This window comes from Arsenicibacter sp. R0_47 (assembly GCF_057652235.1).
Genome location: NZ_JBYFCJ010000008.1, coordinates 57672 through 173014 on the forward strand (window position 1 = coordinate 57672; position 115343 = coordinate 173014).

The following is a 115343-nucleotide window of genomic DNA, read 5'->3' on the forward strand; positions in this document are numbered from 1 at the left end:
AGAATAAAAAAAACAGGTTATTATCTCTCCGGAATGATATATTTGATTACTTAAACTTTGTTTAGAATACCAAAAAGAGCCGTTCTGATTTATCAACACCAACGAAAATCAGTGCGGAGCCGGATTAAATGTGAATCCAACAGTATTTGCAGGGAATATTGTGGAGAAAACCAGCCTTGAATAGTATGTCATTACATAAAAAATTTCCGATTCTGATCGTTGAAGATGAAGAAGATACTGTATTAATTCTCCGGCGGGCAGCCAGTAAGGGTTTCCCTGAATCAGACTGGGTGCATGTCAGTTCATTCAAAGAGGCAATAGACGTAATTGAACAGAAAGGCACCGGCTATTTCAAACTTGTCTTTCTGGACAATAATCTGAATCAGGATATCAATGGAATTGAAGCGGTTGACCTGCTGAAAAAGTGGTTACTGAACGTGCCGATACCGGTAATACTGATATCAGCCTCAATACGGCCGGACGACATTAAAAAAGCATATGGTATAGGCATTACCAGTTTTATCGGGAAACCGGCGGGCTATCTTGAATGGATACACTATCTGTCCGTGATCCGTGAATACTGGTATAACATAGTGAAGTTACAGGAATAAGGAATCTGAATTACTTATTCCTGTAACGTGTATCAGACGGGCAAAAAAACATAGAACGTTGAGCCTTCGCCGACAGTACTAGCGGCAGTTATCGCGCCGCCATGATAGGTAACTACCCGCTCGCAAATAGCCAGCCCGATGCCTGTTCCGGCAAACTCGTGCTTTCCGTGAAGGCGCTGAAACACCTGAAAAATACGTTCCAGGTGTTTCTCCTCAAATCCGATGCCGTTATCCCGGATCTCAACCTGAACATATTTATCCGCGTTACGGGCGGGGCTAATGTGAGCGGGAAGAGCCGATGCGCGGATCAGGCTTCCGCGGACGATAATTTCAGGTTTATGGTCAGGTTTGCGGAATTTGAGTGCATTGCCGATCAGGTTCTGAAAGACCTGCTCCAACTGGGTTTCATCTCCGGAAACGGTTGGTAAGGCAGAGACACGTATAGTGGCCTGCGTCTCCTTAACAGGAAGCTCAAATGTCGATAAAACACGTTTTACAATCAGGTTCAGATCGACCGGTTCAAACCGCAGTTGCTGCGACGATAAGATGGCAAAGTTGAGCAGGTCTTTGATTAGCGAAGACATCCGGCTGGCAGATTGCTGCATGCGGTCGACATAAAGCTGACATTCCTGAGAAAGGTCTGCCTTCTGCATGAGTAATAAACTTCCGAACTGCTGAATTTTGCGCAACGGCTCCTGAAGATCGTGGGAAGCCACATAGGCGAACTGCCGTAAATTATCGTTTGACAGATGCAGCAGGTTATTCGATTCCTGAAGTTCTTCGTTAATGGCCGCGTACTCATCGTTGGCCGCCATCAATTCCTGATTAATATGAGCCAGCTCTTCCGTCCGGAGCTGCACTTTTTGCTCTAATTCAAGGGAAAGCTGGCGATACCGGTCTTCGCTCTCCTGAATCCGTTTACGGGTTTTAACCAGCGGAGTCACATCGGTCGCTACAACAATAACACCTGTGATCACATCATCAATACCGTAAAAAGGCTGATAGATAAAATTTACGTATATGGTTTCCAGGGTATTGTTGATCAACAGCGTAACCGCCTGTTCACTGGCCGAAAAGGGCTTGCCGGTATCGATGACGTTATAGAGCAGATCATCGAAGCCTTGTCCGTTTAATTCCGGAAGGGCTTCAAGCAGTGCTTTGCCGATTAACTGATCGGGTGAACGGCCGACCAGTTCACTGTAGAACGGGTTCGCAATCCGGAATGTGAGATTCTCTTTGCTGATAACAGCTACTGCAACCGGTGCCTGTTCAAAAAAGGACAACATTTCCTGCTGCGATTGCTCAAGCTTCTCCCTGGATAATACAGCCTGCGTAGTTTCCGTACACGTAACCAGAATACCATTTACTGAGCCGTCATCATCCGTAAGCGGACTGAAGCTATACGTCCAGTAGGCAAAGCCCATTGTCCCTTCGCGGTAGATGGGGAGTTTCTGGTCTTCAAACCAGACCGCATCCCCTCCGTTCATGATGTTATGAATCATCGGACCAATCCAGGGCCATGATTCTGCCCAGCTGATATGCCCCGGCTGGCCTAAAGAAGAAGGATGTTTGCCATTATTACCCAGGCTGGGGCGAAAGGCATCATTATAAAACGTAATCAGGTCCCGGCCCCAAAAGATCAGCATGGGAAAACGTGAGGTCAACATCATATTGACCAGTGTACGTAAACTCTTAGGCCATGTATCCGGCGTTCCTAATGCATTCGCCGACCAGTTATACCCTTGAGTAAGTTCGCCCATTTCACCCCCGCCCGCCAAAAAAGGGTAGGAATTATCCATATAGTGAATAGTTACAATTAAGCAGTAATTTAAGTACAGTAACCAGTAACAACAAAGAGTGTTTTTAAACCGAATTCCTGAAAAAATAATAATCTATAGTCTCGCGAAGAACAAATAAGTAGCTAAACACTTAAACGTAAGAAAAAGGCCATTAATCAGTAAAGAATAAGTGGTATAACTAGTTGATTTTCAGTTGAATATGTTAAAACAAAAAAGACCGCTCGCAGGGCAAACGGTCTTTTTTACTTATATCCACACCATTTATCGGCTTTGCAGCCGAAGATCAAAAATACAAAAAAAGATAAATGACTAGTCATGTAAATCAGGTAAGTATGGGCTTATTTTAGAAAATGTTTAAAGTTTCCTGAACAAATAAGCGATAAGTATACCTAATTACGTAAACGGTTCTGTAAAATTTATAAAAAGAGCTAATAATAAACCGGAACGGAAAGAATAGTTATTTTAGTAGACGTCCACCATCAACGGTAATAATAGTACCCGTTGTAAAGGTCATTGTGGTGGCCAGGGAAATGACGACATTAGCAACATCCTGACCGGTAGCGTATCGTCCCAGCGGTGTGTTGTCCAGTTGATTTTTCAGGAAAGAAGGATCGAAGTTTTTGGTATACTCACCTTCCACAAATCCGGGTGAAACAGAGACCATACGGATTTTAGGAGCCAGAACACGGGCTAATGAGCGGGTCATTGAATCAACGGCGGCTTTAGAGGCACAATAAGCAACATTGCTGCCGATACCATAAATACCGGCAATCGACGAAATATTTACGACAAGCGAAGACTTCCCCGAGCGTTCTGCTGCGGTATTAAGCAAGCCGCGCATCGCACGGACCATAGCGAATCCCCCTCTGAAATTCGTCTGCATAATCCGGTCAATCCATTCATCGGTCAATGCATCAAGGTCTGCATGAGGCACAGGCGTTGTAATACCGGCATTATTGACCAGCACATCGAGCCGGCCGTACTGATCGTTGATCGTTTGCTGTAACGCTTCGACCGCCGCTGCATCGGTTGTCGGCGCCTGAATAATCTGGTGGCCGCTTCCGGTCAGAGACGCCAGTAACCGGTCCGCCTTCTGATGATCGTTATTGTAGGTAGCAATGACCTTATAGCCATGGTTTGCAAACGTTCGTGAAATGGCCGATCCGATTTCGCCGGCTCCGCCGGTGACAAGAACGACAGGGGTATGGTCAACAGATTCTGACATGCTTTCTAGTTAATTAGTTGGTAGTCAAAAGATAAGAACTGGTTAGAAATCATCGCAGAGCCGGTAAGCGGCCAGCACGGCCTGTTCACCCTGAATACCCGGCTGGCTGTTAAAATGCTCCATACCCAGAATAAACGTACGGCCGGTCTCCTGCGATTTCCGGTAAATATGCCGGAAAATTGTTTTGTAGTTAATTTCGCCCGTTGTTGGTTCAAACCGGCCGGGCTCGTCCCCGATCTGAAAATAACCGATCTGGTTCCAGCAAAGGTCCATGTGGTACAACAACCGGCCCTCGTTGCGCTGGAGATGATACATGTCAAAAAGCAGCTTACAGGAAGGCCGGTCGATTACCTGGCAGATTTGACAGGCCTTTGCTGATGACCGCAGGAAGAGGGGAGTGGCGTCACTCAATGGCTCCAGCAACAGGGTGATGCCTTCCGGTTCGAACAGATCACAGGCCGCCTGAAGCGCGTCGGTCACATGCAGCGTCTGCATCTCGGCCGGGAGCGAAAAGTCGATCAGATCGGCTGAAATGGTAACGAACCGGCCGTTCAGCCGTTTGAGGGTCTCAATGGCCATCCGGCACCGGCTCAGGAAAACGGCCAATACATCCGGATCGCCGGTAGTCAGCGACGGCTTAACAGGCCAGAAGGCAGGACCAAGCGAAACCGTGCCCATTTCCATATCAAGGGCCGCAAGCGTTTCCCCGATTTTCGATACCAGCTCAACCGGTTGTAACAAAAAGCCGAGACCAAGCCGCCCCGGAAAACCGGGATGGGCGGGCCCGCTGTCTTCAAGGGCCCGGAAACCCATGTCAGCCATAAACCGGATCTGGTCCAGGGGATCCGGGCCGGCATGGCACTCAAACATGTTGATGTGCGGGGCATAGTTGAGTTTAAAGGGTTCGGCCATAGGGTGACAAAAAGGGTGATCGGCGACCACCCATGTTGCATTGTGAAATAACAGTTAAGCCGCTGGTTTATTCGCGTCTATGATACGCGCCAGTTCAGCAATGTGCTCTTCGGTTGGCATTGACAGCGGAGGGCGCACATCGCCCGCACTCTTACCAATCAGTTTGGCTCCGGCTTTGATCAGGCTGACAGCATACCCGTTTTTCTTGCTGCGAATGCGTACCAGCGGGATGTAAAAGGAACGCGTAATGGCATCAACTGTTGCCTTATCACCCGTCCGGAGGCTTTTGTAGAACAGATTGGCCAGCTCCGGAACAAAGTTAAAGGCTGCTGAAGAATACGTGTTGACACCAATGGATAAATACGCTTCGGCAATGATTTCGGCCGTCGGTACGCCGCCGATGTAAGAGAGCCGGTTACCGATGGTTTTGATGGTATCGTTCAGATCCTGAATATTACCGGTTCCGTCTTTCAGGCCGATCAGATTGGGGCAGGCGTCGGCCAGCCGCTGCAGGTTTTCCGGCGATAATACCCCATTGCCGCGGTTGTAATAAATCACCGGCAGGTCGGTATGCTGCATAATCGTTTTAGCATAGGCAACAACGCCGTCCTGCGGGCATTCGGTCAGGTAGGGAGGAAACAGCAGCAAGGCATGCACACCGGCTTTTTCGGCCATCTTTGCAAAGGCGATGGCGTCCGGAATACTACGTCCTACGCTGGAGATAACCGGTACCCGGCCGGCCACAGTTTCGGTAGAGATATTGACTATCTGCTCATATTCAGCCGCAGAGAGGGAGAAAAATTCGCCGGTACCACCGGCAACAAAAACCGAAGAGACCTGATGGCCCACAAACCAGTCGATCCGGTCGGCATAGGTGGTGGCATTAAACTGACCGTTCTGGTCGAAATCAGTCACCGGAAACGAAAGGAGCCCGTCTTTGAGTGACGATTTAATGGTTGATAAATCCATGATATTGATTGTCGAAAGGTTCGTGAGTTACCAGCGGGTGGCCTTGAATGTCCAGCCTGGCTGTACTTTCTGCATTTCAGTTTCATCGTCCCGTTTAGTCAGTCCGCAGGCAAGGTAATTCTCGTGCAGGCGTGCCAGCGCTTCCCGGTCGAGCTCTACGCCAAGACCAGGGCCTTCCGGAACGGCAACGCTGCCGTCTTCAAACGGTAGCCGTCCGCCTGTAATAATTTCATCTGACTGCCATGGATAGTGTGTATCCAGCGCATAGGTTAAATTCGGAATGGCCGCACCGAGGTGTACCATGGCCGCGAGCGAAATACCCAGATGGGAGTTGGAGTGCATAGACAGATCACGGCCGAAAATCCGGCAGATGTCCGCCAGGGTCATGGAGGCCTGCAAACCACCCCAGAAATGGTGATCGCTCAGAATAATGTCTTCTGAACCGAGGAGGTAGCTGCGCGGGATGTCCTCAAAAGAAGTGGTACACATATTGGTCGCCAGCGGTGTTTTCAGGGCTTTTCGCACGGCCGCCATGTTTTCTTGCCCTCGGACCGGATCTTCGAGATACTCAATAACGCCTTCCATTTCCTTGCCGTACTGAATAGCAGTCTCTACTGTCCAGAGCGCATTCGGGTCGATCCGGATCGGTACAGAAGGGCCGAACGCTTCACGCAACGCAAAAACAGCATCAACCTCCTGACGCGGATCAAAGACGCCGCCTTTCAGCTTAATCGACTGAAAGCCAAATTCCGCACACATGGCTTTGGCCTGAGCCACGATTTCATCGGGTGTTAACGCACTAGCCTGACGGGCGGCGGCCCAGCCGGTTGCCGTTGGATCGGTACCGAACGCAAGCGGTCCGCCGGCACCCTCAAATTTGTAGAACAGATAGGCCGAAAACGGCACCCGGTCACAGCGGCGGCCTCCGAGTAAATCAACTACCGGACGGTTGATGATTTTGCCGATAATGTCCAGACAGGCAACCTCAATAGCACTGAAAATATGCACCAATGTGCGCTGATCCCAGGGCGTATCCCCGCGCTCCGAGGCTTTATCCTGCCCGAAATGGGCCAGCAATAAATCGCGGATGGTATTCAGCTGAAAAGGATCCTGCCCGATAATCAGCGGTTTACTGGCTTCAAGTGACCGGTCGATGGCAATATTGCCGGGGATCTTACTGATTCCGCTGATGTTGTCGTCGGTAACCAGCTCAACTACTGTGCGCAGCGCATAGGGCGCATGCAGCCCGGCGGCATTAAGCAGGGGAGGATCAACAACGGCAATCGGGGTAATATGAAACGCTTTAATCTTCGGTCCGTTCAGACCATGCAGGGATTGAGTAAGGGTCATGGTTGTATCAGAGGAAAAGGGAAAAACACTACGTAAGTGGTCCGGGATTAAACAATACCAGATCATTATACAGTCCGATTTTGTCGGTTGCTACCTGTTTGCGGCCGCTGGCAATGTCCAGTATCAGGCGGAATAAGTCCCAACCCGATTCGTCAATCGTTTTAAGACCGAACGCAACGGGTCCGGCGTCAAAATCGATCAGGTCATGCCAGCGCTGACTAAGTCTGGTATTGGAACTGACTTTTATTACCGGCACCATATTCAGGCCATAGGGTGTACCGCGCCCGGTGATGAACACGTGCAGGTTCATACCGGCAGCCAGCTGTAAGGTACCACAGACAAAATCGCTGGCGGGCGTGGCAACGAAATTCAGGCCTTTCTTACGGATTTTATCACCAGGCGACACCACATCTACAATCGGGCTGGTACCCGATTTGGCTACCGAACCAAGCGCCTTTTCAACAATATTGCTTAGCCCGCCACCCTTGTTGCCGGGTGTGGTATTGGCACTTCGGTCAGCCCGTCCCTGCATCAGGTAATTATCGTACCAGGCCATTTCGTCTTTCAGCGCCTGCGCAACGGTAGCATCGGCCGCACGGGGCACAAGCAGGTGAATGGCATCGCGTACCTCGGTGACCTCCGAAAAAAACACCGTGCCGCCCGCCCTGACAATCAGATCGGCCGCAAAGCCCGAAACCGGATTGCCCGTTAGCCCGGAAAAAGCATCGCTGCCGCCGCATTGCATGCCAACGACCAGGTCAGACGCCGGGCAGGTAGTCCGACGGCGCTGGTTGAGCTTTTGAAGGTGTTTTTCGGCCAGTGTCAGAATTTCGTCTACCATATCGCCGAACCCTTCCAGCGATTCATCCTGAAGATACAGAATGGAACTGCCCGAATCGCCTGTATCGGGAAGCAGCCGTTCGGGCCGTAGTTTTTCGCACCCCAGCCCGATGATCATAATCTCGCCGCCGAAGTTGGGGTTTTGGGCGATGTTCCGGATGGTGCGGATCGGCACGATGGCGGCAGGGGCATCAATCGCAATGCCGCAGCCATAGCTGTGCGTGAACCCGACCACATCATCTACGTTCGGGTAGCGCGGAAGCAATTCCCGCCGGATCAGCTGGCAGATGTAATCAGTGATGCCCGCCACGCACTGGACGCTGGTGGTAATACCCAGTACATTTTTGGTGCCGACCGTGCCATCGGCATTCCGGTAGCCCTCAAATGTATAGCCTTCCAGCGGATCGGCAGGAACGACTGGCGGAGGCGAATAGGGGATTTCATCCAGGGGCGGAGGGGGGGGCAGGCTGATGGTAAACTCATTGACCCAGCCTCCCCGCTTAACCGGTGTGTTGGCGTACCCGATGACATGGCCGTACCGCAGTACGGCATCGCCCGCGGCAAGGTCGGTGAGGGCCACCTTGTGTCCCATCGGTATATCTTCGCTCAGGACAATACCGTCGGGGAGCGTTGTACCGCGGGGCAGGCCCTGCGGATTGGCAACGATCGCAACAGTATCCTGAGGCGTGGTTTTAATGACAATAGGGTTGGTTGGTACATCCATGCAGGTAATTAGTTTGGCAGGCCTGTGGCAGGCATATACTGGCGTCAGACCAGCGGAAACAACTGAGCGGCCAGCATCGTCAGTAGTAAACCGGTAATACCCATCAGACTTTGCATGGGAGCAATGGTTTTCAGCGCCTCCTGTTCCGACAGGTTACTTGTTTTACACATAATCCAGAAACCGGCATCGTTCATCCACGGAATCAGTTTGGCGCCGCTGCCGATAGCCAGACAAAGATACACCGGATGGAAGCCTAAATTAGCCTGTTGCGCCATACCGGCCAGAATTCCCGATGCCGTAATCAGGGCTACGGTGGCCGAGCCCTGAGCCGTCCGGACAATGGCGGTGATCAGGAACGCCAGCGGAATCAGCGCCATCTGGTATTCTTTCGTCATCTCTGCAATGCGCTGACTGATGCCGGTCTGCTGTAGCATACCGCCGAATGCACCACCCGCTGCCGTAATCAGAATGATGCCGCCGCCACTCATCAGCGCTGTCTGGACAAACGCCGTCAAGGCTTCCTTGCGCGTCTTTTTCTGATAGGCGAGCAGGAGCAGGGCAAAGATAGCACCGGTCAGTAAAGCAATGTTTTTATCACCGAAAAACAAGACAATATCCAGCACCTTATTGACAAATGCCGAGCCAGTCACGGGCGTTTTGGGTTTAGAAAAAGCCTCAACAGCCGACCGGATACAGATCGTAACCAGCGGAAAAACCGCCGGAAGCAGTGCAAAACCAAGCGATGGCAGGTCCTTGTCGCTTTTGTTGGCAATGGCGGCAATATCGTCCAGGCGGGCATCGGGCGCGTCACGGAGCGGGGTCGGATACTTTCTGTTCAGCCAGACGGCAATGAAATACCCGACGGTTATGGTGCACAGGCCGAGTAACGAACCGCACACCATCATCAGGCCGATCGGGACATTGAGCGCTCCCACCAGAAACAGCGGTCCGGGCGAGGGCGGGACATAGGAGTTGGCCATCACGGCACCCGCAATCACCGACAGGGCCAGCAAAAGGTAATTTTTTCCGAGCCGCATCCCCATTGCTTTCGCTAACGGCATCATCAGAAAAATAACCGTATCGACGAAGACGGGTATGGTCAGGAAAAAGCTGCTCAGCACAAAACCGACGGGCGCATTTTTTTCGCCGGTTACCTTAAGCATAGCCCGGATAATTTTTTCGGCGGCACCGCTGTCGAGCATGGCTTTCCCGATAATAGCCGCCATGGCGATCAGAATGCCGATTTTGGCGCAGGTATTGCCGAATTCGGTACCGATGCGTTCGCCGATGCTTTTATGCGCCAGTTTAACAGCCTCTTCGGGTGTGCTGCCTTTGGCGATATAAAACTGTTCAATGGCGGAGACCGGTGTCAGGAGCGCCACCACCAGTGCGGCAAGCAGTAAGGCTAAAAAAGGATGTAGCCGAAGGCCAATGATGCCGCCAACAACGATGATGACGCCGATAAGGAGGATGAACAGGGGATCTCCCATGAGAATGCAGAAACGGTCGGTTCAGGAAAAAGGATCGGTTTCGTAGTAAAGCAGATTTTACGTTTGTTCTATTGCCTGATCTAGAAATTGTGGCATTATTTCCGGAAATCTGTTGTGCAAACGCCGGGAAGGCGGTAAGTTGATCCAGAAATGAACTGGTTATGGACCCAATTGTAACACGACTTATTAACGCCATCGGCCGGGATGGCGTGTCGGCTGTCTTCACGTAATTGACAACTGGTTCAGCCATATGACGGCTTCAGGCGGTAGAAGCTGCACTTCAGGAAATTGCTCGTCGCTGTTTTGTCCGCTGTGCCTGACCTTTGCTGTACAAACATAAACACAGATACAGCATGCAAGCGAGAAAATCAGCCTTTACCGCGGTTACGAAAAGCCGCACGATTCTGAATCCGGTTCTGAAAGATGAAGTTATCTTTCTGGAAACCAGTAGTGAAAGCAACGGGAGGCATACATTTGTTGAAGTTAAACTGTCGGCCGGTGGTGGCAATCCGCTCCATTACCACGATACATTTTCGGAAGAATTTACCTGTCTTGATGGTGAGCTCAGCCTACAGGTAGGGGAGCAGGTTATCCGCCTGCAGCCAGGCGAATCAGCAACGGCACCGATTGGCAGCAAACACCGGTTTTTCAACAGCAGCCAGACCGACTGCCGGTTCCAGTGTCGTATTTCACCGGGTTGTCCTGGTTTTGAACAAACGCTGCAAATCACCTATGGCCTCGCCCGCGACGGCAAAACCGATCCGAAAGGCATGCCGAAAAGTCTGTACACGCTCGGCTATATCGTGCTTATCAGCGGGACGTACATGACCGGCTGGATGGCTGCCTTACAACCTGTTCTCAACTGGTTTGGCCGCAAAGCAATCAAAAATGGTACCGCTGCTGAACTGGAACGCCGGTATCGCACTATCTGGTAAGCAACCCTCAGCCAGCCGGAGGTTACAGTAAATCGGGTTTATTGTATACTTAATCCGGTATATTTAAAGGTTTCAGTAAGCCTCGTAGTGGTTTTTATTCACCTGTTTCACCAACGTAAAGCATACCTGTTCGCGCATGAAAAAGTGGGCTAAATTTGACCGCTACGATTTTCTGATTTACCTGCTGAATTCACCGGCCCTGTTTATTGCCAATTACGTCATTTTCGGAAGTGCCTACTACCGCGATAAGACCCTGTTTGTACAGACCACGGTGATTGTCAATTGCTGGGGAGTAGTGGTATTTATCGTGCTTACCAGCTGGATGAAATACATGCGGTACCGTTATGGTCATCCTGATCACTTCGGGAACCGGCTGCTTTATTCTATGCTGGGGTATTCGGGGTTTATGCTGGCAACCATTCCGCTGGTTTTCGGCCTGTTTGACTGGCTTGGCTATCCTTATAAACCCGAAACGCTGCCGTGGGTATTAATGATTGGCCTGGTAACCAATGTGGTGTCGGCGGGATGTCATGAGGCCATTTTTACCTATTACCAGTTACGCGAAAGCAACCGGCGCGAATTTGAGCTGAAACAACTGCACATGATGCAGCAGATGGATGTGCTGAAACAACAGGTAAATCCGCATTTTCTGTTCAACAGCCTTAATTCACTGATAGCCCTCATCGGCGAAAATCCGGAGCAGGCAGAGCGCTTTGCTGAGGAGTTAAGCTCGGTATACCGCTACGTGTTGCGGGCCAATGAACAGGATTTAACCGATCTGGATGCGGAGCTGAACTTTGTCCAGTCGTATGCTCACCTGCTCCGGACGCGGTATGGCAACGGATTCAGCCTGATAACGGAAATCGACCCCCGGTTTAAGGGCTACAAGTTACCGTCGCTGACGCTACAGCTGCTGGTTGAAAACGCCGTTAAACATAATGTGGTGATGGCAAGCCGGCCCTTAACGATCCGGATTCAGACGGATGCGTTGGCAAACCTCCACATCACAAATAACCTCCAGCGCAAAAGACAGGGCGTCCTTTCCAATGGCGTGGGTTTAAACAACATTCTGGCAAAATATGACATTCTGGGGCAACCACAGCCGGTTGTCAGTGAGGAGGCCGGGCAGTTTCGTGTAGCATTACCGCTGATAGCGGCCGGCGTGAATTAATGGGTAAACGTAACGGGTTGCCCGTAGTCCGAGCTCGTTACGGATCTTTTTCTCACGTTTACTCATTAATGGTTTTTTAATAAAGCTGCTATGTTTATACTTGCTGTCTCCAAAGGAGTATAGCATGACTACCAACGCACTGATCGTCGTCAGCTGCCTGTTTGTGTCTTTTTTTTCAGCCGTCGCGGGAAAAGAAGGACCCGGACCGGCCGCACGGACAGATCTACGGACCAAAGAACTGGTAAGAATCATTTCGGCTGTATCGACCCAAATGGATTCTTCGCGGTTTGATTCGGCCCAGGTGATGCTCAACAAAGGTTTCCGGCTGGTGCAGCGTGAACCTTATCCCGCCATGGAGTTCTATTTGCTGGCCTACCAGAGTGAAGTCTTTTACTACAACGCCATGGTTGAGCAAGGCATACAGTTTGCGTTACGGGGCATTAAGGTGGCCGGACAACTGAACGATTCGACCATGCTCGCTAATCAGCATAACCTGCTGGGATTGCTTTATTCCGACCTGGACCAGCTCACAAAGGCTATTCAGCACCTCAAGCGGGGACTGGCGCTCCTGCCTGCTACTCCCCGAAGCCGGTTTGAACTCACCGAACGCTATCAGATCCTGTCTAATCTGGGGCAGTGCTATGATCAGATCGGACAATACGACCGGGCCATTACCGTCAACCAACAGTCATTTGCCCATGCTTCGCTGAAAGGGTCAGCCCGTGGGAAGGCCATTGCTGCCTGGGCGCTGGGCAATGATTTTGCTGCGCTCAAAAACACACAGGAAGCTATGGTCTGGTATAACCGGGGCCTTGCTGCTGCCCTGAACGGACGGGAGTTTGACGTTGCCATTATGATTTATCTGGCCCAGTGTAAGCTGTTTATCGCATTAGATCCGGCAAGTGCCCTGACATTTCTGGATCGCGGGATCGCCCTGATGGCCAGCCGCCAGAATCAGGTCTCAACCTATACGCGCCGGGCCTTTGCCAAAGGCCAGACAGAAATTTATTACCAGCTTAAAAACTACAAACGCGCCGTTGATACACACCGGCTGCTGAAGCAGATCGACGATGACATTCAGGATGCTGAAAAAAAACAGCGGCTGGCCATGTTACAGGCATTTTATGATAACGAGCGCCGGATTCTGCGGTATCAGGAGCGCGAGCGGTTTCACCGGAAAGAGATAGCCTATAACCGGCAACTGGTGCTGGCGACGGCGATTTTTGCCGGTCTCCTGCTGATCAGTCTGGTTGCGGTACTCTATGGTTACCGGCAAAAACAGAAGGTTAAGGATCTGTTGCAGCTCCAGAAAATACAGACTCTAACACAGGAACATGAAATGGCTAATCTGAAAGCCATGATTACCGGAGAGGAGCAGGAGCGGGTGCGGATTGCACGAGAACTCCACGACGGGCTGGGCGGTATTCTGGCCGCCGCGCGGTTCAGGGTAGAGGCATTTGCGCATCGGTTCGTGGGGGAAACCGAGGAGCCACCCGTGGCCTTGCTGGATGAAGCCAGTAAGGAAGTTCGCCGGATTTCGCAGAAACTAATGCCTTACCTGCTCCAGTATTATGGCTTGACCGGCGCGCTGCGGGAGTACGTCAGCCAGTTACAGACGGGAACAGGGCCATCGCTGCATATTGCTATCCAGGGTGAAACGCCGGAAATGAATGCCATTACGGAGCTGGGGATTTACCGTTGTGTGCAGGAAATGATCGGTAACGCCATCCGGTATGCAGGGGCTGCCCATATTAACATTGCGGTGTCGGCGCAGCCCGAAAAGCTCACCATCCGTATAGACGATGATGGAAAAGGCTTTGATGTGGAAGAAGCCCTCGCCTCGCGGGGAAACGGACTTAAAAACTGCCGGAAACGGATTGCTGACCTGGGCGGAACCTTCAGTGTTCAGTCGGTTATCGGGAGAGGTACCACCATTTCGCTGGAACTAACGTACTGTAATTCAAAATATTTCGCTTAACATGATTCGATTTGGTATTCTGGATGATCATCCGCTGGTTGTTGAAGGGTTGATGAGCCTGTTTAAACAGCATCCGGACATCGAAGCCGGCTGGGGCGCAACGGAATTAACCGGGTGTGAAACCTTGCTGCGGACATCGCCGGTCGCGGTACTGCTGCTTGATATACACCTCGACAAGCTCGACGGCATCAAAATCTGCCGCGATTTGCGCCAGCGGTTTCCCGACGTACAAATCCTGATGCTGACTTCCTATTCCGAGCCGGCGCTGGTTAAAGCGGCGTTTCAGAACGGAGCCTCCGGTTATCTCCTCAAAAATGCCGGCTTCCGCGAATTAAAGGATGCTATTATAGCCGCCCGGGACGGCAAACGCTATATACAGCCCCAGGTGCAGGAAATTCTGCTGTCGAGCTCGATGGGTCTGGAACAATCAGCAAAATTGTCGTATATGCCGGCATTGACGCAGCGGGAGCAGGAAGTCTTGAAGCTGATTGTCAACGAAATGACTACGCAGGAGATTGCCGATACATTGTTTGTAACGACCAAAACGGTGGAAACCCATCGGACGAACCTGCTGCAGAAACTGGGTGCCCGGAATGTGGCGGGTCTCGTGAAAATTGCGCTGGAAAAAGGGCTGGTATAAGTCCGGGCCAACAGACTCAGGGAAAACCCTGATTTTTCAGATTCGGGACATTCCCCGATGTATCTCCGCTGAAAAGGACCCAATTTTGGTCCATGATTCAGCCCGTTCCAATCTCCGGTCAATTAACCAGTCAGCTCTACCGGCTGGCCGGCATCCTGTGCTGCTGGCTTCTTCTGCAACCGGTCTGGCTCCGGGCCGGTAACGGGCAGATCCGGCAGCTGACCATGCTCGATGCCCGCGAACTGGATAAAGTCTGGGCAACGTTCCCGGCCGATGCGTCAGGTAGTGGGTTAACCGCCGGTATCCAGCGCAAAGGATTTTCCCGGCAATCCGGGGCCGAAGCCGCCTGGGGATTCAGAGGGGTTGACGGGCAGGGAATTCCGTTGTTTATGGGTGTGTGGCTGTTTGAACCCATGACCGAAAAAGGATCGGCTTCGGCAGCGATCATCTGGATTCAGCAGAACCGGCGTCAGTATAAAGCTTTTCTGACCTTTCCGGAGAATATGGCCGGCCTGCAACAGGCGCAGGAATGGGTTATAAATAACCGGGGCGAACTTGCGCAGGCTACCGGCTGGCATATGTGTTTTAAAAACCGGCTGACGGCTGGCAGCTGCGAAACAACCTGTGAAACCAGAACGGCCAATACGTTTTGCTATCCGAATGCCTTTTTTGAATTCTATACATTTCAGGGTAAGTCCAGGATGTTTAACCTGCGGGCCTATCTCGACTGTATGGTTGCCCGTTGCGGTGATCAGGCAGCCTGTATGCTGATGCTCGCCCTCGACTGCGGGGTAACCTCGTAACCTGATCAGAGCAGAAAAACCGGCACAGTCCGGTTATTACGTGAGCGGGTAAACAACCAATATCACTGGCGTATATAGGGCATCGTTAGTGAGCGGGATTGCTGTGCCCGATGCTGATTCGATTAGTTTCCTGTTTCCCATATCTTAAACCAATTTCAACTATGTTACGGACAATGTTAATGCTGATGCTGGTCTGCGGGCTGGCGGTGAATGCTATTGCTCAAGGCGAACTGGTTAGCCAGAAAGTATTTTCACCCGACGAAATGACGAAACTCTGGGAAAAGTTCGGCGGTGATGAAGACTGGAAACTGCTGACCGGGGAGGTCAGAGGCCGTAAGTTTAAACGGTATGAAGTAAAGGAAGGATCATGGGGGTTCTCGGGTACTGTGGTTGACGAGAAAGGAAAAAAAGTGCCGGTGATGTTCTGCGCCTATGACTTCTATAACCCGAATGAAAAGGAAGGGCAGGGCTGCTCAATGGTCTGGCGGCAGGTGGGTGATCAGATTTACAAGGCTTATCTGGTTTTTCCGGTGGGCGAAAAGTCAATGGATAAGGCCTTGCTGCTGTCGGAAGAATGGTTTTCATCGGGGGGTAAAATTCAGAAAGCCCACAGCTTCGGCCGCTGTTTCCGGAACTGTATCGGTGGGAATACTGCCAGTGTAGTGCTGGAAGGGCCGTTCGGGTTTAAAACACGCGTCAAAGCCGACTGTAAAAACAGCTGCCTGGCGGGCGTAGCCATTTGCGGGGGCGTGACGGCCATATTATCGGTAGCTTCCGGCGGGCTTGGCGTCCCGGCTACGATTGCCGTTTTCTTTGGCTGTGCCGGCGTGGCCTGTGCGCCCTGCTTCGCCGCCTGTGCGCTTGGATGTATGTAGGGCTGCCACTAATTAAACGCTATCAATCATGAAAAAATGGATCTGGCTGCTGCTGATGGCAGCCATACAGCCCCTCTTTGCCCAGTTGCCCCAGCAACCGCAGGTGCAGGTTGACCCACGTTTACAGGAAATTGCTAACCCTACCCTGGCCGCTACAACAACACCGGAAGGGGTAATCGGAGAGCGGAAACTATCGGCGACCTTCCGGAAGAAGCTAAGCCTGAACAACGCGGCACTCCAGCCCCAAACGGTTTATCTGTACTATAGTGTAACCGAAACCGGTTCGATCCGCGAGAAACTCAATCCAACGGAAGCCCGTTCACGGCAGGACCTCGGCGTAACACAGGCGCAACTTGTCAATGGCCGGTGGGAGGTAATTCTGCCGCACTCGGGTAACCGGAATGGCGCTATCGGCAGTACGGTGATAGAGGCAAGGGGAGGGCAGAAAGTGATTTATCGCTGGTATGTGGCCACCAGCAACACCGATTCGGATCTGACGGCGACAGAGAGTTTTACCATGCCGAGGCCAATGAATATCGCCGTCATCGGCGATTCCTATTCGTCAGGGGAGGGGGCTCCGGCGCCGGGTACCCTGTGGCAGCTGCCGGGTTGTCATCGCTCGCTGAATTCAGGAGAGTACAAGGCCGTACAGCAGTTTGTGGGGGCCAATCCGCACGTGGCCGTTATCTATGAGCCGTTTTTTGTGAGCTGTTCCGGAGCGGCTACCTGGCATATTATCAGCGACAATTATACACCTGGCTTCTGCGATCAGAACGGCAATCTGGTGAATAACACCGAGCCTGCCCAGTTCCGTCAGCTACAAACGGTTTTTGAACAGGCCGGTAAATTTAAAGGCGACATTCAGGGTAAAATTGATGCGGTAGTGGTTTCCATAGGCGGTAATGATGTTGGTTTCGGCAAAGCAGTTGAAGAAGCATTTAAAGGCGGGCTGGCCCCCAATATTGCCCGGTATACCGAAAACCTGAATAATACCCTGCCTGCGAGCTATGACGAATTACGCCGCTTTCTGGATAATCAGTGTATCCGGTACGTTTTCAGTACCGAATATCCTGATCCGACGCTGAACGAATCGGGTAGTTACTGCGGGTTGCCACAGAATATTTTTGTGTTTGCAATTTTTACCCTGCTCGAATCGTCGATTCAGACCGAGCAGAACGTTGCCGAGAGCATGTGCCGCGCCGGTGAAGCCATTGTCAGTTTCTTTGCCGGCGATAACAACCGCGACGACTGTGCGGCTTCGGGGCTGTTCGACAGTCCGAATTATGACTACCTGGTCAATTACCTGCGCTGTAATACCCTGAATAGTGTGAGTACGGGCTTATCGGCAGCGGAGATCATGGGCAACGGGTTTATTGAGTTCATCCAGGCGATTCAGGCATCGGGCGGTGATCTGGACCGTTTCCTGAGGCAAATCGAAGGCTGTATTCCGGCCAATGGCTCCCCCTCGTCGGCGCATGTCTTTTCAACCCTGTTTGCGACCCAGGCTGATTTCAAAGCCGCAAAGGAAGGTTTTCTGGTCCCGATGAACCGGATGGTGGCCGACAAAATAGCGTCCTACCGCTCCAGCGGTTTTCCCGACTGGCATTTTGTGTCCGGTTCCATGAATGCCAGCCGGTTAAACGGGATGTGTGTTTGCGACGGAAACAGCCGCTACTTTAATTCAATTTTTGCGGCCTATGAACAGCAGGGCAATATTCACGGAACCATGCACATGAACACGCGCGGTCAGGCGGCAGTCTACCAGCCACTGGTGTTTAGCAAGCTGACGCAGGTGCTGACCTACGATGCCCGCAAGAACATGGCTACCGCAACCTGCCAGACCATGCCTGCCTTACCGCCGGTGAGCGTCAGGTTTAAAACAGCGTTCGAGAAATCAGGCCGGATCAGTCAGGATATCAAACTGAGCCAGGAGGCGCGGTTCAGGGCATTGTATGAGCGGGTGATTCCGGTGGCAGATATCATCAAGCGAAAACTGGACCCTAAGGTGTATGCCAATCAGTTTGTAAACAAGCAGTTTGAGGCGATGCGCAACAAACGACTGAACCGTTAACGATTCTTTTTATTCCTCCATTCACCCGGTCCGATGCCTGTCATCGGCCGGGTTAACGCTGTTGTTCACGATGAGAACCCTATGCCTGACATTTTTTTTAGTCCTTGCCGGCTTATCCGCCCTTGCCCAGGAGGGCCTGCCTGTGGCTAATGGGGCCAGTAAACCCCTCGAATTTCAGATACCGGTTTCTGCCGCTTTTGATTTGCTGGGCGTAAATCCGTCGACGGTGATGCGGCCCGGCAATATCCGTGATTTTAAGGTCGACTGGTCGTTTCAGTCCTACCGGCTGCGGCCCAACCTGGCCATTCAGGCGCAACCGGTCTGGGAGCTGTTTTACAACCGTACAAATCTGCGCAAATACCAGCGGGCGACAACGTTTATGAAAATGCTGTCGACGCTGGACATCTCGGCCGGTACCATTGAACAGCAGACCGGCGATAATACCTTTGACCGGCGGCTGGCCATGGCCGGAAAAATTACCCTGTTTCGCAGCAAAGATCCGCTCGACGACGAAGATCTGTTCCGCGAATCGACGGAGATATACTACCAGCAGCGTGACCGGCTGCAGCTCGACCGGAAGGTCTGGCTGGACTCCCTGCGGAATCTGCCGCCGGTCAGTGAAAATCTGAAGCAACGCGATTTTATCATTACCCAGCTGAACGGCACCGACCAACTGATTGATGATCTGGACAAACGTCAAAAGGCAAAAATCAATGAGCTGTCAACGCTCTTTGTGAAGCAGCACTGGAATGCGTCGTTTCTGGATGTGGCCTACGGGCGGGCCTACACGTTTGCCAATCCGGGTCTCGATAGCCTGAATCTGTCCACCGACGGCTGGTCGGTCTGGGCAAACGGATGTGTCGGTATCGGCCGCCGGTTCCTGATTTCGGGCCTGATCCGGTACACGGAGTTTTCGCAGCTAACACGGCAAAACCGCCTTCAGCAGCAATTGACCGCTGGTGTCAACATCCGGTATGGTAGCCCGAAATTCAATTTTTTTGCCGAGGCGATTCAGCAGGCAAACGAAAAACTGACGCTTTCCCAGCAGTTTACGATTGCCTATGGCGGCGACTGGCGGTTCAGCCGGAATGTGATGCTGAGCTATGCCGTCCGGACGATTTATAACCGGCCGGTGGTCCTTAAGAATCTGGTGCCGGTAGTCAGTATTTCGTGCATGATGCGGTAAGGGGGTAATTGATGCCTTGTATGCAGAAATTCAGGTGCTGTTCTGTACGAAAACCATAAACTTACCGTAATGTTGCAGCCCGGAACCGGTAGAAAAGCGTTTTCCGGAAAGAAGCAAGGTATGGTTTGGCAATGGGTGGGTTTTACTAACAGATATATACAGGCAGCAATCCGTAAGGTTCTGATAAGTAGCTGGCTGCTGTGTGCAGGCAGTATGCCGGCCCGGGCGCAGCTGGCAGGGTATACGGTTTTTTACGGCGTGACAACGCAGAAGCCAACACAGGTGTCGCTTCGGAAATGGGCGTTTCAGGGACGATCCATGTACCTGCTGGTGAATCCGCAGACCATGAATACCTCGGTGGCAGCACTTCCCGACAATGCCGTACGGCGGGCAACGCCGGCATCGCTGCAACAGCAGTTTGGCCGGACTGCCTATGTCAAAGCTTTGGCGGTTGAAAAAGCGCGGGACAGCAATTTGCAGGATGCCGGTATCGAACGCGCCGATACAACTGAACGGGGGTTCAGTCTGACCATTGACCTTTGCCCTTCGACCAAGCCTCTAACACGGTCGGTGTTTGAAAACCTGATTGCTGCTTTCGGGGCCGAGGAAAAACCAATTCCGGTAACGATTACGGTGTCGGGCCTCTGGATGAACAGCCACCATGATGATCTGGCATATTTGAAATCGCTGTCGGCAAGGGGCGATCTGGACATTACCTGGGTAAATCATTCGTATCATCACCGGTTTGATCCCAAACGCCCGCTGCCTGTCAATTTCCTGCTGGAGCCGAACACGGATATTGCCGGAGAGGTACTGCTTAATGAACAGACGATGTTACAGAACGGGCTTGTGCCGTCGGTTTTTTTCCGCTTCCCAGGTCTCGTATCCGATAAATTGGTCTTCGACCGTATTCTGGATTTCGGGCTGCTACCGATTGGCAGCGATGCGTGGCTGGCCAAAGGACAGCAACCCAAACAGGGCAGTCTGGTACTGATTCACGCCAATGGCAATGAACCGGTCGGGATCAATGATTTTATCCAGCTGATCCGGCAAAAGTCAGCCTCGATCAGAAACAAACAGTGGTTGCTGTATGAACTGCCGGCAAGTGTGGTGAAAAGTGAAGGAAACTAAAAAAGGCACAACACTGCATTACTGCCCGTTGTGCCCCCACCTTTAGCCTGATTGTTACTTATTGATAACCAGCATTCTGGGTAAAATCTGTCTTATTCGTCACCGCATCCAACTGCGTTTGTGGAATCGGTCGGACGGTATGATAGTCCTGCAGGTTGACTGCATTATCCGGAGCGTACGCTTTGATTCGCTCGATCAGCTTACCGGTTCGTTTCAGATCGAACCACCGGATTTGTTCTCCCGCCAGCTCACGCGCCCGTTCGTCGAGGATAAAATCGAGCGTAACCTGATCGGCTTTGATCTGCATGGCGGCCGTCTTGCCGGTTTTGGCGGCCCGTGTCCGGATCACATTGATGTAATCGGCAGCAGCCTGTAAATTGCCTAGTTTTAACTGCGCTTCGGCGGCAATCAGATAGACTTCTGCCAGCCGGATCACAAACACATCACGGGCGCTCTGGGCTTCATTAAGGCTGGCCCGGGTCGGATCCATGAATTTTGACAGGGACGGATACCGGAGGTTGTCCTTTACGGTGCCATTGGCGTTGTAAATTTTACTACGGTCGTAGGTCTGGTATTTGCGGGTAGCTTCGAACGCATCCGGAATTTCCTTACGCGTACAATACACCGCTGTATCGCCCGGGTTCATACCTGCAGGACGGGAGGTTGAGTTTGCCAGCCAAACCTGGTTAAACGATCCTTCATACCGCGCGTCCTCATCGGCATACAAATCCAGCAGAAAACGGGTCGGCATGTAGCGGTTAAACGGTCGCCCGTTCAGGATGTCGCGGGTCATGCCCGGCCGGTCGTCGTATTTCATAATGAACAGCAAATGCCCGTTATTGCTACCACGGCCGTGGCCGTATGGGTTCGACGTACTGTTTGCTAAGTCGTTGATGGCCAGATTCGTCGAATAATCCACCACATAGATTGCCTCTTTGGTTTTAAGATTACTCATTTTCCAGAGGTCGGCATAGTTAGCTTCCAGCTTATACCCGTAATTACCCGTCAGAACTGCCTGCGCCGTCTCGAGTGCTTCCTTGTTCATATTCCGCGTCAGATACATCCGGGCCAGAAATGACTGGGCAGCTCCTTTAGTGGCCCGGCCGTATTGCTGTGTCACGGGCAGGTTCGCCGCCGCAAACTTGAGGTCTTCAAAAATCTGGTTATAGATCGTTTCGACCGGGGTTTTGTTGGCCGTAGAAATAATGCCGTTTGTTTCCTGCGTAGTAAAGTGGGTTGGTCCCCAGCTCTCCACAATATGCCAGTAATAAAAGGCCCGCAGAAACCGCAGTTCTCCCTCACGGACAGGTCGTTGCGTGGCGCTAAGACCGGCGCCCGCAATCCGGTTGATTCCGGCGTTACACAAATTAATTGCCGCATAAAACTCGCGCCATTCACTAGCCAGGGCACCGTTGTTTCCCTGAAGGTTCAGGTACTGGGTCAGGTCGCGGTATACTTCACCGGCGCCGCTGGTCCAGATGTCCGTGCCGGTTTCGGCAATGTTGTAGCCTTCTTCCTTACCATACCACCAGCGCTGGTAGGAGTAGGCCGCATTAACGAGGGTTTCGAAGCCTTCAGGCGTTGTGTAGACCGATTCAGCTGTCAGCCCGCTCGGGTTATATTCCTTTAAAACGTTATCACAGGCGGTGAAAGACAGGGCCAGTAGCATCAGGGTACCTGCTTTCCGGATAAATTTTTTGTTCATGATGATCAGAAACGTCAAGGGTTACAGATTCAGGTTAAGGCCAACTACATACAACTTCGTCATCGGGAAGTTTTCCGAACCGCCGCGCTCAGGGTCATAGTTGAGCTTCGAGAACGTAAACAGGTTTTTACCGGTCGCATAAATCCGGATATTGCGGATTGTTTTTGAGCGGATCAGGCTGCCTGGCAGGGTATAGCCCAGACTTACGTTCCGGATGCGGGCATAGGAACCGTTCTGATACCCAAGCGTCGACAGGTACTTCAGGCCACCGTTTTTATTCGGGCGCGGGTAGGCGTTGGTCGGGTTTTCCGGTGTCCAGTAGTCCAGCCCGGTAGTGCTGTTGCCCACACCCTGTGTATCGAAACGGGCATAGCGGTCGGCATTAATCATCTGACCGACGCGGGCAAACAGGAATACATTCAGATCTAAGCCTTTGAATTTGAAGGTATTGTCGAACCCACCGCTCCATTTTGGCCGTGGCGTACCCAGGATGACCCGGTCGTTGACGGCATCAATTTTACCATCGCCGTTCTGATCTTTTACCTTGATTTCGCCCGGCAGCTGGGTAGGTGATAGTTTTGCGGCAGCATCTGCCTCGTTTGTCTGCCAGATACCTTGTTTTTCGTAGTCATAATACACACTGATCGGGTTGCCGATAAACCAGCCGTTACCGATGTCGTTGCCACCCGTTACCAGTTCGGTGATTTGTTCACGGTTGCGGGTAAAGGTGATATTGCTGCTCCACGAGAAGTTCTGCGTGCGGACGTTGGTTGTGCTAAGCGCCACTTCAAGGCCACGGTTACGGGTTTTGCCGATGTTTTGCTTCACCGTTGTTACGCCCGTTGTTGGTGGCAGGCCACGGTCGAGGAGCAGGTTAGAGGTACGGGTGTCGTAATAATCGACAGAGGCATTGACGCGGCCGTTGAACAGACCGAAGTCCACACCGATGTTTTGGGTAGCTGACAGTTCCCAACCCAGTTCGGCGTTGCCGACATTGCGGGAGAACGTGTAGGCCGGCAGGGGCACATCATCGAACCCGAAAGCAACCCGCGTCAGCGTTGACTGGGTAGCGTATGGCCCCGAGGGGTCATTACCGGCGATACCGTAGCTCAGACGAAGTTTCAGGTCACTCAGGCCGCGTGCCTGCTGCATAAATTTCTCTTCAATAATCCGCCATGCAAACGCTGCCGACGGGAAGAACGTCCATTTATTACCTTCCGCCAGTTTTGAGGAGCCGTCTTCACGGGCCGTCAGTGTCAGCAGATAACGGTCATTATAGGCATAGTTCAGGCGACCGGCCACGGATACCAGGCTGTTTTTCGAATAGGCCGAGTTAATTTTGATTTCTTCCGTTGCGCTGCCCAGGGAGTAAAACAATTGCGAAGGCAGGAGCTGGTTGACGCCTGACGCCGAGGCATTGTCAGACGAGTTTTTGATATAACTACCCACACCCGTCAGTGTCAGATTATGCTTGCCGAACGTGCGCTGGTAGGTAATAACGTTTTCCCAGTTAATGCTCCGGCCATTGCTGGCGGAATACGTCGATAACGATTTGCCGGTAAGCGAGCGGTCAATTGAACGGGGTGATGCATAAGACCCGTCCCGTGAGTTACCAAGGTTAACCCCCAGTGTACTCCGGACCGTCATGCCTTTAACGGGCGTCAGTTCCAGATAGCCGTTAGTCAGAATACGGGTAGTAAGCACCGAGTTCTGAAATACGTTCGGTTGCTCGTCCGAAAGCGGGTTGGCGGTCTGTCCGTCCAGCATGATGTAGTTAAAGTTGCCGTTTGCGTCGTAGAGCTTACCTAACGGGCTGATTTTGTTTGCCTGGTTCAGCGGATCGCGGCGTACACTCTGGTCATAATACGTCAGCTGACTCTGCATCCCTACTTTCATCCAGTCGTTAACGGTATAGTCTACGTTCAGGCGGCCTGTATAACGCTTCAGCTCATCCAGTTTCAGGATGCCTTTTTCATTGAAATAATCAACCGAGACATAGGATTTCAATCGTTCGGTGCCGGCACGGAAGCCAACCTGGTAGTCCTGCTGGAACCCGTTGTGAATCAGTGCATCCTGATAGTCGGTCCACTCGTTGTTCTGGAGGGCTTGATATTCAGCTACATTTGTAAAAATAAGCGGATCATCGGCCGGGCTTTTCCAGACACCGGCGGCCCGCCATGCTTCCCGTCTCAGATCGCGGTAGCCATTGATGTCCATGGCTTTCGGGTACATCGTTACCTGCGAAATGCCGGCATAGGTGTTGAACGAAATGTCCGGTTTGCCGGTGCGGCCCTTCTTCGTTGTGATCAGGATAACGCCGTTTGCACCCCGTGAACCGTAAATGGCAATCGATGAGGCATCTTTCAGAACTTCCATTGACTCAATGTCATTGGCGTTGATGTCCTCCAGATTACTGTACTGAATGCCGTCCACAATGATCAGCGGTGAGTTGTTGCCGCCAATTGACCGGTTGCCACGGATAGTGATGTTAACACGGGCACCCGCCTGACCGCTGGAACGAACGATGTCGGCCCCGGCGATTTTACCCTGCGCCGCCTCCAGCACGTTGGCCGTCGGCACTTCTTTCAGCTGCTCGCTTTTCAGCTGTACGACGGAACCGGTCAGGTCTTTTTTACGGACAGCTCCGTAGCCGATCACAACCACTTCCTCCAGCGAACTGATGTCCGGTGACAGTTTAACACTCACGGTTGCCTTTTTGCCAACCACGACATCCTGACTCTGATACCCGACAAAGGAAAACGTCAATGTTACATTGTCGCCGTCCGGGATCGAAAGCTTGTATTGCCCGTTGGCATCCGTCGATGCGCCGCGATTGGTCCCTTTTACGATGACACTGACACCCGGCATGCCGACACCCTTTTCATCAGAAACGGTACCCGTAATGGTGTGATCGATAGCAGGACCGGTCGTGACACTGGCTTCATTGGTGTTGTCGGCCCAGGTTTCGCTGACGGTGTCGAGCACAATCTGACCACCCAGCATCCGGTAGGTCAGTTTCAGGGGTTTCAATAGTTCATCCAGCACCTCATGCAGTCGTTTGTTGCTGACCGCGAGTGTCACCTGCCGGTCGGCACCGATTGTCCGGGCACTGTACACAAACCGGCTTTCGGTTTGCTGTTCAATCAGGTTGAGTACGGTACGAAGTCGTTGTTTTTCGACTTTCAGTGTCACCGGCCGGCTCAATAATTCCTGAGCAGACGCGGCAACCGACAAGGCTGGATTCATGCATAAGAGCATGAACAACAAACAAATACTTAGAAACGAAGCCCGGTTCCGGATCGGATGGTCGGTATCAGCAGTAGTTTTTTGTTTCATGAAAGTAAGCGTTTAGTATAGATTGGTAAATGACAACAGATTAATTCGCGCATCCCTTTCCGCTGAAAAGGATGGTGGTTCCGCGTACCTCATACGTCATGTGCAGGGCGGCGCAGATCAGATCAAGCTGGGTATACATGGGTTGACCGGCCAGATTTGCCGTTAACTGACACTCGTTAAGCGCATCGGTTTCAACCTCGATAGCAATGCCATAGGCCTGCTCAAGCTGGTGGATTACGTCGGAAAGCGGGGTATCGTAATAGTGAAATGAAACGGAGGTTTTTTCTTCTTTGGGTATACTGATCAGCTTTGGCGCATCGACCAGGCCGGTAACAAAATGCGCTTCCTGTTCGTAGAAGGTTACGCGCTGATTCGGGGTCAGAATAACGCCGTCAGCTTGCTGCGCTTTTCTGGTTTGCCGGTAAACGGCGACTTTGCCCGTCACAACATCGACCCGGACCTGCTTATCCGGTCCCGATGAACGGATAAAAAAGCTGGTGCCGAGAACTTTGGTGATGACCGTACCGGTATGAACCAGGAAAGGTCTGTCCGGCATGCGTTTGACGGAGAAGAAGGCATCGCCGGTCAGGATTACTGTGCGCCGGTCTGCCGCAAAATGTGTTGGTATGCGGATTGAACTATTGGGGGCCAGATCAACCACAGTACCCTCTTCCAGAACCACATGGCGGGTTTGTTTACCGGTATTGGTATAGGCTGACCAGCCGCTGCCGACTGTGGTGTTTATGCCGGAAAGCGGGCCGGCAACTTTTTCAGCGGGCTGAAAGCGGTAAATAAGCCACCCACTGATCAGCAGCAGTGAAGCGGCCGCCACCAGCCAGCGAACCTGCCTTGTGTATAGTGGCCGCAGGGTGGCGGGTTGATTGGCATCGCGGAGGGCGCGCCGTTGGTCAATCTCTGCCCAGATGCGGTCTTCTATCGCCTGCGGATTAGCTTCCAGGGCGGCTTTGTCCCGCTCAATATCCAGCATGGCGAACCAATGTTCGACAAATGATTTTTCTTCCGGAGTACATTCTCCGTTCAGGTATTTCTGTAGTAGACGGCTAAAACGTTCCCGACTCATCGGCCATTTGTGGAGTTATACTTCCTAAGCCAAAAAGACAGGGATCAAACCGCAATAATTTTTATTAATTCTTAAAAAGATTATATAGAAAGATATGCGATCACTAATTATTATTGAAAAAATTATATAACTTTTGAGTCAGACATATAACCAGAAACTCACGGAGCAAAACTTTCAGCGAGCGGATAGCGAGGTGCAGATGATACTCAACCGTACGTTGTGGCAGATTTAGCTGGCTGGACACTTCCTTTACCGATTTGTATTCGATCCGGTTCAGCCGGAAAACCTGCCGTGTTTTTTCGGGAAGTTCGTTGAGCGCAACCTCCATACGAATGATGAGGTCATCCAGGTCAACCTGTTCATCCGTCGCATTGACTGACGCAGAGGAATAGCGCAGGGAATGGTCCAGAAATTTATCATGGACCATCAGTGTTTTGATGTGGTTAATTACCGAGTAGCGGATAGCAGTTGTCAGGTAGGCTTCCAAGTGATTGATTCTGGCGGTTGCGCGGCGTTCCCAGAGGTTCAGAAATACATCCTGTACCAGTTCCTCTACCACCGCTACCGATTCAAGCTTCCGGCAGGCAAGGTAATAGAGTTTTTTCCAGTAACGCTGATAGATTTCCCGGAACGCCTGTTCATCGTTGTTCCGGAGCTCGACGAGCAGCAACTCATCGGTTAACGCATTATACCGCATGGAAAAATGAACGTTTTCGTGTTGACAGCTAAGCAGAGAATGAGTGAAAGAGCCAGCCACTCAATCACTCATTCATAAATCACTCCATTATTAATAGCCCGCGTTCTGGGTGATCGCGCTGTTTTGCGTACGCACAATCTGTGGAATCGGCCAGAGCAGTTTATTCTGATTTATGGCCTTTCCTTTTGCCGTTAGGACGGTAACGGCGCGGTTCGTACGCTTCAGATCATACCAGCGTTGGAACTCGATGGCCAGTTCAACGCGGCGTTCATGTTCAATGGCCAGCTCCAGCGTGGTATATTTGGAAGAGGGGTAGGCCGCATCACCGAACTTAGGCAGTTTGGCCCGTGTCCGTACCAGATTCAGGTAGGTGGCATCGCCGGTTGCTTCCGACAGCATCAACAGGACATCGGCATACCGAAGGACCATGAAATTGTTATTCGACAGCGGGTTTCCGCCCACCTGTGTGGCTTTGGTATCGGTCCATTTAACCGGGTATTTCTGGGCGATAAACGTACCGGCATTATTGTAGCCGGGGGCAATCGACAGGTCACGGCGCGGGTCGCCGGTCTCGTATTCGTTCCATAAGTCGTCGGTTACCTGATTCATTCCGCCCCCGTAAAAACCGAGGAAGTTGTTATTCGGGTAGAAACTTTGGTAGTAGCGGCTATAGGGGGCAGAAGCGTTACCCCCCAGAAACTGAATTTCGAAAACAGACTCTTTCGTGTTTTTCACACCCGGTCCCCAGAGGTCGCTGTAGTTCGCCAGTAAGCTGTATTGGTTACTGTTATACACTTCCTTCAGCACGTTAGCCGCCGCGGTTTTGTCGCCCAAAGTCAGGTATACTTTACCAAGCAGTGTCTGCGCTGCTCCTTTCGAGGCACGTCCCGGAATGGTGATTGCCGATGCCAGCGGCAGCTTTTCGGCCGCAAATAAAAGATCCTTTTTGATCTGATCATACACTGCCGCCTGCGGTGACCGGAGCACGGCATAGCTTTCTTCACCGGTAAGCGGGGTCGTCACGAGCGGTACATCGCCCCAGAGCTGGACCATGTTGTAGTAGTATAGCCCCCGCAGGAACATCATCTGTGCTTTTACGCCGTCCTTATAAGCAGCGTCTAGACTGGCGCCTTCGATTTTGTTAAGCACGATGTTGGCGTTGAAAATAGCCTTGTAGAAGTCCTGCCAGAATTGATAAATCATCGTATTGGCTGTGGCAAGGCTGTAATCCTTGAACTGCCATTTATCGGCCTGAATACCGGAGATGTTAAACATGATGGCGTTATCGCTCATCTGCTCATTCGCATACGAAACGGCGCCTTCGGGGTTATATACGGCATAGAGCGACGCATAGGCCGCGTTTACCGCCAGCTCAAAATCGTCTTTTGTTTTAAAATTGTCGGCAGTCGGGTTTGACAGGGGTTTTAGCTCCAGAAACGACTCTTTGCAACTGCTGGCCAGTACCCCGACCAGACAAAAAGTTAAAATGTATTTGAACGTTTTCATGTTGTAGCAGAAATTAAAGGTCAACTTTGATACCGGTCGTAATCACGCGCGGGAGCGGGTAGGAGCCGTAATCGACGCCGATAAAAGCGCCGTTCGGCGCATTCCCCGACGCGTTCAGGCCGTTGCCGCCGCCGGCATAGTTGCTGGCACCGTAGGTGGTGTTTTCCGGATCGTAGTTGGTATACGAACTCCACAGAAAGACGTTCTCTGCATTGACATAGACGCGGGCCACTTTGAACGGCGTTTTCGCTAACAGTTTTGAAGGCAGGGTGTAGGAAATGCGGATATTTTTCAGCCGGGTAAAGGACGCGTCTTCTACCCACAGACTATGAAACTGATCCTGCAGGCCGGTCAGACCCAGCGTTGCCCGGAAATGTTTACCATCGCCCGGATTTGCTTCTGACCGCCAGCGGTTGTCGACACTGGCAAACATGTTACGGCCATTGTTCCAGAAGCCGAGGTAACGGAAATTCTGGTTAACAATCTCGCCGCCGTAGGAGCCCTGCAGAAAAAACGAGAAGTCAAATCCTTTATAGGCAAACGAGTTGGTCAGCCCGGCAATGAAATTTGGCTGGTAGTTACCGATCGTTGTCCGGTCGTCGACGGTGATTTTGCCATCGCCGTTAACATCGCGGATAATCGGGTCACCTGGCTTGGTAGTGCTGTAATGCGGATAGGCATCGACCGCCGCCTGATTCTTAAATACCCCATCGACCACATAGCCGTAGAAGTTCGAAATCGGCTGACCCACTTCGGTTTTCACCGCTACCACGAAGTCAGTATAGACAATCGGTGCATTGGTCGGGCCGAGCTGCAATACCGTATTACGGTTGCGGCTGAAATTGAAATCAGTTGTCCAGATCAGTTTGCCGGTGGTGTTTTTGGTGCTCAGATTCAGTTCAATACCACGGTTGCGCATCCGGCCGATGTTAGTCAGCTGGGTAGAGAAACCGGAAATGTCAGGAATCGGTACATTCAGCAACATATCGCGGGTGACCGAATTATAGTACTCAGCGGTCAGACTGATGCGGTCGCTCAGGAGCCGCAGATCAACACCGATATTGAACTGATTGGTGCGTTCCCAGCGCAGGTTGGTATTGGCGATGTTGGCAATCTGCAAACCCGAGGCCAGACTGGAGCCCGAGGCATAGTTTGAGGCATTCAACAGACTGATGGCTCCGTAGTTCGGAATCTGGTTATTTCCGGCTACCCCGTAGCTCGCCCGTACTTTCAGGCTGTTGATTGCCTTGATGTTTTTCAGGAAAGCCTCATCCGACAATAACCAGCCCGCAGATACCGACGGGAAATAACCCCAGCGGGTATTGGTACCGAAACGGGAACTGCCATCACGGCGAATGGCGGCCGAGAGGAAATATTTGTTCTGATAGTTGTATTGACCACGGGCCAGGTACGAAATCATCGACCATTCGGTGGCGGTACTGGACCCACTGGTAACTACTCCGGCATTCAGTGTTTCCACCAGGTCGTTCGGGAAGCTGCCGGAGGTAACGGTTGCAAACTCATCACGCTGCTTCTGCACCGAATACCCTGCCAGAACATTGACGGAGTGATCGCCGAACCGCTTGTCGTAGGTCAGCGTGTTTTCCGACAGCCAGTTCAGCATATACGATGACTGCACATTTCCTTCAGCAGGTAACAAGCCTGAATACCCATAGCCTTGGTTTTTGACCCGATACGAGTTTAGCCGCGTGTTATAGAGGTTACCGCTGATACTGGTTCTGAATTTCAGGTCATCGGTAATGAAGTACTCCGCGTAGCCGGTTGCCAGTGTATTAAAGGATTTATTTTGCTTGTGGATGAACCGTGTTAATGAATAAGGATGCCACAGGTTCAGGTCATTATAGGCAATGTATTTGCTCCAGACCGAGTTCGGATCCCTGTAGCCGAGATTTCCGTTTTCATTATATACCGGAAAAATCGGATCACTTTGAATGGCCAGGCTGATGACATCACTTTTACCCTGTGTGCCTTCCGTCCGGTCAAACACGGTTGTTGCGCCCAGATTCAGTCCGACGCTTAATTTTGAGGTCACAGCGTGTTTGATATTGGTCCGGAGGGCAAGGCGTTTGTAATAGTTCTGATCGAGAACGGCCTGCTGGTCGAGGTATGCTCCCGAAAACAGGAACTGCGTTTTTTCGTTGCCGCCCGAAACGGATAGCTGCGCATTTTTCGATGGCGCTACACGGAACATTACATCCTGCCAGTCCGTACCGGTACCGAATTGTTGCGGATTCGTAACAAAGTCGTCAGGAATACGGTAGGTCGACGGGCGGGCACTGTTCGGGTCAGATGCCTTATTAACGGTTGGATTCAGATCGACCCAGGCGTTATTGTGGGCATCAATGTAGTAGTTGATCCACTGCTGTGCATTCATCATCGGAACCTTACGCGTAACTTCCTGCACACCATATTCTACCCCGGCGCTAACCGTCGAGCGACCGGCTTTCCCGAGTTTGGTTGTAACCAGTACAACGCCGTTGGCACCGCGTGAACCATAAATGGCGGCCGACGATGCATCTTTCAGAATGTCTACCGACTCAATATCCTGTGGGTTGATCAGGTTGAGGTTGAAGTTTTCGAGGGGTACGCCGTCTACTACAAACAATGGGTTAGTACCGGCCGTAATCGAACTGATCCCCCGAATCCGGATAATCGGCGAAGCGCCGGGCGCACCCTGCGACTGGGTAATATTTACACCGGCTACTTTGCCTGCCAATGACTGCGTAATGTTGCTGAACGAACGGTCTTTAAACTCATTAAACGCTACTGAAGCGACTGCTCCCGTTATGGCGCGTTTGCTTTGCGTACCATACCCGACAACCACCACCTCATTCAGAGTTTTGTTAGACGGAGTCATTGCCAGGTCAATTGCTGTCCGGTTATTTACGGCAACCTCCTGCGTTTCGTAGCTGATTGAACTGAAAACCAGCGTGGCATTTTCGTTAACGGAAAGGGTATACTTACCGTCCTGATTCGTGATGGTACCGGTTGATGCCGACTTTACAACCACCGATACACCGGGTAGGGCTTTACCGGATTCGTCCGAAACTTTTCCGGTTACCTGAAACGACCGGTTTTGGCCAAAACTATTTACGCATAAAATCGAAAGGAATAGAAAAGCGGTATGTACCAACCACCGACGCTTGAGTAGATAAATATGATTCATATACTGGCATTTTTGTGTTTAAGGGCAATTAAATCAATAAAAAATACTAAAATAATTCCTTAAATGTAGGCTTGCCTTTGCCGTTAAGTCTCCTGTACTCTCCTGTAGAATTGTTTCGAAATTTTTGTTTTGTTTTCTTTTTATTGTCTTTTTGGGTTTTTGGATAAAGTATATTGTTGGTATTATCCTACAAAAGATTATGAATCTTGATTGATTGCTTTTGATTATCCTGGAATAGGCCAATTTGGAAATGGGCGGGAATAAGAATATCAATCTGAACGTGATCTGTTTAAAATAATTCGGTCCGGGCTTTGTACAGGTTGCAGATACTTACAGTATCGGGATTGTCGGGTTCAGATACTTTTCGTTACTTTTGACTTTTTCAGCAAACGAAATAATACCTATGCTCCCCAATCAACGACGGGATAAAATACTTGAGCTGTTAAAGGAAGACGGATCGGCGAAGGTGATTGACCTTGCGCGCATTTTTAAAGTTACCGAAGTAACGATTCGTCAGGATCTGGATAAACTGGAAAAAGACGGCCTGGTCATCAAAGAACACGGCGGGGCTTATCTCAAAAATGTAGAAGATCAGCTGCGTTCATTTTCGCTTGGTAATCAGGATAATATTGATAAAAAGGAAGTGATCGCCAATAAGTGCATGGAGTTCATTGAAGAGGGCGATACCATTATTCTGGACTCCGGGTCAACGACGACCGAGATTGCTAAAAAGCTGCGCGGCTTCAAAAATCTGACGGTCATTACCAATGCCCTGAATATTGCCGTTATGCTGGGTGCCGAACCCGGCATCGAGCTGATCGTTACCGGCGGCGAATTCAAGCCACCGACCTTATCGCTCACCGGGCAGAAAGCGGCCGACTTTTTCAAGGGCCTGAACGTTCAGAAGCTCTTTCTGGCAACGGCCGGTATTTCCTTGAAGTCAGGGCTTACCTACCCGAGTATCAGCGATTTAGTGGTAAAGAAGGCGATGATCGACGCCGCCGACACTACCTACCTAGTCGCCGATTCTACAAAAATGGGTAAATCGGCGTTTGCCAGCCTGGGTGCGCTCTCGCTCATTAATTACATTATCACCGATGCCGGTATCGAAGACAAACACAAGCAGGTATTCCATGATCATGAGATTGAACTCATTATTGCTACGTGAGCTTACCTTCCAGGAACAGGGCCGCCTGGCGACCGTCCGCGGCTGCGGTTCTAAACTTCCAGAAAGGTAAGCTCACGTAGCAGATCAATCAATACCCCGGATTCTGCGTAAACGTCCCTTTGCTGGTTACGGCATCAATTTCACTTTGCGGAATAGGCCGCAGCAGGTGAAAGTCCTGAATATACTTACCGGCATCCGGGTTATATTTCCGGACCCGTTCCAGCAGTTTGTTGGTCCGCTTCAGATCAAGCCAGCGGTACTGCTCACCAGCCAGTTCGCGGGCACGTTCGTCCAGAATAAAGTCAATCGTCACATCAGCGGCTGCGACCTGCATGCTGGTCTGCCGGCCGGCTACCGCCGCCCGCGTTCTGACCTGGTTGAGGTAATACGCTGCCGAATCCTTCCGGCCCAGATTCAGTTGTGCTTCGGCAGCAACGAGATAAATGTCAGCCAACCGGATCAGGTAGGCATCGCGCGAACTTTCAGTCGTGGCATCCGTGGCCCGGGTGGCGTCTTCAAATTTCCGGAGCGACACATAATGGAACCGGTCATTGGGTGTTCCATCGGCTTTATACATGTCGTTCTGGTCGTAAATCCGGTATTTTTTTGATTGCCGGAAAGCCGCAGAGACCGGATATTTCGTGGTGTAAATGGCCGTATCCCCAATATTGATACCCGCCGGCCGCTTGGACGCATCTGTTTCGTTGGCAAACCAGGCCCCTTTAAACGAGGCGAAATACCGTGCATCGTTCTGCTCATTAAACAGGTTCAGCAGAAACAAAGTTGGCATATAGCGAACATTCGGGAAGCCATTCGCCACATCGCGTTTCATGCCTGGCTGGGTGTTATATTCCATCAGGTATAACGTATGGTTTATGTTACTGCCTGCGTTGAAGGCCAGATTTGAGGAATAATTTACCGACCAGAGTACTTCCGTATTCTGCTGATTGGTCATTCGCCACAGATCGGCATAGTTCGCCAGCAGTTTATACGAATACCCGGTAATTACCTTTTTGGCAAAATTCCCCGCTTCCTGATTTTTACCGCGTGTCAGGTAAATTTTGGCCAGAAATGCTTCGGCGGCCGGTCGTGTGATGCGGCCATAGTCCGTAGTGGTCAGCGGAATAGCCGTGACGGCAAACTGTAAGTCGCTCAGAATCTGTTCGTATACCTGATCCGGTGCAACGCGGGAGGCGGTTGTTTCAATACCTTCGGTCGGGGTTAGCCGGAGCGGAATGGCTCCGAAACTTTCCACCAGATGGTAGTAATACCAGGCACGTAGGAAACGGGCTTCCCCTTCCAGCTCTTTTTGCCGTGATGCCGGCAAGCCTGCTTCGGGCATATATTTCAACACCGTATTGGCCAGGTTGATGGCTGCATAGCATTGCTGCCACATCCGGTTTTTTACCCAGACATTATCAGATGCTAAGCTCTGGTAAGTCGTTAGCGAAGGTTGCGGAAAAACCCCGTTGGAGCCTGTATTGCCGTTATTGGCGGCATTGGTCCAGATGTCGGTGCCCATTTCCAGTAACGCCTGCCCTTCTTCCTTTCCGTAGAAATACCGGTTGTAGGTATAGATGCCGTTTACGCCGGCTTCGACCCCCTCCGGGGTGATAAACAGACTCTCGGCCGTAGACCCGGCCGGATTGTATTCGCGTAAGGCATCCTCACAAGCCAGCAGGGAGGTGCCCAGAGCAAGTGCCGTTATAAATTTTATGTACGATTTCATACGATTTGCGGTTACTGTTAGAATGCCAGGTTTAGCCCGAATACATACAAACGGTTCAGCGGACGATCGATAACGCCTTCACCTTCAGGATCAAAATCCTTAATGTTGCTGAACGATTGCAGGTTTTTACCCGATACATAAATGCGCAGGTTGTCAATTTTGGCCTTACCGGTAATCGCCTTCGGAATGGTATACCCAAGGGTAATGTTCCGGATTTTGGCATAGGATGCTTCCCGCTCTGTCAACGTTGTCACATAGGTAGAGGCGCGGGTGGCGTTCGGACGCGGGTACTCATTCGTCGGGTTCTCCGGTGTCCAGTAATCGATGCGGGCGCCGTTGTTATTGCCGTTCCGGTTATACTTGGCGTAGTAGTCGGAGCTGATCCACTGTCCGACACGGGCAATCACCAACACGTTGAGATCAAAGCCTTTATAGCGGAGATCATTCGATAAGCCACCGGTCCATTTCGGCACGCGGGAACCAATGATCGTCCGGTCGAGGCTGTTGATAATACCGTCGTTATTGAGGTCTGCAATCTTAATGTCGCCGGGAATCGCGTTGTATTTTGCTGCCGCCGATTCTTCGCCTAATTGCCAGATACCCAGCTTGCGGTAATCGTAATAAATCTGCGAAGGCTGTCCCTGAATCAGTGAATTACGGTAGTCGTCCGCAATCACATTGCCGTTCGGCAGCGACACAATGCGCTCGCGGTTGCGGGCAAACGTCAGGTTCGTCGACCATGTGAAATCCTTCCGGCTGACGTTCTGCGACTGAATTGCCAGTTCCAGACCCTGGTTGCGCGTTACCCCGATGTTCCGGTTAACGGTGGTAACACCCGTCAGAAGCGGGAGAGTATAGGGGAAGATCAGGTCGTTGGTGCGGGCATCGTAGTAATCAAGGTTGGCCGTAATCCGGTTTTGCAGGATGCCTACGTCCAGCCCGATGTCGGCCGTACGGGTCAGCTCCCATTGCAGGTTCTGATTGCCGATTGTCTGATTGATCAGATACGCATTAGCCGCATTGGCATCGTTGTACGAAAAGGAGACGGTAGCCAGAGAGTTTTGGGTGGCATAGGGATTAATCACGTCGTTCCCTGAAATTCCGTAGCTGGCCCGTAGTTTGAGGTCGGTAAACAGGTTCTGGTTCTGCATGAATTTCTCTTCCACAATGCGCCAGCCAAGCCCTGCCGACGGGAAAAATGCCCACTTATGGCCTTCGCCCAGTTTCGAAGATCCGTCGCTGCGGCCGGTGACAGTCAGCAGATACCGGTCTTTAAAATTGTAATTAACACGGCCGGTAAAGGATATGAGGCGGTTGCTGCTAAACCCGCTGCCATAGAACGGATTCTGGTTGGCCGCGGTCAGGTTGTAAAAATACTGCGCCGGAATCAGCTGGTTGTTGCCCCCCGCATAACTTGATGTATTGGTAAATGACAGATAGCTTGTTACGCCCGTAACCGTAAATGAATGATCCCGAACGGTACGTTTATACGTAAGCACGTTTTCCCAGCTCAGGTTCCGGCTCTGGTTGTTGGTAATCGAGGCCTGGGCATTCGCTCCGCGACCATCAATTGTGTTACGGCCATAAAAGCTGCCCGCCTCCGAAGTGGAAAAAATAGCACCCAGCGTTGACCGGATGGTGAAGCCTTCGAATGGTTTCAGTTCAAGGTATGTCGATAAGGTTCCGCGGTTAGTTTTCGTATTGCGTTTGTAGGCGTTGGGCTGCTCATCGGCCAGCGGGTTAATGACCGTACCACCTAACGGGAACACGATAAAATTGCCGTTCTCATCGTAAGGCGTTCCTAACGGTGAAATGTTTGACGCCGTGTTGAAAGGGTCACGGCGGATATCGTTGTCGATGTAGGCGAGCTGGGTTTGCATACCAACCGTTACCCAATTATTAATGGTCTGATCGACGTTCAGGCGGGCCGAGTAACGCTTATACTCATCGAGTTTCATCAGGCCTTTTTCCTGAAAATAACCACCGGAGAAGTAGATTTTTGTTTTATCGGTTCCACCCGTAATGCCCAGGGTATGATCCTGCTGAAAGCCGTTATGCAACAACTGATCCGGCCAGTTTGTAAACCGGTTGTTCTGAATCGCCTGTAACTGATTGGCGTTAAATATTTTAGAATCATCTGCCTGGCTGCTCCATGTACCGGTGGCCCGATAGGCTTCGCGGCGGAAAGCAATGTACTCCGGTCCGTTCATAAACTCCCCGTAACCGGCAACTTCCGAAACCCCCGCATAGGAGTTCAGGGTCAGTTTCGGTTTACCTGACGTGCCGCGTTTAGTCGTGATAATGACGACCCCGTTCGCCCCGCGTGACCCGTAAATAGCCGTTGACGAGGCATCTTTCAGAATGTCAATCGACTGAATATCATTTGGGTTAATGTCAGACGCGTTTACTCCCTGCACGCCGTCTACAATGTAGAGTACGTTGTTGGAACTGCCCGGGTTGGCAATGGACCGGTTCCCGCGGATGCGGATAGACGCCCCTTGTCCCGCATACCCGTTGGCACGCGTAATGTCTGCGCCGGGGATTTTACCCTGCAACGATTCAACGACGGTCGTTACCGGTACTTTGGTGGTTTCTTCGCCTTTGATGGAGACCACCGAGCCGGTCAGATCGCGTTTGCGCTGGGTGCCATACCCAACTACAACAACCTCCGACAGTTGTCGGGCGTCGACCTGCATTGATACTTCCACCGTGGATTTTGTTCCGATGGCTATTTCCTGATTCAGGTAACCTACTGAACTGAATACCAGCGTGGCTGCGTCATCCGGTACGTTAAGCTGAAAGGCACCGTTTGGATCGGTTGTGGTGCCGCGGCCCGTGTTTTTAATCACGACGTTAACACCAGGTAGTCCCTGACCATTTTCATCCTTGACAACACCGTTCACCGGGCGTTCTGCCCGAAGACCGGTATTGCCTGTAGCTGTTGGCGCGGCCGTCCGTTGAGCCTTACCACTGTTCTTTTCAATTCCTGCCAGAAGTGCTTGCTTCTCTGCTGGTTGTATTTGCGCATTTGACATACCCGAATGCACAAAACCCACCCAGCCAACCAAACAGAGGGTACGAAGTCGTAACATCAGTTGAGTAATTAGTGAGTTAAAGGTTGCTTACTTTTCCTGTTGAAGCCTGATTGATATTGACCGGAAAACCGAAAAGCCCGGGCAAGCCGGATTAATCACTGATCCAGAAACAGTATATCTAAGTAAGAAAAGTTTATACAAACTTAGGCAGAACCCATGTCAGTACCCTACATCATGTTCTCTAAAAATTATACAATATTATCATGCCAGAATGTCAATGCATAGGGTGGGAAAAACATACGGTACCACTTTGTTGTAGCAGGATTCAGCCAATTAATGAGCCAGGCACCAACGGATGTCAGGCGTCAATGCCGGTTACGGCGTTGACTGTTCCGGGCGTAGTTTCCGATGGAGCGGTCGGGCGGCGGCGCCAGTAATTTGCCAGCAGTGAGCCGGAAATATTCATCCAGGGGCTGAAAACGGCGGCCGGTAAGCCAACGGTGCCAAGCTTGCCCATACTGCCGGCCAGCCCGGAGGCCATGCCTCCGTTTTGCAGCCCGACTTCAAAGGCAACGGTACGGGCAGCGTCTTTGTCCAGCCCGAAAAGCCGGCTGAGCCAGTAGCCGAAAAAGTATCCGGCCCCGTTGTGAATCACCGAGCAAATGAACAGCAGAAAGCCAACACGCATTAGGTTTTCCCGGCCGGCTGCGGTCGTAACGGTGGTGAAATAGATGATTCCGAACATGGAAATCAGGGGCATCAGGCTATCAAGTTTTGTAAAGCGCAGAGTAAGCTGGTGATAAACAACGCCAACGAGTACAGCACCCACCAGAAAACTGAAAATCTCAGCAGCCTGGAGGCTTTGGGGTTGCTGCATAATTTCCCCGATCAGCTGCCAGCCACCGGTGGCTAAAAAAACAAGCCACCCCGCCGCCACGAATGCCGCGAGGGTTACCACACGTTTACCGCGTGGAGTTGCTTGTTTGAGGTAGTCATGAAGAAGGGCGGCAAAGATGGGTACGATGACGATCTTGATAATCTCCATCATCATGTTTACAAAGCTGATATTGATCAAGGTGCCTGCCAGCAGTTTCAGCAGCAACGGCGTCAGAAACGGAGCCGCGAGGGTAGCCATGGCGGTTACAACTACCGAGAGTACCAGATTGGCTTTGGCCAGATAAACCATGACATTTGAGGCAAGGCCGCTGGAACAGGACCCGATCAGGATGACACCTGCCGCGATTTCGGGCTCAAACCGGAAGAGTTTGGTCAGCAGCAGACCCATCAGCGGCATTACCGTGAAATGACAGAACAGTCCGATCAACACGCCTTTGCCCGAAGACCGGAGCCCTGCAAAATCGTGGATACTCATCTGAATTCCCATGCCAAACATGACCAGCTGGATAATGATCAGTATGAGCCACTTGTTACGCAGATCGAACCCGCCCCAATTCGTGAATGCCTGCGGATAGAGCATGGCCGCAGCCACAGCAACTATAATCCAGGCGGTATACTGGTACGTGGCTAAAGCCGGTATAGTGCGCATCCCGACCGTGAAACTGACCAGCGCAAGAAGTCCTGCCGGTTGCCAGTAGACAGGCTGCTGTAACAGCAACATAACAATTGTGACGATACCGGCGAGAGCTGCAATAAATAAAGATAGCTTGTTCATGGTCAGTCTACTAGGGGATGCGCATTTGATTAGTTCAATAAGGCAGCAAGGGCCTGAACGGCAATTGGCGGACTGGCCAGGATCGGCGTTTGTTTGTCGGCTTCATCAAGCGTTTCCACTACGCGCGCCATGGAAGCCTGGGCTAGCAGGATGACATCAACCTGCTGGCTGAGTTCCTTGAGCGCTCCGGCAACTTTCTGGTCATGGGTTGCCGCGTCACCGCTCATCAGGGCTTCAAAGGCGCCTTCGCACAGCACCGACGTCAGCTCAATCGCCTTCCCGGCGGCCAGTGCTCGGCGGCGGACGAGGTCACTGGTGGGGCCAAGGGTGGTTGGCAAGGTAGCAATGACGCCAATGCGTGTGCCGGTCTGTACGGCTTTATCGGCCATGGGCTGATCAACGCGCAGTACCGGTACGCTGGTGAGCGCGGCGGCGGCTTCCACGGCGGCCCCGATAGAGGAACAGGTTACCAGAATAAAATCAGCACCGGCTGCTTCCGCCGAACCCACATAATCAACAACCCGCCGGGCCGTTTCAGGTGTAAGTTTGCCGGTTTTAATGACGTGCTTAATCAGGCTGTCGTCAACGATATTGAAGGTTTGGACGCCTGGCAGGTACTCGTTGCAAAGCTGTTGAAAGACAGGCACAAGCGTTGCCGATGTATGAATAAGACCAAGTGTTTTAGCAGACATATTCCGTTCGATTCAGGGTTTATTAAATTGAAAAGTCAATAAGCATCTACCCGCTAGCTAGGTTGGATGAATGGCACAGGCATTCGGTCACTTCCCCTCGCGGAGCAGGCAAAAGTAGTGTTCGTCCCCGACTTGTCCCCCCTTAAAATTGACCTCAAGCCCGTCAAGCGGTGAGGCCGGTGCAATGGCTTTGCAGAGGGGAGCGCCGGGCACAAGCGGGGCCAGCATGTCTACTGCCTCAATGCCCATGGCCCGCGCCGCATAGCTCGACGTATCGCCCCCGGCGACGACAACCCGTTTTAAGGAGGCAGCACTGACCAGATCACGGGCAATACCGCCCAGGAGCGTACCCAGACGGTCGGCCGGAATGGTCGAACCACGATCAAAAGTACCGCCGGCCGAATGAATAACTACCGATTGCTGCCGGAGCAGGATGGGTAAGGCTGTCCTGATCAGCGCTTCCCGGAGTTGTGTATCGTCGTTGCCTGATGTTAACTGATCTACCGGCAGTATAACCTCCGCGAAACCATTTTGGAGTGCAACTTGTACCTGCCGGGTGGCTACAGGCGAGCAACTACCCGAAATGACCAGCAATGGTTCGGCGGGTCCAATGCCCGGCCAGTCTGTTTTAGGAGAAACAGCACCGGTTTGATTCCAGTATGCCCCAAGCGCCATGTCGATGCCTGATGATCCGACGGAAAAGATCGGGTTCGTTGAGGCAATACCCGTATCCAGCCATTCGCCGATTGGTCGCAAATGGGCTTCTTCGAGGGCGTCGACAAAGATAATCCGTTTGCCGTCAGCGACCTGCCGGTTCACGACCTGTCGGATTGTTTTCTGATCACCGGTGATTTGGAGAATGTCCAGTAAGCCGCTTTCCAGCGGTGTTTGCCTGGCAAGATGCAGGCGGAGATCGCTTTCGTCCGCCGGCGTTACGGGGTGTTTACGCATCGAAGGGTGGCGGTCCAGGCGGTAAATAGCACCCTGACTACCAATGCCCATACGGGCAAACAGATTACCGAAAATACTGTATCGGCCGAGAGACGGAGCCGCAACCAGCACCGGAACAAAGGGTTGGTCAAAGACCTGTAAGCCCGTTTCAATGGCCTTGCCAATGCTGCCGGTTTGGGGAGACGAGTCAAATGTGGAGCAGACTTTGTAATGCACATGCCTGACATCCAGTTGTTTTAAGGTCGAAAATGCCTGGTTCAGGATCGCCTCCATTGGTTCGGGGGCCATCGAGCGAGTCAGACCGGCCACACCGATAGCGTCAAGACCCGGGTAGGCTGCCAGCTGTTCGGTGGAAGGGGTATCAATGAATAAGACCGTGCGTAAGCCTGCGCGGCTTAAAAACTCAAGCGCGTCGGTAGAGCCCGTAAAATCATCTCCGAAATAGGCAAGATACATGTGGTATTCGGGTTATTTTTTGCCAAATTTCGCCACCGACTGTCCGAATTCCGGATACGCTTTGGCCGCTTCTTCCACAGATAAGCCATCTACCGCTGCCTGCCATGCCTGTTGCAGGGCCATAACCCCGGCTGCCGGTCCCCACGGATGCGCCAGAATCCCGCCCCCTGCCATATACAGCAGGTCCACGGTTTGGGTGCGCCGGTAGGTTTCGGGGGCCTGACCGCCCCATTGGCCGGACGACACCACCGGAAGTACTGAGTAGCCGCCAAACATAGGGGTCAGACAGGCTTCGATGGATTGTACTACGCTATCGTCTGATTCCCAGAACTTATTCTGAATGCCGTTGACGTGGATCTGATCAACCCCGGCCAGCCGCCACAGCTTCTGATAGGCCGGAAAAGCAATGCCCAGCAGCGGATGACGGGTAAGCATGCCCCAGCCGTTCCGGTGACCGTGGATGGCCAGTGCCCGGTTATCGGCGATTTTTTTCATCGCAGAAATACCTACGCTGTTCAGGCTGATCATGGCGCAGGTACCACCGCTTTGTACTACTTTTTCGTAGTTGCGCTGCATTTCATCCAGTTCGCCGCTGATGTTGAAGGCATACATCACTTTTTTGCCGGTTTTGTCGGCATGGCGGTTGATGACGTCCATGAGCGCATCTACCCGTGCGGCGAAGGGAGAATTGGCGGTACTGCCCATCAATTCGTCGTCTTTTACAAAGTCGATACCAGCTTCAGCCAGCGTTTTCACTAGGCCGGCGGTATGTTCCGGCGTAAGTCCGACACTGGGCTTAATGATGGTCCCGATCAGTGGGCGACCATATACATTCGTCAGCGTCCGGCAACCTTCGATGCCGAAGGCCGGGCCTTGATAATGTGCTGAAAAGGAATCCGGCAGTTCAATATCGAGCAGTTTTAAACCGGTAAACTGTCGTAGCTCATAGAGATTTCCCTGTAGGGTTGAAATCAGCACCGGTAAGTTATAGCCGAAATTTTCAATTGACCAGGAAACGCTGACCAGTGCCTGCTGGTAGGTACCTGACGCGCTGACGGCCCCTGGAATGGACGGTTCTGTCGAGGTTCCCAGCGGAGTCACCTGCTCCACACGGGCGGCAAAGCGCTGTTTTAATTCATCCGTTTCACCGGGAACAGCCACGAAGGTGCCGGAGGACTGCTCACCTGCCAGAACGGCCGCTGCTGCGTCCGGACTGTATGGGGTTTCGATTAGGTACGTAGCCGTAATACGCTCCATATGATCTGTTTATGTCAGGTCTGACCCTTATTCAGTGATCAGAATACGCCGGGTTCATGTGTGTTAATCAGTCAGCATACTGAAATCATACAATACGATAGACCGCAACTGGTTGACTGATGGTATAAAACCCAAAATTAGTAGCAATATACCTTGACGATTTCTGCAATCCTGGCGGTCAACTGTAGGATGTTAGCATTTTGTTTCCGGATACCCAACAGGAGCATGTATATGCATTTACAATCATAGAAAAACGAAAGAATTGATAATTGTTAAAAAGTGGATATACGAAACAATAGTTATCCGGTTAGCAGGGTTTACGGATTGTTTAGCTGAATAATACACGATGGTCACCGCTTTATACCAGAAAGAGGGTATTCAGATTTATGTTTATTTTCTATTTGTTTTTATTGCTTTTGTTCGTTTATCTTTGCTGAGGTCCTTAACCTGACCGGACATCCTAAATACACTATGCATATTAACGCTAAAGGGCCCGTAACGCTCGGGGTCATCATTGGAAACAGAGATTTCTTTCCTGATACATTAGTGGGTGAATGCCGTACTGATCTTTTGCAGGCATTTGAAAAGGCAGGGGTTAAGCCGGTCATGCTGGATGAGTCAGTAACAAAATTAGGCGGGGTTGAAACCTTTGCCGAAGCGCAGAAATGTGCGGAACTCTTCCGGAAGCACGCCGATGAGATCATGGGAGTGTTGGTCGTGTTACCCAATTTCGGAGATGAAAAAGGCATTGCTGAGACCCTGAAACTGGCCCGTCTGGATGTACCGGTGCTTATTCAGGCGTATCCGGATGACCTGAACCGCATGGATGTTGCCCGTCGCCGCGATGCGTGGTGTGGTAAAATTTCAGTCTGTAATAATCTGTATCAGTTCGGGATTAAGTATACCCTGACAAGCAAACACGTCGTACACCCGTCTGACCCCGGCTTTGCCGCCGACCTCTCGGACTTCCTTGGGGTTTGCCGCGTGGTAAAAGGCCTTCGTAATGTCCGGATTGGTGCAGTTGGTGCCCGCCCCGGCGCGTTTAATACGGTTCGGTACAGTGAAAAGATTCTGCAACGCAACGGCATTTCGGTCGTAACCGTCGATTTATCGGAGATTCTGGGTAAAGCAAACAAGCTTACTTACGCCGATCAGGCAGTTAAAACACGGCTGGAGGCCATTAATGCCTACGCCCCGAGTGGTAAAACGCCGAACGATAAGCTGGTACAGATTGCTAAACTTGATGTCGTTCTGGCCGACTTTATGGCGGAGTATGCGCTGGATGCAACGGCCATTCAATGCTGGACATCCATTCAGCAGAACTATGGCTGTAATGTCTGCACGAACATGAGTATCATGAGTGAGAACATGTTGCCGAGCGCCTGCGAAGTTGATGTGACGGGTACGCTGAGTATGTACGCCATGCAACTGGCATCGGGCTCGCCGAGTGCACTGGTTGACTGGAACAACAATTACGCCGACGACGAAAACAAATGTGTATTGTTCCATTGCGGTAACTGGGCAAAATCATTTTTGCCTGATATTGAGATCAGTACGGCGCCGATTCTCGGTACATCGGTTGGCGTTGAAAATACTTATGGAGCACTGGCCGGCCGGACACCTGCCAACCCGCTGACATTTGGCCGGATTAGTACCGACGACCCGAAGGGCATTATGAAAGCCTATATCGGCGAAGGCGTATTGACCGACGATCCGCTGAATACGTTTGGCAACCGTGCGGTGGCACAGATTGATAACCTGCAGGGACTGATGCAGTATGTCTGCCGGAACGGATTTGAACACCATGTGGTCATGAATGCCTCCAAAACGGCCGGTATCCTGCGTGAAGCCTTTGAAAACTATATGGGCTGGGATGTATACCAGCACTAATGCATGACGACTCCGGACACAGTACCTGCGGCCACGACACCGGTGGCAGGTGCCTCTAAACGGTATTCAACGGAAGCACTGATCCGCAAATCGGTGGAATACCGCCGTAAAATTCTTCGATACATTGTACAGGCCAACGCCGGTCATACGGGCGGGAGTTTGTCATGTATCGATATTCTGAATGTGCTGTATAACAACGTGCTGAACGTGAGCCCCGGGACCTTCGGCTCACCGGAACGCGACCGCTACATTCAGAGTAAAGGGCATACCGTAGAAGCCTTGTATGTGGTCCTGGCCGATCAGGGCTTCTTCCCCGAATCTGATCTGGAAACGTTATGTCAGTACCAGTCGCACTATATCGGTCACCCGACGCGGAAAATCAAGGGGGTGGAGCAGAATACAGGTTCGCTGGGGCATGGCCTTCCGCTGAGCGTCGGAACCGCGATTGCCGCTAAACTTGACAACCTGTCATACCGGGTGTTTACCCTGCTTGGCGACGGCGAGCTGCCTGAAGGCTCCAACTGGGAAGCGGCACTGCTGGCGTCTCACTATAAGCTCGATAACCTGTGCGCAATCATTGATAAAAACACATTGCAGATTACCGGCCCGACCGCGGATGTATGCAGCACTGACCCGCTCGACAAAAAATTTGAGGCGTTTGGCTGGTCTGTGCGGCAGGTAGACGGGCATGATCTGGCAGCGTTGCAGGAGGCATTTGACGCCATGCCGTTTGAGCCTGGCAAACCAAGCCTGATTATTGCCAATACCGTAAAAGGCAAAGGTGTCAGCTTCATGGAGAATGTACTGAAGTGGCACCACGGCGTTCCCAATCCTGAGCAATATGCACAGGCCCTTACTGAATTGTCCCATCCGTAATACCTCACTGAACGCTATGCAAACATGGTTGACAACCGGTTGTTGGATGGCTGCATTGTGTTGCCTGATCATCACCTTCAGCGCCAATAGCCAGCCGGCCGGACTGAGTAGCGTCCAGCCACGGATGCGGGTTATTATTGATAATGACTTCAGCGGTGATCCCGACGGGCTGTTTCAGCTGGCGCATCACCTGATGTCGCCTTCGGTAGAAATCCGGGCTGTCATCGGTTCGCACCTGAGCGTTAAAGACGGTTTCGACCCGTCGGCGACGCAGGCGGAAAATGCAGTCAAAAAAGTAAGGGAAGTGTTTCAGATAATGAACATTACCAAAAGCATTCCTGTGCTGACCGGCTCAAACGTGGCAATGCCGGATGACAGCACGCCGGTCAAAAGCGAGGCCGTAAATTTTATCATTCAGGAGGCTTTGCGTACTGATACCAAACAGCCATTGTACGTTGTCTGCGGAGCCGGTCTGACCGAAATCGCTTCGGCACTGCTGACCAACCCGAACATCGCGGATAAACTGACGCTGATCTGGATCGGCGGACCCGAATATACGGAGCTGGCACCGCCACCGCCGAACTATTCCGAGGTTGAGTATAACCTGAACATTGACCGCGCAGCGGCACGGGTGATTTTCAATAAATCGACGGTGCGGCTCTGGCAGGTCCCCCGCAATATGTACCGGCAATGCCTGTTTTCGTACGCCCAGCTGCTGACGAAAGTGAAACCTCACGGTAAAATCGGGGCTCATCTGTCTACCACACTGGAAATACTGATGGGACGTATTCAGCGCTTTCTGAACATCGGGGAAACGTATGTGCTGGGCGACAGTCCGCTGGTACTATTAACGGCACTGCAATCCTCCTTTGAAGCCGATCCGTCGTCGAGTCAGTACGTGGTCCGGCAGGCACCGCGCATCAATACCGCAGGGACCTATGCCTACAATCATGCCGGCCGGCCCATTCGGGTATATACCCTGCTGGACACGGGCCTGATGTTCGCCGATTTTATTGCCAAACTAGAATTAATGTATCCTTAAGGCCTATTTCATGGGAGAAATAACCACTGTTGCTCCGAATTCAACGGCTCAGGCAAACCTGGATGTTTTTTCGGCAACCCTGCAGCAACTTGCCGGAACAGACCCTAATCTGCTGGTGGTGACCAGCGATTCGCGGGGATCAGGCAAGCTGGTCCCGTTCGGGCAGACATTTCCGAAACAACACATCGAGATTGGTATTGCCGAGCAGAATCTGGTTGGTGTCGCGGCGGGGCTGGCGTCAGCAGGCAAGAATGTTTTCGCCGTCTCTCCCGCCTGTTTTCTGACTGCCCGTTCGTTCGAGCAGATCAAAACCGATGTCTGCTATTCCAACAATCCGGTGCGGCTGATCGGCATTAGTGCCGGTGTGAGTTATGGCGCCCTGGGATCCACGCACCACAGCCTCCACGACTTTGCGGCGTTGCGGGCTGTGCATAACCTGACGATTGTTGCCCCTGCGGATAATTTTGAAACAGAGCAGGCTATTCGTCAGGCTGCGGCCTCTGAAACGCCGGTTTATCTGCGGTTCGGGAAAAAAGCAATGCCATTGTTGTCAGACGATCAGTCGTTTACACTGGGAAAGGGGCGGATTGTGAAGGAAGGTGCTGACCTGATTCTGATCGGAACCGGCGAAACGGTTTATCCTGCTTTGCAGGCTGCCCGCAGCCTCGAAGACCGGCATGGTATTCAGGCAACGGTGGTGAGTATGCACACCATTAAGCCACTGGACTATGCCCTGCTGGCGGAGCTTGCCGGCAAAGGCGTACCGATTATTACCGTGGAGGAGCATAGTATTTTCGGTGGGCTGGGTGAAGCCTGCGCCTCGTTCCTGATTCAAAACGGCTACACGAACCGGTTTAAAATCATGGGTATTCCGGATGAATATACCGTGACTGGCTCGCAGGTAGAGATTCTGGCCCATTACGGGCTGTCTGAAACCGGCATTGCCGCCGAAGCCCTGACACTATTGCGTTAAAACCCTAGCTAATCCTGAATCCATATGAACGTCCGGAACCTGGTTTGGTGTGCCATTCTCTGTTTTGCCTTACTGCCCGGCATATATGCCCAAACGCCCGCACAGAAGCTGCGGGTGTTGGTATTGACGGATATTGAAAACGAGCCGGACGATGCGCAGTCGCTGGTGCGGTTTCTGACCTATTGCAGCCATTGGGACGTAGAAGGGCTGATCGCTACCACATCGGTGCATCAGCGTACCCGAATTGCGCCCGGGCGTATCCGCCGTATTGTGGAAGCATACGGAAAAGTCCGGCCGAATCTACTGCTCCACGAAGAAGGCTATCCGCCAACGGAGCAGTTATTGTCACTTATTAAATCAGCGGTACCACGTTATGGAATGGCGGCCGTTGGCGAAGGCAACGATTCAGAAGGGTCGGAACATATCATTGCTACTGTAGACAAGGCAGACAACCGACCGGTTTGGATAACCGTCTGGGGTGGGGCTAACTGCCTCGCACAAGCCCTGTGGAAGGTGCGCCAGACCCGCTCGCCTGAGGCAGTTGACCGGTTTGTTGCCAAAATCCGTGTCTACACCATTTCGGATCAGGACGATACCGGCCCATGGATCCGCAAAACCTTTCCGTCCTTATTTTTTATTGTGAGTCCCGGAGTTCACTACAAAGGGGCGTACCACTATTCAACCTGGCGGGGGATCAGTGGTGACCGGTTTACGCGCGGGTTCGACGGGGCCGATTCGATCATTGTATCAAATGCCTGGCTGGATGCAAATGTCCGGCAGAACCACGGCCCGCTTGGCGCCGAACACCCGCACACGGATTTTATCATGGAAGGGGATACACCGACATTCCTTTACCTGATCAACAACGGGCTGAGCGAGCCCGAACATCCCGATTTCGGGAGCTGGGGCGGTCGGTATGAGTTTTACACCCCACGGACGCGGAAGTGGTTTCTGGAACCGGAAACCCGGCCAGTCTGGACCGATGCCGAGGACGAAGTGTTGGGTGTTGACGGGGCCTGGCATAATAGCAATAAAGCCACCATCTGGCGCTGGCGGCAGGCATACCAGAACGATTTCGCAGGCCGTATGGACTGGTGTGTGAAGCCGTATAAAGAAGCTAACCATCCACCCGTTGTTAGTTTGGGGCATGCAGCCGCATTGACGGCCAAAAGCGGTGAACGCGTTACCCTGAGTGCAAAAGGATCAACGGATCCGGATGGCAACCAGCTTGGCTATGAGTGGATTGTCTACCTGGAAGCCGGGTCTTACCTGGGAAGTCGTGTTCCGGTCGTTCAGAACAGGCTGCAACAGGACGCTGCGTTTGTTGCACCGAAAGTAGAAAAGCCGGAAACGATCCATTTTATTCTGGCGGTCACCGACAACGGTGTGCCGGCCCTGACCCGGTACCAACGGGTGATTCTGACCGTTTTACCCTGATCCATATTCCTGAATACAGACGCCTATGCCCCTTTTTTTTGCTCAAAAACAAATAGCATTTTTCGGGTTATTTTTTGTCCTGCTGCTAAGCGCCTGTCAGCAGCAGGAGCGTACGTCCGGTAAGCCGAAAAAGATGGCGGTTATTGTGTCAACACTCAATAATCCGTGGTTTGTGGTGCTTGCCGAAACGGCTGCGGCAGAGGCCAAAGCACTGGGTTACGAAGCCAAAATCTTCGACTCACAGAATAACAGTTCCCTGGAAGCTGACCACTTTGATAACGTACTTGTATCGGGTTTCGATGCCATTCTCCTGAACCCGACCGATTCTGACGGCTCTGTGGTGAATGTCCGGAAAGCTAAGGAAGCCGGGGTGCCGGTATTCTGCATGGACCGTGAAGTAAATGCTTCAGACGCGGCTACGTCGCAGATTTTATCCGATAACTACTCCGGTTGTGTCGCCATCGGCGAATATTTTGTGAAGACCCTGAACCGGAGCGGGAAGTATGTCGAAATTCTCGGGCTGGTGGGGGATAACAATACCTGGAACCGGTCAAAAGGCTTTCACAGTGTGGTCGACCGCTATCCGGGTCTGAAAATGGTTGCGCAGCAAAGTGCTGATTTTGACCGCAACAAGGCTATGGATGTCATGGAGTCTATCTTACAGGCCCAGCCCGACATTGATGCTGTTTTCTGTGGCAATGATGCCATGGCCCTTGGGGCATACCAGGCGCTGGTCGCTGCCGGTAAAGCTGAATCGGTCAGGGTATTCGGGTTTGACGGAGCCGACGATGTGGTGAAATCCATTGGTGACGGGAAAATCAGTGCGACCGGTTTGCAGTCCCCGCAAACCATGGCCAAAACCGCCGCGCAGTATGGCGATGCCTACCTGAAAGGCAAACGGGATTTTGCGCAGCGTGTTCCCGTGGCCGTAGAACTGATTACGCAACGAAATAGTAAGGATTATCTAACCCCGGCCAACGAAGATGAATAAGTCTGTGCGATACCTGCTCGCGGTTGCCGCGATTGCCCTGGTTGGGTATAATTCGGTCTATATCAAAAAACTGGACGAAGTTAAAAAAGGCGCTTCATCCGCATTTGATGCCGGGCAGTATGCTGATAATTTCTGGAAGGAAAAACTAATACCGGCCTTACCGGAAAAAGCCGTTGACCTGACTTCGTTGCTGAACGACGTAAACGCTGATCCCGAAAAGACATTTAAGGCGCATGCCCATGCACTGGGAATCGGCAACATTGGTTTTTTTCTCGTCAAAGGAGCGGGGAAAGTCAGTGAGGTCGGACCTGATGACATCGCGCTGATCCTGACCGGTGGTCAAACCGTCCGGCTGGCTACCGAATACATTTACAGCAATGCCGTACGCGATGCATCGGGGCTGATTCTAATTACGGAATTTGAGAATACCGGCGACCTTAATAACGTGGCAAAAGCGCTGAATGAAAAGGTTCGTGCCGGTACGGTGCCGCTACTGAAGCAACAGGCCAAAGTAGGGGCAACCATACGGTTTATCGGCGCTGTTGAGCTGAATAAGGCGCATCTACACACAGATAAGCTGACTATCATTCCGATCCAAACCAAGTAAACGCCTGCGGATATGCTGGTAGCTGAGAACATTACAAAGCAGTTTGCGGGCGTGAAGGCGCTGGACAACGTCTGTCTGGAGTTTCAGGCCGGTCAGGTAACGGCGGTGATCGGTGAAAACGGGGCCGGAAAATCAACGCTGATGAAAATTCTGTCGGGCGTTTACACCGATTATGAGGGGCAGATCCGGTTTAAGGGGCAGCCCGTACAGTTCCAGTCAATCAGGGATGCACAACAGTGCGGCATTGGTATTATCCATCAGGAACTGGCCCTGATTCCGTACCTGAGTATCCTGGAGAATGTCTTTCTGGGGCGTGAACTGACAACCCGCTGGGGCTTGCTGGACCATGCCGCCATGCGCCGCCGGACGGTCGGACTCCTGAAAGAACTCAGACTCGAAATGGATCCGGATACACGCATCAGCGAATTGAAAGTCGGGCAACAGCAGGTTGTTGAAATGGCAAAGGCGTTGCTGGTCGAATCGGAGCTGATTATCATGGACGAGCCAACGTCAGCTATTTCAGAAAGTGAGGTGGCTGTACTTTTTCAGATCATTGACGATCTTCGGAAAAAGGGTAAGGCCATTGTTTACATTTCTCACAAACTGGATGAACTCTTTACGATTGCCGACCGGTTTGTGGTCCTGCGCGATGGCCGTACCATCGAAAGCGGGGATATGTCCGCGATGAATCACGATCTGCTGATCCGCAAAATGGTCGGCCGTGATGTATTGGTACAGCGGGAGCATACCGCTCCGAAGTCGGCAGAACCTGCGTTATCGGTTAGTAGCCTGTGTCTGACCCATGCCACTCAAAAGCAGACCCTGCAAGTGAAGCAGGTTTCCTTTACAGTCGGGAAGGGCGAAATCGTTGGGCTGTTCGGGTTGATGGGGGCGGGCCGTAGCGAACTGCTCGAATCAATATTCGGCCTGCATGCCGGACGCGTTACCGGGGAGGTGATGATGAGCGGGCAGCCGGTTCGGTGTAACAACCTGAAACAGGCGATTGCCGCCGGAATGGCGCTGGTACCTGAGGACCGCAAACAGGATGGTCTGGTGCTTGAACTGGATGTGCAGACCAATATCAGCCTGCCAGCGCTGCACCTTATTGAAGCCAACGGCTTACTACAAGCAAAGAAAGAGACGCAGCTGGCCGGCAAATACATTCTTGATTTACGGATAAAAACGTCGTCGGGCCGGCAGCTGGTGAAAAACCTGAGCGGTGGGAACCAGCAAAAGGTAGTCTTATCAAAATGGCTGGCTACAAAGCCCGCAGTACTGATGCTCGACGAGCCCACGCGCGGGATTGACATCAATGCTAAAGCCGAAATTTATACGCTCATTCAGCAACTGGCAAACGATGGCATGGCGATTCTGGTGGTGTCTTCCGAAATACCTGAACTGCTTGCCATTGCCGACCGGATTCTGGTCATGTGTGAGGGTACCCTTACCGCCAACATTCCAATTCAACAAGCCACCGAAGATGTGCTGCTCAAGGCGGCAATTTCCGGCGAACAAACGGGCAGTGTGTCTAGTCACCAGACCCATGAATAACCCATTTTCCTGATCGTTATGCACGTAGCCCTTCAACAATACCGACCCGTTATTATGCGCTTTCAGTCTCTGATTGCACTCGCCGTTTTGTGCATACTTGTCAGCGTATTATCCGATAAGTTTTTGACTGTAAATAATTTCTGGAATGTGCTGCGGCAGATTTCGGTGAATGTCTGTATTTCAACCGGCATGACGCTGGTTGTACTGACGGCCGGCATTGACTTATCTGTGGGGTCAGTACTGGCCTTGTCGGGGGCCATTGCAGCCGGATTGCTACAACATGGTATACCTGTACCGTCGGCCAATCTGTATATCGGGTTTACGCTTTTCGGTGCTATCCTTGCCGGTGCACTTACGGGTTCCGCCCTCGGCTGGTTCAACGGCTGGACCGTGACGCGGTTTAACCTGCCGCCCTTTGTCGCGACCCTTGCCATGCTGACCATCGCCCGTGGGCTGACCATGCTCTGGACCGGCGGCTTCCCGATTACCGGCCTGGGCGATTCGTTTATCTATCTGGGCACCGGCTGGTTTGCGGGTATACCGGTTCCTGTCTGGATTTCGGCAGTAATCGTATTCATCGCCGTCGTGATTCAGAACAAAACCCGGCTTGGCCGCTACATCTATGCCATCGGCGGGAGCGAAAGCGCCGCCCGGCTGTCAGGTGTTAATATTGAGCGGGTGAAGCTGATTGTTTACACCTTGTCGGGTGCGCTGGCAGCAGTCGGTGGTCTGATGGTTACGGCCCGGCTGGATTCGGCTCAGCCGAATGCCGGTATCAGCTATGAACTCGATTCAATTGCGGCCGTGGTAATCGGAGGCACCTCGCTGTCGGGCGGGCGCGGGAGTGTGCTCGGTACGGTGCAGGGAGCCATCATCATTGGCGTTTTAAACAATGGACTGGTGCTGTTGAATGTCTCGCCGTTCTGGCAGCAGGTTGTTAAAGGGGCGGTCATTTTGCTGGCCGTGATTCTGGATAAACGAATGAACGGGCAGAAGTAAGCAACTGACCTGTGTCTGTATTGCGCTATAATAACCATGAGTAAGGCCTATATTTTAGCTATTGATCAGGGTACGAGCAGTACCAAATCCCTGGTGTTTGATGAAAACGGCAAGGTGGCTTCCCGTGGGTCGGTACCCCTGCAGACGCGGTATTTCGGAGATGGGTTTGTTGAACAGGACCCCGAAGCCATTTACCGGAATGTGCTTGATTCAGTCAGCCTGTGTCTGAAAAACCTTGCAGAAAACGGGGGAGACCCTGCCCACATCCGGACGTGCGGGATTTCCAACCAGCGGGAAACGTTTGTGCTTTGGGATAAAACCGGTACACCGCTGCATAACGCCATTGTCTGGCAATGTAAACGCTCGATTCAGGTCTGTGAGCGTTTAAAAGCAGAAGGACTGGAGGCAAAAATAAGGGAGCGTACCGGACTGTTTATCGATCCTTATTTTTCGGGCACGAAGCTAATCTGGCTGACCGAACAGGATGAAACAATCCGCGAAGCCGTCCGCTCGGGCAATGCTTTTTTCGGTACGGTGGATGCCTGGTTGCTGTATAAGCTGACCGGTGGCGCCAGCTATGCCACCGATTATACCAACGCGTCCAGAACCCTGTTCTTCAACCTGAAATCGTTAACCTGGGACGAGGAGCTACTCCGTGATTTCGGACTGACGGGCCTGCACTTACCGGCCTTAAAGCCTTCTTCTGCCGATTTCGGCGAGAGTACATTTGAGGGCTTATTCAGCCAGCCGGTTCCGGTGCAGGCCATGATCGGCGACTCCCATTCGGCCGCATTCGGCGAAGGGTGTTTTACGCCCGGAACGGCAAAGGCTACACTCGGAACCGGCTGCTCCATCATCATGAATATTGGCCAGGCACTGAAACCCTCGCAGAACGGTATGGTGAATACCATTTGCTGGAGTATGGAAGATCGGGTTGAATACGCGCTGGAAGGGGTAATCGTTACCTGCGGGGCAACCATCGAATGGCTGAAAAACAGCCTTGGGCTATTTGCCGAAAGCCGCGAAACGGAAGCGCTGGCAAACTCCGTTTCCGACAACGGGGGTGTTTATCTGATTCCGGCGTTCAGTGGGCTGGGCGCACCGCACTGGCAGATGGAGCGCAAGGCATCGATTTCCGGACTGACCTTTGCGACCACAAAAGCCCACCTGGTGCGGGCAGCGCTGGAGTCGATTCCGTATCAGATTAAGGATGTAATTACGGCGATGGAAGACGATACGGGTCAGCCTTTGGCCGAACTGATGGTTAACGGGGGAATGACGGGCAATCAGTTCCTGCTCCGTTTTCTGGCCGATCTGCTCCGGATCAACGTGGTTAATCAGGGGCAGCCGGATGTGTCAGCGCAGGGAGCGGCTTTTCTGGCGGGACTCAAAAACGGTATTTATACTGACATTGATCAGCTGAAAGCGATTCTCAGTAAACGGGATATACTCAGTCCCGATCCTGGTAATGATTTGGTTAAAAAAGGATACGCGGGCTGGTTAGCGGCACTCTGAGTAGAACGCAGGAGTATTCCGTTTTTCAACTGTGTTAACCTAACGCCTGCGTATGTCAATGTCTTATCGTATACTTTTTTTTCTGTGCCTGATCACGCCGCTTACGGGCATTGCACAGACAACCATTCCGCTTGAATCTGACCGGTTTGCCATCGTTTTACACACAGATAAACAAAATTATCTGCACATGGTGTACTGCGGTGAGCGTTTGAACCGGCCGGATGAATATAAACATATTGCGGCAACGTTCCGCTTTCCGGGCGATAATAGTGGTATTTATAGCAATGCTTACACACCTGCGGGTACCTGGAACCTGGCCGAACCGGCAATTGAACTGATTCATAACGATGGCAACCCGTCGCTGGATCTGAAGTATGTAAGTCATAAAACTACCCCGATTGACGCGAATGTGACGGAAACGGCTGTTCTGGTCGCCGATCCGGTCTATAAAGTGTCGGTGACGCTCTACTATAAAGTCTGGAAAAAAGAAAACGTATTTGAGCAATGGTCTGAGATCAGAAACGATGAAAAAGGGCCGGTTGTCCTGAACAAATATGCGTCGGCAAACCTGTTTTTCACGAACAAGGATTTTTACCTGACTACCTTTCAGGGTCAGTATCTTAAAGAAATGCAGCCGATGGAAGAGAAACTTCTTCAGGGCATGAAGACGGTTGACAGTAAGCTCGGTACGCGCGCCATGCTGTTGGGTACGCCTAATTTTATGGTCTCGTTCGGACAGCCGGCGCGGGAAAACAGCGGTATGGTCATGCTGGGGCAACTGGCCTGGAGCGGGAACTATAAGCTGGATTTTGACGTCGATTCGTATCAGAACCTGCGGCTGATCGCGGGCATTAATCCGTATGCCTCCGCCTATACCCTTGGGAACGGAAAATCCTTCAAAACGCCTTCGCTGATATATACCCTGTCGGGCAATGGCACCGGTCAGGCCAGCCGGCAGCTACACAGCTGGGCGCGTAATTACCGTGTACTCGACGGCAACGGGCAGCGGCTGACGCTGCTCAACAACTGGGAAGCCACCTATTTCGATTTTGACGAAACCAAGTTGTCAGGCCTCATCGGCGACACGAAAAAGCTGGGTGCGGATATGTTCTTGCTGGATGATGGCTGGTTCGGCAACAAATACCCCCGTAACAACGACAACGCGGGTCTGGGTGACTGGCAGGAAAACGTGAAGAAACTGCCGAACGGTATCGGGTATCTGGTGAAGGAAGCTCAGAAAACCGGTGTGAAATTCGGTATCTGGATTGAGCCGGAAATGGTAAACCCAAAAAGCGAACTCTACGAAAAACATCCGGATTGGGTGATCCGTCAGCCTGAGCGGCCGGAGAAATATTACCGCAACCAGCTGGTGCTTGATCTGGCCAACCCTGACGTTCAGGATTTTGTCTTTGGCGTGGTGGATGGCCTGTTCACCAGAAATCCGGAGCTGGCGTTTATCAAATGGGATTGTAACGCTGTTATTTACAATGCGTATTCGGCGTGGTTACAGAAAAATAAAATTCCGCAGACTCACCTGTACGTGGAGTACGTAAACGGCCTCTACAAGGTTCTGCAACGCATTCGGGCAAAATACCCGAAAGTGCCGATGATGCTGTGTTCCGGCGGCGGTGGCCGGGGTGATTATGAATTGCTGAAGTACTTTACAGAATTCTGGCCAAGTGACGATACCGAGCCCATCGAGCGGATTTTCCTGCAATGGAATTATTCCTACTTTTTTCCGTCGATTACTACCGACTGTCACGTAACGGATTGGGGAAAGCAGCCGATCAAGTTCCGCGTAGATGTGGCCAGTATGGGGAAACTAGGCTTTGATGTAGTTGTCAGTCACCTGAGTCCTGATGACCTCGCGTTTTGCCAACAAGCGCTGAAAAACTATGATTCGTTCAAGGATATTGTCTGGCATGGCGACCAGTACCGGCTCGCGAGTCCGTACGAAGGGCCGGTGGCGTCTGTCGGATATGTAAGTCAGGATAAAAACCGGGCGGTAATGTTTACCTATTTTCACTCAAACCGGGTGGTTGAGTCATTCACCAACCGGCCGATCCGGTTTGCCGGGCTGGATCCCGATAAGCAATACAGCCTTAAAGAGCTGAATGTGTACCCGGGCAAAAAATCTCCGGTTGACGAGTCAAAGGTGTATTCGGGGTCGTTCCTGATGAATGTGGGCATCAACCCGAACGTCAGTGCCGGACGGGCAAGTGTGGTGTTGCAGATTACGAAGGTGAATTAGTCTATAACTTCCCGGAAGTTTTAAACTTCCGGGAAGTTATAAAATCGTATTGGCTATTTCTCATTCGGATGCTCCGCCGCCAGCTGCTGTGGCGTGTAGAAATCCTGCTTACTTTTCGTCGCTTCCCGCACCTTTTTGACCTGAGCCGCTGTAATCACCGGTGCTTTGTTGCCGAACGAATTCCGGACATAGGTCAGTACAGCAGCCACTTCCTGATCGTTTAACAGACCACCAAAGGGCGTCATCGGCACCTGACCAGGGTATTTTTTGGTATTCACTTCAATCGGACCCATGAGTCCTTTCAGCGCAATTTTGATCAGCCGCTCTTCATTGCCAGTCACCCAGGTCGTACCGGCAAGTGGCGGGAAGCCCGACGCCACCAGACCCTTGCCATCGGCCTGATGGCAGGTTGAGCAATAACCCTCTTTGGCATAAATAGCTTTCCCCTGATTAAAGGCAGTCAAATCAGCACCGGTCAGGGAAGTAATGGTCGCTTCCACCTTTTCTTTTTTGACCGCTACGCCGCTCAGGTGCGCAACGGCTGTTTCATACGCATGCGTCATCCAGTCATCGAGCGGTTTCTTTTTGGCTTCGGCCAGAATCGGTAAACCCTTTTCCTTCGGCAACCACGAAGCAGCCACAATAGCTGTCAGCCGGACACGGCTGTTTTCATCACGGACAGCCTGCATAAGCAGATTGGCCTGGTCCGGTACCTGATGCCCCGTGTACCGAACCACCTCCACCGCAGCGGCGCGGGCGTGGTAGTCTTTTGCTTTGAGCAACTGCCGCAGCAGCCCCTGGTCTACTTTATTCAGCCCCCAGCTTACCCACAAGCCCTCCAGCAGGTGATGCTCGTAGCGCGGATCGTTTTTGTCGAGACCGGCAATCCACGGCTTAAGCTTTGTCAGAACCTCTCCCGCATTGCGGCCGCGAAGCTCACGGCGGGTGCGGTAGCGGGTCCGGTATTCCGGTACTTTCAGGTTTTCCAGTAATTCGTCAATACTGGCTCCGTCAACGACAGCAGGTTTTACCAGCGGCCGCGACGGGTAGGTGATCCGGTACACGCGGCCGTGCATATGGTCGCGGAGCGGGTCACGGGCATTGTGCTGCATGTGGCCAATCAGGATGTTATGCCAGTCAATAACATACAGCGAACCGTCGGGCGCAAACTCCATGTCAACCGGCCGGAAATTCCGGTCTTCACTTACCAGCAGATCCTGACGGTGTTTACTCTTGTAGCCGGTGCCGTCATCGACAAGTGTATGCTGTTTAGTACCCAGGAAGCCAATCGTGTTATTAATCAGGAAGTCACCCTGGTACTCGTCCGGGAAATGGCGGCTCGACACAAATTCGAGACCTGACGTTGGCCGGACACGGTGGGCATCTTCCACCAGCTGTACGCTTTTGTGGGTATATTCACCATACCGCGGCAAGACGGTTCCCGGCAGCATCCAGCGAACATCAGGACTGGAGGTTTCGGCAAAAAACGGCTGCCCCCAGTCATCAAACGCAATCCCCCACGGGTTCGGAATGGAAAGCTGGGCGGTCCGCTCCAGTTTGTGTAATTGCGGGCTGTACCGGTAAAATCCGCCGTTGGTCGCCCGGACCGTACCATACGGTGTTTCTACATCGGTATGCAGGAAAACGCCCTCGCCCGAATAAATGGCTCCCGACGGGTCAACCGTATAGGCGTGGCTGTTATGGTGAGTATCGTGGTCATCGAACCCGCTCAGCAGTATGTCTGCTTTGTCGGCCTTGCCGTCGCCGTCGGTGTCTTTCAGGAGTTTAAAGTTGGTCCCCTGCGACACATACACTCCTTCTTTGGCAATTTCGAAACCCAGTGGCAGGTGCAGATGATCCGCAAATACGGTCTGTTTATCGGCTTTGCCGTCGTTATTGGTGTCTTCCAGAATAATGATTTTGTCGTTCGGCTTCGGATCGCCCGGCTTGTAATGCGGATAACTCGGCATCGTGGCTACCCACAACCGTCCTTTATTGTCGAATGACATCTGCATGGGTTTTGCCAGATCCGGAAATTCCGTTTCCGAGGCAAACAGCTCAATCTTAAAGCCGGGCGCAACCTTGAGTTTGGCCAGCGCGTCCTGCCCGTACAGGTAGGTGAGGCTACCGTTTTTATCCGGATTGTAATTGGTCTTAACGGTGGGTAACTGCTTTGTATTTTTATCCGCAGCGGCAATGTCCAGTTTCTCACCTTTCGTGGCAGCCAGCCATATTGCCTGATCACGGATGGCGGTCATTTCGCGGATTTTGTCGATTTCAGCAGGGTAGTTATCCGGCCCGAACGGGTTATACCGGCGACCGTATACATGTACGCCGTTCGGAATTTTGTAGTCATTGTGCCACATCCAGTCCTTCTCCAGTACGGCATCCCGTACCATCTGCGTGTTTACCTTCGGATTTGGCGCTGCCTTGCCGAAAACAGCGTCGGTCAGGAACGTACCAAACCGTTTATACCCCTCGTCATTCAGCTGAAAGCCGTCAATCGTCAGCGGCTCGGCAGTGGAAGCATACCACTGCTTTGTCGGCGTGAAGGCATCGACAAACAGCACATTGTTCTGCGCCGCCACCTCTTTAATGGCATTGGTATACAGCAACAGGTTTTCATTCTCGGTTTTACCGTTCGGCAGGTCATACCGGTCTGAGAGGTCTTCAAAGGCAATCGGTGAAACGAGCACCAGTTTCGGAGCCGAAACGCCATTGTAGCGCTGACTCAGCGTATACTTTATAAACGCATCCAGTTCAGCTTTGTAGGTAGCCAGCCCGGCTTTCCCCTGAAACGATTCGCTGTAGCCGAACAGGCCGATAATGATGTCGGTTTTCAGGCGGGTAAGCCATTCGTCGGGGGTGTCAAAGTGTCCCTGGCTGTCAGAGTCTTTGGCATACTCACTCTGAAATTTTTCGGCGCCGGGAAACGCCCACGGTTTCTTGCGGCTGGCATGTGGGCGGAAGCCTGGTGTATCGCCGCCATCGCACATGTTCCGGACAAACAGCAGGCTATCCGGATAGCGGCGGTGTAATTCGGTTTCGAAGTAACCGTAGTTCATTTCCCGTGAGCCTAAATTGCCCCCGATCAGGGAGATATGCGCAGCTTTACGGAGCGGAACCCGCTGGTCCGGTTTAGTTTGAAAAGCGGAAAAAGCAAGCAGGACAATGCTGAGCGTAACTAGCCATCCTGTGATGCTGACTTTATTCATGACGTTGTTGAAAAAAAGGTTGTATCAGGAAGTTAATGAGTGACATCAGTCATTTCGGATGGCCGTAGGGTACATTGATTGCCAGCTTACCCTTCCATTTCTTAGGGACAGGTTTGCCTAATTCCCAGTGAATAGCATTGATAATGAGCCGTTGAAATGCCTCCACCTGAAAGTCTTCGGGATGCCCGAGGGTTGTCATAAAGGCTTTACCGCCCCACTGGTTTGTCCAGGTCCAGGCAACGGGGTTGTCAATAGCTTCCTTATCGGGATTTACGGATTTGCCCATGAGCAGGGGAGTCGATCCTTTTGCCGGGTAATCGGGCAGCACGCGGTATAACCACGAGGACTGATGGAACGATGGCGCCACACCGGTCAGGATCGGGTGTTTGGCCGCTTCCGGAATGACGGTTACGTCGGTTGTGCTTTTGTGTCCATAGTGCGTATGTTTGGCCGCACCGCCCCAGCCCGGCGGGGAGCCGAAGGCAAACTCACCGAAGGCATTCCAGCGGATGCGCGGATCACCGGCCGGGAAGTTAAAGGCGTGGGTCGTGGTCCGGAAACCCATCACCGGTTTGCCCGATTTCAGGTACGCATCAATATAGTTAAGCTGCTCCTGGGGTAGCTGACGCCAGCGGAGGTAGAAAACGGCCAGATCAGCCTCTTTCAGCGCCTCCAGCCCCGGAATATCTTTTTCGCCGTTGTAGTCGGGATAGGCTTTGAGCACTTTGGTCCGCATGCCGTAGCTTTTTTCAAGCTCAGCGGCAATAAACGGTAAGGTCAGTTCACCACTGTATTCATGATCACCCGTGACAAAAACGACGTATGGCTGCCTGGCGGCTCCCGATGCGGAAGCAGCGATCAGACCGGCTAACGTTCCGGCGCCAACAGTAGCACCGGCAAATTGCAGAAAAGTTCTTCGGTTAAAGCTCATTTTACCTGTTAACGCAATGAGAATACGGTTATTAACTAAGTAAGGCGGAGAACAGCCAAATATACCCTTTAAACTGATTCTTTCCCCTTTACCGGTACCCCTCAATATTTTAAATTTAAAATCTGAATATTTATGAATACTTGCCAATCTGTTTTATTTAATTTGCCGTACTTAGGTAACAAAATTGATGGTGATCAATTCTGCTTTTCTCAATTTCATTCGATTTCGGACCATGTTCAGAGACGTTTATCTTCTTCGGATACTGGCAGTAGTATTGTTCGGATTTGCCGGCGTTCCCGGCTACGGTCAGGTAAAAAAATACAAACAGCTTGAAGAACAGGTATATCAGTTAAATAATCAGCTAAAGTTTAATGAAGCGCAGTCGTTACTACTTCCTGTTTTGGAAGACAGTAAGTACACTGCTGACGAAAAATACCAGGCGGCTCTCCTCTTATCGTACACGTACAAACGGGTGTTCGACTACCAGTCGACGCTTAAATATTTGCACCTGGCGTATACGATTGCGGGAGAAACCGGGAAAAAAGAAGAGTACAGACAGTCACTACTGGCCGAAGAAGCACTGGTACAGTTTGATACCCGGCACTATACGGTCTCCGACAGTATCATGAACGTGATTGCGCGTAATGGCTATGCATTCATCGATACCGAAAATAAGGCAAAACTGATCATGCAGCAGGCGTATCTGCTGTTTCTGAAAAAAGACTTTGTGCGTTCGGAACAAACGTATGATGTAGCCATTGGTTTACTGAAACGTGCGGCTGCCTGTCATCTGCCGATGATTTATGTAAAGAAAATGCAGTTATATGATGCCATGAACCAACCGGTAAAACTGGAGGAGGCCTTACAGCTTTCCGGACACTATGCTGATTCCTGTTCGATCATCAAGTACCATATCTATGCGAATGAGGAACTGCTTAAACTCCTCGAAAAAAGAAACGACCTTGCCCGAAGTGTTGCGACCCGGAAAAAACTGGATTCGTTGAACCTGATTTATGCACGGGAGGAAAAAATTGCGGCGTTACACGACCAGAAAGAATCTTATCTGCTGGATGAGCGCGACAAAAAACTGAGACAACAGGAAGCGAGTACAAAAGCCCTGATCCTGTCGACCGGCGGATTGATAGCAATCCTGGCGGCATTAGTTTACTGGCTGATCTGGTTCCGTCGTCAGAAAACAAAGGCTGATGCCGATATGCTCCGGATGCGGGAAGAACTGAAAGCTGCTTTTGCCAGCCCTCCAGTGCCGTTACCGGGTAATTTACAGCAGCCGGAGCCGGTTTTGATCACCGGAGATGTTGTTGCCTTGCCGATAGCCGTGCCGGAACTATCAAACGATATTCCGGAACGGAAGCTGCCGGAACTGACGATTGAACAGAATCCGAAATCCATGCTTTCCCTGATCAATGAGCTGTCTGGCCGGCAGAAAGAGGTGCTTCAATGCATGTTAGCGGGGATGACCAATAAGGAAATTGCTGATAAACTGTGTATTTCGAATAACACGGTAAAATACCATATCAAGAACATTTACGTTTTCCTTGAAATCAAGGACCGGAAAGACTTTCTGATATCGGTAAAGCGCTGATTTCCGGATTTTACCGAAAAGGGACCTTCCGGATTGTCTTAAACCATCCGGAAGGTCCCTTTTCGGTAAAAAAACAGCCTTATATAACGAGTGCTTCTTTGCGTTCGCCGATCTGCTGGCGCCACATGGCATAATACAGCCCTTTCTGCGCCAATAATTCCTCATGGCGTCCCTGTTCGGCAACATGCCCTTTTTCAAGCACGAAAATCCGGTCCGCGTGCAGGATTGTACTGAGGCGGTGGGCAATCAGGATCGTAATATGCTGTCGTGAGCCGGAAAGCTGCCGAACCGTTTTCCCGATTTCTTCTTCTGTCAACGAATCCAGGGCTGAAGTAGCCTCATCAAACACCAGTAGAGTTGGCCGGCGCAGCAGGGCGCGGGCAATACTCAGCCGCTGTTTTTCGCCGCCCGATACCTTTACCCCGCCTTCACCGATCACCGTATCAAGCCCTTGCGGAGCACGGTTCAGTAATGAATCGGCTGCGGCCTCCCGAAGCGCTTTCAGACATTCTTCGTCAGTGGCCTCCGGAGCCACAAAGCGAAGGTTTTCACGGATGGTGCCGGCAAACAGCTGCGTGTCCTGCGTTACAAAACCGATCTGCTCCCGGAGTCCGTCCAGATCAATGTCGGCGGAAGAAATGCCGTTATACAGAATTTTGCCTGAGAGCGGCGGGTACAGCCCCACCAGGAGTTTCACGAGCGTGGTTTTTCCTGAGCCCGATGGTCCGACAAAGGCAATGGTTTCACCAAGTGACACATCAAAGGAAATGCCGTTGAGGGCCGGTGTATCAGCCGACAGGTGTTTAAAGCGAACCTGGTCAAAGCCAAGCGAGCGGATTTTGGCAACAGGCACCGGATGAGTCGGTTTCACATCTTTCGGCGTGTCCAGAATCTGCTGGAAATTCGCGAGGGACGCTTCAGTTTCGCGGTAGGTGTTGATGATGTTACCTAATTCCTGCAGGGGGCCGAAAATGGCAAAGGAATAGATGAACAGTGAGAAAAACTCCCCGACCGTGATTTCGCCCTGTACGACCAGAAACAGCATCATCAGCATAATGCCATTCCGCAGCAGGTTCACAAACGTTCCCTGTACAAACGAAAGAGACCGGATATAACGCACTTTCTTCAGTTCCAGCTTCAGGATTTTTTCGGTTGTGCCGTTCAGCCGTTCGGTCTCCTGCTGGGCCAGTCCGAGGCTTTTCACCAGCTCGATATTACGCAGGCTTTCGGTCGTTGAACCGGCGAGGGCCGTGGTTTCGGCAACGATGGTTTTCTGTACTTTCTTGATTTTTTTGCTCAGCAGCGAGCTGACAGAACCCAGCAGCGGAATCGTCAGAAAATACACCGGAGCAATCGGCCAGTAAACCGTACTGGCATACCACATGACGAAAACAATGCCCACAATCGATGTAAACAGGATGTTTACAAATGACTGGATCAGCTTTTCCACATCGGCGCGGACTTTCTGGAGCTTACCCAGGGTTTCGCCCGAGCGCTGGTCTTCAAATACCTGATACGGAAGTTCCAGCGAGTGACGGAGGCCGTCGGTGTATAACCGTGCCCCAAGGCGCTGGGTAATCACATTGACGTAATAATCCTGAAAGTTTTTGGCAATCCGGCTCACCATGGCCACCCCGAGCGCCTGCAGGATTAAGAGACCGGCTCCTCCTGCCAGAAAGTCGCTGAAGTTAAGGGACTGGATGCCGTTACCGTTGGGTTTTACGACGTACTGATCAATAATCTTCCGGAAAATATACGGATCAAGCAGGGAAAAGATTTGATTAATAGCCGCCAGTAAGAGCGCAAGAATTAACAGGCCCCAATAACGGCGCAGATACGAGTAGAGTAATTTCATGTATGAAGCAGTTGCCTTTTATACATGAACACAAAAGCAGGCTAAATGGTGTCCGTGGCCAAATAGAGATCAGTAATAATTTTAATCCCACTGTTTTTTTTGTGCATTTCTGCCCAAAATTTATACAAAACTAACATGGTTATTTATTCTACTCATTTTATGCGCTGATTCCCTGTTTTTTATCTGAAATTAAAAAATGTCAAAGTTACACGTTAAAATAATTACTCTTTTTTTAACCTGAGAAGGGTAAATATAAAATATCTGTCACTTTAGTACACAAAAACAAGGAATTGTACTATTAATCGCCGCACGTTTTTTAACACAAATTTTAATTAATCGTGAGCATATAAAAATGTCCTGAGCTAGTCCCGACAGGCTCTCTGCTAAAGAAAGCAAAACGTTACCTGAAACATAAAACCCGTTGATAAGTGCCGCAAATCAATGTGTCTGGTTCCGCAGAATCAGCGCTTCGGGGAAGATTTTGTCCATACCTGAGAAGAAAATAACACGTTAACACCCTTAAAATCAATTATATAACACGCAACCTTAAGGTTTATGAAGTTAAAACGACTACCTATTGCGGTCATCTATCGGTGTGCGGTAACCGGGCTGGTGCTACAATGGCTTTGCGTCGGTCAGGTAAGGGCCTTACCCGATAAGCCAAAACACAGGAAAACCCCTGTGAGTGCACAAAATGATGACAAAATGGTTGCCATCACCATTACGGGCGTGGTGAAAGGCGACGACGGCGAAGTGCTGCCGGGTGTAAACGTGGTAGAAAAAGGTACCATGAACGGTATCTCGACTGATCGCGACGGCAAGTACAAGATTACGGTAAGCGGAGCAAATTCGGTTCTGATTTTCAGTTACATCGGGTATGTCTCCCAGGAATCGCCGGTGGGGGCTAAACGTAACATCGACATTAAGCTGATTGCAGAGAATAAATCCCTGCAGGAAGTGGTGGTTGTGGGGTATGGTACGCAGCGGAAAGAAAGTGTGGTAGGTGCCATTACGCAGGTTGATAACAAAGCCCTGATGCGTTCCGGTACCTCAAACGTGACCAACGCCCTTGCTGGTAAGCTGTCCGGTGTATTAACGATGCAGCAAAGCGGTGAACCGGGCAGCGATCACTCCGAAATCGTTATCCGTGGTCTGTCAAGCTGGAACGGTTCGCAGCCACTGATCATGGTGGATGGTGTTGAACGCGATTTCCGGGACATGGATCCAAACGAAATTGCTACCATTTCGGTCCTGAAAGATGCCTCGGCAACGGCGGTATTCGGGGCGAAAGGGGCGAACGGCGTTGTGATTGTAACCACCAAGCGGGGTGCAGTCGGCAAACCGAAACTGGATTTTACCGGCTCCTACGGTGTCTCACGGGCTACCCGGATTCCGGACCATATCAGTTCGTATACCACGATGTCGATGTATAACGTGGCGATGAAAAACGGACAGTCGTTTCAGGACCTGATCCCGCAATCGGCACTAAATGAGTATAAAAACCCTTCGACACCGCTGAACGCACTGCGGTATCCGGATGTAAACTGGTTTGATCTGATGACCAAGGAGTTTGCCCCGAATGCCAACGCTAACTTCAACGTGTCGGGTGGTACCAGTGCCATCCGCTACTTTTCTTCGATCGGGTATACCTACCAGGGTGACTTCTTCAAGGCCTATCACAATGGCTATGATGATACCCGCTATTGGTATCACCGGTTCAACTACCGGACAAACATCGACTTTAACCTGTCGAAAAATACAACCTTGTCGCTGAACGTCGGCGGGGAAACCGGTATCAAAAACCAGCCGACCGACAGCCCGTGGCGGAACCTGTACTCAACAGGCCCTGCGCGGTATCCGGCCTATTTCCCGTCGTGGGTATTAGACCAGGTACCTGATCCGGATTATCCGAATGCCAAGGGCAACCGCCTGGCCATGAACTTCGGTGAGTTTACCGGTAACCCGTATACGTCGATGAACCAGGGATCGTTTAACCGCTATCTGGATTCAAAACTGTTTACGGACCTTATTCTGGATCAGAAGCTGGACATGGTTACCAAAGGGCTTAGTATGAAAGGTAAGGTTTCGATGAGTACGTATTATCGTAACCGTTCCCTATACGCCAGCTATACGTTCCCCGAGTACCAGCTTGATTACACGAAAATCGGCACAGAACTGAACCCATGGTTCCGGAACGGACAGGGCAACGAGATGTTCCAGCAGGGACCGCTGGATATTAACGTCGGTGAACTCGAGAATGACTACTATAAGGATTTCTACTACGAGTTGTCAATGAATTATGCGCGGACGTTCGGTAAGCACAGCGTATCGGGTCTGGCACTGGCCAACCGGCAGCAGCGCGACCGGACTACCCAGTTCCCGTATTACAACCAGGCATTGGTTGGCCGCGGTACCTACGATTATGCCGGGAAATACCTCGTGGAAGTGAACCTTGGCTATACGGGCTCTGAGCGTTTTGCACCACGTAACCGGTATGGTTTCTTCCCGTCGGGTGCGGTCGGCTGGCTGGCTTCCGAAGAGAAGTTTATTAAAGACAATGCGCCGTGGATCAGTAAGTTAAAGTTCCGGTATTCAGATGGTAAGGTAGGTAGTGATATCGCTGCTAACCGCTGGTTATACCTGAGTGATTACTTCAAGGATAATGCCGGCTATATTCACGAAGACCTTGGCCCTAACCTGAACTCGCAGTGGGAAGAAGCCCGCAAACGGGATATCGGGATGGAGCTGGGTTTACTGAATGATAAATTTACGTTCAGCATCGATTTGTTCGATGAGCAGCGGTCAAAAATGCTGCTCGTGCCGCGTACAGTAACGATGCTCGTTGGTAACTCGTTCAAAGAACTAAACCGCGGCAGCCTGAAAAAACACGGTATTGAGGTTGAAGCAGAATACCGCAACCGGACCGGCTTCGGACTGAATTACTTTGTGAAGGGTATTTTCGGCTTCAACGAAAACCGGATTCTGTTTAAGGACGACTTACCGTATGCCTTTGACTACCAGAAGCAGCAGGGCAAACCGCTGGGCGCGCAGCTTGACGGCGTACTTCTGACCGGTACGGGCTATTATACATCCGTGGACGATATTCACAACAATACCTCGGCCATTGACCTCCAGAAGCTCAGCGTCGGTGACTATAAGTTCCTCGACTTTAACGGCGACGGCCGGGTGACAAACCTGGATAAATACCCGATCCGGGGCTCTGACTATCCGCCGATTACCTTCTCATTCTCGTCAGGGTTTTCGTACCGGAAGTTCGATTTCAACTTCATGTTCCAGGGCAACGTCGGCAAGTACGTAGAGTTTAACCAGCCGTACGAAGTCGAGTTTATCAAAGGTGACTGGCGGGTACACTCGTCACAACTGGATTACTGGACACCGCAGAACCCGAACGCAAACCACGCAACGCTGCACTACTCAAGCGGCGGCAGTACGGATAACCTGTTCTGGGGTGGTGGCGAGGCTGACCGTGGTTTCGATATCATGGTTGAGAACCGGTTCTGGCGGAATGCCGACTACCTGCGTCTGCGCGAAGTATACGCCGCTTATACCTTTAACTCGAAGGTGCTGAGCCGTACGCTCGGTACGTCAAACCTGACGTTCTTCGTGACGGCGAATAACCTCTGGACAAAAACGAAACTAATCGAGGGTGATCCGGAGCGTAAGGACTTTAACCAGGGCTTCTATCCGACACTGGCCAGCATCAAGTTTGCGATCAAAGCGGCCTTCTAATGATTTCAAAGCTAATGAAAAGATACTTTTATTTACTCAGCTCGTCGGTGTTCCTGATGATTATGCTTACGTCATGCATCGAGGAATACCTGAATAAGGCTCCGGAATCGGGCCTGACTGAAGCCGACGTTTTCTCGAAATACGAAAACTTCAGGAGTTTTTTCGATTCGATCTACGAGGGTACTAAACTCGACGGGTCAACATGGCGTCAGTATAATATCAAAAATGCGTATTCGCTCTATTTTGATTTCTGGGATCAGAAATACACTATGGAGGCGTTGACGGACATGAGCGATATGGGGCGCCTGATGGACTCGCAGGTGATTAAGAGCGGACAGATTTCGGCGATCATTAATAAAATGACGTATGATCAGGCCCGCCGCCCGATTCTGGGATCGATGTTTAACATTATCCGGATATGTAATCTGTCGTTGAAAAACATCAGTAAGCTGAAAGATGTAAATGACGCCGATGTGAACGATTTCCGCGGTCAGGCGCATTTCATCCGTGCATTTGCACATTTTGAACTGTTCCGCCTGTGGGGACCAATGCCGTACCTGAATAAGGTTATCGGACCGGATGATCAGTGGGATATTCCGCGGTTATCGAAAAACGAAACCTTGCTCCGGATTGCCAGCGATATGGATTCGGCAGCCATCTATTTCGAAAAGGCCAACCTGATGCGCCGTGATCCGGGCCCTGGCATTGCCGGTCACCTGAACGATCCGCAGCAAAAACGCCCGACCGGTGTCGCTGCGAAAGCGTTTAAAGCGCGTGCGCTGTTGTATGCTGCCAGTCCGCTGAACAACCAGAACGGACAGAAAGACTGGGAGGAAGCCGCTAAAGCCAACTGGGAAGCGATTAAAATTGCCGAGCAGTACGGCTATGCGCTACTCACCCTGGCCGATTACAAGAAAAACTACATTGGTACAACCTACTCGAACGAGCAGCTCTGGGCATGGTATGCCGGTACAAAAGCGTACAACAACTCGGATCTGAACGGGCAGATGAACGGTATTTTTGGCGGTGGTAAAACCGGCTGGTCCGGTGAATGCCCGACGCAGAATACGGTCGATAAATTTGAAACGAAATGGGGTGAGCCGCTGAATACAGAGGCTGATCGTCAGGCAGCTATTGCAGCAGGCCACTACAGTGACCAGAATCCGTATGCAAACCGCGATCCGCGTTTCTACATCGACATTATCTATAATACAGCGCAGGTACCGGGCTACGGTGCGGCTCAGATTTACTATACCCTGAACAACGGGGTAGCCACGTATGGTAACCTGCTGGATCAGACCTATGCCGGTGTAACGCGTACAGGCTATTACGAGCGGAAAACGTGGGGTGAGCAAAGCGTGAACAACAAGACCACGCCGCAGTATACCGATCCGCTGATCCGTCTGGGCGAGCTGTACCTGAACTATGCCGAAGCCGCCAACGAAGCCTATGGTCCGAACGGCGCTGCTCCGGGTGCTACATTGACGGCGCTTCAGGCGCTGAACAAGATCCGTACGCGGGCTGGTATGCCGGAAGTGCTGTCAAACTACACTGGTACAAAAGACAAGCTGCGGGACCGGATCAAAAATGAGCGTGTGATTGAACTTTGCTTTGAAGGAGCTCACTACTACCATGACATCCGCCGCTGGAAAGATGCGCCGGCCGTAATGACCGGAACGCTTTACCGCATGGATGTGGAGAAAGTGGCAACCAGTGCAACATACCCGACGGGTTTCAAATATACCCGGATGCCGTTATCGGCTGACCGTCAGGTGCGCTGGAAAGAAGCCATGTACTACCTGCCGTTTAACACGGAAGATATGTACAAGATGAAAAACTTCGTCTCCAACGACGTTTGGTAAGCCAACCCTTTAAACTGATTTACATGAAATTTTCGACTACATATATGTACAAGGGGTTGGCCGGCATGTTCATTGTTTGTCTGTTACAGACAACAGCGGTTCAGGCGCAGGACAAGACCTCTAAAAAAGCTAAACAGACTGTACCAATTCATCTGCGGGTAACGGACGAAGCCGGAAATCCGATCAGTAAAGCGGTTGTCGTGATCGGTGAAGGCCGGATCTATGCCGAAACCAATGCTGCCGGCGAATTTGACTTTCAGGGGCTGTCGGATGATTACGTCACTGTTTCATCGCACGGCTTCGGCAAATCGGTCTCGCTGGTGAGCGACATCATCCTGAACAGTACGGTAAAGCTCAAGGCGGAAAAAATGTTTGACACGGCCGACGACCTGATTCCGATGCCGTTTATGGATGTGAAGAAGCGCCGCGCAACGGGCTCTTATACAGTCCTCCGGACGTCGGATCTGGAAAAATACCCGACGAACGACATGCGGAATGCCTTTGCCGGTCTGGTCAACGGGATGGAAGTGGTTGAACGTGACGGCTCTCCGGGCCTGAACGCCGAAGAAGAAATCGGTAACTTCCGTATCACGGAAAAAATCGGTATCAGTACCCGCGGGCGCAGTCCGATTTTCATCATCGATGATATTCCGACCGACATTACTGAAATGCCGCTTGATCCGCAGGAAGTAGAATCGGCAACGGTCATTAAGGACATCGTCGGAAAAACCATGTGGGGTCCTCGCGGTGCTGACGGGATCATCTACATTAAAACCAAACGCGGTCAGAAAAACGAACGGGTGCTGAATGTCAATGCCGAAGAAGGTGTCAGTATGATCGACCGCTTTCCTGGCTGGGCATCCGGAGCAGATTATGCACGGCTCAACAATACGGCCCGTACCAACAGCGGCTTACCGGCACTCTACAGCGAATCGGCCATCAATGAATACGGTAAAAATGATCCGTATAACATGTATTTCCCGAGCGTCGATTTCCGGAGCCTGATGCTGAAGAACTCCAAGTCGTTCCGCCGCATTAACCTTTCTTCGTTGGGTGGTAATGAGTCGGTGCAGTACAGTGCGTATCTGGGGTATAACGGTGAGGGCGATATCTACAAAATCGGCGCACCGGCAGACTATAACCGGATCAACGTCCGGACCAACATTGATGTTAAAATCAATGATTTGATCAAGGTGAAGGTTGGCTTCTTCGGTGGCCTGACCCTGCGGCGTTCGGCCAACTACGGCTATAACTCGAACTTTACCAGTGATGACGGCAACACCAACACCGCGCTTGACCTTGTTGAGCTGAATACGGTGCTGAACGACATCACCAACACGCCGCCGGTTGCCTTCCCGGTTTATGCGGCGTTTGGCAGTGATCCGGTAGCACCGTGGTATGCAGTCAGTTCAAACTCGGCATATCGTCAGAACCCGATCGGTAACGTGATGCATAACGGTTACTATACAGAAACCGGCCGCACGGGTATGACCAACGTGGAGTTTGATTACGACATGAAGGAACTGATCCCGGGCCTGAAATCGCGGACGTATGTTGGCTTTAATGCCTATAACAGCGTGCGGATCGGTAAGGCTGAGGACTATATCGCCTACATCGCAACGCCGGGTAAAACGACCAGCGGGGCTGATACTGTCCGTCTGTCGAAAGTGCACGACGGGGTTGATATGCCGGGGCAGGCGAAACTTCACGACTTTTATTCGCAGCGGTTCAGTGTGTTTGAAAACCTGAGCTACGAACGCGCCTGGGATGGTCACGAGTTACAGGCCGGTCTGACCTATTACATCGCCAAGTCAGCCCGGAACGGGATCGAAGAACCACAGCGGGCCCAGAACGGTATTCTGACGGCGCAGTATTCGTTCCGGAACCGGTATATGTTCCAGGGCGTACTGAACTATGCCGGTACATACAGCTTTGCAAAAGACAAGCGCTATGCCATGTTCCCGGCAGCGGGCTTTGGCTGGGTCATTTCGGATGAATCATTCATGTCGAAGATCAAAGGTATAAACTACCTGAAACTCCGCGCCGAAGCGGGTATCAACGGGTATGAAAGCTTCCTGCCGCCGTTCTATGACCTGGATCGCTGGGGTGTTAACACATCCGGTTCTGCCTTCGGGCCGTATTCGACAAACCAATGGTTTGGCAGCAACACCGATAACACGGTGTACCGTACGTCGCCAAGCCGGATCGGTAACCCGGATCTGACGTGGGAAAAGCGGAAAGAAATTTCGATCGGTCTGGATGCACTCCTGCTGAACCGCAAGCTGTCGGTAGAGATCAATTACTTCAACAACCTGCGCGACGGTATTGTATCGCAGCTGGCGAACACGTTGCCGTATCTGGTCGGTATTTCCGGTGCGCGGCCGTGGTTTAACTACAACAAGGTGCGGTATTTTGGCGTCGAAACCGGTATTCAGTATACCGACCGTGTGGGTAACCTGCGCTTCTCTGTGGGTGGGAATGCAACCGTACAAAACAGTACTATCCTGAAATGGGATGAGCCTAAATACCGGTTTGGTTACCAGACCCGTATCGGTAAGCCAACGGATGCCTATTGGGGACAAACCTATGTAGGTAAGTTCGAGAGCGATGCCGCCACAAAACAGGTGCCGCAGATTTACGACGAAACCCTGCGCAAAGGCGATCTCCAGTATCAGGATATGAACGGTGACGGGGTAGTGGATGATAACGATCAGAGCTTTATCGGTCATACAACGCCACGGTTGTTTTATGCCCTGAATCTCCGGTTATCATACCGCAATTTCGAACTGACTGCGGTTGGTAACGGCCGTGCGTTGTATGATATTCCAATGACGAACAAGTACTTCTGGAGTGGCTGGGGCGATAACAACTTCTCTGATTTTGTGAAAAACAACGTCGACGGCGCTTATCCGCGGCTGACATACTACAAGGTTAACAACAACTTTGTCGCTTCGGATTTCTGGCTGCGCAACGGCGGTTTCTTCAAAGTACAGAATATCGAAATTGCCTGGAACGTACCGGTGTCGCCGGGTAAGGTAATCGGTGCCCGTGGCCTGCGGGTGTATGTTCGCGGCGCCAACCTGCTGACCGTGTCGAAAATCAAAGATGTTGATCCGGAATCGATCAACTCCGGTGTGACGACATACCCGCTCTTCAAAACCTTCTCCGGTGGTGTTAAACTGACCTTCTAGTTTTCAGGAAAATGAACATTAAAGTATTGAATATAAAAAGTTTATTGGCGCTGGCCGTTACAGGGGTAACTCTGGCATCCTGCGTTAATTATCTGGAGCCGTATCCGAACGGAAACCGGACGACGGAAGACATCTGGAAGTATCAGGACATGGTGCAGGGGTTGGTTGGTCAGTGTTACGACAACATGCCCCGGAACTATAATGATAACGAAGGTGTCTACCTCGACGGAACCACGGACGATGTGGTAATTACCAGCACAACCAATAACATGACCCGTCTGGCAGTAGGCGCCCTGCCTACCAGCCAGGACCCGTTCCGGACGTATTGGGATCGTGATTACCGGTCAATTTATCTGGTAAATCTGTTCCTGAAAGACCGTCGTGGCTACAACACCCGGTTTCTGGTAAACAGCCACCTGGACAGTCTGGTGAAAAACCGGCTTCAGGGCGAAGCGTATGCCCTGCGTGCGTGGTTTCAGTGGGATTTGCTCCAGAAATTCGGCGGTAAGGGGACGAACGGCCAGATGCTGGGTTATCCGATTGTGCTTGATCCGATTGACGTAAAAGGGGATGTGAATCTGGCGCGTAATACGTATGACGAATGCATAAAGCAAATCATTGCTGACTGTGATTCGGCGTACAAATACCTGCCGATTGCGCACCGCGATTTCCTGGTACCGAACGTAAACGACCGTGTATATGCCGGTTCCCGTTACTGGGGCCGCTTCGACGGGATCACCACACGCGCGATCAAAGCCATGGTGTACCTGACCTGGGCTAGTCCGCGGTTTAACCCGACGGGTGATGTGACGCGCTGGGAGCAGGCGGCTAAAAATGCGAAAGAGGTGATGGACTTCAAACTGAAGACCGATGCCGTCACGAACGGATTTGCCGCCGCCAAAGCAATTAACTGGTTCGATCCGAACTTCCCGGGGATTGTTTTCTCTGCCCGTTACAACAATGCGAACGATGCCATGGAGCGGATGTTCTATCCCGGTGGTTTTCAGGGAACCGGCTCGGTGGGTGCTACTCAGGACCTCGTAGATGCGTTCCCGATGAGCAACGGCTACCCGATCACGGACGCCCGCAGCAAATATGATCCGGCAAACCCGTATGCCAACCGTGACCCGCGTTTCTATGCCGCGATCTTCCATAATACGGCAAAGGCGGTTAAGCTGAATACGACCACAACCATGTATACGTTCGAAAACTGGACGGGTGCGAAGGATGCGGCAGGACCTGCGGTAAACAGCCGGACGAACTACCACATCAAGAAAATGGTGTTTATGGGACTGAACTGGTCGGATAACTCAATCAACCGGCAACCACACGCCAAGTTCTTTATCCGCTGGGATCACATGGTACTGGCATTTGCGGAAGCCGCCAACCAGTTTGAAGGACCGCTGGGCACACGGTTTGGCTTATCGGCCAAAGATGCCATGGCTTATCTGCGTACCCGCAACAACACGGATGGTGGTAAAGGCTTTACGACCGATCCGTATCTGACCGAAGTCGCGGCATTGGGTAAGTCAGCGTTCAACGAGTTTGTGAAAAACGAGCGCCGGCTTGAACTGTGCTTTGAGGGTACACGCTTCTTTGACATCCGTCGCTGGTCAACCGACCTGAAAGAGCTGAACAAGCCGGTGCACATGGCCAGAATAACACGCAATGCCGACGGGTCATTTGCCTACAAACTGGACGAAGTGGTTGAAACACGGGCGTATACATCGGCCTATCTGCCAATTCCGTACGACGAAATGCTGCGTATGAGCAAGCTGGTGCAGAATGAAGGCTGGGATTTGTGGAAATAATGACTAATCAGGATCATGAAAAAGTTAACCATCGTTTGCTTACTCTTAACTGCCCTGATGACCTCTTGTTATGAGGATTACATCAAGGATTTTGACCATACCTCGATCTATTTCATGTACCAGACCAACGTTCGTACGTTTGTCGTTGGCGAAGGTATGAAGATTGAGGTGGGTGCTGCCCTCGGCGGAACACGAGCCAATACCCGTGACCGGGTTGTTAATTATACCTTTGATGAAACCCTGCTCAATGCCAGCACACTGGCAGCAATGAAAACCGGTGCAGGGTATATCAAGGATGCGATTGCACCGGTGACGCAGCTGAAAATGCTGCCGGCTTCTTACTTTACCATTTCTGATAACGCTAAAATGGTGATTAAGTCAGGAGAGCACTCGGGTTCGGTTGTGATTAAAGCCGATTCGGCTAAGTTCCTCGCCGACGCAGCTACGATTAGTCCGGTGTATGCGCTGCCGTTTTACATTAAAACAGCAGATGCCGACTCCCTGTTGCCTGACAAACGCTATGCAGTCGTTGCCCTGAAGTATGAGGCTATGCTGTATGGTAATTACTGGCATGGCGGTGTGACAACGGTAAAGGATGCGACCGGCAAGGTCGTGAAAACAACAAACTACTTTACGACGATTCCGTCGCCGGAAAGCAAGGTGATGGTCCTGAAAACGGTGGGTACACACTCGCTCACAACCAGCAAAATCAGCGACCAGTCGGGCTCAATGATCATTACGCTGCAGGGTGGCAAAGTTGTGGTCAGTTCGGCACCGGGTTCTAAAGTGATCGTGGAAAACGACGGCGAAAGCACGTACAATCAGGCAAAGCTATTGCAGGACCGTAAGATTTTCCTGAAGTATAAATTTGCCAATGCCGACGGGACAACGTCGTACGCTCAGGATACCCTGACGTTCCGGAACAGGATACGCGACGGGGTTAACGAGTGGATGGATTCCGATCCGGCCAAGTATAAATAACCAAGGTGAGCGGGGTGCCGGAAGGTACCTCGCTTTTGTTTTCCCTCGGTTTAGAAAACAAAAAGCTGGAAATCCGTTTCTACAGGTCAGAACCAAGAACAGATACATCCATGCAACAGACAACCGCTCCCGACGAACCGGTAATTGAAGCCACGCCCGATCTGGAAGATGATCCGCTGCTGGATCAGGAGGTAACACATCCGGAAAAGGATACCGGCCTGACCCAAAACGAGGACCTGACCGGAACCGATATTGATGAAACCGGACCCGACGAAACCATGGCGACCGAATCTTAATGTAACTCTGGGAATTCTCTGATCCCAAAACGATTTGCGCTGAATGAACCGGATTTTAGCACATTAATGCGTTACTTTTCCTTTTAATGCGTTAATATGCGGTGTAGATTCGGTTTATTCAGCGTTTACATGATACAAAAAGAAAACCTCCTGCTCCGGACGGGAATTCTGGGATGCGGCCCCATTGCTCAGTTCGCCCATTTTGAGTCGTGTCAGAAAGCACGGAATGCCTCCTTGTTTGCGATCTGCGATGCAGCTCCGGATCTGCTTTCACACATGAATACCCGCTGGCAACCGGAAAAGGCATATAGTGATTATGACCGGATGCTGGCTGATCCGGATCTGGAATGTGTGATCATTGCTACGTCCGATGCCTTTCATCTGACCGCTGCCCGCAAGGCCGTTGAGGCCGGCAAACATGTGCTGGTTGAAAAACCGGCGGGTACCTCGCTGTCAGACTGTTATGCCTTGCAGGAGCTTGCCACCCGTAAAGGGGTCGTTGTGCAGGTGGGTCACATGAAACGCTTCGATCCTGGTATCCGGCACGCTCATCGGTTTCTACGGGAAAAGGGCGGACAATTGCTTTCCTACAGCGGCTGGTATATGGACAGTACTCACCGCTACACCGTAACGGATAATGTGCAGCCCCTGCCCGTGCTATCCTCCCGCGCCCTGAAACCCGGCTTTGACGAAAAAGCGGACAAAACCCGCTATTATCTGCTGGCACACGGCAGCCATTTGCTGGATACCGCCTGCTTCCTCGCCGGTGAAATCGGATCGCTTGACACACGGCTTGTGCATCGGTTCGGCGCGTTGTGCTGGTCAATACATGTCGATTTTAAAAACGGAGCTGTGGGGCACCTCAACCTGACCGTTCCTTACCGGGGCGACTGGAATGAAGGCTTTATGGTCTCCGCCCAGCACGGCAGCGTACAGGGGAAAACCTACAATCCGTGGTATTACCGGGGCAGTGATGTATCCTGTTTTCTGGACAGGACGGCGACCTATGAGCAGGTACTGGGCGCTGATGCTCATTTTTACCGGTTGCAGCTCGAAGGGCTGGCAGACACCATCCTGTATGGGGTGCCGCAGACCGGAACCGACCTGGCCGGGGGAATTCTGAACATCAAGGCTATGCTGGCGGTGCAGCAGTCCATCCGGGAAAATAAGCGGGTATATCTGGATACGATTCAGGAAGGAGAACTCTGATGGAAATCGGCATATTTGCAAAAACCTATACCGGGAGTTTTGAAGCAATTTGCCGGCAGATTCGGGCAGCCGGCATCCACCGGATACAGTTTAATTACGCCTGTGCCGGACTGTCGTCGTTACCACACTCAGTAGACGCCTCTATCCTGGCAGACGTGCAGCAATGCCTGACTAACCATTCGCTGACGGTTGACGCCGTGTCGGGTACCTTCAATATGATTCACCCGGATCCGGCGCAACGGGAACACGGATTGACGGCGCTGGCAGAAATTGCGTGCACCTGCCATGCCCTACAGACCAGACTGATCACACTCTGCACCGGTTCCCGCGACCCGTATGACATGTGGAAAGCCCATCCGGCAAATAATGAGGCTGGGGCGTGGTATGATCTTCGGGCGACGCTCGACAGGGCACTTGTTATTGCCGGCGAGCATGGCCTTTGCCTGGGCGTTGAGCCAGAAACAGCTAACGTCATTAATACGGTGGAAAAAGCAGCCCGGCTTCTCAGAGAAGTACATTCACCGTATCTGAAAATTGTTTTTGACCCAGCTAATCTTTTTGAGCAGGAACCGGACCACATCATTCTCGACCGGATTCAGAAAGGCCTCGACCTGCTGGGCGATGCGGTCATCTCGGCACATGCCAAAGACCGTGCTGCCGACGGGCGTGTGGTCGCTGCCGGCCACGGTAAAGTACCTTTTCCGGCCTATCTGGAGCATCTGTCGCGGACCGGTTACACCGGATCACTGATTGTTCACGGACTTCAGCCTGCCGACGTGCCGGACACAAAGCATTATCTCCAGTCTGTGTTAAACCAGATAACGACCAGATAATGAACCATCAGATTCAGTTTTCAGAGCGGGGGACAGGGCCGGTGCTGGTGGCAATGCATGGATTAGGCGGCGACCGTACACAATGGATGAACATGCTGCCCGACGATTTTCCGTTCCGGACCTTGTTTCCAGACTTGCCCGGACACGGTCAGACGGCGTGGCTGGCACCGGAATTGTGTACGTTTGACTGGTATGCCGGTGAAGTCTGGCGATGGCTGCATTCGCTGGGGATTACCGAACCGATACATGTTGCGGGCATTTCTATGGGGGCCGGTATTGCCTTAAAAATGGCCTGCCAGCAACCAGACCGTATCCATAAGCTGGTACTGGTACGGCCTGCCTGGCTGAACGAACCTTATCCCCCGAACCTTGATTTATTCGTACGCCTGGGTGAACAATGGGCGATAAGTAATGCTGCCGAAGCCCGCGACTGGATGGAAAATGATGCAGATTATTTGCGGATCAAGGCTGAAAACCCAGCCTGTTTAACATCATTTCACAGCCAGTTGGATCGCCCCGTCCCAAAGCTTGCAGTCAGGACACTTCGGGAAATGCCGGGAAGTACACCATACTATACGCCGTTTGAACTAGCTGAACTTTTCTGTGAAACGCTGGTAATTGGCAATAACGAAGATGTAATACATCCCATCATTATGGCTGAACAGTTAGCTTTCCAATTACCGTTTGCAACATTTAAAATAGCTAGCCCACGATATGCTTCAACTGAGCATCATAATCGTGATGTGATTACATACTTAATCGACTTTCTAAGAGAGAGACCCGTGTTTTACTGATTTTTAATTCATACGTTGTATACAACGAAAGGCGAGTAATTGAGCATTTTGTTTCATTAAGACAGCCATCCGCCCTTCAATTGCTTTTTTATTTTGTAGAAAGGCTTTAATATCCGGTTCTTTCGGGGCTTCTATCAACGTGAGCTTCCTGATCAAGCCTGAGATCCGTCCCCTACGTTTTCGTTCGGTAGTACCTTGAGCAGAACCCTGTTGCTTCTCTTTATCAATCTCCTGTTGCAAACGCTTTATTTTAGCCATCTGTAACTTGTACATCTCTACTTCGTCCTCATAATCGTAGATTAAGTCTCTAAGTTCGCATTCCAGTTTGCCGTATTGTAACCCAAGCTTATCGAAGACTGATCGTTCACTACTATACCTTGGCATGTGTCTTAATATTTTAAAACGTAAAAAAATGTTTTAAAAGTATTGTAATCGGAATCCCCTGAAAGCAGTATGCCTCAAGGGTTGTTAGAAAAAAGTATCAACAATGATGTTTAAACACCTATAATGCAAAATATGAAAATTAGCCTGATTACATTTTAATCATATTTGATTTTAATAAAAATGTAATTTAATGGCTCGGTCTTATTAAAATAAGTTTCATTTGTTGTTAATAAGGTAACATCATACTGCTGATATATCATATATACGATAATTAAGGTAGTACAGTTTTCTATTAACAAAAAAAGCTAGCTACAGTATATGTATGGCTAACTTAAAGGGAAATACTGCCAGACACCAAATAAGATATTCATTTATATACTCTGATACAAAGTTACTATGTAATAAATAGGTACAAATAGTGCCTTAACCTGATAATATGGTAAAGCATTAATGTAAAATAAAAAATGTTAGTAGGTTGATAATAAATTGATAATAAATGATTTATGACACCTTAAGTAGTTTACGGTACCTTTGTTCCGGCAAATAAACGTACCCTGCCAGACTAGCCGGCCCCACATGTGGCGTGAAGACAACTGGCAGGGTCTTGCTATACCAGATTCGGCACGACACCAATTTGAATGGAGAAAGGACATTTACTTGTCCTTTTTTTGTAGCTGGCAGTAAACGGACGTTATTTGTTGTTAAGCTATTGTTAATCTGAGGGATATAAATATAAAATACCGGAAATTTCGGATTCCGGAACTTTGCGGGGTTAGTACTTACCATTCTATCCCGGTTTCATGAGAAAACTTTTCCTTATTCTGTCATTCCTCATCTCGTCCTGGTGTGCCTATGGGCAAACGCCGGCGATTACATTTAGCGGAACCAGCCGCTCCGTTTCGGAGGGAGCCGGTCAGGTGGCCATTACGCTTAACCTGACGAACCCGAATACCTTGGCCGCTTCTGTACAGGTATATGTCTCCTCTGCTTCGGCCGGCAGCGGTACTGATTTTCAGTTTGCCAATCCAGCCACGGTCACGTTTCCGGCAGCCTCTACCGCAGCCCAGACCGTAACGCTGACATTTACGGATGATAATTTGCCCGAAGCAGATGAGTACATCATGCTGCGGTTACAGAATCCGGTCAATGCGCAGATTGGTTCGGCGAACTCGTACCTGATACTGGTGCAGGACAACGACCGGGTTGTTCCGGAACTGAACAGCTGCCTGAGCCTGTCACTGTTGACAAGCTATAAAAATCCGAACGGTGGTTCTTCGGAGATTGTCGCGTATGAAAAAACGTCGAAGCGGCTGTTCATTGCCAACTCAGTGGCCAACAAAATTGACATTGTTAATTTTGCAAACCCTGCCGCACCGGTGTCGTACTCGTCAATTAGCGTGTCGGCACTGGGGGGCAGCATCAATAGTGTTGCTGTAAAGAATGGGGTTATCGTGGCGGCTATCGAAAATGCTAACAAGGTACTGCCTGGCAAAGTCGTATTTTTTACTGCCGACGGCGTTGTGCTGAAAGAAGTTACGGCCGGTGTGCTGCCGGACATGGTCGCTATTTCGCCCGATGGTAAATATGTGGTGACGGCCAACGAAGGCGAACCTGACTCGTATCTGGCTACCGGTACTGACCCTGAAGGCTCGGTGACAGTTATTGACATCAGCGGCGGTATCAGCAACCTGACGCAAGCCAATGTGACTACCGTAAGTTTTGCCTCTCTTAACAGTTTCAAAGAAGCATTCAGGGCGCAGGGCATCCGGATTTTCGGCCGCAAAGGTAATGTGGCTAACGGTAGTTCAGTGGCAGAAGATTTTGAGCCTGAGTACGTTGCCTTTACCGCCGATTCAAAGAAAGCATACGTTACCCTACAGGAAAATAATGCTATTATTGTCATTGATCTGGATGCCAAATCCATCGCAATGAAAGATGGTCAGCCGTTTGTAAAGAGTCTGGGCTACAAAAATCACGCCCTTGATCAGAATAGCTTCGATCCGTCAGATCAGGGCGGGATCATCAGTTTTCAGAAACTGCCGGTATTCGGGGTCTACATGCCGGATGCCATCGCTTCCTATGAAGTGAACGGGCAAACGTTTTTCGTTACGGCCAACGAAGGTGATGCCCGTGAATATGACGGCCTGACCGAGGTGGTGCGCGCGGGTGGCAGCGGATATGTACTGGATCCGACGGTATTTCCGAATGCCGCCGACCTCAAAAACAACCAGTTATTGGGTCGCCTGAATGTAACAAACCAAACCGGCGATTTGGACGGAGACGGTGATTTTGATCAGATTCATGTGTTTGGCGGTCGCTCAATCAGTATCTGGGATGCAAACGGCAATCAGGTTTGGGACAGCGGTGACCAGCTGGAGCGTATTACGCGGGCCCTGGTTCCGGGTATTTTCAACGCCAGCAATACAACCGGAGCACCGGCAACAAAAAACCGGAGCGATGATAAAGGTCCTGAGCCGGAAGGCGTAACGGTTGCAAAAGTCGGTGACCGGTTCCTGGCATTTGTTGCCCTGGAGCGCGTTGGCGGCGTTATGGTCTATGATGTGACCAATCCTGCCAATCCTCAGTTTGTTACGTATACAAACAACCGTTCTGTTGCCGGTAATGCGAATGATGATCTGGGCCCGGAGGGTATCATCTACATTGCACCGGAAGAAAGTCCGAATGGTCAGCCGCTGGTATTAATTGCGAATGAGATCAGCAGTTCAGTATCGGTATTCCAGCTGAATACAACAGGAACGGGTTGCAATCCGCCATCCGGTACGCTGGCACTTGACGAACCGCTTTATAACTGTGAAACCCGTCAGATTACCTTCCGGACGTCCGGAGGAAACGGGACCGCTATTGAGTTCCGGGCCATTGGTGTACGGGATTGGGGTACCAGTCCGGTGGCTACGATTGAAGCACCGGTTGTGGCTGATCCAAACAACGCGACTATTCTGCTCGAAGCCCGCCAGAACGGACAGGTCGTTACCCGCGTGTTTAACTTCCGGACCTATACTTGTAACGGAACAACCCCGCCACCCGCACAGCCCGGCTCCCTGTCATTATTGGCGCCGGCCTATAATTGTTCAACCCGTCAGATCACCTTCCAGACGGCCGGTGGAAATGGGACCGCTATCGAATTCCGTGCCGTAGGGGTACGCGACTGGGGAACAAATCCGGTCGCAACCATCGAAGCACCGGTCGTGGCTGATCCGAACAACTCGGTTATTCTGCTCGAAGCCCGCCAGAACGGACAGGTGGTGACGCGGTCGTTTAATTTCCGGACAGCATGTGCCGCTGCCCGTGAGGCAACAGCCTCTGCGAATGAGCTTTCCGTGAAGGTATTCGGGAATCCAACCCAGCTTGAATCCCTTCAGGTTGAGGTTTCCGGTCTCGACGGGCAAGCCTTTACCGCCAGAATGCTGACCCTGAACGGTGTGCTGACGGATGAACACGCAGGGCCTGCCGCCGGCGAAAAGCAAGTGTTTACAATCCGGCCGGGCAAACAGGCAGGACTGTATCTGCTGACGATTCAGACGGCTGATAAACTGAAAACCGTAAAAATTATCCGGCAATAACCAGTCCCGCTGTTCACTAGCTGACTTACATAAAGACGCAGGTCTGACGGCCCTGTCTTGTAACGCTAAAGGCGGTGTCCGATCGGGCGCCGCCTTTTTTATGCTGAAAAGGTTAAAAACAACGTATCACGGACTTTTACGTATACGAAACACTTAATCTGGCTAACAAAGATGCAGGAAGAACAGTCTATAAAACGTCGTGAGTTTCTGGGTAAGGCCTCTGCTGCGGTGGCCGGCTTTATGATTGTCCCACGGTTTGTCCTCGGCGGTAAACGTCCTGACGGTACGAAGTACCTTGCGCCGAGTGATATTATTTCGCTTGGTTTTATTGGCACCGGTAAGCAAGGCCGTGGTCTGACCAACTCGTTTCTGACGACCAACGAAGCCCGTATTGTGGCCATCAGTGAGGTTTATAAGGCCAAAGCGCAGTTGACCCTGGACCGGATCAAGGATATTTACGCTAAAAATTCGCAGCTCGGCGCCTATTCCGATATTCCGGTATACAACGATTTCAGGGAGTTACTGGCCCGGAAAGATGTTGATGCCGTCGTGATTGCTACGCCGGATCACTGGCATGCGGCTATGGCGGTCCGGGCTGCCGAGGCCGGTAAGGATATTTACTGCGAAAAGCCTTTATCGCTGACGGTGAAGGAAGGGCGGGCGATGGTGAATGCCGCCCGCAAGTATAACCGCGTATTTCAGACCGGTAGCATGCAGCGCTCATGGCCTGAATTCCGGCAGGCAGCCGAGCTGATCCGGAACGGCTATATCGGTGAGGTGAAAAGTATCAAGGTAAATGTCGGCCCACCGCCGAAGTCCTACGATTTACCGGCTGAACCGATCCCCGAGGGACTGGACTGGTCAGTGTGGCTGGGTCCGAATCAGCCTGTCGCCTTCAATTCAGAATTGGCGCCGCCGCTGTCGAAAGATGTGTTCCCGAACTGGCGTAACTACAAAGAGTTCGGTGGCGGAATGGTGACCGACTGGGGCGCGCACATGTTCGATATTGTGCAATGGGCACTGAATAAAGACGATAGTGGGCCGGTTGAGGTGATAGCGCCGGATGGAAAAGACCACCCGTTCCTGACCTATAAATATGACAATGGCATTACCATGACACACGAAAAGTGGGATTGGAGCAACGCGATTCTGTTTACGGGTACGGAAGGTGAAATCCGTGTACAGCGTAAGAAGCTGGAAACGACACCGGCCTCCTTGCAGACGAAGGTCATCGGCGAGTCGGAAAAGCACGTGTACAAGAGTGAAAATCACTACAAGGATTTTCTGAATGCCATGCGTAACCGCACGAAGCCGGTGTGTGATGTTGAAATCGGCCACCGGACAGCCTCTGTCTGCAATATTGGCAATATCGCCTATCAGCTGAAACGGCCACTGCAGTGGAATCCGAAAAAGGAAATGTTCAAAAACGACAAGGAAGCCAATGAACTCCTCGGCCGGTCGATGAACGATACATGGGGCATAAAATTACTATGATTAGGGTGATTGAATGACTGACTATGATAAGTGATGGACTATGATTTTCCGGACAGTTTAATCATAGTCCGTCATTCAATCATAAAAATCATAGTTTAACCTTCACTATTTCCCCGAAGTAATTCATGTACACGGCATAGTCCAGTGTTTTGTCGGTTTTAGGATCGACAAGATGCATGGCCAGAACAATGTATTTCTGGCCGTTAAAGGTTGGCTTGTAGGTGACCTGCTGCAAGATACTGGCCTGAATTTCGTCATCGTTTTTCAGAAAATACGTCAGGTCGTCTTTGGTCAGGGTCCGCTTAAACGCCTGTTGCCCGGACTTTTTTGTCGCCAGTACGGTGATCGTGTTGTTCGCAAAACACCCGGACGGGGTTTCAACCCATGTTGAGTCCTGGTCGAGGGTCAGTGCAAATTGCAGCGGTTTCGAGGACTCTTTATAAATATCAGCCTTGCCCAGTTTGGCCGCATCAGCCAGTGATTTACAATCCTTCCGTTTTTCTGCCGCCGCCGTGGTGTCGGCGACCGTATTGGTATCGTTTTTAGCCGATTGCTGATTACAGGCACTTCCCGAAAGTACCAGTAATCCTAAAAGCCAGATGTTTTTCATGACGCAAAGATCGAATTTGTCGGAAGATCAGCCTAAAAATCAGGCAAACCTTATTAAATGATTTGCCTCCCCAATAAATGATCATTGGATAAGAACCGACAGTCATAGCCTTGGTAGTCAGGATATTTTAGATAGATTTGCCGCTCATAAAACCACCTTATCATGTACAAATCAATTTTAGTATCTCTTGTTTGCCTTGTTACGCTTGCATCATGTGGCAATGCAGAAGAAACTGAGCGTTTACGCAAGGAAAATGCGGACCTTAAAACACAGCTTGCACTGCTTAACGACGCAAAAAAACCGAAATACATTCTGAAGCTACGCCTGAAGCAATCCAGTTTTTCACTGAGCATTAAAAAACACATCCGGAACGCAGTCAATGCCGTTGAGTTCGAACTACCCGTTGATAAGGACTTTTACGACAGCGTTTCCGAAGGAACTGAAATCGTTGATAAGTTCCGGTTTGGCTCTCTGGTATTGTACGGCAGCCTGGGCGACTGGGAAATGACCGTCAAGGGCAAAGAAATCAGACAATAATCCTTACTTCGGAGCAACAAAGCCGGCCGAGGCATCGTCCAGAATCAGTACCCAATCGTGGCCATAGCCCTGCGACGGAGGCGAAAACTGTTTCGTACCCTCATTAGCGAATGTGCCGGCTGGCTTTGTCTCGCCCTTTCGCGGATCAAACCACAATGCGGTCAGTGACTTACCGCTGATTTTACCGCAATTAACCGTGAATGGACGGCCGGCTGCGGAATAAATAAACGCGTAATTTGTACCGCGTGTTGCCTGAATGCGGTCAGCCGGTCCGTAGCTGGCTTCCTGAATAAAGGACTGATCCGGCACACGGTCGAGCTGCGGCCGCGAGGTCATCAATCGCCGTACATGTTTCATCTGATTTGCCGCAGGCAGTTCCAGGGCCTCATACCACGGGATTTTAGCGCCATTGACCGGCTTCCGGCCGGGAGCATACATCTGCCAGATGTCATGACACCCATAGGTATGGCCGAACGCCCCGGCAAACAGGTCCAGATAAGTGTATTTCCGGACGTCGTACGCATTGGACAGGCCGAGGTCGGTCACGTTGAAACAGACCGGATGATCTTCGTAGATCGGCTCGGCGTCGATGACGGGCTTGGCAGGCGTCCGGTTGTAGACAAAGCTGATTTTGTCGTAGGTAGGCGTGTCGCGGCAATGGCCGTTTTGCAGCATATTAAAATCCAGCCAGGTATCGGTATGAAACCAGTGCGACGAACCGCCCATGTTGGTAGCGTTCGGTTGCGGATGGAAGGAAAGTAACGCGTTTGCCGGGCCGCCCGTACCCTCCTGAACCCCCTCGGCCATAGCCCGCCAGACGGCCAGATCATCAGAGCCTTCGCGGGGTGTCCGGTCGCCGCCCAGTACCCAGACCAGGTTTTGTTTGTTTTTAAATCGGTTGCCAATCCATTTTCCGTATGTCCGGGCGTTCTGTACCGTAAAAATCTCGGGCCCGTCGCCCCACGTCGATTTGTTCAGTTTATCACCCCAGGTTGGCAGCAGCGCAATCACCAGACCATGCTTTGCGGCAAGGTCAATGATATAGTCGACATGGGCGAAATAGGCTTCATTCGGCTGATCCGGGTTATTATTTTGCAGCGGTTTTTCGCCGAGGGCATTGGGCGTATTCAACCCGTCGAGTTCAGCAAGCGCCACCGCCTGAATGACGGTAAAGCCTTGCTCTGCCCGTCGCTTCAGGTATTTGTCAGCTTCATCGCGGTTCAACCGGTGAAATAACTCCCAGGCCGTATCACCCATCCAGAAAAACGGAGTACCATCCTGATGAATAAGGTGCCGTTGATTAGCTGAAACGGTCAACGGACCATGGGAGACGGGTGTCTGTGCTAAAAGAAGATAAGTCTGAAGTAGTAAACCTGCCGTAACGAGCCAACGTTTCATCGTGCGATTCTATAGAGGATGACTGATGCACGGTAAATGGCCGGTATTGCCATTTCTACTGTACCGGCTATAATAACATTCTTTTCTGACATGAGTATTCTGCTATTTTATGGTACTTTATTAGACCATACCCTTCCTCAATACGACAACATGCAATTTTTGAAACGATTTCAATATTTTGGCAGTCAGGACCTTCCCAAACGACGTCTCCCGCTATTGCTGCTCTTTTTAATGGGTGGTAACCTGGTAGTCGCTCAGTCTGTGCCGAAAACGGTTTCGCTGTTTGACGGTAAAACCCTGACCGGCTGGAAAACGGTTGACCCCGCCCAGCAAAAACTCTGGTATGTGGCCGACAGCATGATTATCAGCGGTGACCGGCAGCACAAAATTCCGGAAAATACCTACCTGCAAACGGCAAAAGCGTATGAAAATTTCGAGTTTCGCTGCCTATTCCGGCTGACCGGCGATCCGAAAACCGGCATGATCAACAGCGGGATTCAGTACCGGTCCGTGATTAACGGTACGAAAATTATTGGTTATCAGGCCGATATCGGTGATGGCTACTGGGGCGATATTTACGACGAACACCGGCGCGGTAAACTGGCTGGCGGCGACCTGAGTGTGCTGAAACGCTTACTAAAGCCCGACGGCTGGAACAGCTACATTATCCGCTGTACCGGCAAACGGCACGAGCTTTATATCAACGGTGTAAAAACCTGCGATTATATCGAACAGGATAATACGATTCCGCAGAAAGGTGTCATTGCCGTTCAGATTCACAGCGGCGGGGCAGCACAGGTCCAATTCCGCGACCTGACCATTTCCGAACTATAGTCCAAACCACCACACCCGTCGTATCTATTAACTAACTGCCTTTACTCCTTAATCAACATGAAACTACTTCTTCACATGAAACCTGCTATGATCTGTCTGCTGGTCTTTTTGACCGGCAGTATAGTCAGGGGGCAAAACCCGAAAGAGCAGCCGGCCGGAGAGATTTCGAAGATCGACCGTGAGTTTGTGCTGGAAACCACCATGCTGGGCTATTTTGCCAAAGATGGTGCCCGCAATCCGACCCTGAAAGCCAGCAAAGGCGAGTGGGTGCGGATTACGATTAAAAACGGGGAGCTGATGACCCACGACATCGCCTTCGAGAAAATGGGCATCAAGAGTAAATCCATTCAGGAGAAGGGGGCAATGGCTTCCATTACCTTCAAAGCTGACAAAAGTGATACGTACTATTGTTCAGTGCCAGGCCACCGGCAGGCAGGTATGGTCGGGGCACTGGAGGTTGTTGACGGACCGATCACCGAAGCAAAAGTAGCGGGCATTCTGCCGGTCAAAAATGGCCAGCCGCTGAACCTGAATTTTGAAACCGGCACCCTGAAAGACTGGACAGCTACCGGCGATGCCTTTTCGAATCCGTTAATTTCGCAGGAACCGTCGCCGGTGCACGAAAAGGACATGAGCATCGGTTTTGAAGGTAAGTATTTTCTGACGAGCGGCGGAACGGTAAACTTTAAGCAAACCGGTACCCTGACGTCGGTGCCGTTCACAGTAACACATCCCTTTGCGTCGTTCCGGGTGTCGGGTGGCGCGCTGGCAGATACGCGCGTAGAACTCGTACAGGCGGCTATGAACAAAGTAATTTTCCAGAGTACCGGCCAGGGCCGTGCTACGCTGCAGCCGGTCGTTGTCGATTTACAACCGTATCTGAATCAGGAAATTTTTATCCGGATTGTGGATAACGAAACCGGTATCTCCCAGATTCCCTATATCCCGAATGATAAGCTGGCCCACATCAATTTCGATGATTTTGCCTTTTATGTTACCCGTCCGGTGTTTCCGAACGAGCTGAAACAGAAAGATATAATCATTTTACCACCCCTCGATCCGGTCCTGAACGCCGGGCTTTCGGGTGAAAAAGCCGCCGCAGCCATGACGCCGCCCAAAGGCTTTAAAATTACGCTGGCCGCCGCTGAACCGGCCGTTATCCGGCCGATCTGCTTTACCATTGACTGGCGCGGACGGTTGTGGGTTGTCGAAGGCCATACCTACCCGATACCGGCACCCGAAGGCCAGGGGCGTGACCGCATCCTGATTCTGGAAGACACCAATGGCGACGGTACACTCGATAGCCGGAAGGTGTTTGCCGAAGGCCTGAATCTGGTCAGTGGCATCGAGGTCGGTATGGGTGGAGTCTGGCTCGGAGCGGCCCCGTACCTGCTGTTTATTCCGGCTGATTTTAAAACCGACAAACCGACCGGACCGGTGCAGAAACTGCTCGATGGCTGGGGCACGCAGGACACCCACGAAACGCTGAACAGCCTGCGCTGGGGGCCTGATGGCTGGTTATACGGTACGCACGGGGTCTTCACGCATTCAAACGTCGGCAAGCCGGGCGCTCCCGATAGTGAGCGGACCAAACTGAATGCCGGGGTATGGCGCTATCACCCGACCACGCAGAAATTTGAGTTATTTGCCGAGGGCACCAGTAACCCGTGGGGCCTTGATTTTAACGACTATGGCCATGCATTCGTTACTGCCTGCGTGATTCCGCACATGTACCACATGATTCAGGGTGGCCGGTATTTCCGGCAGGCGGGCAAGCATTTTAACCCGTATACCTACGATGACATTAAAACTGCCGCCGACCACGTGCACTGGGTAGGCGAGCGCGGACCCCATGCCGGTAACTTCCGGTCAGCTTCGGCGGGTGGGGGGCATGCCCATGCCGGTGCCATGATCTACCTCGGTCACAGCTGGCCGCAGGAATACCGCAACGAAATTTTCATGAATAACATCAACGGCGCCCGCTTCAACCGCGATCATCCTAACCGGTCAGGGTCAGGGTACGAGGTGGCGCACCGGCCGGATTTTATGGCTATGAACGATTCATGGTCGCAGTGGCTCAATTTTAAGTATGACGCCAGCGGGTCGGTGTTTGCCATTGACTGGTACGATAAAAACCAGTGTCACAGCCCGAATCCGGATGTACATGACAAAACGATGGGCCGGATTTTCAAGATTACCCACGAAAATGATAAATGGGTACAGGTTGATCTGGCCAAATTGTCGGATCTGGAACTGGTAAAATGCCAGCTGAACCCGAACGAGTGGTATGTGCGTCAGGCGCGGCTGTTGCTGCAGGAACGGGGCGGCAGTAAAAAAGTGCACAAGGCCCTGAAAGAAATGCTGAAAAATAATCCTGACGATACCCGTAAACTGCGGGCGCTCTGGGCCCTGCATGTAACGAAGGGGCTGACTGAACAGGAGCTGGCGGATTTGCTGTCGGATACGAGTGAAAATGTCCGCAGCTGGGCTATTCAGCTCTTGTGTGAAAATAAACAGCTGTCTGCCGTAACGCTGAAGCGCCTGACAGAACTGGCGCAGCAGGATAATTCGGCCCTGGTCAGATTATACCTCACCTCGGGCATGATGCGGCTCGATCCTGCTCAGCGCTGGGAGGTACTGGGGGCGCTAATGCAGAAAGACGAAGACAAAAATGACCATAACCTGCCGTTGATGACCTGGTATGCGTTCGAACCATTGGCGGCTATCGACATGAAACGAGCCATTGAGATGGCGCAAGGCTCAAAAATGCCGAAGCATCTGCCGTATACTATTCAGCGGATTGCGGCGATTGGTACCGACGAAGCAAAAAAACTGCTCAAGGATCTGAACGACCGCGTTGGCAAAATGGACCATACGCATGAGAATCACGAAGTCCAGATGCTGCTGGCAAAGGTGTTAAACGAATAAGCGCTGACGAACATGACCATAAAAAACCGTAACAAAATCCGTTTGGATATACTGGCAGCAGTAGCCTTTCTGGCAATTGCGGGTCACGGAAACGCGCAGGACTCGAAAGAAGCGTTTAAGATAAAGCAGAAAATGGCTGAGAGCGCCGTTTCCGCGCCTGACAGCAAGTCGGTGGTACCCGAAGGGAATTTTAAAAAAATTACCCTGACCCGCGATTTCCTCTCTGAAGGCGTTGCGGTTGCCGACCTCAATAAGGACGGTAAAATGGATATCGTGGCGGGCTATTACTGGTTCGAAGCACCGAACTGGACACGGCACGAAATGGCTCCCTCGCGGGTATTTGACCCCCGGAAAGAGTACAGCAATTCATTTCTCGATGTGGGCATGGATGTGAATCAGGATGGCTGGGACGATGTGGTTATCATCGACTTTCCGGGAAAGCCGGGGTTCTGGTTCGAGAATCCGGGTAAAAAGGGCGGCGAGTGGCCGAAACACATGCTGGCCGAATCAATGGGTATTGCCAACGAGTCGCCGGGCTTTTTTGACATTGACGGCGACGGGCGGCTGGACATACTCTGCGGCGACAAGGATAAAAAGCAGATTGTGTGGCTGAAAGCGCCGTCTAAAGCCGGCGAAACCGACTGGAAACGCTATCCGCTGAGTCAGGAAAATGTGCCGGGGACTGAGCCATTTTCGCACGGCATCGGCTTCGGGGATATCAACAACGACGGAATCAAGGATGTGATTATCCGGGAGGGCTGGTTTCAGGGTACAGCCGATAAAACGGCGGGTAACTGGGTTTTTCATCCGGCGAATATCGGTGAACCCTGCTCGCACATGCAGATTCTGGACGTAAACGGCGACGGCAAAAAGGATGTGGTCAGTGCATCGGCCCATGCACTGGGCATCTGGTGGCACGAGCAGGTGGTGGATGAACAGGGAAAGCTGAATTTTAAAACACACCTGATGAGTAACACCACCGCCCAGACCCACTCATCGATCATGGCCGATCTGAACGGCGATGGCCGCGCCGACTACATTACGGGAAAACGGTTTCTGGCACACCACGGCCGTGATCCCGGCGACAGTGATCCGGGCATTTTGCTCTGGTTTGAGTTTACGCCCGGCAAAGCGCCGTACTACAAAGAACACGTGATTGACAATGACTCAGGCTCGGGGCTGAATGTGGCCGTGCATGACATGAACCGCGATAAAAAACCGGATATTATCATCGCCAATAAAAACGGGGTGTTTCTGTTTGTAAATCAGATCCGGTAGAGAACGGAAGTTCGTTTTCAGGCATAAAAAAACACGGAATGCCATTCCGTGCTACACAAAAAAAGGTCTGCTTTCGGGCAGACCTTTTTAGTTAGGGGTGTGTTGTAACCCGGTTATTTTGCAGGCTTTTTAAACACCGACTCGTCGATCGGGCCGTTGATAACCACTTTATTCGTGATAAAAGACATTTGGCCGGCCATCGGGTTTGCCATTTCCATCAGGTGAGGAATCTTCACACCGTTAATTTCTTTGTAATCGCCGAGGCCGATTTCTGATGTCTGGCCATTTGCCGTAGCTACAACTTTCGTCACCATATAGGTTTCCGGATCCAGATACTCATCGACTACCTGTCCGTTATTCATCGTCAGTTTCAGGTGGTGTAACTCTTTCTTCCCTGCCTTTTCCTTACCGATGTATTCAACCTTGTGGCCTTTGTCCTTGTAGTTAACCAATGCGCCGAACGGATCAAGTTGTCCCTGAGACATTTTCAGCTGGTCGCCCGGCATATCTTCCGGTTCGCCCGTACCACCCATCATCGCCGGGCGGATCATCCAGCCTGTCGTTCCGTCGACGACAGAAATCATGGAGTTACCCATAATTTTTGATTCGCTACGGAAGGCCTTGCCAACCAGCACTACGGTTTTTACGGGGATGTCCATGCCCTGAACCGAAATAGACTGATCCGTAGAAATCGATTTTACATTTTTAAGATTCTCAACGCCACCGAGTGCCGCTACGTGTTTATTCACGATTTCATCAACGCTTGTTTGCGCGAAGGCGCTGACAGACAGGAATAAAGACAAACCTGCAACGAGAATTTTATTTGTTTTCATGGTTTTAAACCTCCTTACCCGGTTAATGGGGTACTTAAATGATGCCGGAGATCAAGGCAGTTAGGTTAAAATGTTAGTATTAAAACGTTTTTATGTGCAATATAGATATTTATTGATGTGATTAACGGGGGTTACTGCCGGTTGGTGAACCGCCGGTTCCGCCGGCCTGGCCATTACCATCGCTCTTCACATCGTCGTTGTTCACACCTTTGGCTTTCTTACGCGGGGCGTCCATCGTCATTTTGCCGATCTTGTACGTAAACGTCAGCCGGACACCGCGATTGTACAGATAAACATCATTTACCTGTGTGAACAATGCTGAGTTCAGCACCGTATGGATGTTAAACCGTTTGCTCATGAAGTTCTCCGCAGCCAGACCAACGCTTCCTTTTTTGTTCTTAAAGTCTTTCTTCAAGCCTACTGTATAGAAACCAAATCCACCCTGTTTGCCTTGCAGCTGTATTTGCTGACCTTGCAGGAAGCCGAATGCCTGCGCTCCCCAGCCATTTTTAAACTGAGCAGAGGCAAAGGTACCGCCGCTGACGTTCAAGCCCGAGTTGGTTACTGTCGATGACAGCCCATCCTTGCCTACCGCCTGGCCGTTCAGGTTGGTATAAAACCCGTTGAAGAAAATCCCGATACTGATTTTCGACGTTGCCGCAATGTTGGTAAACAGGTTGACCCCATAGGCTTCCTGCCGCCCGATGTTCTGGTATGTGGTCACGATGGCACCGGCCAGTGTGTCAGATGGCCTACTGATCTGGGTAATCGCATTGTTGGTCAGACGGCCGAAGAACGTCGCATTCACAAAGGTTTTACCGATTGTTTTGCTCACGCCTAACTCAATGTTGTTCGTCAGTTCAGGGCGCAGTGATGGGTTACCGGTCGTGATTACCGACGGGTTGGCCGAGTTAAAGTTCGGGTTCAGCTGTTGCAGACCCGGCCGCTGAATCCGGCGGTTGTAGCCCAGTTTCAGGGTTGTACCCTTAATGGTTTTTGACGCATTGATACTTGGCACCAGGACACCGTAATCGCCGATTCCAAGCACACCGCCCTTTTCTGTACTGGCATCAAGGAAGGTGTGCTCGTAACGCAGACCGCCTTTGAACGTATACCGTTTTTTGGTCGTGTACGTATAGGAAGAGTAGGCAGCTGCAATGTTCTGGTGGTAGAGTAAGGCTCCTGTTGTGTTGTTGTTCTGTACTTTATAATCACCGGTCGGGCCGGCAATCAGGTAGCTGAAATCGCTGTTTACCTCCCGGAAGATGCCTTTGGCACCGAATTCCAGCTGCTGGTTTTTATTGATCGACGTCTGGTAATCAGATTGGATCGTAAATTCCTGGTTTACGTTTTTGTTGATGTTCCGCTGGCGGGCGGTCAACGCATCTGATGTATTACGGATATTAGCGTCAAAGTTATTAGTCAGGTCATTACGGCTATACAGCGTCGAAATGCTCCATTCGCCCTGTGGCTGCCCGATCCCTTTGTTAAACGTATGCAGGTAGTCAAGGTTGACGTCAACGGTACCCGACAGGTTTTTGCTCAACACGTCGCGGCCTGACCGTGCACCGGCCGTTCCATTCGTGAACAGCTGTGTAATCAGGTCCTGCTGATTGGTCATGTTACGCACACCGTACCGCACACCGGCAGTGATGCTCTGATTTTTTGCCAGATCGTAGTCAAAACCAAGGTTGTACTGGCCAAAGAGGCCTTTCATGTGGCCATCGCCGGTCTGGCGGGTCAGGGTAGTGATACCGTTGTTTTCGCTGGTCTGATCGAGGTTCGTTTTGGTGATGGTGTTATACATCCCGCGTCCGAATCCGCCGAGGGTAAAGCCTGTTTTGCCTTTCCGGTAGCCGCCGTTCAGCGACAGGGTTGAGCCACGGTTTCCGATACCCGAGTCTACGTTTAAGTTCAGGCCCTGGAGGCTGTTCTTTTTCGTAATGATGTTAATGATACCACCCGATCCTTCGGCGTCATACTTGGCCGACGGGCTGGTGATTACCTCAACCGTTTTGATCTGGTCGGCCGGAATCTGTTTCAACGCATCCGACACGCTGCTGGCAATGATCGTACTTGGCTTATTGTTGATCAGTACCCGGATATTCTGGCTGCCCCGCAGACTGACATTCCCGTCGAGGTCAACGGTAAGCAGGGGCACTTTGCGGAGGATATCGGTAGCGTCACCGCCTTTAGCGGCAATGTCCTTATCGGCGTTGTACACCAGCCGGTCCACTTTTTCTTCAATTACCGCCGCCTGTCCGGTCACGGTTACCTCGGCAAGTGTTTTCACGTTGGACGATAGCTTAATCGAGCCGAGGTCAATGCTCTGCCCGTTTGCTACCTTCACATTATCAATCACTTTGGTCCCGAAACCCACGAATGTGATCAGAATCCGGTAGTCACCAGCGGCCAGTTTCGGCAGCGTAAACTTCCCTTTTTCGTCGGCAAGGGTACCGTCAACGGCTTTATTCGTAGCTTTATTATACAATGCGATGCTGGCAAACTCAACCGGCTTAGCTTGGGCAGAGTCAACAACCATACCGGTAATTTTCGCAGTACCTTTCGGTGATTGATCGCCCGCAGTACCCGGCAATGCCTTGGTTTGCGAGGCACCGCCCATCATTGGGAACTGTGCTTTAACCGACTGGTACGTGCTTACTGTAAGTAATGTTGCTGCAATAAGGATGAGGTTCGTTTTCATTTTCCTGACTTGAATGGTTCAAAGGTCATACCTTCTCCTGACGTCTGAAATAAAAAGCGGATAAACGACGGAAAAGCCCTGATAAACCAGGGCTAACGGCTGACGAACGTACCGGGCAGGCTGATGACTGGTGTTTTGCCCCGATAAGTAGTAAATAAGGATACAATTCCGGCAGTCAAAGTAACATTTATGCATCGTAGGGGCGACCCCACGTGGTCGCCTAAGCCGGCGGATAGAAGTAAGCGATTGCCCAAAGAAACGATCAACTTCGCTGAATCGGCACCCCATTTTCCCTAATCATTGTATCAAACCGCAGCTTTACGTACTTTTGACGTAAAGCTATTCGCTAGCTGAAACAAACCCCCTTTATACCTATGAAAAAACCTGTTTATCTGCTGTTATGCTGGCTGATGGCAGGCATCGCCTGTGCGCAGACAACGCCCCCGAAACGGCCTTTGCCGATTATTGATGTCCACGTCCATGCTATGAAAGTGTCGCCGGGCTTTGCGATTGAGATGTGTCCGTGGTTTTTGCGGGACATGCCGGGAGGTGACCCCAACCAGCAGATGCGGGCTTTTCTGAATGCGGAATGCGTCGATCCATTGCAGCCGGCAAAGTCCGATGCGGAAATGGAAGCGGCCGTCCTCGAAACCATGAAGCGGCTGAACATGACGATCATTGCCTACGGTGATCCGCAGATACTTCGTCGCTGGAAAAAGGCAGCACCCGACCGCGTCATTCCCGGCATTGGGGTAAGCTCGCCGAATGACATGAGCGTTCAGGCCTTCACCGACTCGTTATCGTCTGGTTTCTATAAAGTTATGGGCGAGGTGGCACCACAGTATCAAGGGTTATCGCCCAGCGACATGTCGCTCGACGGGTATTTTGCCGCCGCCGAAAAGCTGAACATTCCGGTCGGGATCCACATGGGGACGGGCGGTAACGGGATGGCCAATATCTCCCAGTCAAAGTACCGGGCGTCGCTCGGCCGTCCGTTTTTGCTGGAGGACATGCTGGCCCGGCACCCAAAGATCAAAATCTGGGTGATGCACGCGGGTTATCCGATGATCGACGAAATGATTGCGCTCATGGGCGCCAATGCTTATGTGTATGTCGACCTGGCAGGTTTTATCTGGAGTTATCCGCAGGCCGAAATTCACATGTACCTCAAACGGCTGGTACAGGCCGGATTCGGCAAACGCATCATGTACGGCACCGATTTCATGATCTGGCCTAAGCTCTTTGAAACATCCATCAGCATGATCGAAAACGCCGATTACCTCTCCTTTGATCAGAAGCGCGACATCCTGTTCAACAACGCCGTCCGCTTCTTCCGCCTCGATCCGGAGAAATATAAGTAGCGATTGAGTGATTGTGTGAGCACGCTTAATGGCACTCTTCAAATGTGAGCGTATACACTGCCGTGGCCACTCAATCACCCAATCACCCAATCACCCAATCACCCAATCACTCAATCACTCATTCACTCTTTGTTTCAGTGCTTCCTCGTCGGTCAGGTCCAGCCGTAGCGGGGTTATGGAAACGAAGTTGTTTTCGACTGCCCAGCGGTCGGTGCCTTCTTCGGCGGGTTCCAGCGGGGTCACAGTAAACCAGTAGTGTTTACGGCCCAGCGGGTCAACGCCAGGCACAACAGTCCCGTCGTAAAGCCGGACTGATTGTCGGGTCCAGCGGATACCGGTTGGATTTTCGGGGAAATTTACGTTGTACAAAGCCAGTCCGGGCGTGGCCAGCAGCAGCGTTAATGCTTCTTCTACATAGGGAGCAAGGCGGTCAAAATCAGGCTCGGTTTTACCCACCGGTGTACTGAAGGCGATGCCTTTAATGCCCAGCAAGACAGCCTGTTTGGCAGCAGCAAGGGTACCGGAATGCCACATCGAATTACCAAGGTTAGGACCCATGTTGATCCCCGACAGTACCACATCTGTCTGGCTCCAGAGGTGGGTGCCGATGGCAACACAGTCGGCAGGCGTGCCGTTGACGCGGTAAGCATCCAGCCCCTCAAATGAAATTGGTGATGTGCGGTAAGATAACGGACGGGAATGCGTAACGGCATGTCCCATAGACGATTGCTCCACATCCGGCGCTACAATCCGTACTTCCCCGAACCGGCTGGCAACCTTGGCCAGGGCGGCTATACCGGGGCTATAAATGCCATCATCGTTTGTGATCAGGATTCGCATATGTCTGTTTGGATAGAATTCTTCAACCACGGAGGTTGTAATCGGTTAATCTGTTAATTCAACCCCACAGACACGAAAAAAGATGAAGATTGCTACCCTATGGCACAATCCCGATGCCGGTGATGACGGCCAGTCAGAACATGAACTGAAAGCCCTGATTGAAGAAAACGGGTTTCAATGCCGTACCATTGATGAACAGGACGACGAATTAAGAATACACCTCGATGCCAGTGATTTCCTTGTAATTGCAGGGGGAGATGGTACGGTCAGGGGAGCGGTTAAGAAACTGATCATGCCTCGTTTTGACCCTATACCGGTTCCTGTTGCCGTATTGCCTTCCGGAACGGCCAATAATATCGGGACCAGTCTGCACATCCGGGGCGAACAGGAAGAGATTATAAAGTCCTGGCATTCAGCTTCCGTAAAACCAGTGGATGTAGGTTTCGTTGAGGCGGGTACGGATACCCGTTTCTTTCTTGAAAGCTGCGGGATCGGGCTGTTTCCGGAATTAATGAACGTCATGAAGCATAAAGAGGAGGAAGAAAACCGGGAAGACCGGCTGGACGATGCCCTCGAAACGCTCCGGCAACTGATTCCGTCCTATCCGGCGTTTGGCTGTACCATCCGGTTTAACGATCAGGTATTGCATGGTCGTTTTCTGATGGTGGCGGTAATGAATATGCCGATGTTTGGCCCTAACCTGTTCATGGCCCCCGATGTTGATCCCGGCGATGGTAAGCTGAATCTGCTGCTGGTCCCGGAAGACGAACGAGAGCATCTGGCCGGTTTTGTAGCGAAACGACTCGCCGGTATTGATGTGCCGTTTACCGGGCAGTCTTACCGGACAGACACGGTTACGCTTAGCTGGACGGATGCCGCTGCTCATGTAGATGATGAGCTGCTGCCAAATGCTAAGGCTGATACGTTGACCATTTCCGTTAAGACGGGATTAGTACGGTTTCTGGTCTGACGGGCAGCCGGTGATAATTTTTTTCGGTTCGGGCTATTAAAACCAGCAGACAGCCACCACATTTGCAGGAATTAACGAGCCCAAACATGAACATAGTCATTCTCGACGGTTATACATTAAATCCGGGTGATCTGACCTGGGAAGGATTTGAAAAACTCGGTACCTTAACGGTCTACGACCGCTCGGCGCCAGACGAGGTACCGGAGCGGGCAAAGGATGCCGATATGCTGCTGACCAATAAAACGCCGCTGGGGCAGGATATCATCAGCCAGCTGACAAAAACGAAATACATCGGGGTACTGGCTACCGGGTTTAATATCGTGGATATAGACGCCGCCAGGGAGCATGGTATTGCTGTAACCAATGTGCCTGGCTATGGGACTGATTCAGTCGTGCAGCTGACCTTTGCGCTTCTGCTGGAACTGACACTGCGGGTGCAGCGCCACAGCGATGCGGTTATGGATGGCAAATGGGCACGGTCCGCCGATTTTTGCTTCTGGGACTATCCGCTGGTCGAGCTGGCCAATAAAACAATGGGGATCATTGGCTTTGGCAGTATCGGCGAACGCATTGCCGATGTGGCCACGGCATTCGGCATGAACATCATCGGCTCTAAACGGCACCATACCGATCAGTCGCACCGGAAAAATTTCCGGTGGGCAGATGTGCCGGAACTGCTCGCTCAATCCGATGTGGTGACTATTCACAGCCCGTTGACCGCAGAGACGAAAGGCCTGATCAATAAAGATAACCTGGCCCTGATGAAGCCCACGGCCTATCTGCTGAATACGGCCCGTGGTCCGATCATTGTGGATCAGGATCTGGCTGATGCGCTGAACAACGACGTCATTGCCGGAGCCGGTATTGATGTGCTGTCGGTAGAGCCGCCATCGGCTGACAATCCGCTGTTTACCGCCAAAAACTGCCTGATTACCCCGCATATTGCCTGGGCGACGAAAGAAGCGCGGGCCCGGTTAATGGCCATTGCGGTGCAGAATCTGGCCTCGTTTACTGCCGGTAAACCGGTAAATGTTGTCAACTAAGGCATTGATCATCTCAACAGGGCTGCATTAAACTACGATCATTCACTGGTTTTACTGAACATTCAGGATACTGCCGTGTTAAACCGGCAGTATTTTTTTTGACACACAATGGCAGTAATCGGCGAATTAATCCGCAAAGCAATAGATTTTTATGGGTTTGTCAGTTCAGACCCTGACCCGCAGGAAGCCCAGCGGGCCGTTTTGACACAGATGCTGGCAAAGGCCAGATTAACAGCCTTCGGCAAAAAATATGATTTTACCGGCATTCTCGGAAGCGATGATCCGGTCAATGCGTTTCAGGCGCAGGTGCCGGTGCATGACTACGATAAAATGCACAGCGACTGGTGGCATTACCTCCTGGAAGGGCATCAGAACGTAACGTGGCCGGGAGGGCAGGACTATTTTGCGCTCAGCAGTGGAACGACCAGCAACAGTAAAGCCATTCCGGTCACAGAAGATATGCTGGAAGCCATCCGGAAAGCGGGTATGCAGCAGGTACTGAGCCTGAAAAACTTTGATATGCCCGGCGATTTTTTCCAGAAACAGATTCTGATGCTCGGCAGCAGCACATCGCTGATTGAGAAGGAAGACCATCAGGAAGGGGAAATCAGCGGCATCAGTGCGGCCAATATACCGGCCTGGTTCCGGACATTCTATAAACCGGGTGCTGATATTGCAGCCATACCCGACTGGGATGAGAAGGTCCGGCGCATTGCCGAAGAAGCACCGAAATGGGATATCGGGAGCCTGAGCGGCATTCCATCATGGGTCGAGATGATGCTTAAGGAGATTATCCGGTACAACCGCCTGGAAACCATTCACGACATCTGGCCGAATCTGCAGGTGTATACAACCGGCGGTGTGGCGTTTGAGCCGTACCGGCAAAGCTTTGAGAAGCTGCTGGCCCGCCCGCTGATCTACATCGATACCTACCTGACCTCAGAAGGCTATCTCGCTACCCAGAAACGCCCCGATACCAACGCCATGACACTTATGGTGGACAATGGCATTTTCTTTGAGTTTGTACCGTTTACCGACGAAAACATGGATGAGGACGGCCGTGTTCGGGAGGGAGCCACGGTGCTGACGCTAGCGGAGGCGCAGGAAAACGAGAACTATGTGTTATTGATTTCCACTGTTTCCGGGGCGTGGCGTTACATGATCGGCGACACCGTCATGATTACGGATAAGGCGCGCGCCGAAATCCGGATTACGGGCCGGACGAAGCATTTTCTGAACGTAGTCGGCGAACAGTTATCCGTTTTTCAGATGAATGACGCCATGCAGAAAATGCAGGAAACGTTCTCAGTCGATATTAAAGAGTTTGTAGTGGCGGCTGTGCAGAAGGAGGGGGAGTACATCAACAAATGGTTTATTGGCACCGATCGGGAGGTGGATGCCGCCGCGTTGATGGAGCAACTGGATACGGAACTCTGTGCCCTGAATAAAAACTACAAGGTTGCCCGGTCTAAGTCGCTGAAGCACGTTGAGGCCGAAGTCGTACCGGTTGAGCACTTCTATGCCTGGAGTGAGGAATTTAAGAAGCTGGGGGGACAGGCAAAAATTCCGAGAGTAATGAAAGAAGCTGATTTTCTGGAATTTGAAGCTTACATAAAAACACTGGCTTAAGGCGGATTTATTACATAGCCACAAGAATAATTTATTCTTTGTGGCTATGTATAGGTATTGCTAAGGGGTATTTACCTGACCATTGCTTGAAGAAACGATTCGGTCAGAAGGAGCTTTGTAAGGTATTTACCAGAGAGGCGGGTTTACGTACGCCTTTCTGTTGCAGCATCTGATCAATCTCATTCGTCAGAAAAACGGAAGCTTCAATCTCTGCTTTCCGGATCGCCACACTCTCAATATTAAACCCGAACGGGATGCCCTGTTCCATACAATATTCAGTCAGCGCAGCGGCAATATTCAGGCAAATACTGACTGATTTTTCCAGCATGTCCGCTGACGTACTGAGTTCTGCTTTAAGGCCTTCCGGCACGTGAATGCCCAGCCATTCCATAAACTGAAGCGTTTTGGCCGACCCACAGGCGGTAATGGTAAAGATGATAACCGGCGGGGCAATCTGTAAGCTGCGGCAGCTGGTCATAACCGCTTCCACAACCTGTTTGGCGTAATCGATGTTAAAAACGCATTGCGAAATAAAGAAAGAAACTCCGGCGTTCATTTTATCAAGGATCCGCTGGTCTTCATCTCTCAGTACGCTATGCCGTTCCGGAATGGTTACCGCCCCGATTACCGACGTGTCCTGGTGTTTTCTCCAGAGGCTATATGCCTCGCTCAGGCTGGTTCTGACCGGAAAATCAGGCGCAGGAATGCCGACAAATACGGGATAAAAAGAGTGCGCGTGCAGCGATTCCAGCCACTCCTCCAGCTCATCCGCCGGAAATTTACCGGCAGGGCGGTAGATGATTTTCGGGACCGCCAATGAAGACAAATAGCCGGAGGCAAACGCAAGGGGGTCGAGTGCGTTCAGAAACGGAAAAGGCCTTTCCTCCGATGTCCGTGCCGACTCATCCTGTACATCATATACTACAAGCGCGTCAAGATGGAGCGTTGCTAACCGTTCAACCGTTTTCTGAGCAATTTCGGCAACGCGTTCAGGTGTGGTGCCAACTTTAGGAGGCGTAATGCCATACAGCAACACACCCGACTCTCCGGATTTAATCTTTTCCTGGAACATGCTACGTCGTGAAACAGCGTTTTTTGCCCGCTGCCCGGCCTGAATTTAATCTTTACGGGATTTGAGGGCACAATATCGGATATGTCGGCATTATTTTACAACATATTTTCGCACAAATCCGGAATACTGCCTTAACACGCTTCCCGCGGCACGGTCACGGACGGTCAGAAGCCATGTTCGTTTTTTATCCGTTTTGAGGAAAAACGTTTCCCTGACAGGGACTGAGCAGCGCTACATTTGCAGCCATAAACCCTGAACGCTAAACCGGTATGAGTGAAACCATCTGGGATCTGGCACATCTTGCCCACGTTGAATTACTGACCCCAAAACTGGACGAAAGTACCTGGTTTTTCACCGAAATTATGGGTATGACCATCTCGGCAACGACTGGCGATTCGGTATACCTGCGGGCCTATGATGACTATGAACACCATACGCTGAAGCTGACTGCCGGCCATGAAGCAGGCATGCGGCACTTTGCGTGGCGTGCCCGCAGCCCGAAAGCGCTGGAGAGACGGGTTGCTGCCATCCAACAGACACCCCTGGCAATCGGCTGGAACGAGGGAGACCTTGGCCATGGCCCTGCCTTTCAGTATTATTCACCGGACGGGCATCTGACGGAAATCTATTTCGAAACGGAGAAATTTAGCCCCAAACCGGATCAGCAATCGGCACTGAAGAACACCGCGAGCCGGTTTCCGGGACGGGGTATTAACGTCCGCCGTATTGATCACCTGAATCTGTTCGCCGGCGATGTCCGTGCCTTCCGTGATTTTCAGCTCGGGCATCTGGGCGGCATCCTGACCGAAAGCATTGTCGATAATCTGGACGAAATGAATCCGCGGGCGGTCTGGTTTATGGTTAATTCTAAATCGTATGACCTTGCTGTTACCCTCGACTATCTGGGGGCACGCGGCCGGTTTCACCACGTTACGTATGCCGTTAACAGCCGGGAAGAGGTGTTAATAGCTGCTGATATTTGTCTGGAGAACGGGATAAAAATTGAAACCGGACCGCATAAACACACGATTCAGCAAACGTTTTTTCTGTACGTTTACGAGCCGGGCGGCAACCGCATCGAAATTGCCAATACCACGGCCCGCCTCATCACAGACCCTGACTATCAGACCATTTACTGGACGATGGAAGAACGTAAAAAAGGTCAGGCCTGGGGCCTCCCCACCATCCCGACCTTCCACACGCACGGGACACCTGCAATATTGAGTGAGTCAGCGAATGAGTGATTGAGTGAATTAATGAATAACCTGTTGGCTTCTCGAACTTTAACTTATTCACTCAATCACTAAATTACTCAATCACAAATATGTCAGGGAAACTTCTCGTAATCGGTGCCCATTCGGGTGATTTTGTGTGGCGTGCGGCCGGAACTATTGCGAAAGCGGTGGAAGAAGGGGCTGAAACACTGGTTGTTGCGTTGTCGTACGGTGAACGCGGGGAGTCCGGCGAACTCTGGAAAGCGGAGCCCAACCGCACCTTGGACAGTGTAAAGGTCATCCGGCATGCACAGGCCCAACAGGCGGCGGATTTGCTCGGCACGCCGATTCAGTTTCTGGATTGGGGTGATTACCCGATGCTGCTAACAGAAGAGCGCATTGTGCAGCTGACTAACCTGATCGGCAACTTTGAACCGACGGTCATCCTGACCCACAGCGAAAAAGACCCGTTCAACCCTGATCACCCGCTGGCGTTTCAGGCGGTACAGCGGGCGCGCCTGCTCTCGTCGGGTGCCGGTGTGCCCAGCGCGTTTAAAAACATCGACCCGCCGGTCTGGTATTCCTTTGAACCGCATCAGCCCGAACTCTGCGGATTTGTGCCCGATACGTTTATCGACATCAGTACGGTAATGGACAAGAAGATGGCGGCTATGGCCTGTATGGGCGCGCAAACGTACCTGAAAGACTACTACACGGAGCTGGCCTCCCGCCGTGCCAACCATGCCCGGCGCATTTCAGGGCAAAAACACATCCTGTTTGCCGAAGCGCATCAATGCCAGGTTCCCCGCATTGTCAACTCATTATTCTGACACATGGAGCTATACCAGAAACTAGCAGAATTTTCAGCTGCAACGCTGCATGAAGCTATGGGTAAGACCGGTAATCTGCCTTCAGCGATCAAGCCGGTCAGTGCCTCGATGCGGGTTTGCGGTCCTGCGTATACGGTCAGTACGATGCCGCGGGACAACCTGTTGCTGCACCGCGCCTATGCGTACGCCCCGGCCGGATCTGTGCTGGTGTCCTCTTGTTCAGGGTTTTACGAAGCCGGTTACTGGGGCGATCTGATGAGTTTAGGCGCTAAAACGAAAGGGATCAACGGCCTTGTCATTGATGCCTGCGTGCGTGATGCCGATGATATTGAGGCAATGGGTTTTCCCGTTTTCAGCCGTGGCCTGTGCATTCGGGGCACGTCGAATCACGGGGATGGATCTCTGAATGAACCGATTGTTATCGGTGACGTGCTCATCCGCCCCGGCGATATTATTGTCGGCGACCGGGATGGTGTTGTGGTCGTGCCGCATGAACGCATAGCCGATACCATCGAGAAGGCCAAAGCCCGTGAGGCACGCGAAGAATGGGTTCGGGCGCAGCTTCGCGAGGGGAAAACCTCACTTCAGATTTATGGCTGGGAATAAGACTGGAGCCTTCATCCGGGGGGGTATGGGAGGAAGGCCGGTGATGATTAGGGAGTTTAATCCGGATTAACTGATGACACAACAAATGAAAATAGCTGTTTTGGGTTTAGGAGAGGCCGGTAGCCGGTTTGCCAATGACCTGGCAGACCGGGGCGTTAGTGTTTATGGCTTCGATCCGGCGCCTCGCTACCCGTTGCACCCGGGGGTTAACCTGATGGACAGTAATGCAGCGGCGGTTCAGCAGGCCGGCATTGTACTCAGCGTCAACCTCTCCGCGGTTTCTGTTACGGTTGCTGCGGAGGTGTTTCCGTACCTGACAAGCCGCCATCTATACGCCGAGATGAATACCTCGGGTCCGGAAAAGAAAACGGAAATTGCCCGGCTGCTGGCTCCGTCCGGTGTGCAGTTTGTCGATCTGGCAATTATGGCGCCGGTTCCGCCGAAAGGTATACTAACGCCGTTTCTTGCCTCTGGTCCCGGGGCAGCTTTGTTTACGGAAACCCTGAACGGGCTGAATCTCGACATTACCATGCTGGGCATGGAAGTTGGAGACGCCTCGACGTTGAAATTACTGCGGTCTATTGTTTACAAAGGGGTGGCGGCGGTCATTGTCGAAGCCGTTGAGGCGGGAAAAGCGCACGGCCTAGAGCCATATGTCCGCGCACAGATCAGCTCGGTAATTGGCGGCAATGATGAACTGATCGACCGGTTTCTTACCGGTAGCCGGATACATGCTGTCCGCCGGAGTCATGAGATGGAGGCTGTTGTAGCAATGCTTCAGGCCAGGGATATTGAGCCGGTTATGTCAGCGGCTACCCTTGAAAATTTACAAAAACTGATCCGCGAAAATAACCGGTAAAACCATGCAGCGTGCTATTCCCTACATGCAGTTTCGGGGCGGGAGCTCGAAAGGCATTTTCCTGCTGGCGTCTGACCTGCCCGCCGACCCGGTTATCCGTAACCGCGTGCTGCTGGCCATCATGGAGGGTGTAGGCGAAGGCGATGTGCGGCAGATCGACGGCATGGGCGGCGGAACTACGCTGACCAGTAAGGTAGCGGTTGTGAGTCCGTCCACACATGCGGGAGCCGATCTGGATTATTATTTTTTACAAGTAGTGATTGGCAAGGGTACGGTTGCCGACTCCCAAAGTTGCGGAAATCTGCTGGCAGCAGTGGTGCCGTTTGCCATTGAAAAAGGACTTTTTCCCGTAACCGGCTCTAAAACAGCGGCAAGAGTCCATCTGGTTAATACCGGTGGGCGTTGCGAAGTGGTTGTACAGACCCCGGACGGTGCGGTCAACTATGCCGGCGACGTAACGATTGACGGGGTACCGGGGACGGGTGCGCCGGTGCTGTGCAATTATGAAGATACCGTTGGATCCGGCTGCGGCGCATTGCTGCCAACCGGCCATGCCATGGATATACTCGATGGCATCGCCGTTACCTGTATTGATAACGGAATGCCGCAGGTGCTGATCCGCGCTGCTGCGCTGGAGATTACAGGCTACGAAAGCCCTGCCGTTCTGAATGCCAATGAGGAGTTAAAAGCCAGACTTGAGGTCATTCGTCATGAAGCAGGGTGGTTAATGAATCTGGGGGATGTCCGGCAGAAGACGGTCCCGAAAATGTGCCTTATTGCCCCGCCGGTAACGGGTGGTATTGTGCATACCCGAACCTTTACGCCTTTCTCGTGTCACGAAGCCATCGGGGTGCTGAGTGCGGTGTCCACGGCCACGGCGTGTTTATTGCCGGGAACGGTGGCTGACGGGGTTGCTCAACTGCCGGACCATACCGATACCGGTTACTCGGTGGAGCATCCGCTCGGCGCGTTTACTATAACGTTTGAATTTGAACAGGGAGAAACAGGTGTGACTGTTAAAAAATCCGGTGTTGTCCGGACCGCACGCCTGATCAGCCGCGGCGAGGTATTTATTCCGGCGGGTATTATGCAGTAAAGTATCATGCTCAGAGCCAGACCAGCCGCTTCGGCATGAGCAGATCAGGTATTGCCTTGATTCATACATGAGTTGAACTACGTCAGGCGGGTTCTGCCAGCTGGTTTTCGCGGAACGCTTTGGGTGACATGCCCGTAATTTTCCGGAAAAGTTTGGCAAAATAATTCGGGTATTCAAATTTCAGGAGAAAGGCAATTTCAGAAATTGAATACGAGGTATAACGGAGGTATTTCTTAGCCTCCTCAATCTGGTGCTCCTGGATCAAATCAAGTGCCGACTTCCCGACAACAGACTGACAAATGCGGTTCAGGTGTACCGCGCTGATATTCAGTTCATCGGCAAAGTCAGGAATACTTTTAGGGTAGGTAGCCTGTTTGATCAGTTTCTGAAAATGCCGGAAGTGGGTCAGCGAAGGGGACTGGTCACGGTTAACTACGTCATGCCTATCTTTGATCAGCCGGTAGAGCTGAATCCAGAGCCCGGATAAATGGGCTCTGATCATAAGCCTGTATTCCGGCGCTTGCCCGAAAATCTCTTCATCAAGCCGTTCAAAAATCCGGAGCAACTCCGTAAATGCCTGGCTATCGGTCGCCTGCTCAATCCGGTGGATGCGGGAAAGAGTAATCTGAACCGGTGTTGACACAGAAAACAGCGATTCAACCAGCGAATCGGCAATGGTAAGAATATGACCTGTCGTGTCGGGAGAATACTCAAGTCCGTGCAGCGCTGAGGGCGGTATAAAGAGCAGACACGGGGTATCTAACAAAAGGACACCTGTTGCATCCTGAAACGTGACTTTACCGGTTTTAAGGAAAAAAAGCTGATACAGCCGCGTATGCAGGTGCGGCTTTACGACCCAGTCAAACGTCGCACTGCGGGTTTCCAGCAATTCGGAAAAAATGTAATCCGAATCCGGGCGTGCGTTATGTTCACCATACAGTCCGTCATAATGGGTAATACGATTGTGGCTCATGGAAGGGATGTTTATTTCTTATCCTTAATACGACGATTTGTCGCCTGCCGTTGCATCGGGTATGCGGTAATTTGCATTGTAAACCTGTACCCGCTACAGGGTACCTGATTTTCCGTGATCCTGCAATCTAAAAACAAATCTGAATGGTTCGTCACTCAACAACAGGGCTTTTGACAGCCCTCCTTGCCTGTATTCTGCTGATTGACTCCTGTAAAAAGGATGACTCGTCAACGGCCGTAACCCCGGCAACCGCCAGTATCGGTGCCCTGTCGTGCAGTAGCACCGTTTTTTCAGCAACTGCCGCATCCGGTACGGCGTATACCGGAACTGCCACCGTGCCGTATACCGGTGGTAACGGGGCGGTTTATGCGGCCGGTACGGCCATTGCATCCAGTGGGGTTACCGGCCTGAATGCAACCTTGCAGGCGGGTACGCTGGCCAGCGGTGCCGGAAATCTGATCGTTGCGATCACCGGAACGCCTGCCAGTCAGGGAACGGCTACCTTTGCTTTATCCGTTGGTGGTCAGACCTGTACTTTGGCCCTGACCGTGGCTGCCGGAGCGACCGGCGGGACCACGACCAATTGCACATCAGCAACGGGGCTGGCAAAGATTGTGTGTCTGGCAGAAGCGTTTAAAGCCACGTTGTCGTCAACACAGCTGGCGGCGCTGCAGCTTACCTACACCAAGGCAAATGCCGTCCGCTGGTCAAACCTGCCACAGGCACTGTATTCCGAAAAACGGGTCGGCCTGAACTTCGGGGCGCTGAGCACAACGCAGCTGGCGGCGGCTAAAGCGTTACTGGCTGCCGTACTGGCTCCGTCGGTGACCAATGAGGGATACGACGAAATGGAAGGAGGCCTGGCCGCGGATGATTATCTGGGAGTAAATGGCGGCGGGGCATCTACCTACGGCTACGGTTATTTCTACATGGCATTCCTTGGCACACCGAGCACAACGGGCCTTTGGGAGCTTCAGTTTGGCGGGCACCATTATACAATGGCCAATACGTATAATGGCGGTAAAATTACCGGCGTTACCCCATCGTTCCGCGCTGTTGAGCCGATGGCCTCCTTTACACAGAATGGCCGAAGCTGGCAACCGGTCGAACAGGAACGTCAGGCATTTGCCGATCTTCTGGGTGGTTTGAGTGCTTCTGAACTGGCAACGGCAAAACTCTCGTCTACCTTTTCGGATATTTTGCTGGGTCCGGGGCAGGACGGCAAATTCCCGACAACAAAGTCTGGTGTGAAAGCCGGTGATCTGTCGGCCGCTAAAAAAACACTGGTGTTAAACGCCATTAAGCTGTATGTGAATGACCTGGATGCCGAAACGGCGGCAACCGTACTGGCAAAGTATACCGCCGAGTTAGATAACACGTACATCTCGTATTCCGGTACGGCAACAGTCACCCAGCAAAACGATTATATCCGGATTGACGGACCGAATGTCTGGATTGAGTTTTCGTACCAGGGGGGTATTGTTATCCGGAATACACCGCATCCGCATTCTGTCTGGCGTGACCGTACCGGCGATTATGGCGGCAATTAACCAGTCCACGAAACAGCACCGGAAAGTCTTTTTCCGGTGCCTGTTGCTTTTAGGCCTGCTGGCAAACAACGTGACCGGTCATCCGATGCCAAACAGTATGGTGCTGCTGAACGTACACCCTGCATCCGTGGAGGCTGAACTGCAAATGCCGCTGGTCGAACTTCAGGCTGCGATCGGACACGGGGTAAACGACCGCTCTGACAACCTCATTCAGCGGCTGGGCCCTTTGCTGAAGGACTACCTGATGCAACACATCCGGCCCGCAACAATGGATCACCGGCCGTGGCAGGTGTTCGTCGGCGAGCTGCGGGTTGAGCAAACGCAAACGCCGGTTTCGGGTACCTATAAGGAGCTGCTGGCCCAGGTAACACTCGTGCCTCCTGCCGGAGCGACAACGCGACAATTTATCTTCAACTACGATGCGATCATCCATCAGGTCGTGACGCACCGGATTCTGGTATCGGTAGCGCAGGACTGGGAGCGGGGAATCACCACCGGACAACCTCCCGTCGGGCTGGGCGTCATTGACCTGGATATCGAGACGGAAAAAGTAAAGCCATTTGTCGTCCGGTTACAGTCTGGAAGCTGGTGGACGGGATTTGTGGCCATGTTTACGCTGGGCCGTGAACACATTGCCGAAGGCACTGACCACCTGCTGTTTTTACTGGTACTGCTGTTACCGGCGCCACTGCTGTACGATAAACGCCGGTGGTTGGCGTTCGGGGGCGTTCGCTTTGCGTTGAAGCGGTTGTTGCTGATCGTGACGGCTTTTACCGCCGGCCATTCGCTGACACTGCTGGCCGGTGCCCTTGGCTGGGTTGCCATTTCGGCTCAACCGATCGAAGTGCTGATCGCGGTGTCGATTCTGGTTTCGGCTGTTCATGCCATAAAACCCGTATTTGCGGGTCGTGAGGCGTGGATTGCCGGTGGTTTCGGTCTGATCCACGGACTTGCCTTTGCGAATACCATGCTGGATTTACAGCTTGATCCAACCCGCCTGGTACTCAGCATTCTTGGATTTAACCTGGGCATTGAGTGCATGCAGCTGGCCATTATCGCTGTCACCATACCGTGGCTGATGCTCCTGAGCCGCACCCGCTACTACTCGGTATTCCGGCTGACAGGCGCATCACTGGCATCTATTGCCGCGCTGGCATGGGTTGCTGAACGAATCAGCGGAGAGAGTAATGTTATTGCTGATTATTTAACGCGTCTCTGAAAGGCTCTACGTCGATTTCCATCGCCAGCAGCGCATAACTCAGCGTTTTGCCGTGCGGGTCGATGGCTGTCGACGTGGTAACACCGCCAAGCAAGGCATTTTCACACACAAAATGCAGCGCCGGCAGGTTCGGTAACTCGTAGCGGGTAATGTTACCGCTGACTACTTCTGACAGGTGTTCGCTTACCCGTTCGGCCGTACATTGTTCTTTCAGCAGTTCAAAATCCTTAGGGTTATAAGGAAACAGTGACAGGGTTAACGTGTTGCCTTTGTCGCCCGCCCGGGCGTGGGCAATGTCGTATAATGTCTTTGTGTTAAAGGTATAAAAGGCTGCCATGCGGTCAGGAAGTTTTTAAAATCGTCAGTTGCGGGTTGATGCGGTGCCGGTCAAGGGTTGCAGACACAATGCCGACAACTTCGTGCAGGTATTTCCGGGCGCCGCCGCCGCCCGCCGGTCCATTGGTATACAGTGCTTCAACTTCCTGACCGATTAACGCCGCCAGCTCGCGTGAGGACGTTTTGCCGGCCACCCGGAGCCGGACGTCGTACGGCGACGATTCACCGAAATAGGTCCGGTGTGCCGCTGTGGAGCCAATCAGGTCAATGCGCAGATCATCAAAAAGATGGCCGATGCGTTTCCGGATAATGCTGCCGGCCAGCACAGCCCGCTGCTCGGCAGCAGGACCTCCATAAGACAGTTCGCCTTCCCCGATAAAACCGGCGTCATAACCGACACTGACCTTGAGCGTTTCCGGACGCTGAACGCCCGTTCCGCCCGTTGCCTGAATCAGGTTGGGACCAGCTTCGGTAAGAAATACACCGGTAAAATCGGCAATAACGTCCGGAGTTATGTACCGGCCTGGATCCATCACTTCGTACAACAACTGCTCTTTGGCGGTCATCAGCGAGAGTTGCCCCCCGGTACCGTACACTTTACCAAAAACAGCCGTGCCGTCCGACGATACATCGGCGAACGGATGCCCGAGGTTTTCCATGTTCGGGACCGGTTTGCTCAACGGATCGACAAAATAACCACCCGTCAGTTGGCCGGCACATTCGAGTAAATGCCCGATAACCGTACCCTGTCCCAGCCGGTTGTAATCATCAGTCGCCCAGCCAAATTCATACACCAGCGGCGCGACGAACAGCGAGGGGTCCGCTACACGGCCGGTAATGATTACCAGTGCATCCGTTGCCAGCGCCGGTAAAACAGCGTCGATCCCCAGATACGCATTGGCCGATAAAATCGGACCCGCCGACCGGATCGGGTTACCTGTTTCCAATGCGGGTTCGTCGCCGGTCAGCAGGGAGAGCACATCATCACCGGTCACTACGGCAACGGTCAGACTCAGGTTCAGCTGACGGGCAATGGCAATGACTTTCTGGCCGGCTGCCAGCGGATTGGCCGCCCCCATGTTGGTAATCAGCCGGACCTTATTGGCAACCAGCGCCGTCAGCAGCAGCCGGAGCCGCCGTTCGAGCAGCGGATCATAGCCCAGATCAGGATACAGGCGTTTGCGTTTCTGGGCCAGCGCGATGGTGCGTTCAGCCAGGCATTCGAGCACCAGATAATCCAGTGCTCCCTGTTCGGCCAGCATCAGGGCGGGTTCGAGCCGGTCGCCGGAAAAACCTGCCCCGCAGCCAATTCGGATCGTGTTTGCCATACAATTACTCAGATACTGATTGAACCGGTTAACAAGGCGGCCAGGGTCATGACCAGTGTGGTGCCCAGCGCCCACTTAATGGTAAATTTCTGGTGCTCTCCTAACTCCACTTCTGCGAGTCCGACGAGCAAAAAGGTCGACGCGGTTAACGGACTAACCGGAAACCCGACCGTCATTTGTCCTAACAGCGCAGCCCTGCCGATTTCCAGCGGATCGATGCCGAACTGCGTGGCCGTCTGGCTCAGAATCGGCACTACCCCGAAATAATAGGCATCGGGCGTAAATAACAGACTGGCCGGCATGCTGGTTATGGCCGTCAGGGTTGGCAGCAGAGAGGCGTGTTGTTCGGGAATGAGTGAGACCAGTGAGGTGGCCATCGCATCAATCATTTTCGCGCCTGTCAGTATGCCGGAAAATACCCCTGCGGCGAAAATCATGCCCGACACCATAAAAATATTGGTACCGTGTCCTTTCAGCACTTTTTGCTGATCAGCTAATTTAGGATAATTAATCAGCAGGGCCAGCATAGCCGCCACAACAAATAGAACCGGGGTCGGTACCCAGCCTTTGATGAGGCTGACCAACAAGCCAATCGTAAGCAAAGCGTTAACAATGATCAGTTTAGGCCGGCGTAACTGGCGCTGACTTTCGGTTAGATTCTCGTGATGTACATAGTCGAGCGGCTGAATGCCAATGCGTTTGCGCTCCTGCTTCCCCAGCCAGTAAGCCACAAACAGGACCCAGCATATTCCCGCTGCGATAGCCGGAATATTCGGGTTAAAGAGCAGATTGGCTTCTGTTTTCAGGGTCGAAATGGCCCTTGCCGAAGTCCCCGACCAGGGCACCAGGTGGAGCGGACCAACACTGAGGGCCACGATACCGGGCAAAACCGTTTTCCGGATACCCAGCCGGCGGTAAACGGGCAGAAAGGCAGACAGTACGATCATAAACGTGGCTGTACCGTCGCCGTCGAGGTGCACAATCATGGTCAGGATGGCCGTACCGACAATTACTTTCAGCGGATCTCCCTGCACATACCGCACAATCCCCGCGATGATCGGGTCAAAAAGGCCCGCATCGAGCATTGTCGCGAAATAAAGCACTGCAAACATCAGCAGTATACCCGTCGGGGCAACCTGCTTGATACCGGCCAGCATCATTTCCCCGAGCTCTTTGGGCTGAATGCCCGCAACAAAGCCCATGACGAGTGGCACAAGCACCAGTGCCGTTATAACAGACAGCCGTTTGGTTATGATCAGTATCAGAAAAATGCCGATAGTGGCAAATCCGGTAAGGGCAAGCATAGTGGATGAGAAAAAAAGACCGGCCATGCCTGACCGGTCCGTGTTGATTAAAGCGCTCGGTCAGGCGCAATGGCCAGAATGTCCTTGTCATGGTGTGCCTTCTCAACACACTGGTTATCGAAGATCATGGCAGCACCGTTCTGCGGGGTATATTTTTGCCAGTTTGGTAAACCTTTATGGCCCGGATTGCCGGTTCTGGCAAAGTTGATCCACGACTGACTCATTTTTTCTGCCAGAACATACGCCTCTTTTCCACCACCCGTCATTTCTTCACAGCGCGCAATGTTATCAAACACAAACGGGATTTCCATGCAGTGCAGTGACTTGTATTTGCCGTCTACTACCGGTGACTGCCACGCAAACAGGTACATGTAGACCGGGGCTGGTGAGGCGGCTTTCAGGTCAGCCATTTTGATGGCACTGCGGCGGAACATGTCGTCCACATTCAGGTAATCCTCTGGTTTTTGTGTTTCAGGATAGGCTTTTTTGACGGCGGCAATGTAGGCATCCGCCTTTTCCCCGTACTGCTTCTTCAGCGCATTTTTTACATCGTCCATTGAATTCACCGGACCGGCACCCATGCCGAAAAACGGGGCAAACTCATTTTTAGTCGAGCCGATCAGCAGCGGCACATTGGCAGAAATTGCCTTTGCCTCAGCCGAAACAGGTTGGTACGGCAGTAAATCGCCGTCGAACACCGGTGCCCACGACCATCCGAACGGGCCCATCGGCTTACCTTCTTTCGCCAGTTGCGCCTGTGCCGTCTGCACTGCTTTTTTACCGGCTGCAACGAGTTTCTCAAACGAGATGGTTTGCAGTGAATCCACCTGCTCGGGTTTCAGATTCAGCTCTTCCAGCACCAGTGCACTGATTTTTCTGGTAGTAGC

83 protein-coding genes (1 of these 83 only partly in view) are annotated in these 115343 nt (G+C 51.8%); 49 read left to right on the plus strand and 34 right to left on the minus strand.

All coding sequences use genetic code 11. The annotated features are described in order from the left end of the window. Window positions 1–185: 185 nt before the first annotated feature. Window positions 186–611, plus strand: coding sequence for a response regulator (locus AC23NW_RS16035; RefSeq protein WP_487450646.1), 426 nt, complete (start codon window positions 186–188; stop codon window positions 609–611). A 32-nt stretch (window positions 612–643) separates the two neighbouring features. On the opposite strand, the gene AC23NW_RS16040 is transcribed toward AC23NW_RS16035, so the two are convergent. The 7 genes from AC23NW_RS16040 to AC23NW_RS16070 form a co-directional block, all read right to left on the minus strand. Further along, a complete protein-coding gene (locus tag AC23NW_RS16040) occupies window positions 644–2410 on the minus strand; it encodes a PAS domain-containing sensor histidine kinase (RefSeq protein WP_487450647.1) in 1767 nt (588 codons plus the stop codon). 457 nt (window positions 2411–2867) lie between these two features. Next, window positions 2868–3635 carry an SDR family NAD(P)-dependent oxidoreductase gene (locus tag AC23NW_RS16045; protein WP_487450648.1) on the minus strand — a complete coding sequence of 256 codons (768 nt, stop codon included), beginning with the start codon at window positions 3633–3635 and terminating at the stop codon, window positions 2868–2870. Window positions 3636–3677: 42 nt separating this feature from the next. Continuing rightward, entirely contained in the window at window positions 3678–4547 is an 870-nt protein-coding gene (locus AC23NW_RS16050) for a TIM barrel protein (protein WP_487450649.1), read from the minus strand. Between the two features lie 54 nt (window positions 4548–4601). Further along, a complete protein-coding gene (gene kdgD, locus AC23NW_RS16055) occupies window positions 4602–5516 on the minus strand; it encodes a 5-dehydro-4-deoxyglucarate dehydratase (RefSeq protein WP_487450650.1) in 915 nt (304 codons plus the stop codon). Between the two features lie 27 nt (window positions 5517–5543). Next, window positions 5544–6866 (minus strand): enolase C-terminal domain-like protein, encoded by a 1323-nt coding sequence (locus tag AC23NW_RS16060; RefSeq protein ID WP_487450651.1) that lies wholly within the window; start codon window positions 6864–6866, stop codon window positions 5544–5546. 28 nt (window positions 6867–6894) lie between these two features. Continuing rightward, a complete protein-coding gene (garD, locus tag AC23NW_RS16065) occupies window positions 6895–8430 on the minus strand; it encodes a galactarate dehydratase (protein ID WP_487450652.1) in 1536 nt (511 codons plus the stop codon). Between the two features lie 44 nt (window positions 8431–8474). Continuing rightward, the gene (locus tag AC23NW_RS16070; RefSeq protein ID WP_487450653.1) at window positions 8475–9920 is read right to left on the minus strand and encodes a GntP family permease; all 1446 of its coding nucleotides are present in this window, start codon (window positions 9918–9920) and stop codon (window positions 8475–8477) included. Window positions 9921–10273: 353 nt separating this feature from the next. On the opposite strand from AC23NW_RS16070, the gene AC23NW_RS16075 reads away from it, so the two are divergent. The 9 genes from AC23NW_RS16075 (at window position 10274) to AC23NW_RS16115 (ending at window position 20710) form a co-directional block, all read left to right on the plus strand. Further along, complete coding sequence (locus AC23NW_RS16075) at window positions 10274–10855, plus strand: cupin domain-containing protein (RefSeq protein WP_487450654.1); 582 nt, start codon at window positions 10274–10276, stop codon at window positions 10853–10855. A 136-nt stretch (window positions 10856–10991) separates the two neighbouring features. Then, window positions 10992–12026: a sensor histidine kinase gene (locus AC23NW_RS16080; protein ID WP_487450655.1), complete on the plus strand. Its 1035-nt coding sequence runs from the start codon at window positions 10992–10994 to the stop codon at window positions 12024–12026. Window positions 12027–12150: 124 nt separating this feature from the next. Beyond that, window positions 12151–14004, plus strand: coding sequence for a tetratricopeptide repeat-containing sensor histidine kinase (locus AC23NW_RS16085; protein ID WP_487450656.1), 1854 nt, complete (start codon window positions 12151–12153; stop codon window positions 14002–14004). Between the two features lies 1 nt (window position 14005). Further along, window positions 14006–14644: a response regulator gene (locus tag AC23NW_RS16090; protein WP_487450657.1), complete on the plus strand. Its 639-nt coding sequence runs from the start codon at window positions 14006–14008 to the stop codon at window positions 14642–14644. A gap of 92 nt (window positions 14645–14736) precedes the next feature. Beyond that, on the plus strand, window positions 14737–15447 hold the full coding sequence (locus AC23NW_RS16095; protein WP_487450658.1) for a hypothetical protein: 711 nt from the start codon (window positions 14737–14739) through the stop codon (window positions 15445–15447). A gap of 161 nt (window positions 15448–15608) precedes the next feature. Beyond that, window positions 15609–16322 carry a hypothetical protein gene (locus tag AC23NW_RS16100; RefSeq protein ID WP_487450659.1) on the plus strand — a complete coding sequence of 238 codons (714 nt, stop codon included), beginning with the start codon at window positions 15609–15611 and terminating at the stop codon, window positions 16320–16322. 28 nt (window positions 16323–16350) lie between these two features. After that, the gene (locus AC23NW_RS16105; protein WP_487450660.1) at window positions 16351–18393 is read left to right on the plus strand and encodes an SGNH/GDSL hydrolase family protein; all 2043 of its coding nucleotides are present in this window, start codon (window positions 16351–16353) and stop codon (window positions 18391–18393) included. 70 nt (window positions 18394–18463) lie between these two features. Further along, window positions 18464–19579: a hypothetical protein gene (locus AC23NW_RS16110; protein WP_487450661.1), complete on the plus strand. Its 1116-nt coding sequence runs from the start codon at window positions 18464–18466 to the stop codon at window positions 19577–19579. 213 nt (window positions 19580–19792) lie between these two features. Beyond that, entirely contained in the window at window positions 19793–20710 is a 918-nt protein-coding gene (locus AC23NW_RS16115) for a polysaccharide deacetylase family protein (protein WP_487450662.1), read from the plus strand. Between the two features lie 58 nt (window positions 20711–20768). Here the strand turns inward: AC23NW_RS16115 and AC23NW_RS16120 are convergent, their stop codons facing one another. From AC23NW_RS16120 to AC23NW_RS16145, 6 genes are all read right to left on the minus strand, one after another. Next, window positions 20769–22415 carry a RagB/SusD family nutrient uptake outer membrane protein gene (locus AC23NW_RS16120; RefSeq protein ID WP_487450663.1) on the minus strand — a complete coding sequence of 549 codons (1647 nt, stop codon included), beginning with the start codon at window positions 22413–22415 and terminating at the stop codon, window positions 20769–20771. Between the two features lie 21 nt (window positions 22416–22436). Then, the gene (locus AC23NW_RS16125) at window positions 22437–25751 is read right to left on the minus strand and encodes a TonB-dependent receptor (RefSeq protein ID WP_487450664.1); all 3315 of its coding nucleotides are present in this window, start codon (window positions 25749–25751) and stop codon (window positions 22437–22439) included. 40 nt (window positions 25752–25791) lie between these two features. Beyond that, complete coding sequence (locus AC23NW_RS16130; RefSeq protein ID WP_487450665.1) at window positions 25792–26832, minus strand: FecR family protein; 1041 nt, start codon at window positions 26830–26832, stop codon at window positions 25792–25794. A gap of 103 nt (window positions 26833–26935) precedes the next feature. Beyond that, the gene (locus tag AC23NW_RS16135) at window positions 26936–27529 is read right to left on the minus strand and encodes an RNA polymerase sigma factor (protein ID WP_487450666.1); all 594 of its coding nucleotides are present in this window, start codon (window positions 27527–27529) and stop codon (window positions 26936–26938) included. Between the two features lie 90 nt (window positions 27530–27619). Next, a complete protein-coding gene (locus AC23NW_RS16140; RefSeq protein WP_487450667.1) occupies window positions 27620–29035 on the minus strand; it encodes a RagB/SusD family nutrient uptake outer membrane protein in 1416 nt (471 codons plus the stop codon). A 13-nt stretch (window positions 29036–29048) separates the two neighbouring features. Next, window positions 29049–32222, minus strand: a complete 3174-nt coding sequence (locus AC23NW_RS16145; protein ID WP_487450668.1) for a SusC/RagA family TonB-linked outer membrane protein — start codon at window positions 32220–32222, stop codon at window positions 29049–29051. Between the two features lie 403 nt (window positions 32223–32625). Between AC23NW_RS16145 and AC23NW_RS16150 the strand changes: the two genes are divergently transcribed. Beyond that, complete coding sequence (locus AC23NW_RS16150; protein WP_487450669.1) at window positions 32626–33390, plus strand: DeoR/GlpR family DNA-binding transcription regulator; 765 nt, start codon at window positions 32626–32628, stop codon at window positions 33388–33390. Between the two features lie 88 nt (window positions 33391–33478). On the opposite strand, the gene AC23NW_RS16155 is transcribed toward AC23NW_RS16150, so the two are convergent. The 6 genes from AC23NW_RS16155 to AC23NW_RS16180 form a co-directional block, all read right to left on the minus strand. Beyond that, complete coding sequence (locus AC23NW_RS16155) at window positions 33479–35119, minus strand: RagB/SusD family nutrient uptake outer membrane protein (RefSeq protein WP_487450670.1); 1641 nt, start codon at window positions 35117–35119, stop codon at window positions 33479–33481. Window positions 35120–35136: 17 nt separating this feature from the next. After that, a complete protein-coding gene (locus AC23NW_RS16160; RefSeq protein WP_487450671.1) occupies window positions 35137–38211 on the minus strand; it encodes a SusC/RagA family TonB-linked outer membrane protein in 3075 nt (1024 codons plus the stop codon). A gap of 301 nt (window positions 38212–38512) precedes the next feature. After that, complete coding sequence (locus tag AC23NW_RS16165) at window positions 38513–39826, minus strand: bile acid:sodium symporter family protein (RefSeq protein WP_487450672.1); 1314 nt, start codon at window positions 39824–39826, stop codon at window positions 38513–38515. 29 nt (window positions 39827–39855) lie between these two features. Continuing rightward, window positions 39856–40518 carry an aspartate/glutamate racemase family protein gene (locus AC23NW_RS16170; protein WP_487450673.1) on the minus strand — a complete coding sequence of 221 codons (663 nt, stop codon included), beginning with the start codon at window positions 40516–40518 and terminating at the stop codon, window positions 39856–39858. 87 nt (window positions 40519–40605) lie between these two features. Further along, complete coding sequence (locus AC23NW_RS16175; protein WP_487450674.1) at window positions 40606–41925, minus strand: four-carbon acid sugar kinase family protein; 1320 nt, start codon at window positions 41923–41925, stop codon at window positions 40606–40608. Window positions 41926–41937: 12 nt separating this feature from the next. Further along, on the minus strand, window positions 41938–43182 hold the full coding sequence (locus AC23NW_RS16180; RefSeq protein ID WP_487450675.1) for a ribulose-bisphosphate carboxylase large subunit family protein: 1245 nt from the start codon (window positions 43180–43182) through the stop codon (window positions 41938–41940). Window positions 43183–43653: 471 nt separating this feature from the next. On the opposite strand from AC23NW_RS16180, the gene AC23NW_RS16185 reads away from it, so the two are divergent. From AC23NW_RS16185 to AC23NW_RS16235, 11 genes are read left to right on the plus strand one after another with little or no spacing between them, the layout of a single operon-like run. After that, entirely contained in the window at window positions 43654–45072 is a 1419-nt protein-coding gene (locus tag AC23NW_RS16185; protein ID WP_487450676.1) for an L-fucose/L-arabinose isomerase family protein, read from the plus strand. Between the two features lie 3 nt (window positions 45073–45075). Beyond that, entirely contained in the window at window positions 45076–45948 is an 873-nt protein-coding gene (locus tag AC23NW_RS16190) for a transketolase (protein ID WP_487450677.1), read from the plus strand. A gap of 16 nt (window positions 45949–45964) precedes the next feature. Continuing rightward, window positions 45965–46990, plus strand: a complete 1026-nt coding sequence (locus tag AC23NW_RS16195) for a nucleoside hydrolase (RefSeq protein WP_487450678.1) — start codon at window positions 45965–45967, stop codon at window positions 46988–46990. A gap of 10 nt (window positions 46991–47000) precedes the next feature. Continuing rightward, complete coding sequence (locus tag AC23NW_RS16200) at window positions 47001–47963, plus strand: transketolase family protein (protein ID WP_487450679.1); 963 nt, start codon at window positions 47001–47003, stop codon at window positions 47961–47963. A 24-nt stretch (window positions 47964–47987) separates the two neighbouring features. Further along, entirely contained in the window at window positions 47988–49400 is a 1413-nt protein-coding gene (locus tag AC23NW_RS16205) for a DUF1593 domain-containing protein (RefSeq protein ID WP_487450680.1), read from the plus strand. Between the two features lie 25 nt (window positions 49401–49425). After that, entirely contained in the window at window positions 49426–50391 is a 966-nt protein-coding gene (locus AC23NW_RS16210; protein WP_487450681.1) for a substrate-binding domain-containing protein, read from the plus strand. Beyond that, on the plus strand, window positions 50384–50998 hold the full coding sequence (locus AC23NW_RS16215; RefSeq protein WP_487450682.1) for a DUF2291 domain-containing protein: 615 nt from the start codon (window positions 50384–50386) through the stop codon (window positions 50996–50998). The genes AC23NW_RS16210 and AC23NW_RS16215 overlap by 8 nt, the downstream gene beginning before the upstream one ends. A 12-nt stretch (window positions 50999–51010) precedes the next feature. Then, complete coding sequence (locus AC23NW_RS16220; protein ID WP_487450683.1) at window positions 51011–52549, plus strand: sugar ABC transporter ATP-binding protein; 1539 nt, start codon at window positions 51011–51013, stop codon at window positions 52547–52549. 18 nt (window positions 52550–52567) lie between these two features. Beyond that, the gene (locus AC23NW_RS16225; protein ID WP_487450684.1) at window positions 52568–53548 is read left to right on the plus strand and encodes an ABC transporter permease; all 981 of its coding nucleotides are present in this window, start codon (window positions 52568–52570) and stop codon (window positions 53546–53548) included. Window positions 53549–53584: 36 nt separating this feature from the next. After that, window positions 53585–55063 (plus strand): FGGY family carbohydrate kinase, encoded by a 1479-nt coding sequence (locus tag AC23NW_RS16230; protein ID WP_487450685.1) that lies wholly within the window; start codon window positions 53585–53587, stop codon window positions 55061–55063. 58 nt (window positions 55064–55121) lie between these two features. Beyond that, window positions 55122–57314 carry an alpha-galactosidase gene (locus AC23NW_RS16235; protein WP_487450686.1) on the plus strand — a complete coding sequence of 731 codons (2193 nt, stop codon included), beginning with the start codon at window positions 55122–55124 and terminating at the stop codon, window positions 57312–57314. A 53-nt stretch (window positions 57315–57367) separates the two neighbouring features. Here the strand turns inward: AC23NW_RS16235 and AC23NW_RS16240 are convergent, their stop codons facing one another. Then, window positions 57368–60529: a PVC-type heme-binding CxxCH protein gene (locus tag AC23NW_RS16240; RefSeq protein WP_487450687.1), complete on the minus strand. Its 3162-nt coding sequence runs from the start codon at window positions 60527–60529 to the stop codon at window positions 57368–57370. Window positions 60530–60578: 49 nt separating this feature from the next. Then, window positions 60579–61460 (minus strand): ThuA domain-containing protein, encoded by an 882-nt coding sequence (locus AC23NW_RS16245; RefSeq protein WP_487450688.1) that lies wholly within the window; start codon window positions 61458–61460, stop codon window positions 60579–60581. Window positions 61461–61692: 232 nt separating this feature from the next. Here AC23NW_RS16245 and AC23NW_RS16250 point away from each other — a divergent pair, with 232 nt between their 5' ends. Continuing rightward, entirely contained in the window at window positions 61693–63063 is a 1371-nt protein-coding gene (locus tag AC23NW_RS16250; RefSeq protein WP_487450689.1) for a helix-turn-helix transcriptional regulator, read from the plus strand. Window positions 63064–63142: 79 nt separating this feature from the next. Here AC23NW_RS16250 and AC23NW_RS16255 read toward each other — a convergent pair whose 3' ends face one another. Further along, on the minus strand, window positions 63143–64918 hold the full coding sequence (locus AC23NW_RS16255; protein ID WP_487450690.1) for an ABC transporter ATP-binding protein: 1776 nt from the start codon (window positions 64916–64918) through the stop codon (window positions 63143–63145). A gap of 555 nt (window positions 64919–65473) precedes the next feature. Between AC23NW_RS16255 and AC23NW_RS16260 the strand changes: the two genes are divergently transcribed. From AC23NW_RS16260 to AC23NW_RS16300, 9 genes are all read left to right on the plus strand, one after another. Continuing rightward, on the plus strand, window positions 65474–68668 hold the full coding sequence (locus AC23NW_RS16260) for a SusC/RagA family TonB-linked outer membrane protein (RefSeq protein WP_487450691.1): 3195 nt from the start codon (window positions 65474–65476) through the stop codon (window positions 68666–68668). A 14-nt stretch (window positions 68669–68682) separates the two neighbouring features. Further along, window positions 68683–70530: a RagB/SusD family nutrient uptake outer membrane protein gene (locus tag AC23NW_RS16265; RefSeq protein WP_487450692.1), complete on the plus strand. Its 1848-nt coding sequence runs from the start codon at window positions 68683–68685 to the stop codon at window positions 70528–70530. Between the two features lie 23 nt (window positions 70531–70553). Continuing rightward, entirely contained in the window at window positions 70554–73721 is a 3168-nt protein-coding gene (locus AC23NW_RS16270) for a SusC/RagA family TonB-linked outer membrane protein (RefSeq protein WP_487450693.1), read from the plus strand. Between the two features lie 11 nt (window positions 73722–73732). Then, entirely contained in the window at window positions 73733–75532 is a 1800-nt protein-coding gene (locus AC23NW_RS16275) for a RagB/SusD family nutrient uptake outer membrane protein (protein WP_487450694.1), read from the plus strand. A 15-nt stretch (window positions 75533–75547) separates the two neighbouring features. Continuing rightward, on the plus strand, window positions 75548–76513 hold the full coding sequence (locus AC23NW_RS16280; protein WP_487450695.1) for a DUF1735 domain-containing protein: 966 nt from the start codon (window positions 75548–75550) through the stop codon (window positions 76511–76513). Between the two features lie 110 nt (window positions 76514–76623). Continuing rightward, window positions 76624–76809 (plus strand): hypothetical protein, encoded by a 186-nt coding sequence (locus tag AC23NW_RS16285; RefSeq protein ID WP_293837969.1) that lies wholly within the window; start codon window positions 76624–76626, stop codon window positions 76807–76809. A 129-nt stretch (window positions 76810–76938) separates the two neighbouring features. Beyond that, window positions 76939–78018, plus strand: coding sequence for a Gfo/Idh/MocA family protein (locus AC23NW_RS16290; RefSeq protein WP_487450696.1), 1080 nt, complete (start codon window positions 76939–76941; stop codon window positions 78016–78018). Beyond that, window positions 78018–78851, plus strand: a complete 834-nt coding sequence (locus tag AC23NW_RS16295) for a sugar phosphate isomerase/epimerase family protein (RefSeq protein WP_487450697.1) — start codon at window positions 78018–78020, stop codon at window positions 78849–78851. The genes AC23NW_RS16290 and AC23NW_RS16295 overlap by 1 nt, the downstream gene beginning before the upstream one ends. After that, the gene (locus AC23NW_RS16300) at window positions 78851–79645 is read left to right on the plus strand and encodes an alpha/beta fold hydrolase (protein WP_487450698.1); all 795 of its coding nucleotides are present in this window, start codon (window positions 78851–78853) and stop codon (window positions 79643–79645) included. Before AC23NW_RS16295 ends, AC23NW_RS16300 begins: the two co-directional genes overlap by 1 nt. Window positions 79646–79648: 3 nt before the next feature. Here the strand turns inward: AC23NW_RS16300 and AC23NW_RS16305 are convergent, their stop codons facing one another. After that, entirely contained in the window at window positions 79649–79903 is a 255-nt protein-coding gene (locus tag AC23NW_RS16305) for a hypothetical protein (RefSeq protein ID WP_487450699.1), read from the minus strand. Between the two features lie 926 nt (window positions 79904–80829). Here AC23NW_RS16305 and AC23NW_RS16310 point away from each other — a divergent pair. Together AC23NW_RS16310 and AC23NW_RS16315 are read left to right on the plus strand one after the other, a co-directional pair. After that, window positions 80830–83610, plus strand: a complete 2781-nt coding sequence (locus tag AC23NW_RS16310; RefSeq protein ID WP_487450700.1) for a choice-of-anchor I family protein — start codon at window positions 80830–80832, stop codon at window positions 83608–83610. 171 nt (window positions 83611–83781) lie between these two features. Beyond that, complete coding sequence (locus AC23NW_RS16315) at window positions 83782–85104, plus strand: Gfo/Idh/MocA family protein (RefSeq protein ID WP_487450701.1); 1323 nt, start codon at window positions 83782–83784, stop codon at window positions 85102–85104. Between the two features lie 88 nt (window positions 85105–85192). Here AC23NW_RS16315 and AC23NW_RS16320 read toward each other — a convergent pair whose 3' ends face one another. Beyond that, a complete protein-coding gene (locus tag AC23NW_RS16320) occupies window positions 85193–85714 on the minus strand; it encodes a hypothetical protein (RefSeq protein ID WP_487450702.1) in 522 nt (173 codons plus the stop codon). Between the two features lie 162 nt (window positions 85715–85876). Here AC23NW_RS16320 and AC23NW_RS16325 point away from each other — a divergent pair, with 162 nt between their 5' ends. After that, entirely contained in the window at window positions 85877–86251 is a 375-nt protein-coding gene (locus tag AC23NW_RS16325; RefSeq protein WP_487450703.1) for a hypothetical protein, read from the plus strand. A gap of 3 nt (window positions 86252–86254) precedes the next feature. Here the strand turns inward: AC23NW_RS16325 and AC23NW_RS16330 are convergent, their stop codons facing one another. Beyond that, window positions 86255–87649 carry a glycoside hydrolase family 140 protein gene (locus AC23NW_RS16330; RefSeq protein ID WP_487450704.1) on the minus strand — a complete coding sequence of 465 codons (1395 nt, stop codon included), beginning with the start codon at window positions 87647–87649 and terminating at the stop codon, window positions 86255–86257. Window positions 87650–87808: 159 nt separating this feature from the next. Here AC23NW_RS16330 and AC23NW_RS16335 point away from each other — a divergent pair, with 159 nt between their 5' ends. The 3 genes from AC23NW_RS16335 to AC23NW_RS16345 all read left to right on the plus strand — a co-directional run bounded on the left by AC23NW_RS16335 (window position 87809) and on the right by AC23NW_RS16345 (window position 92689). Then, on the plus strand, window positions 87809–88483 hold the full coding sequence (locus AC23NW_RS16335; RefSeq protein ID WP_487450705.1) for a 3-keto-disaccharide hydrolase: 675 nt from the start codon (window positions 87809–87811) through the stop codon (window positions 88481–88483). A gap of 57 nt (window positions 88484–88540) precedes the next feature. Then, complete coding sequence (locus AC23NW_RS16340; RefSeq protein WP_487450706.1) at window positions 88541–91411, plus strand: PVC-type heme-binding CxxCH protein; 2871 nt, start codon at window positions 88541–88543, stop codon at window positions 91409–91411. A gap of 132 nt (window positions 91412–91543) precedes the next feature. Next, the gene (locus AC23NW_RS16345) at window positions 91544–92689 is read left to right on the plus strand and encodes an FG-GAP repeat domain-containing protein (RefSeq protein ID WP_487450786.1); all 1146 of its coding nucleotides are present in this window, start codon (window positions 91544–91546) and stop codon (window positions 92687–92689) included. A gap of 113 nt (window positions 92690–92802) precedes the next feature. Here AC23NW_RS16345 and AC23NW_RS16350 read toward each other — a convergent pair whose 3' ends face one another. Next, window positions 92803–93522 carry a LolA family protein gene (locus tag AC23NW_RS16350; RefSeq protein WP_293838001.1) on the minus strand — a complete coding sequence of 240 codons (720 nt, stop codon included), beginning with the start codon at window positions 93520–93522 and terminating at the stop codon, window positions 92803–92805. A gap of 121 nt (window positions 93523–93643) precedes the next feature. Next, complete coding sequence (locus AC23NW_RS16355; protein ID WP_487450707.1) at window positions 93644–96226, minus strand: TonB-dependent receptor; 2583 nt, start codon at window positions 96224–96226, stop codon at window positions 93644–93646. A gap of 374 nt (window positions 96227–96600) precedes the next feature. Here AC23NW_RS16355 and AC23NW_RS16360 point away from each other — a divergent pair, with 374 nt between their 5' ends. Then, entirely contained in the window at window positions 96601–97587 is a 987-nt protein-coding gene (locus tag AC23NW_RS16360) for an amidohydrolase family protein (protein WP_487450708.1), read from the plus strand. 114 nt (window positions 97588–97701) lie between these two features. Here AC23NW_RS16360 and surE read toward each other — a convergent pair whose 3' ends face one another. Continuing rightward, window positions 97702–98427 carry a 5'/3'-nucleotidase SurE gene (gene surE, locus AC23NW_RS16365; protein ID WP_487450709.1) on the minus strand — a complete coding sequence of 242 codons (726 nt, stop codon included), beginning with the start codon at window positions 98425–98427 and terminating at the stop codon, window positions 97702–97704. Between the two features lie 82 nt (window positions 98428–98509). Between surE and AC23NW_RS16370 the strand changes: the two genes are divergently transcribed. The 3 genes from AC23NW_RS16370 (at window position 98510) to AC23NW_RS16380 (ending at window position 102069) form a co-directional block, all read left to right on the plus strand. Continuing rightward, on the plus strand, window positions 98510–99397 hold the full coding sequence (locus AC23NW_RS16370) for a diacylglycerol/lipid kinase family protein (RefSeq protein ID WP_487450710.1): 888 nt from the start codon (window positions 98510–98512) through the stop codon (window positions 99395–99397). An 86-nt stretch (window positions 99398–99483) separates the two neighbouring features. Continuing rightward, window positions 99484–100440, plus strand: a complete 957-nt coding sequence (locus AC23NW_RS16375; protein WP_487450711.1) for a D-2-hydroxyacid dehydrogenase — start codon at window positions 99484–99486, stop codon at window positions 100438–100440. Window positions 100441–100548: 108 nt separating this feature from the next. Then, window positions 100549–102069 carry a GH3 family acyl-acid amido synthetase gene (locus AC23NW_RS16380; RefSeq protein WP_487450712.1) on the plus strand — a complete coding sequence of 507 codons (1521 nt, stop codon included), beginning with the start codon at window positions 100549–100551 and terminating at the stop codon, window positions 102067–102069. Window positions 102070–102172: 103 nt separating this feature from the next. Here AC23NW_RS16380 and AC23NW_RS16385 read toward each other — a convergent pair whose 3' ends face one another. Further along, on the minus strand, window positions 102173–103141 hold the full coding sequence (locus tag AC23NW_RS16385; protein ID WP_487450713.1) for a methylenetetrahydrofolate reductase: 969 nt from the start codon (window positions 103139–103141) through the stop codon (window positions 102173–102175). Between the two features lie 269 nt (window positions 103142–103410). Here AC23NW_RS16385 and AC23NW_RS16390 point away from each other — a divergent pair, with 269 nt between their 5' ends. From AC23NW_RS16390 to AC23NW_RS16410, 5 genes are all read left to right on the plus strand, one after another. Beyond that, a complete protein-coding gene (locus AC23NW_RS16390; protein ID WP_487450714.1) occupies window positions 103411–104385 on the plus strand; it encodes a VOC family protein in 975 nt (324 codons plus the stop codon). 80 nt (window positions 104386–104465) lie between these two features. Further along, window positions 104466–105185, plus strand: coding sequence for a PIG-L deacetylase family protein (locus AC23NW_RS16395; protein ID WP_487450715.1), 720 nt, complete (start codon window positions 104466–104468; stop codon window positions 105183–105185). 3 nt (window positions 105186–105188) lie between these two features. Beyond that, complete coding sequence (locus tag AC23NW_RS16400; RefSeq protein ID WP_487450716.1) at window positions 105189–105791, plus strand: 4-carboxy-4-hydroxy-2-oxoadipate aldolase/oxaloacetate decarboxylase; 603 nt, start codon at window positions 105189–105191, stop codon at window positions 105789–105791. Window positions 105792–105876: 85 nt separating this feature from the next. Further along, window positions 105877–106650, plus strand: a complete 774-nt coding sequence (locus AC23NW_RS16405; RefSeq protein ID WP_487450717.1) for an NAD(P)-dependent oxidoreductase — start codon at window positions 105877–105879, stop codon at window positions 106648–106650. A 4-nt stretch (window positions 106651–106654) separates the two neighbouring features. Then, complete coding sequence (locus AC23NW_RS16410) at window positions 106655–107746, plus strand: 4-oxalomesaconate tautomerase (RefSeq protein WP_487450718.1); 1092 nt, start codon at window positions 106655–106657, stop codon at window positions 107744–107746. An 82-nt stretch (window positions 107747–107828) separates the two neighbouring features. Here the strand turns inward: AC23NW_RS16410 and AC23NW_RS16415 are convergent, their stop codons facing one another. Beyond that, window positions 107829–108719 (minus strand): helix-turn-helix domain-containing protein, encoded by an 891-nt coding sequence (locus AC23NW_RS16415; protein WP_487450719.1) that lies wholly within the window; start codon window positions 108717–108719, stop codon window positions 107829–107831. Between the two features lie 143 nt (window positions 108720–108862). On the opposite strand from AC23NW_RS16415, the gene AC23NW_RS16420 reads away from it, so the two are divergent. Beyond that, window positions 108863–110269 carry a DUF3500 domain-containing protein gene (locus tag AC23NW_RS16420; protein WP_487450720.1) on the plus strand — a complete coding sequence of 469 codons (1407 nt, stop codon included), beginning with the start codon at window positions 108863–108865 and terminating at the stop codon, window positions 110267–110269. Beyond that, window positions 110256–111488, plus strand: a complete 1233-nt coding sequence (locus AC23NW_RS16425) for a HupE/UreJ family protein (RefSeq protein WP_487450721.1) — start codon at window positions 110256–110258, stop codon at window positions 111486–111488. Before AC23NW_RS16420 ends, AC23NW_RS16425 begins: the two co-directional genes overlap by 14 nt. On the opposite strand, the gene AC23NW_RS16430 is transcribed toward AC23NW_RS16425, so the two are convergent. The 4 genes in view from AC23NW_RS16430 to AC23NW_RS16445 are tightly spaced (at most 47 nt apart) and all read right to left on the minus strand, a layout consistent with a single transcriptional unit that may run on beyond the window. After that, on the minus strand, window positions 111460–111825 hold the full coding sequence (locus AC23NW_RS16430) for an AtuA-related protein (protein ID WP_487450722.1): 366 nt from the start codon (window positions 111823–111825) through the stop codon (window positions 111460–111462). The two genes, AC23NW_RS16425 and AC23NW_RS16430, sit on opposite strands and share 29 nt — an antisense overlap. A gap of 4 nt (window positions 111826–111829) precedes the next feature. Continuing rightward, on the minus strand, window positions 111830–113152 hold the full coding sequence (locus tag AC23NW_RS16435; RefSeq protein ID WP_487450723.1) for an acyclic terpene utilization AtuA family protein: 1323 nt from the start codon (window positions 113150–113152) through the stop codon (window positions 111830–111832). Window positions 113153–113160: 8 nt separating this feature from the next. Further along, window positions 113161–114456: a CitMHS family transporter gene (locus tag AC23NW_RS16440; protein WP_487450724.1), complete on the minus strand. Its 1296-nt coding sequence runs from the start codon at window positions 114454–114456 to the stop codon at window positions 113161–113163. A 47-nt stretch (window positions 114457–114503) separates the two neighbouring features. Then, window positions 114504–115343: the 3' portion of a carboxylesterase/lipase family protein gene (locus AC23NW_RS16445; protein ID WP_487450725.1), read on the minus strand. 774 nt of this gene lie beyond the right edge of the window; the window shows 840 of its 1614 coding nt (coding positions 775–1614); its start codon lies beyond the right edge, outside the window — the gene reads right to left on this strand; the stop codon is at window positions 114504–114506.

What these genes read in the sequence shown, in the direction of transcription:
- AC23NW_RS16035 (WP_487450646.1), top strand. Translation starts at nt 186, where the DNA reads ATGTCATTACATAAAAAATTTCCGATTCTGATCGTTGAAGATGAAGAA.
- AC23NW_RS16040 (WP_487450647.1), bottom strand. Translation starts at nt 2,410, where the DNA reads ATGGATAATTCCTACCCTTTTTTGGCGGGCGGGGGTGAAATGGGCGAA.
- AC23NW_RS16045 (WP_487450648.1), bottom strand. Translation starts at nt 3,635, where the DNA reads ATGTCAGAATCTGTTGACCATACCCCTGTCGTTCTTGTCACCGGCGGA.
- AC23NW_RS16050 (WP_487450649.1), bottom strand. Translation starts at nt 4,547, where the DNA reads ATGGCCGAACCCTTTAAACTCAACTATGCCCCGCACATCAACATGTTT.
- kdgD (WP_487450650.1), bottom strand. Translation starts at nt 5,516, where the DNA reads ATGGATTTATCAACCATTAAATCGTCACTCAAAGACGGGCTCCTTTCG.
- AC23NW_RS16060 (WP_487450651.1), bottom strand. Translation starts at nt 6,866, where the DNA reads ATGACCCTTACTCAATCCCTGCATGGTCTGAACGGACCGAAGATTAAA.
- garD (WP_487450652.1), bottom strand. Translation starts at nt 8,430, where the DNA reads ATGGATGTACCAACCAACCCTATTGTCATTAAAACCACGCCTCAGGAT.
- AC23NW_RS16070 (WP_487450653.1), bottom strand. Translation starts at nt 9,920, where the DNA reads ATGGGAGATCCCCTGTTCATCCTCCTTATCGGCGTCATCATCGTTGTT.
- AC23NW_RS16075 (WP_487450654.1), top strand. Translation starts at nt 10,274, where the DNA reads ATGCAAGCGAGAAAATCAGCCTTTACCGCGGTTACGAAAAGCCGCACG.
- AC23NW_RS16080 (WP_487450655.1), top strand. Translation starts at nt 10,992, where the DNA reads ATGAAAAAGTGGGCTAAATTTGACCGCTACGATTTTCTGATTTACCTG.
- AC23NW_RS16085 (WP_487450656.1), top strand. Translation starts at nt 12,151, where the DNA reads ATGACTACCAACGCACTGATCGTCGTCAGCTGCCTGTTTGTGTCTTTT.
- AC23NW_RS16090 (WP_487450657.1), top strand. Translation starts at nt 14,006, where the DNA reads ATGATTCGATTTGGTATTCTGGATGATCATCCGCTGGTTGTTGAAGGG.
- AC23NW_RS16095 (WP_487450658.1), top strand. Translation starts at nt 14,737, where the DNA reads ATGATTCAGCCCGTTCCAATCTCCGGTCAATTAACCAGTCAGCTCTAC.
- AC23NW_RS16100 (WP_487450659.1), top strand. Translation starts at nt 15,609, where the DNA reads ATGTTACGGACAATGTTAATGCTGATGCTGGTCTGCGGGCTGGCGGTG.
- AC23NW_RS16105 (WP_487450660.1), top strand. Translation starts at nt 16,351, where the DNA reads ATGAAAAAATGGATCTGGCTGCTGCTGATGGCAGCCATACAGCCCCTC.
- AC23NW_RS16110 (WP_487450661.1), top strand. Translation starts at nt 18,464, where the DNA reads ATGAGAACCCTATGCCTGACATTTTTTTTAGTCCTTGCCGGCTTATCC.
- AC23NW_RS16115 (WP_487450662.1), top strand. Translation starts at nt 19,793, where the DNA reads ATGCCGGCCCGGGCGCAGCTGGCAGGGTATACGGTTTTTTACGGCGTG.
- AC23NW_RS16120 (WP_487450663.1), bottom strand. Translation starts at nt 22,415, where the DNA reads ATGAACAAAAAATTTATCCGGAAAGCAGGTACCCTGATGCTACTGGCC.
- AC23NW_RS16125 (WP_487450664.1), bottom strand. Translation starts at nt 25,751, where the DNA reads ATGAAACAAAAAACTACTGCTGATACCGACCATCCGATCCGGAACCGG.
- AC23NW_RS16130 (WP_487450665.1), bottom strand. Translation starts at nt 26,832, where the DNA reads ATGAGTCGGGAACGTTTTAGCCGTCTACTACAGAAATACCTGAACGGA.
- AC23NW_RS16135 (WP_487450666.1), bottom strand. Translation starts at nt 27,529, where the DNA reads ATGCGGTATAATGCGTTAACCGATGAGTTGCTGCTCGTCGAGCTCCGG.
- AC23NW_RS16140 (WP_487450667.1), bottom strand. Translation starts at nt 29,035, where the DNA reads ATGAAAACGTTCAAATACATTTTAACTTTTTGTCTGGTCGGGGTACTG.
- AC23NW_RS16145 (WP_487450668.1), bottom strand. Translation starts at nt 32,222, where the DNA reads ATGAATCATATTTATCTACTCAAGCGTCGGTGGTTGGTACATACCGCT.
- AC23NW_RS16150 (WP_487450669.1), top strand. Translation starts at nt 32,626, where the DNA reads ATGCTCCCCAATCAACGACGGGATAAAATACTTGAGCTGTTAAAGGAA.
- AC23NW_RS16155 (WP_487450670.1), bottom strand. Translation starts at nt 35,119, where the DNA reads ATGAAATCGTACATAAAATTTATAACGGCACTTGCTCTGGGCACCTCC.
- AC23NW_RS16160 (WP_487450671.1), bottom strand. Translation starts at nt 38,211, where the DNA reads ATGTTACGACTTCGTACCCTCTGTTTGGTTGGCTGGGTGGGTTTTGTG.
- AC23NW_RS16165 (WP_487450672.1), bottom strand. Translation starts at nt 39,826, where the DNA reads ATGAACAAGCTATCTTTATTTATTGCAGCTCTCGCCGGTATCGTCACA.
- AC23NW_RS16170 (WP_487450673.1), bottom strand. Translation starts at nt 40,518, where the DNA reads ATGTCTGCTAAAACACTTGGTCTTATTCATACATCGGCAACGCTTGTG.
- AC23NW_RS16175 (WP_487450674.1), bottom strand. Translation starts at nt 41,925, where the DNA reads ATGTATCTTGCCTATTTCGGAGATGATTTTACGGGCTCTACCGACGCG.
- AC23NW_RS16180 (WP_487450675.1), bottom strand. Translation starts at nt 43,182, where the DNA reads ATGGAGCGTATTACGGCTACGTACCTAATCGAAACCCCATACAGTCCG.
- AC23NW_RS16185 (WP_487450676.1), top strand. Translation starts at nt 43,654, where the DNA reads ATGCATATTAACGCTAAAGGGCCCGTAACGCTCGGGGTCATCATTGGA.
- AC23NW_RS16190 (WP_487450677.1), top strand. Translation starts at nt 45,076, where the DNA reads ATGACGACTCCGGACACAGTACCTGCGGCCACGACACCGGTGGCAGGT.
- AC23NW_RS16195 (WP_487450678.1), top strand. Translation starts at nt 45,965, where the DNA reads ATGCAAACATGGTTGACAACCGGTTGTTGGATGGCTGCATTGTGTTGC.
- AC23NW_RS16200 (WP_487450679.1), top strand. Translation starts at nt 47,001, where the DNA reads ATGGGAGAAATAACCACTGTTGCTCCGAATTCAACGGCTCAGGCAAAC.
- AC23NW_RS16205 (WP_487450680.1), top strand. Translation starts at nt 47,988, where the DNA reads ATGAACGTCCGGAACCTGGTTTGGTGTGCCATTCTCTGTTTTGCCTTA.
- AC23NW_RS16210 (WP_487450681.1), top strand. Translation starts at nt 49,426, where the DNA reads ATGCCCCTTTTTTTTGCTCAAAAACAAATAGCATTTTTCGGGTTATTT.
- AC23NW_RS16215 (WP_487450682.1), top strand. Translation starts at nt 50,384, where the DNA reads ATGAATAAGTCTGTGCGATACCTGCTCGCGGTTGCCGCGATTGCCCTG.
- AC23NW_RS16220 (WP_487450683.1), top strand. Translation starts at nt 51,011, where the DNA reads ATGCTGGTAGCTGAGAACATTACAAAGCAGTTTGCGGGCGTGAAGGCG.
- AC23NW_RS16225 (WP_487450684.1), top strand. Translation starts at nt 52,568, where the DNA reads ATGCACGTAGCCCTTCAACAATACCGACCCGTTATTATGCGCTTTCAG.
- AC23NW_RS16230 (WP_487450685.1), top strand. Translation starts at nt 53,585, where the DNA reads ATGAGTAAGGCCTATATTTTAGCTATTGATCAGGGTACGAGCAGTACC.
- AC23NW_RS16235 (WP_487450686.1), top strand. Translation starts at nt 55,122, where the DNA reads ATGTCTTATCGTATACTTTTTTTTCTGTGCCTGATCACGCCGCTTACG.
- AC23NW_RS16240 (WP_487450687.1), bottom strand. Translation starts at nt 60,529, where the DNA reads ATGAATAAAGTCAGCATCACAGGATGGCTAGTTACGCTCAGCATTGTC.
- AC23NW_RS16245 (WP_487450688.1), bottom strand. Translation starts at nt 61,460, where the DNA reads ATGAGCTTTAACCGAAGAACTTTTCTGCAATTTGCCGGTGCTACTGTT.
- AC23NW_RS16250 (WP_487450689.1), top strand. Translation starts at nt 61,693, where the DNA reads ATGTTCAGAGACGTTTATCTTCTTCGGATACTGGCAGTAGTATTGTTC.
- AC23NW_RS16255 (WP_487450690.1), bottom strand. Translation starts at nt 64,918, where the DNA reads ATGAAATTACTCTACTCGTATCTGCGCCGTTATTGGGGCCTGTTAATT.
- AC23NW_RS16260 (WP_487450691.1), top strand. Translation starts at nt 65,474, where the DNA reads ATGAAGTTAAAACGACTACCTATTGCGGTCATCTATCGGTGTGCGGTA.
- AC23NW_RS16265 (WP_487450692.1), top strand. Translation starts at nt 68,683, where the DNA reads ATGAAAAGATACTTTTATTTACTCAGCTCGTCGGTGTTCCTGATGATT.
- AC23NW_RS16270 (WP_487450693.1), top strand. Translation starts at nt 70,554, where the DNA reads ATGAAATTTTCGACTACATATATGTACAAGGGGTTGGCCGGCATGTTC.
- AC23NW_RS16275 (WP_487450694.1), top strand. Translation starts at nt 73,733, where the DNA reads ATGAACATTAAAGTATTGAATATAAAAAGTTTATTGGCGCTGGCCGTT.
- AC23NW_RS16280 (WP_487450695.1), top strand. Translation starts at nt 75,548, where the DNA reads ATGAAAAAGTTAACCATCGTTTGCTTACTCTTAACTGCCCTGATGACC.
- AC23NW_RS16285 (WP_293837969.1), top strand. Translation starts at nt 76,624, where the DNA reads ATGCAACAGACAACCGCTCCCGACGAACCGGTAATTGAAGCCACGCCC.
- AC23NW_RS16290 (WP_487450696.1), top strand. Translation starts at nt 76,939, where the DNA reads ATGATACAAAAAGAAAACCTCCTGCTCCGGACGGGAATTCTGGGATGC.
- AC23NW_RS16295 (WP_487450697.1), top strand. Translation starts at nt 78,018, where the DNA reads ATGGAAATCGGCATATTTGCAAAAACCTATACCGGGAGTTTTGAAGCA.
- AC23NW_RS16300 (WP_487450698.1), top strand. Translation starts at nt 78,851, where the DNA reads ATGAACCATCAGATTCAGTTTTCAGAGCGGGGGACAGGGCCGGTGCTG.
- AC23NW_RS16305 (WP_487450699.1), bottom strand. Translation starts at nt 79,903, where the DNA reads ATGGCTAAAATAAAGCGTTTGCAACAGGAGATTGATAAAGAGAAGCAA.
- AC23NW_RS16310 (WP_487450700.1), top strand. Translation starts at nt 80,830, where the DNA reads ATGAGAAAACTTTTCCTTATTCTGTCATTCCTCATCTCGTCCTGGTGT.
- AC23NW_RS16315 (WP_487450701.1), top strand. Translation starts at nt 83,782, where the DNA reads ATGCAGGAAGAACAGTCTATAAAACGTCGTGAGTTTCTGGGTAAGGCC.
- AC23NW_RS16320 (WP_487450702.1), bottom strand. Translation starts at nt 85,714, where the DNA reads ATGAAAAACATCTGGCTTTTAGGATTACTGGTACTTTCGGGAAGTGCC.
- AC23NW_RS16325 (WP_487450703.1), top strand. Translation starts at nt 85,877, where the DNA reads ATGTACAAATCAATTTTAGTATCTCTTGTTTGCCTTGTTACGCTTGCA.
- AC23NW_RS16330 (WP_487450704.1), bottom strand. Translation starts at nt 87,649, where the DNA reads ATGAAACGTTGGCTCGTTACGGCAGGTTTACTACTTCAGACTTATCTT.
- AC23NW_RS16340 (WP_487450706.1), top strand. Translation starts at nt 88,541, where the DNA reads ATGAAACTACTTCTTCACATGAAACCTGCTATGATCTGTCTGCTGGTC.
- AC23NW_RS16345 (WP_487450786.1), top strand. Translation starts at nt 91,544, where the DNA reads ATGGCTGAGAGCGCCGTTTCCGCGCCTGACAGCAAGTCGGTGGTACCC.
- AC23NW_RS16350 (WP_293838001.1), bottom strand. Translation starts at nt 93,522, where the DNA reads ATGAAAACAAATAAAATTCTCGTTGCAGGTTTGTCTTTATTCCTGTCT.
- AC23NW_RS16355 (WP_487450707.1), bottom strand. Translation starts at nt 96,226, where the DNA reads ATGAAAACGAACCTCATCCTTATTGCAGCAACATTACTTACAGTAAGC.
- AC23NW_RS16360 (WP_487450708.1), top strand. Translation starts at nt 96,601, where the DNA reads ATGAAAAAACCTGTTTATCTGCTGTTATGCTGGCTGATGGCAGGCATC.
- surE (WP_487450709.1), bottom strand. Translation starts at nt 98,427, where the DNA reads ATGCGAATCCTGATCACAAACGATGATGGCATTTATAGCCCCGGTATA.
- AC23NW_RS16370 (WP_487450710.1), top strand. Translation starts at nt 98,510, where the DNA reads ATGAAGATTGCTACCCTATGGCACAATCCCGATGCCGGTGATGACGGC.
- AC23NW_RS16375 (WP_487450711.1), top strand. Translation starts at nt 99,484, where the DNA reads ATGAACATAGTCATTCTCGACGGTTATACATTAAATCCGGGTGATCTG.
- AC23NW_RS16380 (WP_487450712.1), top strand. Translation starts at nt 100,549, where the DNA reads ATGGCAGTAATCGGCGAATTAATCCGCAAAGCAATAGATTTTTATGGG.
- AC23NW_RS16385 (WP_487450713.1), bottom strand. Translation starts at nt 103,141, where the DNA reads ATGTTCCAGGAAAAGATTAAATCCGGAGAGTCGGGTGTGTTGCTGTAT.
- AC23NW_RS16390 (WP_487450714.1), top strand. Translation starts at nt 103,411, where the DNA reads ATGAGTGAAACCATCTGGGATCTGGCACATCTTGCCCACGTTGAATTA.
- AC23NW_RS16395 (WP_487450715.1), top strand. Translation starts at nt 104,466, where the DNA reads ATGTCAGGGAAACTTCTCGTAATCGGTGCCCATTCGGGTGATTTTGTG.
- AC23NW_RS16400 (WP_487450716.1), top strand. Translation starts at nt 105,189, where the DNA reads ATGGAGCTATACCAGAAACTAGCAGAATTTTCAGCTGCAACGCTGCAT.
- AC23NW_RS16405 (WP_487450717.1), top strand. Translation starts at nt 105,877, where the DNA reads ATGAAAATAGCTGTTTTGGGTTTAGGAGAGGCCGGTAGCCGGTTTGCC.
- AC23NW_RS16410 (WP_487450718.1), top strand. Translation starts at nt 106,655, where the DNA reads ATGCAGCGTGCTATTCCCTACATGCAGTTTCGGGGCGGGAGCTCGAAA.
- AC23NW_RS16415 (WP_487450719.1), bottom strand. Translation starts at nt 108,719, where the DNA reads ATGAGCCACAATCGTATTACCCATTATGACGGACTGTATGGTGAACAT.
- AC23NW_RS16420 (WP_487450720.1), top strand. Translation starts at nt 108,863, where the DNA reads ATGGTTCGTCACTCAACAACAGGGCTTTTGACAGCCCTCCTTGCCTGT.
- AC23NW_RS16425 (WP_487450721.1), top strand. Translation starts at nt 110,256, where the DNA reads ATGGCGGCAATTAACCAGTCCACGAAACAGCACCGGAAAGTCTTTTTC.
- AC23NW_RS16430 (WP_487450722.1), bottom strand. Translation starts at nt 111,825, where the DNA reads ATGGCAGCCTTTTATACCTTTAACACAAAGACATTATACGACATTGCC.
- AC23NW_RS16435 (WP_487450723.1), bottom strand. Translation starts at nt 113,152, where the DNA reads ATGGCAAACACGATCCGAATTGGCTGCGGGGCAGGTTTTTCCGGCGAC.
- AC23NW_RS16440 (WP_487450724.1), bottom strand. Translation starts at nt 114,456, where the DNA reads ATGCTTGCCCTTACCGGATTTGCCACTATCGGCATTTTTCTGATACTG.